Raw genomic sequence first — 115,343 nt, 5'->3', positions numbered from 1 at the left:
CCGGTCGTGGTTCTCGATGCCGAAGCGCCGCGCGATGGCGCGTTCGTATGCCGTGGGGCCGGGCTGCTGCTCGGCCGCGGGGTCGTCGGGGTGGATCTCGACGGAGAGGACGTCCTCCTTCTCGCCGCGGAACAGGGCGAGGATGCGGTGGGACGGCAGCTTGGAGAGGGGCTCGGAGAAGTCGAAGTAGTCGGAGAACTTCGCGCCCTCCTCCTCCTTGCCCGAGCGCACGCGGGAACCGACGTGGCCCTGCTTCCAGACGCGGTCGCGCAGGTCGCCGATGAGGTCGGCGTCCTCGGCGAAGCGCTCGACGAGGATGGCCCGGGCGCCCTCGAGGGCAGCGGCAGCGTCGGCCACCTCGCGGTCGGAGTCGACGAATCCCGCTGCAGCAGCGGTGGGCTCGGTGTCGGGGGAGCTGAGCAGCAGCTCGGCGAGCGGCTCGAGTCCCGCCTCGCGGGCGATCTGGGCCTTGGTCCGGCGCTTGGGTTTGAACGGGAGGTAGATGTCCTCGAGGCGCGCCTTGGTCTCGGCGGCCATGATCTGGCCGCGGAGGGCGTCGTCGAGCTTGCCCTGCTCCTCGACGGATGCGAGCACGGCAGCGCGCCGCTCCTCGAGCTCACGGAGGTAGCCGAGCCGCTCCTCGAGCGTGCGCAGCTGGGCGTCGTCGAGCCCGCCGGTGACCTCCTTGCGGTAGCGCGCCACGAACGGGACGGTCGAGCCACCGTCGAGCAGGCCCACGGCCGCGGTCACCTGTCCGTCGCGGACGCCGAGCTCCTCCGCGATTCGACGCTCGATCGACGGCACCTTCACCTGCACGTTCACTGCGGCTGTTCTCCTGCTGGTCGACGACACACCGAGCCACGCATTCTGCCGTGCACCGGCGGCGAGCCGCGCGCGGGGCACGCGGACGGGGCGGTCAGGATCGGATCGGCCACCTGGGGAGCATGGCCTCGGACCGGTGCGCCTCGAACCAGGCGAGGGCGGCGAGCACGCCGACGTCGTCGAAGCGGCGACCCGACACCTGGACGCCGATCGTGCGGCCGTCGGCGGTGAAGCCGCAGTTCGTCGTGCCCGCCGGCTGCCCCGACAGGTTGTAGGGGGCGGTGAAGCCGATGTGGGGCATGGCCGCATCGCCGTCACCCCACGGCATCGGCCACTCGGCCGGGAAGGCCGGCATCGGGGCGACGGGTGAGAGCACGAGGTCGTAGCGCTCGGTCGCCGCGACCGTGGCCTGCTGGATCGCCATGATGCTCGTGTAGTCGCGCAGCACGTCGACGCCGTCGACCTTGCGAGCGCCCTCGGCCCAGCGGCGGATGAAGGGCAGCACGCGCTCCTGAGCCGCGGCGGGCAGTGCGTCGAGGTCCACGAGGGAGCGGACCCGCCAGAACTGGTCGAGGTCCTCGAGCCAGGACTGGCGCAGGAAGGGCTCGAGCGGCGTCACCACGGCGCCGGCGTCCGCGAAGACGGCGGCAGCCTCCTCCACGGCCGTCCGGACGTCCGGATCGACGGGGAGGCCGCAGCCCGCGTCCAGGTGGAGTCCGACGCGCAGGCCTACTGGGTCGAGTACGTCTGGGGTGGAGGGCAGGACCTCGGGCGGCAGGCTCGTCCAGTCCCGGGCGTCGGGGCGGCTGATGACCGAGAGGAGCAGTGCTGCGTCGTCGGCGCTGCGCGTGATCGGCCCGGCCACGCGACCTAGGTAGGGCACGTCGAGCGGGACCCGTCCGGCGCTGGGCTTGAGCGTGGTGAGGCCGAGCCACGTGCCCGGGAGGCGGATCGAGCCGCCGATGTCGGTGCCGACGTGGAGCGGTCCGTAGCCGGCCGCGGCAGCAGCGCCGGCGCCGGAGCTGGAGCCGCCGGTCGTCAGGGACTCGTCCCACGGGGAGCGCGTGATCCCGTGCAGGCTGGAGACGCCGGAGCTGAGCATGCCCCAGTCCGGCATCACCGTCGAGCCGAGCAGGATCGCCCCCGCTTCCTCGAGGCGCTCGACGACGGGACAGCTGCGCACCGGCACCACCGGGGTCACCCCGGCATTGCCGAGGGGCATCGGGACGCCCGCGCGGCCGAGGTTCTCCTTGACAGTGGCCGGGATGCCGTCGAGGGGACCCTGAGGTATGCCGTCCCGCCAGCGGCGCTCACTGGCCTCGGCCTCTTCGTGGGCGGCGTCGAGGTCGTGGACGTGGAAGGCGTTGAGGGTCGGCTCGCGCGAAGCGACGACCTCGGCCACGTCGCGGACGACGTCGACGGGCGAGAGGGAGCCCGCGGCATACGCGAGGAGGAGGTCGGTGGCGGTCCGGGCGGCAGGACGCTCCATGACGACGGCCTCCTCTCGCGTGCCCGCGGCCTCCACGACCCGGGCAGGCGTCCACGCTAACGCGTGTGGACAACGCGCACCCACTGTCACCGGTCGCAGCCATCCTCGTGGCATGCGCTTCGACGAGCTGCCCCGGGACTGGGCCCAACGACCGATCACCGACCCCGACGTCTTCGAGGGGGTGGTCGACCTCATCGTGACGGAGCAGTCGCGATCAGACGGGGCCATCTACCTGCTGCTGTGTCACCCCAACCGGCACCTGCTCCAGCCGATCTGCCTGCCCGACGAGCCGCGCCGCATGGATGTCGGCGAGGTGCTCGACGGTGTCCGCCTGCTGCTGACGGAGGTCTCGCGCCACGACGTGCGCGACGTCGTCATGGTCATCGCGCGGCCCGGACGGGTGACCCCCACGCCGCGTGACCGCGATCTGCGAGCGGCGTTCGAAGGAGCCTGTCGCGGTGCTGGATTCACGCTGCACGCCGTGGCGATCGCGGCACTGGACGACGTGGCCGTGCTGCCGGCAGAGGGGGACTGCGCGGCGGCCTGAGGTGGGGCGAGGAGAAGGCCACGGCGTGGGGAAGATGCCGTGGCGTTCCCTCGCTCCGCAGGGGTGGTCGGGGTAGCGTCCAAGCCGTGGTCGCGACCGCGGCGACGTCGTCCTGACCCCTCGGAGGACCGATGGCCCAGCACGCCCCCAGCAGTGGGCAGCCCGTGACGCGCTCGTACCGGCAGGGCATCGGCGGTGCCTGGTGGACGGCCCTCCTCGTCGTGACCGTTCTGCTCGGTTTCGTCGGGCGCAGCGACAGCGGCTTCTGGAGCGTCTTCCTGTGGAGCATCGTCGGTTTCGTCGTGGGCTCGCTCGTGGCGATCGCGCTGGCTGGTCGTCTCGTGCCGGCGAGGTCCGAGGACGAGGCCTTCGCCGGTCTCGTGCGTGTCGACGGTGCAGGGGGCGCGCGATGAAGTGGCTGCTGATGCTCCTCGCGTTCGTCCTCGGCGCCGCGATCACGTGGTTCCTCACCGTCAAGCGCGTCACCCGGACCGTGTCCGTGGACGACGGCGCGGCCGATGTGGAAGCGGCCGAGCCCGACCTCACCCCGGTGGTCTCACCGGGGGAGCCCGTCGCGGGAGCGGTCGGCGTCGCCGGTGGCGCGGACCTGGCCGCCGCGGCTGGGGCTGGTGTCCTGGCGGCCGAGGCTCCCGAGATCTCGCAGACCTCCGAGGCTGCCGACTCGGCCGTGGACGACGAGGACGGCGAGGAAGGCGAGGACGACGCGGACAACGCGAGCCGCTTCGGCGGGTCGCACACCGAGCCCTCGGAGGCGCCGGGCGCTGCGGAGGAGTGGGACCGGGACGCGCAGGACGAGGACGCCCTCATGCCAGCATCTGCGGTGGAGGCGTCGGATCCTGGTGCCGAGTCCGAGGAGGACGTCCCGCCGGTCGTCGATGCCACTCCGAACGGTGACCTGGCCGGAGTCGGCAACCCCGCCGAGGTCGCCGAGGTCGACGGGCACGTCGAGGCGCAGCAGTCCGCGGCTGCGGGCCAAGCCAGCGACTCGTCCTCTACGGGAGACGTCGCGGGCGTCAGTCAGTCAGCGGCACGACACGAGCAGGGCGAGCTGACCTTCGACGACGAACCCGAGCCGCCCAAGAAGCCGAAGAAGGAGCGGGGCGGCACCGCCGTCTGAGCGGCGTCGCCTACCTGCCGCCTCGTGGGCGTCGGCGTCAGTGGTTGACGAGCACGCCCTTCGCCTCACGCACCGTCACCGTCGTCGACGGGCCCGGCACGGTGACGGTGGAGGGAATCTCGTCCCAGGTCGAGCCGTCGAGGCTGTAGTCGGCTCCGAACGTCGTGTCGACCCGCACGGGGAACTCTCCCTTGGACCGGTAGACGTGCGTGATGTCGCCGTCGGGGTAGACGCCGCCGGTGGAGGTCGTCGGCCCAACGGTCGATCCGTCCCCGAACAGATAGGTGAACCCGATCAGCTTGGGACGGATCTGCACCGGGATTCCCCGAAGCACGGACCTGTCGACCTCGCCCGGCTGGAAACCCGCGCCCGACCAGTTGACCTTGTAGAAGGTGCGCAGGTTCACGAGGGTGGTGTTCCCGGCCGGCTGGCTCGAGATCTGCGGCTTTGACCACGGTGTGCGCATGAACTGACCTTTGAGGTCGGCCATGGTGAGTGTCGGTCTCGCTCCAGGCGCGACATCGGATGCGCAAGTTAAGCCCCGGGGGCTCCAGGGTTCGATCTCAACGCCAGCCTCCATCGTCCGCCGCCAGATCCGGAGAAGTGGTCCGAGTTCCTCAGGCGGACAATCCCTGAGGGCATGCGTGCAAGTGACTTGCTCCGACGCAGTGCCTGGCCGGGCGGGCAGGCAATCGTTCAAAGACATGTATTGGTATACAGGGGCTTCCTTTGGTCGAACCTCAACTATCTGTCCGCCGGTGTCGCCCGGAAACTTCTCTAGCGCGAGGACTTGTTCTCGCGTCAGGAGCGTCGCCGCCTGCTCATTGGTCGCGCAGGTCTTAAGTACTGATTTGTCACATCCAGCCTGGGCTGCAAGGGGCGTCAAAATTCCTATCGTGGCGCAGCCCAGAATGGCCACGACAGCCCGGGCGATCACCTTCATTTGGCGACCTGCAAGCGAGCGATCTGCCAACGACCATCGAATTTTAAGGTAGCCAAAAAGGCTCCCTTGTCTGCGCTGGTGTGATCAACGGTCACACCATCCATGTCAACTATGGGGACTCGGTGTTGCTCGATCGAAACCAGAACAGACCGAACCTCTTTGTCATACCTGTTCGCCGACGCAGACGTCACTTCGATCGAGAGTCCTTGGTGGTGACGGCCCTTATCTCGCAACTCCTTGGCGGAACTGCTCAGTTCTCCGCAGACTGAGCACGAACCGGACGCAAGTCCGTTCAGCGGCGCTGGGTCCCCCTGAACGAATGAACGGTTGACCTGCTCCATGTAGAAGCGCGAGAACGCTTCAGCTCCTGCTTGTGTCTGGGGGCGGGCTGCGGCCGGGATCTTGGCGATCATGGGATCGACGGACGGCGTGGGGCTTGGGGCGGCCGAGGTGGTCGTCGTGGGTGGGATCGATGAGCTGCTGGCCGAGGAGCTCGCCGGGGGAGCGGTCGTGTCCGCGGGGCCGGGGTCCCCGCCCGAGCACGCGCCGAGCGTCGCGAGCGCGACGGAGGCAGCGGCATACGCAAGAAGTGGTCGGTGTGGGCGTGCGGCGGCGGTCATCGGCGTCCCCTGTCGATCGTCGATCATCGTGCGGTTGCATGGTCTCAAGAGCGTTTCGTGCCCTTCGTTCCCCGTTGGAAACCTACGGGCATCCTCCAGCACCCGCATCCCGAGCGTGGCCGGTCATCCACAGGCACCCCGGGCACCGAACGTTGAGGATCGTGGGTGACAATGGTGGCGATTCGCTGCCGTCAGGGGCCGTTCGACGCTGCGATTCCTGGGGGTCGATGGCGCCACCTCCATGAGTTTCGAAGCATGGGCGACTGGCAGGTAACCTTCTCGCGGTCCTGCTCGCACCTCCACGCGCGCAGTAGCTATGCGCCCTAGAAGTGGGCGTGCAAGGAGCCTCATGTCTCGCACTGACACCGTCGACGTCAAGCGTTGGCGCGCCAAGTACGCCCTCATCGAGCGGGCTGCGGAGGCGGACAAGGACGCGCAGGCCCTCTTCGCCGAGCTCGACTCCGAGCGGAGCGCCCGAAACGGCGAGCTGCGCGAGATCCTCGCGGACCTCGTGGCCTCCAGCGACCTCGTCGCCTTCAAGGAGGCGATGAACCAGTGGACGCGCAAGGACGGCCCCTACGTCGGGTTCGGTCCCGTGGGCGGCCCGTGGCTCGCGGCGCTCGTGCGCCGGGCCGAGGAGGAGTACGCCGAGGTCGTCGGCCTGCTCAAGCTCGCCCTCCAGACCCCTGCGTCCCCCCAGGACGCCGCCGACAAGCTCCAGGCCATGGAGGCCTTCCTGGCCCGCGGCGGCTCGCGTGGCCAGCGCGCCCCGGGACCGGGCCACACGGCATACGTGCTCTCGCTCTTCTGGTCGACCGACGACGGCGGCGAGTGGCCGCTCATGTGGGAGAACGCTCCGCACATGCTCCAGCGCCTCGGCTGGCTCGAGCGCGGCCTCAGCCATGCGGAGCGCTACGTCGCCTTCGCCGACCTCTGTGCGGCCCTGCGCCCCGAGGACCCGAAGTACGCCGCGCGCATCCTCTGGTACCTCAAGGAGACCGAGGCGTTCGTCGGTATCGCCCCCAAGGCGCTCGACGTGTGCGTCGAGGCCGCCGAGATCGCGGCGGACTTCCGCGCGTCGACGGGCTACGGCGACGCCAGGCGCGAGGAGCGCGCCGCCGACCTCGCCCGCCAGCTGCGCGGCGAGGCCGACCACATCTCCGACAGCCTCATCGAGCGGCTCTCCGCCGAGACCGGCCTCTACCTCGAGGCGCCCACGCTCGCGCTGCAGCAGCACGCGGGCGAGGACGCCGCCTACCGCTCCGACCTGTATGCCGCGTGGATCCTCGTCGGCGGCGCCGGCGCCCCGGGCTTCCGCCTCTGGGTCACCGCGGCCGGTGTCGCGTTCGGCCTGCACGGCGGCTGGGAGGGCGAGTCCGACCAGCAGCACCGCGAGGTCGGCACCATCGTCCAGGAGCACCTGCCCCGCGGCCTCAGCTTCCTGCGCGTGCACGAGGACGGCCGCACCGACCGGCTCGAGCCGGTCGGCCGCGAGTACCCCGGGGGCGAGACGTTCGTCGGTCGCTGGTGGAAGGGCGAGGAGGCCGTAGGCCGCGCCGACTTCGCCGACGACATCATCACGACCGCCCGCGCGCTGACGCCGCTGCTGCGATTCATGACCTCGAGCCAACGCGGTCCGCTCGACGACCCGAGCCTCGAGCTCGCCGCCATGGTCGACCTCGACACCGAGGTCGAGATCTTCAAGACGGAGCGCCCCTACCCGAGCGAGCGCGACGCGTGGCACCAGGAGCAGCGTCGCGTCTTCGCAGCCTGCCTCTCCCGCGAGGGGCTCGAGGACTTCGACCTGCCGACCTTCAAGCGGATCGTGTCGACGCGGGGCTACGGCGACATCGGCGCCCAGTCCGTGCTCATCAGCAGCATCAACGCCCTCGACGCCGGCGGCATCGACGAGCTGCGCGTCATGGTCCGCGACCTCCTGTGGGGCGAGGGCCGTGACGAGGAGCGGATCAACCGCGTCCTCGGCTCCGACGACGTGCCCGTCCAGGGCTTCGGCGAGAGCGTCGTGCTCAAGCTCTTCGCGATCGCCCACCCGGAGCACTGGCTGCCGCTCTTCGCCCTCAGCGGCGACTCGGGCAAGATCGCCATGCTCGGCCGCCTCGGCGGCCCGGCGCGCTGGACCGACGGTAAGTCCCGTGGCCGCACGCACGTCGAGACCAACGCCCTGCTCAAGCAGACCCTCGACCCGCTGCTCCCGGACGACCCGTGGGGTCAGGCGCAACTCGCCTACTGGCTCATGCGCCGCTCCGACAAGGCGCTCATGCCCGACCACGACGCGCTCGGCGAGGCCGCCCAGGAGCTGCTCATCGAGGAGGACTTCCTCCGCGAGATCCAAGGCCTGCTCGAGGAGAAGAAGCAGGTCATCTTCTACGGCCCTCCCGGCACCGGCAAGACCTACCTCGCGCAGCGCTTCGCGGCCGCCCTGCAGCCCGACCCGGCCAAGCGCGACATCGTCCAATTCCACCCGAGCAGCAGCTACGAGGACTTCTTCGAGGGCTTCCGCCCGCAGATCGACCACCAGGGCCAGATGGTCTACGAGCTGCGCAAGGGACCTCTCGCCCTCCTCGCCGAGGCGGCCGAGGCCGACCCGCTGACGCCGCACATCATGATCATCGACGAGATCAACCGCGCGAACCTCCCGCGCGTCTTCGGTGAGCTGCTCTTCCTCCTCGAGTACCGCTCGCACTCGGTCAAGACGAGCTACCGGCCCGACGAGGGCTTCGAGCTGCCGCCGAACCTCTACTTCATCGGCACGATGAACACCGCCGACCGCTCGATCGCGCTCGTCGACGCCGCCCTGCGCCGACGCTTCGACTTCGTGCCGTTCATGCCGCACGACGGCCCCATGGAGGGCCTGCTGCGCCGCTGGCTCGAGGCGCACGACGGCCCGGTCTGGGTCGCCGAGCTCGTCGACCGCGTCAACGAGGACCTGCGCCGCGCCCTCCGGGGGCCGCACCTACAGATCGGGCACAGCTACTTCATGCGCCCGGGTCTCGACGGCGACGAGGCGACCCTGCGCCGCATCTGGGACTACAACGTCTACCCCTTCATCGAGGACCAGCTCTACGGCCGCGAGCACGAGCTGGCCCAGTTCCGTTGGGAGAACGTCCGGGCACGCTACGGCCAGTTCGACCTCACGAGGCCGTGACCGTGGAGCTGACCCTCCGATGACGATCGAGCTCGCCCCGATCCCCGAGCACGGACGTTCGGGGCCCGTCCGGCTCACCCGGGAGACGCGCGCGGCCCTCGTCGCGGCTGCGGGGGAGCGGCTCGTCATCCACGCGACGGCCGACCCCGACGTCGTCACCATCGGTGCGACGAGCTGGGTCGGCGCGCTCGCCGTCCCCGGCCTCGTCGTGCGCGTCATGCCGAAGGTCTCGGTCACCAACTTCTTCGCGATGCTCGGCGCGGGCGTCTCGCCGGACGCCTTCGACCATGAGCACGTCACGTGGAGCGACACCGACGAGCTCATCGACGGCGTCGCCTACTTCGCGATCCGGCTCATCGACTCGGCGACGATGCGCGGCCTCGTGCACGGCTACGTCCCGCGCGAGGAGCGCATGCGCACCATCCGCGGCCGCCTCCTCGTCGAGGAGTTCGCCCGCCGCCCCTGGAGCGCGGCCGAGCCTCAGTGCCGCTTCGACGACTTCACCGCCGACATCGTCGAGAACCAGCTCTTCCGCTGCACCCTGCAGGCCATGCTCAGCTGGCCCCAGCTCGCCCCGCACGTGCGCCGCGAGGCGCTCCGGGTCCTCGGGCGCTTCGACGGCGTCTCCGACACTCCGGCGACGAAACACGCTGCGCCACTTCCGATCACGCGCCTCAACGAGCACTACGAGGACGCGATGCGTCTCGGTCGCCTCGTGCTGCAGGCCATGTCGCTGAGCCACGAGGCGGGCGACCAGCAGGCCAACAGCCTCATGGTCGACATGGACGACCTCTTCCAGCGCTGGATCGCCCAGGAGCTCGACCTGCGCCTCGCGCCCGAGATGCGCATCGAGCGCGACGAGGACGTCTGGCTCGACGAGGGGCGCGCGCTCACCATGGCCCCGGACCTCGTCGTGCGCCGCGGCAGCGAGGTGGTCCTCGTCGGGGACGCGAAGTACTCCATGGGCGCCGACGGCTACGTCGCCTCGCGGGACTACCTGGAGCTCGTGGCCTACACGAGCGCCATGGGCCTGCCGACGGGCCTGCTCGTGCACTGCAACAGCGACCGCGCCCCGGAGACCGAGATCGTCATCCGCAACGCCGGCACCCGCATCCTCTGCCGCCCCATCCGTCTCGACGGGTCGTATGCCGCCGTGTGCAAGTCGCTCGACTCGCTCGCCGAGCTGGTGCGCGAGCTCGCCGACGCGCCAGGGGAGTTCGAGGTCCCGACCCTCATCCGCGCCCGCCGCTGACGGGAGGGGAGGCGCCCGGGCCATGCGTCCGGCTGCGATGAGCCGCGCGCCCTGATGCGCTCACTCGCGCTCTCCGGGCCCAGCCGCGCCCCCCGCGAACGGTTGTCCCCTAGATCACACGCGATTGTGTAGCGCCTGTCAGGAACCCACTACTACGCTTTGTAGTACCGACAGAGAAGCTGCCGGAACACACACCGAGTTCTGGAGTTGAGATCAATGAGCACCATCCCTCGCGGCACGCACGCGCAAACCACGGCGCCAGTCAGCCCGCACGACCCCACCAGGGGCGTCGTCACCTTCCAGGAGGAGGTGGTCCGTTCGGCCGTTGCTCGTAAGTTCCTCGCTGGTCTCCGCATCGTGCTCGGCTTCACCTTCCTCTGGCCCTTCATCGACAAGATGTTCGGCCTCGGCTACATGACTCCGTCGGCCAGGGCCTGGATCCACGGCGGCACGCCCGCCCAAGGCTTCATGAAGAACGCCGAAGGCCCCTTCGCCGGCTTCTTCAAGAGCATCGCCGGCCCGTGGGCCGACTGGCTGTTCATGGCCGGGCTCCTCGGCATCGGCATCGCCCTCCTCGCCGGCGCAGGCCTCAAGCTCGCCGCCATGGCAGGTGCCGTCCTCCTCGCGCTGATGTACCTCGCCGAGTTCCCCCTCGGCACCACCGGCGCCTACACCAACCCGCTCTTCGACAGCCACTGGATCGAGGCACTGGGCATCGCGGTTCTCGCCACGACGCTCGCCGGGGACACCTGGGGCCTTGGCAAGTGGTGGGGCCGCCACGTCGGTAACGGCCTCCTGCGGTGAGTGGGTCGGTGGCCACCGTCCCTGACGTGGTCACCAGCACGGGCCCCCGGGTCCGAGCAGCAAGGCGGTCCTCCTCGGAGGGCCGCCTTCCTGCTGCCCCCGCCCGAACCGCCCACCCCACGACGACGTATGCCGTCCGGCCAGGTCGGCCGGACGGCATACGTCGTCGGGATGGTGCGGGCGGTCGCTCAGCTCACGCGGAGCGTCACCCGCGAGGAGGCCGACGGGTCGTAGCGCGTCGAGCCGTTGTAGGTCGCGGTCACGGTGTGCGTGCCGCGCGAGAGGACCGGGACGTGCAGGGTGGCCCGTCCCTTGGAGAGGGTCGACGTGCCGATGACCCGTGAGCCGTCACGGAAGGTGACGGTGCCGGTGGCCGTCGACGGCGCGACCGTCGCGGTCAGCGTCGGCCGGCCGCCGTAGCGGTAGGTCGTACTGCTGGCTCGCAGCGACGTGGCGGACGCCACGCCCCTGACGGTGACCTTGACCGCGCTCGACGTGCTGCCGGCTGCGCCGCTGTCACCGCTGTAGGTGGCGGTGAATGTCGCTGTGCCCCGGGGGAGTCCGGTGACGGTCGTGAGGGCCTTACCACCCGAGAGGGCGACTGTCCGGAGGACGGCGCCGTTCTTGCGGAACGTCACGCTGCCGGTGGCGCTCGACGGCGAGACCGTCGCGGTGAGGACCGTGCGGCCCCCCTGGGTGAAGCTCGTCGGGCTGGCCGTGAGCTTCGTCGTCGACGTCGTGCGCACCGTGACGACCACGGCGCGGGAGCCGTCGCTGTTGAGGTGGTGCAGCAGGAGCAGACCCTGCGGCCGGTCGACCCTGGCAGCGGCGTCGTCGCGCCGGACCTCGAGCCTCTCGCCCGGCAGGTCGGTGCTCGTCAGCGTGCCGAAGTCGCCGTAGGCCATCAGACCGGGGGAGGCGATGCTGACCGTCATCGGGCGCGCCGCCGAGCCGACGGTGTCGACCGCCACGCCCTGCGCGAGCGAGCTGACCCAGTAGCGCACCCTGGGCGCGCTCCCGGTCACGAGCCCGGCCTGCTGGAGCGCCTTGACCGAGACCGGCATGACGAGCGAGTCGCTGTTGAAGACGTTCGTGTCGAACGACCCGTCGATGCCGTTGATGAGGGCGTCGTCGAGCACGTCGCCGTGGCCGGCGCCCGGTCGCAGGTCGACGAGCTCGGCCACGAAGTAGTCGAAGTCGTCCGACTGGCTCAGGCGGGTGTTGTAGACCGCGGCGTCGGCGGTGCCGTCGGCGTCCGTGTCGAGGAAGACGTCGAACTCGGTGGAGGTCGCCGGCGTGCGCCACGGGCCGTGGGTGTTGATGCCGAAGGTCAGCGTCGCCTGGTCCAGCCCGGAGACGAGCGGCGCGTCCGACGCGGCCCCGACGTAGCGCAGGTCGGCCCCCAGGTCGTCGGGCGTGCCGATGCAGTCGACCACGCGGGTGGGCGAGCAGGCCGCCTTGCGCGGGCTCGTGCCCTGGAGCTGGAACGTCGAGACCGACGAGACGTAGGACGTCGTGCCGTCGCCCTGGTCGACGCCGACGCCCACGAGGGGCAGCGTCGAGGTGGCCACGCCGGACGGCATACCGGCCTGGTGCGTGACGGTCGTGCTCGTGGGCGACGACATGCGGGACGCCGCGCGCGGCGCCGACCACACCGGCACGCGCAGCTCGCCGCCCGGCGTGCCCTGGACGGGCTCGAGGACCATGCGGCCGCTCGCGTCGGCGCGGTAGCTGCGCACCAGGTCGATCCCCATCGGGTCGGGGTCCGACGTCGGGTCGGGGACGGCCCGCAGGGCCGACCGCGTGAAGGTCGCGGTGATGTGGACGTCGACGGAACCGCCCGCCGGTACGCGCATCTGGGACGGGTTGAAGGTGTACGTCACGCCCGGTGTCGGGTGCGCGGCGTCGTAGGTCAGGACGTACGACGCCGGCTGCAGGGGACGTTTGTTGACGATGCGCACCGTCTTGGTCCTGGTCTGCCTCGGGGCGGTCACCGCGACCGGACCGAAGGACACGCTGACGGCGCCCTTGTCCTCGGTCACGTAGGCGAGCGTGCCGGTGTCCACGGCGGCGTCCGCAACGACCCGCCCGGCACCCACGCGCTCGGGCCCGTAGACGTCGCCCGTGTGGTCGGGACCGACGAAGACGTCCTGGGTAGCGGTGTTCATGATCGAGGCCTTGACCTCCTCGACCGTCCACGACGGGTGCGACCCGCGCACGAGGGCGGCCTCACCGGCCACGTGCGGCGAGGCCATCGAGGTGCCGCTCTCGGCGACGCCCTCGTTGCCCGTGCCGACGGCCACGGAGAACGTCGTGACACCGGGGGCGGTGACGTCTGGCTTGACGCCGCCGGCCACGCCGACACCCCGCGAGGAGAAGCCCGCCAGCTGGTCGATCGCCCGGGGGTTGCGGATGGTGACGGCGTTGCGGAGCTCGTTGGTCATCGTGACGCGCACCTCGGCGGAGGCGTCGAGCTGGGCCTTGATCGCCTTGGTGGCCTGGTCGACGACGAGCATGGCCGGGAGGACCTTGCTTCCGGTGACCCCGGCGGAGAAGGCGTTCACGTCGCTGCCGTAGATGATGCCGGCGGCGCCCGCCGCCTCGGCGTTGGCGCCGCGGGCGATCGAGCCGCAGCGGCGGCCGTTGCCGTCGAGCCACATCTGCAGGACGACCTTGCCGGCGATCCGGGCGGCGTCGGCGTCCGAGTAGGGGTCGCAGCCGTCGGTGTTGTTGGTGGCGGACGACGCGGCGGACCAGTCGCCCACGGCTGCCACCGCGGTGTCGCTCACGCCGGGCTTGCCCACCCAGTCGTAGTCGACGGACTTGAGCGCCCCGAAGACGTTGTCCTGCTTGCCGTCCACGGTGTCGGCCGGCTCGATGTCGGGGGGCGCGTCGACCCTGATGCCGTCGACGACGTCGTTGCCGTCGTCGGACGCGGCCACGGCGAGCACGCGCGGCGCGTTGCCGGGGGAGCCGCCGACCTCGTAGACGTCGCCGGAGTTGCCCATCGAGGCGACGACGACGGTGCCGAGCGCGGCGAGGTTGTTCGCGGCGACGGCGTCGGGGTCCTGGGGCGAACCGTACGAGCTGCCGAGCGACATGTTGACGACGTCGAGGTGGTCGGACAGGTCGCCGTCGCCGTTCGGGTCGGCCGCCCAGTCGAGCGCCTGCCCGACGACGTTGGTCGAGCCGTCGCAGCCGAAGACCTTGAGGGCGTAGAGGCTGGCCTCCGGCGCGACGCCGGGGCCGATCTCGAGGCTCGCCGGGTCGATGTCCTTGTCGTAGCCGCCGGTCCACGTGCTGCCGTCGGAGGCGACGCCCAGACCGGCGGTCGTGCCGGCGACGTGCGAGCCGTGCCCGTTGCAGTCGAGCGGGTTGGCGTCGGGCTGGGGCACGGGGTCGAACGTGTCGGAGCTCGGGTCGGCGTTGTAGTCGTCGCCCGCGAAGTCGTAGCCGCCGACGACCTTGGCGGTCGGCGTGAAGGTGTTGGACGCGCCCGCCGCCTTGAAGGCCTCGACGGTCCCCGGACCGCCGAAGTCGGCGTGGGTGTAGTCGATGCCGGTGTCGATGATGCCGACACGCACGCCCTTGCCGGTCTGGGACAGGGCCTGCCACACCTTGGGGGCGCCGATGAGGGGCACGGAGGAGCTGTTGGTCGGCTGCTTGGGCGTGAGCCGGTGGATCGCCTTGACACCGGGGATCGCTGCGAGCGACGCGAGGTGGGAGGCGTCCGTGCGGACGGCGATGCCTGCGTATGCCGTGTGGAGGCGGTAGAGCGTGCGCGCCTTCGTCGCGGCGGCGCCGAAACGGGACTCGACCGACCGCTGGGCGCTCTTGACGGCGGAGGTCTGCGCGCGGCCGGCCACCCGCGCGGCGGTGAGGCCTCGGGGACGGGCCTGGCCGAAGGCCGTGGTCGCCGGTGCGGCGTCGAGCTCGATCATGACGTCGACGGGCCCCTTGGCCGCGCGCAGCGTCTGGTCGACGTCGCCGGCGGAGATGCGCTGGGTGCCGAGGCCGAGGGAGCCGGCTCCCGTCACGCGGTCGGGCACGCTGCGGTCGCTGCGGTGCCGGACGGACGGGTCAGGGCTCGCCGACACCGGCGTGGCCCCGACGCTGGTGGCTGCCAGCGCCGCGATGGCACCGGCGCTCACCGTGCACATCACGCCACGGCGCGAGCGCCGCGGTCCCCGAGTGTTGTCGGACAACAGATCCTCCTCGCGCAGCTCCGATCGCACGCGACGCCGAGGCACCGCGTGCGCAGGGACGCTCGCCCCCGAACTTGCCTGCCACGCAGGGTGCAACCTATCCCCGCCGGGGCGGTCCCGCGCGGCGACTCGCAGAACCCGTCCCGGGGCCCGGACCGTAGGGCGGTCTGGAGGTCTGCGAAGGCGGACGGCGGCCGAGGGCCCTGTCGGTGCCGGACGGCATACTCGGCTCCATGCAGCGCATCGACGGTCACCTCGTCCTGAGTCCCACGGACCTGACGAAGCACGTCGCGTGCGCGCACATCACGACCCTCGACCTCGAGGCGCTCGACGCCTCAGCCGTCGGTTCTGCGCGTCGTTCCGACGTCGGTGCGAGCGGCACCGACGACTCGCTCAACCTCGTCTTCGCCAAGGGGCTCGAGCACGAGCGCGCCTACCTCGAGCGGCTCCGCGCCGAAGGACGCGTCGTCGAGGACCTCGCGGCGCTCGGGCTGCGGGGCGCCGAGGCCGAGGCGGCCACCGTCGATGCCATGCGGCGCGGCGTCGACGTCATCTACCAAGCGACGTTCTACGACGGTCACTGGGTCGGGCTCGCGGACTTCCTGCTGCGCGTTGACGAGCCGAGCGACCTGGGTCCGTGGCACTACGACATCGCCGACACCAAACTCGCCCGTCGGCTCAAGGTCCCGGCCCTGCTCCAGATGGCGACGTATGCCGCCCGCCTCGAGCTGCTCCAGGGCGTCCCTCCGCAGTGGTTGACCGTCGTCACGGGTGACGCCGAGTCACACCCGTGGCGGCTCGTCGACGTCGCGCCCTACGCGCGCCGGCGCCGCGCCGAGCTGCTCGACGCGATCGCGAGCCCGCGCGAGACCGAGTCGGCCCGGGTGCAGCACTGCGGGCAGTGCCGCTGGAAGGAGCGGTGCGCCCAGGAGTGGCTCGACCGTGACGACCTCATCCAGGTCGCGGGCATGCGCGCCGACCACCGCGCGGCCCTCGTCGACCTCGGCATCCCGACCCTGCGGTCGCTCGCGCACTCCAGCGAGGAGCAGCTGGCGCCTGCCCTGTCGACCGTGACGCGCCGGCGGCTGCTCCAGCAGGCCCGCCTCCAGCTCGCCGAGCGCGAGACGGGTCAGGCGCAGTACGAGCTGCTCGACCCCGAGCCGGGCCGTGGCCTGCAGATGCTGCCCGAGCCCGACGAGGGTGACGTCTACCTCGACTTCGAGGGAGACCCGTGGGCCGAGGGCGGTGCCGGGCGCGAGTACCTCGCCGGCATCTGGACCCGCCAGGGCGAGTTCGTCGAGTTCTGGGCCCACGACTTCGCCGAGGAGGGCCGCCTGACCTCCGACCTGCTCGACTGGCTGACCGACCGGTGGCGCCGGCACCCCGGCCTGCACGTCTACCACTACGCGCCGTACGAGACCACTGCGCTCAAGCGGCTCGTCGGGCAGCACGCCACCCGCGAGGCCGAGCTCGACCAGCTGCTGCGACACGAGGTGTTCGTCGACCTCTACGCGGTGGTGCGCCAGGGGGTGCGCATCAGCAAGGGCTCCTACTCGATCAAGAAGCTCGAGGAGTTCTACTGGGGCCACACGCGATCCGCCGACGGGGCGGGCGTGGCCGACGGCCTGTCGTCGGTCGTCGAGTACGAACGCTGGCTGGCCGGCCGCGACGACGGCTCCGCCGACCAGACGATCCTCGACGACATCCGTCGCTACAACGAGGAGGACGTCCGGTCGACGCTGGCCCTGCACGAGTGGCTCGAGCATCGGCGAGGCGAGCTCCAGCGGTCCGGCCACACGCTGTCGCGTCCGGTCCCGGAGCAGCTGCGCGAGATCTCCGACGAGGAGCGCGCCGAGATCGCGCTCGCCGAGCGACTCGTCGACGAGGGGCACGACCTGCTCGCCGGACTCGTCGGGTGGCACCGGCGCGAGAAGCGCCCCGAGTGGTGGGACTTCTTCCGTTACAAGGAGCTCGAGACGCCCGAGCTCGTCGAGGACGGCACCGCGATCGGTGACCTCGGAGAGCCGGAGGAGATGAGGGTCGTCAAGCTCTCGAAGGTCTGGCGCTACCCGTTCCCACCGCAGGACTGCAAGGTGTCGGTCGGCAAGTACGTCCCCGACGTCGACACCCACGCCCCGGTGGGCAAGGTCGTCGCCCTCGACCCGGTCGAGGGCTGGGTCGAGCTGTCGATGAAGAAGTCGCTCGACCCGCCGCGACCGCGCGGGCTGGGCGGCCCGGGACCGGTCATGGACGGGGTGCTGCGGGCCAGCATCGCCCGCACCGGTGAGCTCGCGCTCGGCGGAGGCACCAACCTCGCGACGCGGCTCATCGAGCGTGTCGTGCCCGCCGGCGACGTGCTAGCCGCGCGGGAGGGGGAGACGCCCAAGGACGTCGTCGTCCGGGTCGGGCGCTCGCTGGACGGTGAGGTGCTCGCGGTCCAGGGTCCGCCCGGCACCGGCAAGACGTATGCCGGCTCGGCCCTCATCCGCGAGCTGCTCGACTCGGGACTGCGGATCGGGGTCACCGCGCAGTCGCACGCCGTCGTGCTCAACCTGCTGGGCGAGGTGGCTCGGCCCGCGTGGCACAAGGACGGCACCAACGCCGAGGAGGGCGACGAGCCGGACGACACCGGCTCCCAGATCCGACACACCTCCGACAACGGCGCCATCGCGGCCGCTCTCGCGAGCGGCGAGGCCAACCTCGTCGGCGGCACGGCCTGGCTCTGGTCGCGGGACGACATGGTCGACGCGGTGGACGTGCTCGTCATCGACGAGGCCGGGCAGTTCTCCCTCGCCAACGCCGTCGCCGTTGCACCGGCTGCGCGCTCGCTCGTCCTGCTCGGTGACCCTCAGCAGCTGACCCAGCCGACCAAGGCGGTCCACCCCTACGGGTCAGGCGTGTCCGCGCTCGACCACCTCCGCACCACCGACGACGAGATCGTCCACGACGTCATCCCCGACGACCGGGGCGTCTTCCTCGACCGCACGCATCGCATGCACCCGAGCCTGACGGCGTTCGTCTCGCAGCTCGCCTACGAGGGCCGCCTCGAGTCGGCGCCGGGGCGCGAGCGGCTCTCGGTCGAGGCGCCGGGCGCGCTGTCGGGCGACGGCCTGCGCTGGGTTCCGGTCGAGCACGAGGTGCTGAGCGAGCAGTCGAGCCGCCAGGAGGCACTCGTCGTGCGCGACCTCGTCGACGACCTGCTGAGGGGCAGCTGGACCACGGCAGAAGGGGACTCGCGGCAGATCGGCCTCGACGAGATCCTCGTCGTGGCTCCCTACAACGCGCACGTCGCGACCCTGGCCGCCGAGCTGCCGGTCGGTGCGCGGGTCGGCACGGTCGACAAGTTCCAGGGCCAGCAGGGCGCGGTGGTCATCTACTCGATGGCGAGCACCACGGCGGCGCTCGCCCCGCGCGGGGTCTCGTTCCTCTACGACCTGCACCGTCTCAACGTCGCCATCTCACGGGCCAGGGTCATGGCGGTCATCGTCGGCAGCCCGTTGCTCACCGACGCCGAGGTCCACACGCCGGAGGAGCTGCGCGCCGTCAACGCGCTGTGCCGCTACGTCGACGAGGCCAAGACCGTCTGATGAAGCTCGACCCAGCCGCGATCAGGGACGGCGGGGGAGGGTGGCGAGGTCGGCCTCGACCACCTCGCGGTCCTCGGCGTCGCTGACATCAGCGCAGACCTGCCGGGCCTCCGCCTCGAAGCGCTCCTCCGCCTCGAAGCGCTCCGCCGCGTCGAAGTCCCCGCCCACCCCAGCGGCGCGGGCGGAGGCCTCGAGGGCCGCGGCGAGGTCCCAGTCGGCGACGTCCCCGGCGCGCGCGATCGCGACGTAGCGCGCGGCATGGTGAGCGGCCGCGTCCGCGTGGCCGAGCACCGCGTGCACGCGGGAGCACAGCCAGTGGCCGCGGCCGACGTTCTCCGGGCGCACGCCCGCGACCTGGCCCCAGTGGTGGAAGGACGCGTAGGCCCGGGCGAGCATCGCGTCGTCCTCCTCGGCCGACCGGTCATCACGCCCCAACAGGTCCCACGTCGCGTTGTAGAGGTCCACACCGAGCTGCCGGTGGTCGAGATCGCCCATGCCCGGAACCTAGCGCGACGACCCGGCGTGGAGAAGGCCGCGCGCGCCGTCGGAGACGGTCAGGCCCCGTGGGCCGCGACCTCCCACAGGCGGCCCTCACCGCGGATGGCCGGCAGGGCGGCCCGGATCGAGCGCTCGGCGAGCTCGGGAGCGACACCGAGATCGACGGCATACCGAAGCGCCACGGCGGGAGTGCGCTGAACACCGTGTCGGCAGTGCGCGAGGACCCGCTTGCCCTCGGCCCGGAACTGCCGTAGCGCGGACGACACGTCGTCGAGGACGAAGTCGAGGTGGGGGTTCGTCTCCTCCTGGCTCTCGTCGTTGATCCAGAACTCGATGTGGTCACGCGCGGTCATGCCCGCGGCCGGGATGTCGTCGAGGCCCAGCGCGCAGAGGGAGACGATGGCCTGCACGTCGAGCTCGCGGACCCGGCCGAGGTCCGAGATGGTGCCGAGCACGATGTCGGGGTCGATGGGGTGCGCGATGCCCAGGGTGGGGATCTGCGGGTCACCCATGGAAGCGACCGACGGCCACTCGCCGTGCCGTCGCCCGCCCCCGGATGTCGACACCGCGAGCTCGACGAGGTCGTGGGCGCGCAGCCCCGGCCACCCGTGCACCATCCGACGCCACTGCGTGGGCACGGCCGAGACGCCGTAGCGCGCCCCGAGCAGCGAGCCGGCGATGGCCGCGACGGTGTCGGTGTCGTGGCCGGCGCGCACGGCCGCCTGCAGGCCGCGCTGCAGGTGCATGGCAGAGCCGTCGCCACGATCGGTCGTCGTGATGGCGGCCCAGGCGTCCTGCAGCGCCGTCACGGTGAAGCCGTTGTCGCCGAACCCGCCGGGCTCGGCACCCGTCGCCGCCTCGATCCAGTCACCCCAGTGGCCGACGTGGGCGGGACTGACGAGGTCGAGGCCCGCGGCCAGGTCGAGACGGCCCTCCGTGACCGCGACCCTGATCGCCTCGGACCACAGCACGGCCGAGTCGCCGGCCAGCGGGTCGGCGTGGGTGAGCAGGGCGATGGCTCGGGCAGCCCGCGCGGTGGCCTCCCGGTCCCCGAGAGCCGAGATGCCGACGATGGAGGTACGCATGAGCGCGCCGTTGCCGGCCGTCAGCCCGGTGCGCTCGTGCAGGGCCTCGCTCGCGCGGGTGAGGCGCTCGTGCGGAGCGCCCGGGAGCTGCTTCGCCTCGGTCAGGACGTGCCGCGTCTGGGTCCCGACATCGGTGGCGCCCCCGTCGAGCCACGCCGTGAACGCCTCGGCGACGGCGTCCAGCCCCTCGGCGGAGGCGAGGTCGACGCCCTGGGCCGCCACCCGGGCGATGCACAGGGTCATCTGCGTGTCGTCGCTCCACTCACCCGGGTCGTACGGGCCGAGCCCGCCACCCTTCATGACGGCCTCGCCGACGGGTGGGGCCGCCATCTCGTAGGGGACGCCGAGGGCGTCGCCGCAGGCCTCGCCCACGAGGACCCCGGCCGCGCGGTCGACAGCGATGGGGCGGTTCGGCACGGCTGCTCCTCTGGCACGGCGGCTGGTGGTCCGGATGAAACTACCGTCCACGTCCGCCCTCGGCCCGGGCGGTCCGACCCTCGACGCGCGTGCTGGACGGCGGCGCTGACGCCGTAGGCTTCTCGCGTGCTCCAACCCCTGACCGTCGTGCTCCTCGTGGCCAGCGGCGTGCTCGGCGTGCTGGCCGCCCACCACCTCCTGCGGGGCCGTCTCGTCGACGACCCGCTCATCATCGTCGGCGCCGTCATCGAGCTGGCCCTGCTCGTCCAGCTCGTCGTGGGCCTGACCAAGGCCTCGGCCATCGCCGACGGCGCCGAGCGGGCGACCTTCATCGCCTACCTCTTCACCGTGCTGCTCGTCATCCCCGCCAGCGTCGTCATCGCCGTCAAGGAGAAGACGCAGTGGGCCATGGCGGTCGTGCTCGGCGGCGCGCTCGTCGTGGCGATCCTCGTCGCTCGCCTGCAACAGGTCTGGAGCCTCAATGCCTGAACCGACCCCGTCCCCGTCCCCGTCCTCGTCCTCGTCCTCGTCGCCGGAGGCCGTCCCGGAGCGCCCGCACACCGGGCACGGCTTCGGACGCCTGCTCGTGGCCGTCTACGGCCTGCTGGCGCTCGCGGCGACCGGCCGCTCGATCCTGCAGATCGTCGAGTACTTCGACCGGGCGCCCGTCCCGTTCCTGCTGTCGGCCCTGGCAGCCGTCATCTACCTCGTGGCCACCATCGGGCTGGCCCGCGGCGACCGCGCCTCGGTGCGCCTCGCGACCATCGCGCTCACGGTCGAGCTCGTCGGGGTGCTCACGGTCGGGGCCTGGAGCCTCGCCGACAAGGCAGCCTTCCCCGAGAAGACCGTGTGGTCGCACTTCGGTCAGGGCTACGGCTACGTGCCCCTCGTGCTCCCGCTCGTCGGCCTCTGGTGGATCCGCCGCACGGCCCGCGCGGGCGCCGCCGCGGATGCCGACGTGGCGCGGTCAGCGCACTGAGCCCACGCCGATAGGGTGTCCGCCATGACCGAGCAGAGCCCTGCCCCTGTGTCGACGACCGACTCGCCCGCGCCCGTCGCCGGCCCGCTGACGGTTCGCGAGATCAGCGCCGACGAGGCCGTCGAGACGCTCCTCGCGCTCGGGGGCAGCTTCCTCCAGACCCCGGCCTGGGGCCGCGCCAAGGCGGGGTGGCGTCGCACGCACCTCGGCTGGTTCGACGCCTCCGGCCTCCGGGTCGGTGCCGGTCTCGTGCTCTCGCGCACCATCCCGCGCCTGTCCCGCTCCTACGCCTACCTGCCCGAGGGCCCGGGTCTGCCGTGGGACGTCGTGTCGACCGACCCGGCCGCCTGGATCGACCCGCTCGTCGACTGGGCCAAGGCCAACAAGGCGTTCGCGCTCCGTCTCGGCTACCCCGTCGTCTCGCGCATCTGGGACCGTGAGCCGGTCAAGAAGCAGGTCGTCGAGAACGGCCTGCTCAGCTTCACGAGCCTGCCGACCGCCGTCGACAACCCCGCCGCCCGCCGCCTCGAGGCCTGGCTGGACGCCAACCACTGGCTCCCGCTGGGCGCCGACGGCGTCGCGGTCGGCCAGCCCCGACTGCTCTGCGTCGTCGACCTGAGGGGCCGCACCGACGCCGAGCTGCTCAAGGGCATGAACCAGCAGTGGCGCCGCAACGTCAAGAAGTCGGAGAAGGCCGGGGTGCAGGTGCGCACGGTCGGTCCCGAGGGCCTCGACACCTTCCACGCGCTCTACGTCGAGTCGGCCGAGCGCGACAACTTCCTGCCCCGCCCCAAGTCCTACTTCGACGTCATGGCCCGCTCGTTCGACTCCGAGCGGGGCGAGGGCGGCAGCGGCGGTGGCGGCGCCGTGTCGGCCCGCTTCTACGAGGCCCACGTCGACGGCGACGTGCTCGCGTCGGCCCTGATGATCCGTTTCGGCCGCACGTTCTCCTACCTCTACGGCGGCTCCACCGAGCGCAACCGCGACGCGCGCGCCTCCAACGCGCTGCAGTGGCAGGCGATGCGCGACGCTGCGGCCGCCGGCTGCGAGGCCTACGACTTCCGCGGCTTCAACACCTCGCTCGGTGCCACGAGCCCGCTGACGGGGCTCCTCCTGTTCAAGCTCGGCGCCGGCGCCGACGTCGTCGAGATGGTGGGCGAGCGGGAGCTCGTCATCAGCCGGTTCTGGCACCTCGCCTTCGAGCGGGCGATGGCGGCACGCATCGCGATCAACAAGCGCCGCAAGGCTGCTCGCGCCTCCGCCGACTCCGCCGACATCTGACCTGACATCTGAGGCGGCGTCCGACCGGGCGGCGCCTCAGCGTCGCCGGATGTCGAAGTAGGGGCTGATCGAGCACGTCGCGTAGCCCTGCCCCTGCTCGGTCCTGATGACGATCCCGTCGACGAGGACGCGGCACGACACCGCTCCGCGGACACCAGACCCGGTCGGGTCGCTGATGCGGACCCGCAGGCTGTAGTAGTCACTGCTACTCGCCCCCGGGTCGACGGGCGTCTCGAAGGCGAGCGGGGCCGCCTGCACCGGGAAGTCGACGCGCTGGTGCCTGGCGTTGGCGAGGGACACCTCGATGCGGGCGCCGTTCTCGGCATACGTCTCGAAGCGGATCCTGCGGGCGTTGGTGGGGACGGGCGTGACGGGGATGCCGGGGACCGTGACCAGCGTGGGTTGCAGGGGCATGGCCGGCGTCGACGGGCGGGGCGGCACGGTCAGGGACTTCGTGGCGCCCGGACGGGGGAGCCCCTGCCCCGGGACCACCGGGCTGATCGTCGGCAGGGGGATCGTCGGCGTCACGAGCGGACGGTGCCGGGTGACGCTGACGACGGGCCGTGCCACCGGGTCGAGGTCGTTAAGACCCGTCGCGGCCCAGAAGCCGATCGGCACGAGCAGCCCGACGACGACCGCGACGACGTGCCACGCCTGGAGCCTGCCCCCGAGCAGGCGGCTCGCCGCACTGGGCAGCGTGACGGTGCGCGCTGCGGCAGAGGTCGGCACGGTGGGGGCGGCGGTGACGTTCGGCCCCGGCGGTGGGGCCTGGCCCCCGGCGCGTTGCGGCAGCCAGCTGGGCGACGGTGCCTGCTGCAGACCGAACGTCGTGTCGTATGCCGTCACCCCCTCGGGTGCCGACGTCGCGGTGGGCAGGTCGGCGGGGTCCGCGGCACCGTCGCTGTGGACTGGCGCGACCGCGGTGGTGTCCTCGACGACCTCACCAAGGCCATCCATCGTGTCGCCGATCGCGCCGCCGGTCGTGTCAACGATCGCGTCGCCGGTCACGTCGCGTGTGGGGTCCGGCTGGTACGGCGGGATGTCTGACACGGGGTCCCCTTGTCTCGTGCATCGTTGGCTGGGTTGGTCGCAGGGTCGCGGTGGTCAGAGCTCGGGCGTGCACATGGCGGTCGCGGTGGAGGTGTCGACGGCCACGAGCGTGCTGCCGGCATAGACCCGGCACTGCACGGTGCCCGATCCTGCCGTGACCGTCACGGAGACCTGCAGGTCGGTGGGTCGCTCGTCGAGGTGCACGTCGAGCGCATGAGGGGTGCCCTGGTCCCACGCGTCGATCGGCATGCCGCCGGCGCTCGTGTCGACCTGCGTCTGCAGGGGAGCTGATGGAGAGTCGCCACGCGACGCCACGGCGTCCGTGCTCGAGACGATCTCGACGCGCAGGACCGTGGCGTCGGCAGGCACGGGGGAGACCTTCGGTGAGCCCTGGAGCAGCGGCGCCAGCGGCTTGGTCGACTCGGTGACGTCGTCGGCCCAGACCCCGACGACGCCCTGCTCCGCTCCCATGCCGCTCGCGCCGCCGGCCGGCCCGTCGTAGGAGGCGCAGTCGTAGGTCCCCGTCTCGTCGGAGATCGTGCAGCCGTCAGTCTGGCTGCCGTCGTCCTGGGCGTTGGCGAGGCCGATGAGCAGCGGTGGCACGATCAGGAACGCCAGCCAGCGCGGTCGGCGACGGCCGGTCTCCGGCCGGACCGGGGGCGTGGTGAGGACCGAGGGCGCGGGTCCGGGGTCCCGGCTCCACGAGGGAGTGCTGGACGAGGACTCGCGGGTGGACGATCGCGGCGCCCACGCCTCGGGCGGCAGCGTGGTGGCGACGGGGAGCGCGGTGGCCCATGTCGAGGGCGTCGACGTCGTCGCGGCCTCGTGCGAGTCCTGCCCGGCCGGGCCGCTGTCCGTACCGCTGTCCGTACCGCTGTCCGGGCCGCTGTCCGGGCCGTCGCCGGCGAAGGCGACGTGCCGGTCCCGCTGGGGGTCCGGCAGGCTGGGACGGCTCTGGTCGGGGTCGGACAACGGTGCCTCGCTTCGACGGGTGGGGACCACGGTAGGTCCTCAGGTGCTGGTGTCGTCGCATCTCAGACCATGCCGGTCCGCACACCGTTCCCTCAGCGGTCGCGGCGCCAGGTCCCGTCCGTCACCTTGCAGTCGACGCTCTTGGTCCCCACCGCCGTCGCCAGCACGGTGTCCCCGACCGAGATGGTGCAACGCATGGGCTGGCTCCCGCGGTAGCCGTAGTCGTCGGCCGACACCGAGACGTAGGCGTCGTCCGACCTCACGGGCAGGTCGACGGCATACGGCAGCGTCCGGTTGGCGAGGTTGCTCGAGCCCTCCGGGGTGTAGAGGCGGACGTCGGCCGTGCGCCCGAGCCCCTGGAACTCGACCCGCAGGGTCCTGACGGTCGCGGGCAGCTCCGCCACGGTGGAGGGTGACGCGGCCACCTCGGTGGCGACGAGCGAACGCTCGGCCGGGTCGGGGGAGCGCTTCGTGTCGCTGTCGCCGACGAAGCGGCTCAGCAGGACGCCCACGACCACGGGAAGCAGGACGAGGGCTCCGACGACGACCAGGACCACGCGGCCGAGTCGCGACTTCGTCTTCTTGGTGCCGCTGACTGTGGAGGGCGAACCCTTTTGCGTGACAGGCGTGTTCACGGGTCCGGACGTGCCACGCTGCGGCGTCGCCGCGGGGCCGGGTCGGGAAGCCCCACTACGCTTCCTCCGCCGCTTCGGCTTGCTGCCACCGGCAGGCGGCCCCGCAGGCTTCGCGGCACCGGAACCGGAGGCGCTCGCAGGCGCCGCCGCTGGGTCGTCGAACGCCGAGAACCGGTCGGTGGTCGGGTCGGGCAGGGGGCGCGGCGGCGTCCGAGGCGCGGGCGGGATCGCGGAGCCGATCGGAGGTGGAGGCACCACGGTGCCGTAGTCGTCCGCGAGCGGGTCGGAGCTCAGCGGGTCGGCGGTCGACGGCGGTTCGGGCACGGTCTGGTCGGTCACGGCAATCCCCTGGTTGTGGTGACGGTCCGCCCATCCAACCATCGCCCGCCCCGGCACGGCCGCAGTGGTGAGCCCGGCGAGCCGGACGCGCCAGGTGCGACCCGCGGTCACCGGACGCACCCGGACGCGCACCCGCTGCCGGGATATCCGTTCGGAGCCACCGGCCTCCCGCGCCTATCCTGTCCACCATGTCCGACCAGCCCGCGAACGCCCCTGCACGTTCGCGGCCACCGCGGCGTCGCGGCCGCCGTCGGCCGACCCCGCAGGGTGGGGGCGCCCCGTCGACCGAGCAGCAGCAGGCCCGTCGCGCCGCGCGCGCCGCCACGGTCCCGCCGATCACCTATCCGGAGCACCTGCCGGTCGTCGAGCGCCGCGACGACATCGCCGCCGCGATCCGCGACCACCAGGTCGTCGTCATCGCCGGCGAGACCGGGTCGGGCAAGACGACCCAGATCCCCAAGATCTGCCTCGAGCTCGGCCGCGGGCTCGACGGCGTCATCGGGCACACCCAGCCGCGCCGCATCGCAGCGCGTGCCGTCGCCGAGCGCCTCTCCGAGGAGCTGGCCGTCGAGCTCGGCAGCGCCGTCGGCTACCAGGTCCGCTTCACCGACCAGAGCAGCCGGGACACCCTCGTCAAGGTCATGACCGACGGCATCCTGCTCGCCGAGATGCAGCGTGACCGCGAGCTGCGGCGCTACGACACGATCATCATCGACGAGGCCCACGAGCGCAGCCTCAACATCGACTTCATCCTCGGCTACCTCAAGCAGCTGCTGCCGCGCCGGCCCGACCTCAAGGTGATCATCACCTCGGCGACGATCGACCCGCAGCGCTTCGCCGAGCACTTCGCCGACCCGGCCACGGGCGAGCCGGCCCCGATCATCGAGGTCTCCGGCCGCACCTTCCCCGTCGAGATCCGCTACCGCCCGCTCGTCGACCCCGACCGCCCCGAGGCGGAGGAGCGCGACATGGTGACGGGTGTCTGCGAGGCCGTCGAGGAGCTGTGGACCGAGCGGCACTCCGGCACGAGCAGCGACATCCTCGTCTTCTTCTCCGGCGAGCGGGAGATCCGTGACGCCGCGGACGCGCTCAACGGGATGAAGCTGCCCGTCACGGAGGTCGTCCCGCTCTACGGGCGGCTGTCCGCCGCGGAGCAGCACCGCGTCTTCTCGAGGCACACCGGTCGACGCATCGTCCTGGCCACCAACGTCGCCGAGACCTCGCTCACCGTGCCGGGCATCCGCTACGTCATCGACACCGGCACGGCGCGCATCAGCCGCTACAGCCAGCGCACCAAGGTCCAGCGCCTGCCCATCGAGCCGGTCAGCCAGGCGTCGGCCAACCAGCGCTCGGGCCGCTGTGGCCGCGTCGCCGACGGCATCGCGATCCGGCTCTACTCCGAGGACGACTACGACAACCGCCCCGAGTTCACCGACCCCGAGATCCTGCGCACCAACCTCGCCTCGGTCATCCTCCAGATGACGAGCCTCGGCCTCGGTGACATCGCGCGCTTCCCGTTCGTCGACCCGCCGGACAGCCGCCAGATCGCCGACGGCGTGCGCCTGCTCGAGGAGCTGCAGGCCTTCGCTCCCGAGGACGACGAGCCCGCCACCGGGCGAGGGAGGCGACGTCCGGGACGCCGCCTCACGGCATACGGCCGCACCATCGCGACGCTGCCGATCGACCCGCGCCACGCCCGCATGGTCATCGAGGCCGACAAGCGCGGCGTGCTGCGCGAGGTGCTCGTCATCGTCGCGGCGCTGTCGATCCAGGACCCGCGCGAGCGGCCGCAGGACAAGCAGGAGCTCGCGGGCGCCTCGCACAAGCGCTTCGCCGACGAGACGAGCGACTTCGTCACGTGGCTGAACCTCTGGGCCTACCTCAAGGAGCAGCAGAAGGAGCTGAGCAGCAGCGCCTTCCGCCGGATGTGCAAGGCCGAGTTCCTGCACTACCTGCGCATCCGCGAGTGGCAGGACCTCCACAGCCAGGTCAAGCAGGCCGCCAAGCAGGCCGGTCTCGACGTCAGTCGCGGCACCGTCCACGTCGGCGAGGGTGAGATCGACGCGGACGCCATCCACCAGTCGCTGCTCGCCGGGCTCCTCTCGCACGTCGGTGTCCGGGACGAGCAGAAGCGGGAGTATGCCGGCGCCCGCGGCACGCGCTTCGGCATCAGTCCCGGGTCGGCGCTCTTCCGCAAGCAGCCCCAGTTCGTCATGGCCGAGGAGCTCGTCGAGACGAGTCGCCTCTGGGCCCGGGTCAACGCGCGCATCGACCCGGTGTGGGCCGAGCAGCTCGGCGAGCACCTCGTGAAGCGGCAGTACTCAGAGCCCCGCTGGTCGGGCAAGCGCGGGTCGGCAGTCGCGACCGAGCGGGTCACGCTCTACGGCGTGCCGCTCGTCGTCGGCCGCGTCGTCGGCCTGGGCCGCGTCGATCCCGAGCTCGCCCGCGACCTCTTCGTCCGGCACGCCCTCGTCGAGGGCGACTGGCACACCGAGCACGCGTTCCTGCGTGACAACGCCGCCCTCGTCGAGCGCCTCGGCGAGCTCGAGGCCCGCACCCGGCGGCGCGACATCGTCGTCGACGACAGCACCCTGATCGCCTTCTACGACAAGCGGATCCCCGCTGACGTCGTGTCGGGGCGCCACTTCGACTCGTGGTGGAAGAAGACGCGGCGCCAGACCCCCGAGCTGCTCACCTTCACCGAGGAGCTGCTGCTGCGCGAGAGCGCGGGCAGCCTCGCCGACGAGGACCACCCGACGACGTGGACGCAGGGCGAGAACGTCCTGCCCGTGACCTACCAGTTCGAGCCCGGATCGGCACAGGACGGCGTGACCGTCCACATCCCCGTCGAGCGCCTCAACCAGGTGACGCCGGACGGCTTCGACTGGCAGGTCCCCGGCTTCCGCGAGGAGCTCGTCACCGCCCTGATCCGCAGTCTCCCCAAGGGGATCCGCCGCAACCTCGTCCCCGCACCCGACCATGCTCGTGCCGTCCTGCCGGAGCTCGACCCGACGTCGGGGCCGCTGCTCGTGGCGCTCGCCACGGTGCTGCGGCGGCGCGCCGGCGTGGCCGTCACCCCGGCCGACTTCGACCTCGAGCGGGTGCCCGCGCACCTGACCGTCACCTTCCAGGTCGACGGGTCCGACGGCCGCGCCGTCGCGACCGGCAAGGACCTCGAGGCCGTGCGCGACAGCGCCACGCCCCAGCTGCGCCGCCAGGTCAGCCGGGCCGGTTCGCGCGTCGAGCAGGCAGGGCTCACGTCGTTCCCCGACGCGGGCGTGCCCGAGACCTTCGAGAGCGCCCAGGGCATCCAGGGCTTCCCGGCCCTCGTCGACACCGGGTCGGCCGTCGACCTCCGGGTGCTGCCGACCCGGGCCGAGGCCGACGCCGAGCACCGCCTCGGCGTGCGGCGGCTGCTGCTGCTCGGCATCACCCCGCCGTGGAAGCAGATCCTCGCCCGCCTCACGAACACCCAGAAGCTCGCCCTCGGCCACAACCCGCACGGCAGCGTCCCCGCCCTGCTCGACGACTGCCTGGCCGCCGCGGTCGACGCGATCCGCGACGACGCGGTGACGGACCGCGAGGACCACGCGGTGCGCAGTCGCGAGGACTTCGAGTGGGCGCTGTCCGCCGTGCGCACCCACACGACGGCCAAGGTCGTGCAGGTCGTCGGCCTCGTCGAGCCGATCCTCGCCAAGCACCTGGCGCTGACCAACCGGCTCGCCGAGCTGGACCGCTCGAGCAGCCCCGCGATCCGGCCGATGCTCGCCGATGTGCGCGCGCAGCTTCGTGAGCTCGTCCGGCCCGGCTTCGTCGCCGACACCGGCCTGCGCCGCCTGCCCGACCTCGACCGCTACCTGCGCGCCATCGCCCACCGGCTCGACAAGGCGCCGGCCAACCTGTCCCGCGACGCGCAGGCCCTCGACCAGGTCGACCTCGTCGAGGGCCGCTACGCCGACCTGCTCGACTCCCTCCGCCCCGCCCAGCGCGGCGCGGCCGAGATCGTCGACATCGGCTGGATGATCGAGGAGCTGCGGGTCTCGCTCTTCGCGCAGACGGTGGGCACGGCATACAGCGTCTCCCCGCAGCGCATCCTCAAGGCCATCGCCAAGGTCGCCGCCTGACCTGTCCGCCCGTCCGTCGGCAGGGAATCATGGGATGGAGCGGGGCGTTGCACCCTTCGACCCCGTTCGACGAAAGGCCAGACCCGTGCAGGACCCGACCGAGCTCTTCCAGTTCGAGAGCGACACCTCGCCCAGCCAGCTCCAGGAGCTGCAGGCCTCGGTGCTCGTCGTCGCCCTCGGCGGATTCATCGACGCCGGCCACACCCAGCGACTCATGGCCGACCACATCCTCGAGACGCACGAGTCGCGCGTCATCGCCTCCTTCGACGTCGACCAGCTGCTCGACTACCGCGGCCGCCGTCCCGTCATGGTCTTCGACCGCGACCACTGGAGCAGCTACGACGACCCGAGCCTGCTGCTCCACCGCGTCGTGGACAAGGAGGGCGTGCCCTTCCTGCTCCTCGTCGGCTCCGAGCCGGACTACCAGTGGAACCGCATGGTCGAGGCCACCTCGACGCTCATCAAGACGTTCGGCGTCGACCTGACCGTCAGCGTCCACGGCATCCCCATGGCCGTGCCGCACACGCGCCCGCTCGGCGTGACCGCCCACGGCACCAACCCGCGGCTCGTCACCGGCAACGACCCGGCGTTCGGCACCGTCCAGGTGCCGGCCAGCTTCTCGTCGCTGCTCGAGTTCCGCCTCGGTGAGGCCGGGCTCGACGCCATCGGCTTCGCCGTCCACGTGCCGCACTACCTCGGCCAGAGCGAGTTCGCCGACGCCGCCGTGCTCGGGCTCGAGCGGGTGCGTGCCGCGACCGGGCTCGACCTCGACCTGCGCGAGCTCGCCGCAACCGCCGGCCTCAACCGGGCCGAGATCAGCCGCCAGATGGAGGAGTCCGACGAGATCTCTGCGGTGGTCCGGGCCCTCGAGCAGCAGTACGACACCTTCCTCGAGGGGCGCCAGCAGCGCAACCTGCTCGCCACCGACCTGTCCGACCTCCCGACGGCCGACGAGATCGGCGCGGAGTTCGAGGCGTTCCTCAAGGACGTCACCGAGGACGACGAACACGGGAACGAGCGCGGCGACGACCGCGACTGAGCCACTCTGACAACGGCGGGTCCGACCTCACGGTCGGGCCCGCTTCGTCGTATCCCCGGCGCTCGGGCCTGGTGCGCTCCCGGGGCGCGACGGCGCTCGCGGCGTGGAGCGTCGGCGGCCTGCTTCCAGCGCGGCCTCGCCTCTCGTATGCCGTGGGCCGCCTCCGATGCCGCTCCCGCCGCCGCGTCCCGCTCGCTCTCGTAGGGGAGGGCTCCGGGCATCAAACGTCGAGAGGCCCGTCAGGGTTTGGCTTCGCTCCAGCGCCGGACGATCGAGGTGTCCGCGATGAAGCGGACCTCGTCGGTGCCGGCCCAGGTGCGGGCGGCGCTCGTCAGGGTGTGCTCGACCGCCGCCGCCGCCTCCGGAGCGTGCTGCTCGGGGACGTGGACGAGCAGCTCGTCGTGCAGGCACAGCACGATCTGACCGCCGAGCGGGCGCACCGCGTGTCGCACCGTCGCCGCCCAGGCCTTGAACAGCTCGGCGGCGGATCCCTGGATGATCGCGTTGCGCGCATAGCGCCCGCGCGCGCCGTCGGCGCCGGTGGCCGAGAACTCGGCGCTGCCCGACGGCTCCGGCGCGCCCGGCTCCAGTGGCGGCACGGGCACCCCGCCGAAACGGATGAGCCGCCCACCCCACGTGCGCACGGGTCGGCGGGCGACCCCGTCGGCGTAGGCCCGGTCGAGCAGTCCCATGGCCACGGGGTAGGCGCGCTCGAGGTCCTTGAGGGCCTCGCCCGCCGCGCCGGAGCGTTGGCCGTACATCGCGGCGAGCACCGCGATCTTCGCCTTGGGCCGGTCGGCGCCGAGCTTGGCCGCGACCGGGGCGTAGAGGTCGTCGGCGCGGGTCGCCTCGGCGAAGGCCCGGTCGGCGCTGACGACGGCGAGCACCCGGGGCTCGATCTGGCCGAGGTCGGCGCGGACGAAGATGTGCCCGGGCGCCGCGCAGATGGCCGGACGCAGCGGGGCGGGCAGGTTGTGCAGGCCGTTCTGGGCCGTCATGCGCCCGGCGGCACCGTCGCAGGCGGTCCAGCCACCGCGGAGCCGGTCGTCGGCGCCGACGTGGTCGTCGAGCCAGCGGTAGCCGTAGGTGGTCGCGATCCGCTCGTCCTTGCGCCACCGCAGCAGGGCGTCGACGAGCGGGTGGGTGTGCCGGTAGGGCTCGAGCACCCAGGCCCGGGTGTTGGGCACGCCGACCCCGGCGGAGAGCAGCAGCTCGCGCACCTGCGTGGGGTTGCGCAGGTCGGTGCGCTCGCGGCCGGGCGCGTGCCGCAGGACGAGGGCGTCGCGCTCGGCGCGGATGCGTGCGGCGTCCGCGTCGTCGACCGGTCGGGCTCCGGCGGAGGCGGCGATGAGGTCCTCGGCCGCTGCCCGGTCGACGGGCAGCCCGTCGCGCTCGAGCTCGAGACACAGCACGGCGGCCGCGGACTCGGACCAGACGGTGCGCTCGAGGCGCGGGAGGTGCGAGCCGCCGATGCGGCCCAGCGCCTCGCGCTGCGCCTGCTGGCACTCCAGCGCCAGCACCGCGAGCTCGCGCAGCCGCGTGTCGTCCGTCGCCCAGCCGAGGGCGTCGGCGCGCAGGTGTCCGTCGGCGGTGAGGAGCGCGACGTCGTCGCCGGCCGCCACGTCGAAGAGGTCACCGTCGAAGCCGCTGAGGCGCGGTGCGCGTGGTGCCGGAACCGTCGCCTCGTCGAGACCGCGGCACCCCGCGACGACGTGGCCCGGCGTCGCCCACCAGCCGCCGTGGACGATGCGGTGCGCCTCCGCGAGGTCCCACGTGCGCGGGACGTCGATGCCTGCGCCGACCACCCCGCGCAGCGTCGACGCAGCGGACCACACGACCCATCGCGGGCCCAGCTCCTCGGTGGCCTGCCTGAAGCGTGCCACGACGTCGTCGAGCGGCCACGGGTCGTCGAGGCCCGGCCCCACGGCATACGCCCCCCGTGGCCCGACCACGAGCGCGACGAGCGGCGGCCCGGAATCCTTGTCAGGCAACGATGCTCGCGATCCGGCCCACGGCTTCGCGCAGGATCTCCGGCGAGGTGGCGTAGTTGACGCGCGCGTGCCCCTGACCGCCCGAGCCGAAGATGGGGCCGGGGGAGAGCGCTACTCGGGCGCGGCGCAGCACCTCACCGGCGGGGTCGTCGCCGAGTCCCAGCCCGGAGAGGTCGAGCCACGCGAGGTAGGTGGCCTCGGGCACGACGAGACTGGCGCCGGGAAGGTGGCCGGCGACGAGCTCGGCGAGCAGGTGACGGTTGGCGTCCAGCTCGCCGACGAGGCGGTGGCACCAGTCGCGCCCGTCGCGGTAGGCGGCCGTCTGCGCGATGACGCCGATGTGGCTCGCCCCGAACGTGACGTAGGGGTGCAGCCGACGCACGTCGTCGACGGCGTCGTCGCCGGGCACGATGATCGCGGCCTTGAGCCCGGCGAGGTTCCACGCCTTGGAAGCCGACGTCACCGTGACGCCGCGCTCGGTGCCCGGCACCGTCAGGTAGGGCGTGAACGTGCTCGTCGGCAGCACCAGGGGTCCGTGGATCTCGTCGGACACGACGCGCACGCCGTGCTCGTCGGCCACGCGGGCGAGCGCCGCGAGCTCGACCGGCGTGTGTACGGTGCCCGTCGGGTTGTGCGGGTTGGACAGGAGGTATGCCGTCCGCGAACCATCGGCGGTCACGCGGGCGAAGACCTCGGCGAGACCTTCGACGTCGAGCCGGTGGTCCGGCCCGAGCGGCGCCTCGAGGACGCGTCGGCCGCAGGCCTCGATCACCTCGTAGAAGGCGTTGTAGACCGGCGGGCTCACGACCACCGGGCCACCGGGGTCGGTGAAGAGCCCGAGCAGGTGCGTCACGCCGGTCAGCACGTCGGCCACGCGCGTCGTCGTGCGCGGGTCGAAGCCCCACGCCCACTCGGCCTCGGCGAACGCGGCGGCCGCGGCGGCATACTCCTCCGTGAGCGCGTAGCCCGTGTCTCCCCGCGCCACGGCGGCGCTCACCGCGTCGACGACGGCCGGGCACGGGGCGCAGTCCATCTCGGCGATCCACATCGGGATGACGCCGGGGCCGTGCACGCCCCACTTGACGGACGTGCGGTCACGACGGAGGTCGGCCAACGGCACGCCGAGGATCGGTGGCTGCGCTGTCGTCTCACCCATGGGGCGACCCTACGAGAGCCGACCGACGACGTCTCGCGCGGTCCCGCCGCGGGGGCGAGTGGGTACGAGGCTGCCACGGGCGACCGCTGCGGCATACGGTGTCGTCGGCGGCAAGTAGGAGCCGGAAACACACACGACGTCGGACGAAGAGGGTGGGAACTGGTGGGCATCTTGGGCTGGAGCAGGGACGAGACGGTCGCGGCATCGGACGCGACCGCCGCGAAGCTGCGGCGATCGAAGGACGCCGGTGCGCTCGAGCGCGCCGCGTTGCCCGCTGAGGGAGGCCTGTCCGGGGCCGCGACGCGGCTCGTCGAGCGCCTCCTCGACGTCGGCATCGACGGCAAGGGCCCCTTCGACTCCGCCCACGAGGTCGCCGCCAGCGCCCTCAAGCACGCCCGTTCCGACGCCGACCAGGCCTTGCGCGTCATCGTGCGCGACCACCGCCAGCTCGGCGCGGTGGGCGGCTTCGCGACGGGGCTCGGCGGGTTCTTCACGATGCCGGTGTCGCTCCCGGCCAACGTGCTCGAGTTCTACCTCCTCGCGACGCGCATGACGGCGGCCACGGCCAAGGTGCGCGGCTACGACATCGACCAGCCTGAGATCCGCTCGGCCATCCTGCTGACCCTCGCCGGCGCCGACAGCGACGACCTGCTCAAGAAGGCCGGGCTCGCGGCCGCCGGCGGCAAGCTTTCCTCGGTGGCGTTCGACCGGCTGCCCGCGCCGGCCCTCATGGTCCTCAACAAGGCCGTGGGCTTCCGCCTGCTCGGCCGCATCGGCCAGGGGACGTTCGCCAGGCTCGGTCGCGCGGTGCCGCTCGTCGGTGGCCTCATCGGCGCGGGCGTCGACGTCTACATGCTGAACCGCATCGGCAAGCAGGCCGCCAAGGAGTTCCCGCCGGTCGAGACCTTCGGCCGCTGATCCAGCGCCCCAGCGCCGGACCCTGCTCGTGAGGAGCCCGCAGATCACCGTTTCGCATCGCCGACACCAGCAGGGAATGGCGCCGGTCGCCTGCTCGTTGGGCCGGGCATGAAGACCGCGTCCCGCATCAAGATGGCCGCGACCGTCGCGTCGGTCGTGCGCGCTGCCACGCGTCCCGGCGCCCCGAGCCTGCCGGAGCGGGTGCAGGCCGTACCGCGCCTCGTGCGCTGCACGCTCGACCGGACGTATGCCGGCACGACCCTCAAGCGGCTCGGGCTCGTCGCCGGGGCGGTGGCCTACGTCGCGTCGCCGGTCGACCTGGTGCCCGACGCCTTCATGCCTGTCGTCGGGGCGGCCGACGACGCCGTCGTCGTCACGTGGGCGGTCCGGGCCTTCTTCGAGGAGACCGACCGGTTCCTCGCGTGGGAGGCGGGCCGGGGTGGGCGCGGTGCACGTCCGTCGGCCGACCGCGGTGGACGGTCCACGTGGACGAGTGCGCCGTCGGACGCAGCGCGCCCGACGGGTACCGCGCCGGTCGCCCCGCTGGGAGCCTCGGCGGGCGCCTCGGACGGGTCGCTCGGGGTGGTGCGGGTCGAGGGCCAGGATGCGCACCTGCGCCGTGACCGTGACAGGACCGGTGCGGCGGCCCCGCGCCGCCTCCCTGGTCTCTCGCGCGTGCGAGCCGGGGGAGCGCGCCCCGGCGGGGACGAGCACGTCGGACTGCCGGAGGGCACGCGCCAGGCGGCGACCGACTACGTGCTCGAGTCGGTGCGCAAGCGCCTCGAGCGCTGAGACCGGCCTGCGGGCACGGGTCGACGGCCCGACCTGGCGGCTCGGTCCACATCCCCTCGGGCCGACGGCCGTTCGTCCACAGGCGGATTCCTGACTCTGCCCAGGGATGCCCGGGGCGGCGAGGCTCGGCGCATGCCGAAGATCTCACTGTCCGGGCCGGCCGAGCTGCTGACCATCATCCCCTTCCACCTGGGCTTCCAGCCGGTGCGCAGCGTCGTCGTGGTCTGCTTCCACGGCAAGCGCCTCGGGCTGATGGCGCGACTCGACGTCGTCGATGCCGGCCTGGCGGCCGAGGCCGCCGCCCAGACGTTGCCGACGCTGCTCCAGGGCGAGCCGTCGTCCGTCGCGCTCGTGGGCTTCGAGGACATCCCCGACGAGTCCCTGCCGCTGCTCGAGGCCCTCGCCTCCGGCGTCGAGGCGGAGCGTGTCGTGGTCCGCGAGCGTCTCGTCCTGCGCGGCGGTCGCTGGCACTCCGTCGGCTGCGACTGCTGCCCCGACGAGGGATGGCTCCTGCCGGAGACGTCCGACGTGCCGGCGGTGGCGAGCTACGTCGCGCTCGGCCACGCGGTGCTGCCGGACCGCGACGAGCTCGCCCGCCTGGTCGAGCCGCTACCGGCGACGGACCTGCGGCACGAGCTGACGCGCACGGCCATCGAGGACTGGCAGCGCCGCTACTGCGCCGCCGGCGGCTCTCTGAGCGACCTGCAACAGCCCGCGCAGCGGCGCCGGTCCGCGAGACGGGCGTGGCCGGCCGCCGAGGGGGTCGGGCTCCTCGACGGCGGAGAGCTCACCGCCCGCCAGTTCCTCGTCAACGACTTCCTCGTCGCGTGGGGAGGGGCGCTGCGCGGTGACATCGAGGGCTACGGCCTCGAGCACTGGCTGCCGTCCCTCGTGGGACCGCTGCGCGACGTCGAGCTCCGGGACGCCCTCATCGGGTGGCTCTGCCCGGGCACGGTGCCCCTGGAGAACGTCCCCGCCGACCTCGTCGTGATGCTCGACGTCCTGCTCGGGCCGGAGCTGCGTCTCGTCCCCGCGGGCGGCGACGCGGGCCGTGACGGTGACCGCGGTCTGGGCTGTGAGGGGGAGCCTGAGGGGGAGTGGGACGAGGAGCTCGCCGGTGGGCCCGACTGGGACGCCATCGGCACGGGCGATGACGTCATCTCGAGACTGGCGGCGTCGGACGTCGAGGCGCTGCGGGCCCTCCACGCCTTGCTCGACCTCGAGTCGTCCACGGCCACTCCCGGCGGGGCACCGGCCGGCTCCAGCCTGACCGACCCGACCGATCTGACCGACCTGCCCGGCGATGTGACCGACGACATGACCGACGACATGACCGACGAGGTGACGGGCGACAGCTGGGAGGACTGGGACGAGGCGACCCTGCCGCGCCTGCTGCTCGGACGTCTCGAGCACGTGTGCCGGCTCACCCCTGCAGCGCACGCGGCGCCGCTGCTGTCCGTCGTCGCGTCGCTCGCGTGGTGGTGCGGTGACGGCGCCCGGGCCGGGGTGGCCGTCGACCAGGCGCTCGACCTCGAGCCGGACCACCGGCTCAGCCTCCTCGTGCGTCAGTCGCTCGACCACGGCATCCGGCCGTCCCGCTGCGCCTGAGCGCCGGACCGTGGCCGTGCCGGGCCATCCGGGCCGGTACAGGCCCGGCACGGGGACGCGCGCGTCCATGTCGTGGAACGGCGGATCTCGTGCCGGGGCGCCCTCGCGTATGGTTGGGGCAGGTCACGAGTACCAGCGACAAGCCCCGGCTCGCTGGTCGGCAACCCTCCTTCGCGGTGGGGTGCCCCGGGTGAGGACCTGGCCGCACCCGTCCCGGTTGCGTGCAAGCGCGAGGACCGAGGAGTACCCCGATGACCGTCACCCACCGGAAGCAGAGCACGCGCCGTCCCGCGCGGCACGCGACCGTTGGCAGCGCCTCGACCGACGGCCCCACGGTGCCCGGTCAGGCGACGCGCGATCGTGAGCACGACGCGGTCGACTCGGCTCCGACGTCCCGACCGTCGGCTCCCGACGGTGCCTGGCGGATCGGGGACCCGGTTGGCCGGAGGCAGTTCGCCCATGTCGGCGACGTCGAGCTCGAGCGCGGCGGCGTGCTACCTGACGTCCGCATCGCCTACGAGACCTGGGGCCGGCTCAACGAGGCCGGCGACAACGTCGTCCTCGTCGAGCACGCCCTGACCGGCGACAGCCACGTCGTCGGAGAGGCCGGACCCGGACACGCCTCACCCGGCTGGTGGAACTCCCTCATCGGTGCCGGCGGTCCCGTCGACCCCGACGAGTGGTTCGTCATCGCGTCCAACGTCCTCGGCGGCTGCCAGGGCAGCACCGGGCCGGCGAGCCCGGCGCCGGACGGGCAGCCCTGGGGGAGCCGCTTCCCCTACGTCACGGTCCGCGACCAGGTCGCCGCCGAGCGGCTGCTGCTCGACCACCTCGGCATCCGCCGGGTCGCTGCGGTGGTGGGCGGGTCCATGGGTGGCATGCGAGCCATCGAGTGGGCCGTCACGCACCCGGACGACGTCGACCGCTGCATCGTCCTCGCCTCGACGCCCCGGGCCACGGCCGACCAGATCGCCTGGTGCCAGCCCCAGCTGCTGGCCATCCGGCACGACCCGGACTTCGCGGGCGGTGACTACTACTCGACCGGCCGCCGCCCCGACACCGGACTCGGTCTCGCCCGGCGCATCGCCCACATCACCTACCGCACCGAGAGCGAGCTCGACGAGCGCTTCGGCCGCTCGCACCAGCTCGGCGAGGACCCACTGCAGGCGGGGGAGCGCGGCCGGTTCGCCGTCGAGTCCTACCTCGACCACCACGCCGGCAAGCTGGCCCGCCGGTTCGACGCCAACTCCTACCTCGTGCTGACCGAGGCGATGAACTCCCACGACGTGGGTCGCGACCGCGGCGGCGTGCAGGCGGCGCTCGGACGCGTCAGTGCCGACTGCACCATCGTCTCGGTGGACACCGACCGTCTCTACCCGCCGCGTCTGTCCGATGACATGCATGACGCGCTTCCCGTCTCGCGTCGGGCGCACATCGTCTCCGACTTCGGCCACGACGGCTTCCTCATCGAGGAGGACCAGGTGGGGCGCATCATCCGCGACGCGCTCGACCGGCGTCGCGACTGAACCCTGCTGCGCGACGGGCCGGTTCGCCTCTCGGACGCCGGCCGGCAGACCGGCCGACAGGATGTGACGAAGGCGTGTCGGCAGTGCGCGCGGGGGACGCGCCCGGTGACTCGATATCGGGTACGGTGCGAGCACTGGTTGTTTCCGTCCCAAGGAGGTCCGGGAAAGTGGCCATCGTCGTTGGTTATGTCGCCACCAAGGAAGGTCGTGCGGCGCTCAAGAGAGCTGCCGAGGAATGCGTCCTGCGCGGTGCGAAGCTCGTCGTCATCAGCTCCCACCGAGGGGGCAAGGACTTTGACGCGGACGAGGCCAGGCAGTTCGAGACCGAGCTGTCCCGCGTGCAGGCCGTTCTCGAGGAGAAGGGTCTGGAGCACGAGGTGCGTCAGCTCGTCCGGGGCAACGACCCCGCCGAGGACCTCATCTCGGTCGCCGAGGAGGAGAACGCCGACTTCATCGTCATCGGTCTCCGTCGTCGCAGCCCGGTGGGCAAGCTCATCCTCGGGTCCAACGCGCAGCGCATCCTGCTCGACGCGAGCTGTCCCGTGCTCGCGGTCAAGGGCGACTGACGCCTCACGGCCAGCTCGACCGGCACCTCACGACGGGTCTCGCAGGGCCCCTCGACGTGCTCGCGCCATGCGCGTGTTCCGCGTGCGTTCGCTCCGGAGGCGTGTGCCGTTTTATAATGTCGGAGTACGGGATCGCACAAGGCGCACCGAGAGCTCGAAACAGGGATCGACTCCAACTGGCCAAGCCTTTCCGGCACCAACCCCCATTCTCGTTCGTTGTGATGATGCATGCCCGGAACCGGGTCGATCATGACGAGACCTGCGACGAAAGGCGACTGCATCCGTGCCCAAGGCAACAACCGCTGGAGCTCCCAAAACCCTGCCCAAGGTGTTCCAGCACGAGGCGATCATGCAGCTCCTGGTCAAGGGCAGCAGTAGTGGCACCATCACGGGAACGGAGATCGCTCGAGCCCAGGTCGACGCCGGACTCGACCTGAAGCAGATGAAGCCGGTCCTCGTGACCCTCGAGGCCCACGACATCGAGATCGTCGTCGACGCTCCGCACGTCACCACGACGAAGAAGACCCGAACAGGGACCAAGGGAGGCAATGTGGCCACCGCACGCACGAGCACCGCCGCCGCGACGAAGTCCGCGACGCGCACCACGACCGCGACGACCAAGACCGCCGCCAAGAGGGCGACGACCAAGACGGCCGCGACCACCGAGGACGAGGCCGCCACGACCGCCGCGCCGCGCACCGCCAAGAAGGCTGCGACCAACGCCGGCGTCGCCAAGGCAGCGGCCAAGCCGGTGGCCGCGAAGAAGACGGCTGCCCGCAAGACCGCGGCCAAGAAGGCCACGACCTCGGCCGACGGCGTCACCGCCGGCGGTGACGAGGGCGACGAGGCCGAGCCCGACGACGCCCCCGTCGGTGAGCTCGAGGACGTCGTCGTCGAGCCCGTCGAGGGTGTCGAGGACGCCGACGAGGACGCCGAGGACGGCGCCGCCCCGGCCGCTGCCGCCAAGACCGAGGAGACCGAGGAGTCCGGCTTCGTCATCCGTGACGACGACGAGGACGACGCCCCCGCCCAGCAGGTCGTCACCGCGGGTGCCACGGCCGACCCGGTCAAGGACTACCTCAAGCAGATCGGCAAGGTCGCCCTCCTCAACGCCGAGCAGGAGGTCGAGCTCGCCAAGCGCATCGAGGCTGGCCTGTTCGCCGAGGAGAAGCTCAACTCCGGCGACAAGATCGACATGAAGCTCAAGCGCGAGCTGTGGTGGATCGCCCAGGACGGCAAGAAGGCCAAGAACCACCTGCTCGAGGCCAACCTGCGACTCGTCGTGTCGCTGGCCAAGCGCTACACCGGTCGCGGCATGCTCTTCCTCGACCTCATCCAGGAGGGCAACCTCGGCCTCATCCGTGCGGTCGAGAAGTTCGACTACACCAAGGGCTACAAGTTCTCGACCTACGCGACGTGGTGGATCCGTCAGGCCATCACCCGCGCCATGGCCGACCAGGCGCGCACCATCCGCATCCCGGTCCACATGGTCGAGGTCATCAACAAGCTCGCCCGCGTGCAGCGCCAGATGCTCCAGGACCTGGGCCGCGAGCCCACCCCGGAGGAGCTCGCCAAGGAGCTCGACATGACGCCCGAGAAGGTCGTCGAGGTCCAGAAGTACGGCCGTGAGCCGATCTCTCTGCACACCCCGCTCGGCGAGGACGGCGACAGCGAGTTCGGTGACCTCATCGAGGACTCCGAGGCCGTCGTCCCGGCCGACGCCGTGAGCTTCACGCTCCTGCAGGAGCAGCTGCACTCGGTCCTCGACACGCTCTCCGAGCGCGAGGCGGGCGTCGTGTCGATGCGTTTCGGCCTGACCGACGGCCAGCCGAAGACGCTCGACGAGATCGGCAAGGTCTACGGCGTGACGCGTGAGCGCATCCGCCAGATCGAGTCCAAGACGATGAGCAAGCTGCGTCACCCGAGCCGGAGCCAGGTCCTGCGCGACTACCTCGACTGAGAGAGGTCGCGCACCGGACAGGTGCGTACAGGTCCGGACACGACGAAGGAGCCCACGACAGACCGTCGTGGGCTCCTTCGCGTCTGCCGTGCGACGCCGCCATGTGCCGTATGCCGTGAGCCGCGGTCAGCGGCGCCGGGCCAGCAGGCGTTCGGGCAGGGACCGCCAGAACGACACGCCGACCGCCGGCCAGAAGAACGACCTGGCCCTGGCCTGCCACGCCCGGGTGCGGCCCACCTGGCGCCGGATCGAGCGGATGTCGTCGTGCAACCGGACCGCCTCCTGCGGCGTCGTCCGCTCGGGGCGGTCGTAGCGGGACTTCTCCAGCGTCGCCGTGACGCGTCGCATCGCGGTGGCGTTCTCCTCGTCGAGGTGTCCGTCGGTGACGTAGCGCTCGCGCAGCTGTCGCAGCGTGACCCCCTCGGGAGCGTCGATGCCGAGGTCGCCGAGGTGCGAGGTGAGGTCGTCCCACTCGGCCTCGATGAGCTGTTGCTGGGTGACGGCGGCTCGTCGCCGTCGCAGCCGGAGCAGCCACGCCGTGATGGGCATGGCGAAGGCTGCGAGCAGTCCCACGAGCACGGCGACGAGGATCAGGAGGTTGCGCACGGTGAACGCGGCGCCGATGGTGTCGAGCAGGCCCCGCTGCTGCTGGACCGGGGCGGCCGTGGCCTGGGTGCTCGTGGTGGGCACGGTGTTCGAGGCGCTGCGCGAGGCCGACTCGCTGACCTCGCGGCCGCCGCCCGTCGCGCCCGAGTCCGAACCGACCACGGCATACGGGGGCGGGGTCCCGGCGCGGGCGCCCGGCGTCGGCTCGAAGCGCAGCCAGCCGTAGCCCTGGAAGTACAGCTCGGGCCACGCGTGGGCGTCGCTGGCCCGGACGACGTAGTGCTCGTCGGACAGCTGGCCAGGCAGGAAGCCGATGGCCATGCGCGCGGGGATGCCCTGGGCCCGGGCCATCATGATCATCGCCGTCGCGAACTGGACGCAGTAGCCGCGCCGGGTCTGGTAGAAGCTCTGGATCGGCTCGAGCGGACGGCCCTCGCTGTCGCGGAGCTGCTCGCCGAGGTCGAGCGAGTAGGTGTAGCGGCTCGTGTCGCGCAGGTGGTTCTGGATCGCGATGGCCTTGTCGAGCGCGTTGTCCTTGCCGCGGGTCACCTCGTCGGACCAGCGCTGCACGAGGTCGCGCGAGCGCTCGGGGACGTTGAGGTCGTCCTCGGTGATGTCGGGGGAGTCCGGCGAGCCCGCCTCGCGCAGCTGGGGTGGTGTGGGGGCGAGGTCGGCGTAGGTGACGCGGTAGCTGCTGACCGCCCGGCCCACCCGCACGTCGCGGGTGACCGGGTCGATGGTCCACGGCGTGCCCTCCATGGCCACGGCCACGACCGGGTAGGGGGCGGCGATCCGCGGTGCCGCGAGGGTGTTGTCCGAGACGGTGATGACGTAGTCGCGTCGCTTGTCCTGCGGCGGCAGGGGTGTCGGGCTCTCGGGGCGCGCACCGGTCGCGCCGACGACGCTCCACTCGCCGCGGGAGTAGTACGACGTGGCGAGCACGCGCAGCGGGGCCCGGGTGAACGCGGTCGTCGTGTAGGTCAGGACGGGTGACTGGTCCTGGTTGTTGAGGCTGCGGGACAGGTCGAGGGTGTCGTTGAAGCCGACGGAACCCTCGCCGCCACCGTCGCCGCTGCGCCCGAGGCCCTCGGTGAGGTAGCGGGGCGGGAAGTGCGGCACGACCGCCGGGACGAGCAGCGCGATGACGACCCCGGCGGCGCCGAGCTTGAGCGCGCCGGCAGTGAAGGAGCGCAGGGCGTCCCGGTCGTGGGCCGCCTCGTCGATCTCGCTGTGCCCCGCGGCGCTGGCCGTGCCCCAGCGGCCGAACTGCGCGCGTGCCGTCGTGTGCAGCATGACGAGCCACAGGCCCACGGGGACGAGGAAGAAGCGCAGGGCGAGCGCGGCCTCGCCGTTGGCGGCCGTGATGAGGTAGGCCGTGAGCAGCGGGAGCCCTGCGGCCGCGGGACTGCGCCACGTCGCCGCCATCGCGTCGACCGCGATCGCGACGAGGGCGACGGCGACGACGAGGCAGAAGGTGATGCCGTCGTTGAGCGGTGCGGGCGCGGAGTAGCGGTTGATCGTCTCGAGGGCCTGCAGCGCGAGGGAGTTGGCAGCCTCGAGGGTCGCGGGCGTGGGCACGAGCAGCACGAACGTCTCCCCGGTCCAACGGGCGAGGATGACGTAGCCGGTGACGAGCACCTGCGCGAGCACGACGAGCACCCGTGACCGGGTCAGTCCCCGGCCGACGAGGCCGAGCCCGGCCACGAGCGCGATGACGAAGACAGCCTGCGGCACCCACGTCGTCTCGACGAAGAGGCTGGTGATGGGGTAGACCGCGCCGAGCGTCGCGAGTGCGGCGAGCACGGTGATCCTCCAGCGACGACGGGTCATCGGCTGCCTCCCACGGTCGCGGCCGTCAGCACGGCCCAGGCGTGCGCGACGTCCTCGTCGCGCTGGACGGCGACGGCTCGCCAGCCGGCGAGTCGCAGCGCGTCGACGTGCGGCTCGGCCTCCTCGGCATCGGTGGTGCCGAAGCTGCGCGCGTCGAGGACGAGAGCGAGCCCGGTGGTGCCGGGCTGGCGCAGGCTCGCCACGCGCGAGGTGACGTCCCGGCCGGACGGGCCGACGATGGCCACGAGGAAGCCGCCCGCAGAGGCGAGGGCCTGCCCGGCGCGGAGGATCTCGTCCTCACCGGTGTCGTCCCGTGTCGTGGCCACGGCCAGCACGTCGAGGATCTCGTCGGGCGTCATCGTCTCGGCGGCCCGCGACGTCTCGACCGTCTCGGCGCAGACGAGGTGGACGGCATACCCCGAGTCGCACAGGTGGACCGCCACGGAGGCCGCGGCCGTCACCGCCCACTCGAACGAGCTGCTCGCTCCAGTGCCACCGTGGGCGGAGGGGCGCGGGTCGATGATGACGACGGCGCGACGCTGGGCCGGTCGGTCCTCCTGGCGCACCATGAGGTCACCCGTGCGGGCCGTCGCCGGCCAGTGGATGCGACGCAGGTCGTCGCCGTCGCGGTACTCGCGGATGGTGACGTCGTCCTCGCCGTGCAGGGAGATGAGCTGTGCCTGCTCGCCCTCCGAGCCGACTCCGGCGCTCGGCTGACGGTTGGAGGAGAGCGGGTGCACGGCGGGGAGCACGATGAGGTCCGCCGTCCCCTCGAGCACCGCGTTGCGGTTGGCGAGGCCGAAGGGGTCCTGCACCTGCACGCCGAGGGGGCCGAGGTGGTGGCGTCCGCGCAGGTGGGAGCGGACGGCATAGTCGATGGCGCGTACCCGTCCGGACGGGATGCGGCCGACGACGAAGCGCGGCCGGTCACCGAGGACGTAGTCGAGGCGCTCCTCCGCGAGGAAGATCGGGGTCGTGGCGCTCGAGACGTTCTCGAAGGAGAGGGTGACGTGGGCGTCCTGGCCGACGCTGATCCGTTCCGGGTGGGTGTGCCGCTCGATGCGCATGCGCGTCTTGCGCGTGCGCACGAGCACCGCCGAGATGATGGGCAGTGCGACGAGGAGCACCCCGAAGCGCGTGAGGTCACGGAAGCCGAAGATGACGCCGGCGAGCACGAGGACGGCGCCGGAGCCCATGAAGGCCCGGCCCCGCGTCGTCAGCACGCTCCACAGCGAGCGCATGTTCGCGTCCCCGCTCAGCGGGCTGTGGGCGGCACCGGCACCTGGCGGAGCAGGTCGGTGACCACCTCGGCGGTCGTGCGGCGCGCGAGCTGGGTCTCGCTCGAGGGCATGAGCCGGTGCGCGAGCACGGGACCGGCCAGGACCTGGACGTCGTCGGGGATCACGTGGTCGCGCCCCTCGAGCGCGGCGTACGCCCGCGAGGCACGCAGCAGGTGCAGGGCCGCGCGGGGGGACGCGCCGAGCCGCAGCGCCGTCGTGGACCGAGAGCGGGTGACGAGGTCGACGATGTACTGGCGCACCGCCGGGCTCGCGTGGACGTGGCTGACGGACTGCACGACGCGGTTGATCGTCTCGGCGTCGGTCACCGGGGTCAGCGCGTCGAGCGGCGAGGTCGAGCCGTGGGTCTCGAGCAGGTCGAGCTCCGCGCGGGGGGAGGGGTAGCCCATCGAGATGCGGGCCATGAACCGGTCGCGCTGGGCCTCGGGGAGGGGGTAGGTGCCCTCCATCTCGATGGGGTTCTGGGTGGCCATGACGATGAAGGGGGCCTGCAGCGTGTAGGTCGTGCCGTCGACGGTGACCTGGCGCTCCTCCATCGACTCGAGCAGCGCCGACTGGGTCTTGGGGGAGGCGCGGTTGATCTCGTCGCCGACGACGACGTTGGCGAAGATGGCGCCCGGCCGGAACTCGAAGCGGCGCGCGTCCTGGTTGAAGATGCTGACGCCCGTCACGTCGCTCGGCAGCAGGTCCGGCGTGAACTGGATGCGGCGCACCGTGGCGTCGATCGAACGGGCCAGCGTCTTGGCGAGCATCGTCTTGCCGACGCCGGGAACGTCCTCGATGAGCAGGTGCCCACCGGCGAAGAGCACGGTCACGGTGGTGCGGACGACGTCGGCCTTGCCCTCGATGACGCTCGTCATCGCACCGATGAGGCGGTCGGCCACGTCGTGGATCAGGCCGAGGTCGGCCCCGTCACCGCTGGCGCCCGCGGGCGAGCCGGCCGATGCCGTGGTCTCGAGCCCCGTGTCCGTCGTCGTCACACTGTCCTCCGCTTGTCGTCCCCATGTCGTGGCGCAGAGCCGTTCGTGGCGGGCTGGCCACCCGTCAGGTGATCTTCTCCCATGGACCCACGTCACCGGTAGGGCCGACCCGGTCGTGACCGGATGGAGACCTGCAGGGGACTGGGGGAACAGGGCCGACGACCCTGTCTCCACTTTCCTCCACCTCCAACGTCCGGGGGAGGCGTTCGGTTCGTTCCCGGGCGTATGCCGTGTGGCTCGTGCGCGTGCCACGGGGGAGCGGGCGGCGGGGCTGCGTCGCCTGCGTCACGCGTGGCGCTCGCAGCACTCCACTTCGCTCCACCGCATCTGACCTGCGCAAACGTGCAACTCGCCGGACCAAATTGGGTAAAACGTCGTTGACGGTGGAGGAGAGTGGAGTATCGTGGAGCATCAAGGTAGTGAATGGGTGCGCCTGAGGGTCGACAAAGGGGAGGTGGCGGTCCATGTTTCTCGGGACGCACTCACCCCGGCTCGACGAGAAGGGCCGACTGTTCCTGCCCGCGAAGTACCGCGAGCGGATGGCCGGTGGCCTCGTCGTCACCCGCGGCCAGGAGCGCAGCCTGTTCATCTACCCGATGGACGAGTTCGTCCGGGTCGCCGACCAGATGCGCCAGGCCCCGACGACGAGCAAGGTCGCTCGCGACTACATGCGCGTCTTCCTCTCCGGTGCCTCCGACGAGATCCCGGACAAGCAGGGGCGCTTCACCATCCCGGCCAACCTGCGCCAGTACGCCGGCCTCGACCGCGAGGTCACGGTCATCGGTGCCGGCTCCCGCCTCGAGGTCTGGGACAGCGCGGTCTGGAACGCCTACCTCGAGCAGACCGAGCAGAGCTTCGCCGACACGGCGGAGGAGGTGATCCCCGGGCTCTTCTGAGCCCCGGACCGCCGCCCCCGACCAGCCACCCACCGCACCCGACCACCTCCGACCGACACCCCGACCGACTGCACCTGAGTGCCGGCCTCCAGCCGCTCCGCTCCCGGGACGACTTCCCCCGTCCCGGGCGAGGTAGCGGATGGGGACCAGCCCCCAGGTGGACACGAGCAGCACGACCACCTCCCCATCCGGCAGCGATCAGCACCCTCCACCTGATCGTCGCCAGCACCGGCCGACCGGCCACCCCAACCCCGCACCGAGAGCAGGGCTCTACCCGCGTCTCGGTCACACCAGCCACACCAGCCACACAGCCCCCGTGCACCACAGGCGCACGACCGACCGGGCATCCGCAGCACCACCGTGAGAGGGACGCACCATGAGCGATCGAGGACCGGCGCAGGGACGCCACGTCCCCGTCATGCGCGACCGGATCCTCCACCTGCTCGCGCCCGCCCTGGAGCGTCCCGGCGCCCTGCACGTCGACGGCACGCTCGGCATGGGCGGCCACGCCGAGGGCGTGCTCGAGCGCTTCCCGGAGTGCACCGTCGTCGGCATCGACCGCGACCGTGAGGCCCTGGCGCTCGCGGGGGAGCGCCTCGCACGCTTCGGCGACCGGTTCCGGCCGGTGCACGCCGTCTACGACGACATCAAGCAGGTCGTCGCCGACCTCGACGTGCCTGCCGTCGACGGCATCCTCTTCGACCTCGGTGTCAGCTCGCTCCAGCTCGACGAGGCCGACCGCGGCTTCGCCTACCGCGTCGACGCACCGCTCGACATGCGCATGGACCAGTCGAGCGGGATCACCGCGGCGGACGTCCTCAACACCTACTCGGTCGAGGACCTCACCCGCATCCTGCGCGACTACGGCGAGGAGCGCTTCGCCCGCAAGATCGCCAAGGCGGTCGTCCACGACCGCGAGATCGAGCCCTACACCTCCTCGGGCCGCCTCGTCGAGATGCTGCGGCGCGTCATCCCGGCGGCCTCGCAGCGCCAGAGCGGGCACCCGGCCAAGCGGACCTTCCAGGCCCTGCGCATCGAGGTCAACGACGAGCTCGAGGTCTGGCGCCGTGCCATCGACGAGGCGATCGACGTCCTCGCCGTCGGCGGCCGGATCGCGGTGCTGTCCTACCACTCGCTCGAGGACCGCGCGACGAAGCGCGCGTTCGCAGCGGGTGCCACCTCCAGCACCCCGCCGGGTCTGCCCGTCGAGCTCCCCGAGCACGCGGCATACCTCTCCCTCGTCACGCGCGGCGCCGAGGCGCCGTCGGACGAGGAGGTCACCACCAACCCCCGGGCCGCGTCGGCCCGACTCCGCGTCGCGGAACGCATCCGCGACACCTCCACGAGCACCTCAGCCGGCACCACGGACAGCAGGACCAGGAAGGGAACCACCCGATGAGCCAGATGACCGCCACGGCCCGGCCGCTCCGCGCGCCGCGGCGCGGGCCAGCCCCGACTCCGCTCCGGGTCATCCCGAGCAGCATCACGCGCACGGGCAACGGCGCCTTCGCCACGACGTGCATCGCGCTGCTCATCGCCGGCCTCATCGCCCTGCTGCTGCTCAACACCGCCCTGGCCCAGGGCTCGCTCGCCCTCGGTGACCTTCAGCGCGAGTCCGCCCGCCTCAGCGACACCGCCGGCAACCTCCAGGAGGAGATCGACCGGGCGTCCGCGACCGGCGCGCTCGCGCGCAGCGCCGCCGAGCTCGGGATGGTGCGGATGAACACCCGTGGCTACGTAGACCTGGCGAAGGGCACCGTCACGGGCGAGCCCGAGGCGGCGACGAAGAACAACGCCTTCCCGATCGTCACGAGCCCGACGCCGCCGGCCGTGACCGCCTCGGTGAAGAAGATCCTGTCCTCCGCCACCAAGGTCGGAGCCAACGCGTCGGCGGCGTCGGCCGCCACGCCGACGACGCCGGGTGCCGGGGCGCAGGCCACCGCAGCACCCACACTGGGCACGACGCCGGGTGCGGCGACGGGCCGGCCCACGGGCGGTGCCACGTCGGACCCGAGCGGGCAGGCCCAGCAGACGACGGTGAGGTGATCCCGTGACGCAGACCCGAGGGACCGATCCACGAAGGACCGGTCGGGGCGCTGCGCCTGCACGAGCGACCCAGCCACGGTCTGCCCAGGGGCGCACGACCCAGGCACGCACCGGCCAGGGGCGCACGACCCAGGGCCGCGCCGCCCAGCCCGGCCAGGTCCGTCAGGGCGCTGGCGGCCGTCCCACCAACCCCAAGGCGGGCACCGCGGCGCGAGCGACGTCGGCCGGCCGGGGTGCTGCGCCGACCCGGAGCGGAGCGCCCGGGGCCCGTCGGCCGGCACCTGCCAGGTCGGCGCCCGCTGCCCGGGGCCGCGGGCCGGCGCCGAAGCGCGGGGCCGCGTCGGGTCCGGGTGGACCTCGGGGCCCTCGTCGACCACGCCGCCAGCTGCGGATCTCGCGCGCGAACCCGCGCCGCCGTGCGCGGGTCATCTTCGTCGCGATCCTCTTCGTCTTCACGATCTTCGCCGGCCAGCTGCTACGCATCCAGGCGTTCGACGCGTCGGCGACGCAGGAGGCGGCGCTGTTCAAGCGCTCGGTCCAGACCATCACGCCGGCCATGCGCGGCCAGATCCTCGACACCAACGGCCAGGTCCTCGCCGACTCCGTCGAGCGCTTCACCATCGCCGCGGACCCGACGATCATCCCCGAGTACGTCGTCCGGATCGACGGCGTGCGCACCAAGGTCGGTGTGACCCGCGCCGCCGCGGACCTCGCGCCGCTGCTCCAGATGACGCCGACCGCCCTGACCAAGCTCTTCACCCGCTCGGGGACGCGCTACGTCGTGATCAAGAAGGAGGTCAACCCGGCGATCTACCGCGAGATCCGGGCCCTCGGCATCCCCGGCATCACCGGTGAGCGCACGGCGCAGCGGATCTACCCGACCTCCATGGCCCTCGGTCAGCTCGTCGGCTTCGTCCGCCCCGACGACCAGAGCGGCGCCGGCGGAATCGAGCAGATGCTCGACACCGCGCTGCGGGGCACCCCCGGGCGCAGCGTCGCCGAGCGGGCCCGCGACGGCTACATCATCCCCGGCTCCCAGCGCGTCGACACCCCCGTCGTCAACGGGCGCGACGTCAAGCTGACGATCGACGCCGACCTGCAGTGGTACGCCCAGAACGCCCTCGCCAAGCAGGTCACCGCCGTCGGCGCCGAGTCCGGCACCGCCGTCGTGCTGGAGGTCGCCACCGGCAAGGTCAGGGCCGCCGCGAGCTACCCGACGTTCGACCCCAACGACCTCGCGGACGCCAAGTCCGCGGCCCTGGGCAACTACGCCTTCAACGACGCGTTCGAGCCCGGCTCCACCGGCAAGCTCATGACGATGGCCGCTGCGCTCGAGCAGGGCGTCATCACCCCCGACACCGGCGTCATCGTCCCGCCGCGGCTGCCGCGGGCCGGTACGAACTTCAAGGACAACGAGCCCCACGGCGTCGAGAACATGACCGCGACCGGCGTGCTCGCCAAGTCCTCCAACATGGGCACCATGCTCATCGGCGAGCGCGTCTCGCCGGCGATCATGGAGGCGTACTACCGCAAGTTCGGGATCGGCTCCAAGACTCCCGTCGGCTTCCCCGGCGAGTCGGCCGGCCTGCTCGCCGGCGCCAAGGACTGGGTCTCGACCCGCCGCTACACCATCCTCTTCGGCCAGGGCTACGCCGTGACGGCCATCCAGCAGGCCGGTGTCTTCCAGGCCATCGCCAACAAGGGCGTACGCGTGCCGCCGTCCCTCGTCGAGGGCACGGTCAACGACAGCGGCACCTTCATCCCGTCGCCCGCGACGACGCCCTCGCGCGTCGTCACCGAGGACACCGCGGTCAAGCTGTCGCGGATGATGGAGGAGGTCACGGGCGAGAACGGCACGGCGAGCGCGGCCCGCATCAAGGGCTACCGCGTCGCCGGCAAGACGGGCACCGCCGACCGCTACGACGACAAGCTCAAGCGCTACAACGGCTTCACGGCCTCCTTCATCGGCTTCGCGCCGGCCGAGGCGCCCAAGTACGTCGTCGCCGTCTTCATCCAGAAGCCGAGCGCCGGCATGTTCGGTGGCGCTCTCGCCGGCCCGGTCTTCAACCAGGTGATGTCCTACCTCCTCGAGCGCACCGCCGCTCCGCCCAGCCCGAAGTCGAACCTGGACTACCACGTCTGGGCCGACAAGCCGCTGTCGTCCGACGACCCTGCGGTCATCAGCAATGCGCGGGCCAAGCGGGATGGCCTGTAAGTTGGGATGACGTGTCACCTTCCCCTCTCCGACCCGCCAGCTCGGGCGTGCTCCTTCGCGACCTGACCGCCCGGATCGGGACCGGCTCCCGCCTGCGCGACGCCCGGCCCGACGGTGCATACGGTGCCGACGGTGCCGACGTGGTCGTCACCGGTGTGACGCTCGACAGCCGTGCCGTCCTCCCCGGTGACCTGTATGCCGCCCTGCCCGGCTTCAACGTGCACGGCGTCCGCTTCGCCGGCGACGCCGTGGCCGCCGGCGCCGTGACGGTCCTCACGGACGAGGCCGGCCTCGCCGAGCTGTCGACGACCGTGGCGTCGGACGTGCCCGTCGTGGTGGCCGACGACCCCCGTGCGGTCCTCGGCGCCATCGCCGCCGAGGTCTACGGGCACCCGTCCGAGGAGCTGACGATGGTCGGCATCACGGGCACCAACGGCAAGACGACGACCGCCTACCTCGTCGAGTCGGCGCTGCGCGCCCACGGGCAGCGCACCGGCCTCATCGGCACGGTCGAGACGCGGATCGGCGACGAGCGCATCGAGTCGGTGCGCACGACCCCCGAGGCGACCGACCTGCACGCGCTGCTCGGCCTCATGCGCGAGCGACACCTCGACGCCTGCGTCATGGAGGTCTCGAGCCACGCCCTCGAGCTGCGCCGGGTCGACGGCGTCGTCTACGACGTGGCGCTCTTCACCAACCTCTCCCAGGACCACCTGGACTTCCATCCCACGATGGAGGACTACTTCGCCGCCAAGGCGTCCCTCTTCACGCCGGAGCGCTCCCGCGCCGCGGTCGTGTGCGTCGACGACGCCTGGGGCCGGCGCCTGGCTGGCCAGGCCACCGTGCCGACGACCACCCTGGCGACGAAGTCCGAGGGTGGCAGCGAGACCGACTGGGTCGCCGAGCAGGCCGGCGAGGGGGACGCACCGGGTGCGTTCTCGCTGCGCGAGCCGGCGACCGGTCGCGTGCTGCGACTCGTCTCGCATTTGCCCGGCGACTTCAACGTCGCCAACACCGCCCTCGCCGCCCTCGGGCTGCTGCAGATCGGCCTGTCACCGGCGGAGGTCGAGGCGGCGATGTCCGTGGCCCCGGACGTGCCGGGACGCATGGAGGTCGTCGCGCCGGGTGGACCGGAGGGTCCGCGGTGCGTGGTCGACTTCGCGCACACCCCCGATGCCGTGGACGCAGCCCTCGCAGCGCTCCGCGGCTCGACCCCGGGGCGGCTCATCGCCGTCCTGGGCGCCGGCGGGGACCGCGACCGGGGCAAGCGTCCCGCCATGGGCGCGGCGGCCGCGCGTCGGGCCGACGTCGTCGTCGTCACCGACGACAACCCCCGCTCCGAGGACCCGGGCGAGATCCGGGCAGCGGTGATCGCCGGGGCGCGCGAGGCGGTCCGGGACACGGGACAGGACGGGGGCCTCGACGGGGCGGCGGGGGCGACCGAGATCATCGACGGTGGAGCGCGTTCGAGCGCCATCGCCGAGGCCATCGCGCTCGCGGTGGTCGATGCGGGGGAGGACCGCCCTGTCGACACCGTCGTGGTGCTCGGCAAGGGACACGAGAAGGGTCAGGAGATCCACGGAGTGAAGCACCCGTTCGACGACCGCGACGCCGTGCGCGCCGCCCTCGCAGCCGTCACCTCGTCGGGGGTGACGTCGTGATCTCCTTGTCGCTCAGCGAGATCCGTGACCTCACCGGCGGTGAGGTGCACGGCACCCAGAGCCCCGAGACCGTCGTCATCGACGGCACCGTCACCACCGACTCGCGCGAGTGCGGGCCGGGCAGCCTCTACGTCGCACGTGTCGGCGAGACCGCCGACGGTCACGACTTCGTCGCAGCCGCCGTCGAGGCCGGGGCGGTGGCGGCACTGACCTCCCGTCCCGTCGACGGGGTGCCGTGCGTCGTCGTCGACGACGTCCAGACCGCCTTCGGGCGGGTGGCGCGCGGCGTCGTCGACCGGGCGCCCGAGCTGCGCATCGTCGGCGTCACCGGCTCGTCCGGCAAGACGAGCGTCAAGGACCTCCTCGCCGCCGTCCTGTCGTCGGTCGCCGAGACCGTCGCGCCGGTCAACTCGCTCAACGGCGAGATCGGCGTGCCGCTCACCGTCTGCCGGGTCACCCCCACCACGCGCTTCCTTGTCGCCGAGATGGGCGCCCGGGGCATCGGCCACATCGACTACCTGACGCGCATCGCGCCTCCCCAGGTCGCGATCGTGCTCAACGTCGGCACCGCCCACATCGGCGAGTTCGGCTCGCGCGAGAACATCGCCCGCGCCAAGTCCGAGCTGCCCCGCGCCGTGCCGGCGGAGGGCCTGTCGATCCTCAACGCCGACGACGACCTCGTCGCGGCCATGGCCGCCGGTCTCGCCTCCCGCGTCCAGCTCGTGGGGCTCGCCCCGCAGGCGGACGTGCGCGCGGAGGACGTCCACCTCGACGAGCGCGGGAGGGCGGCATACACCCTCGTCTGCCCGCAGGGCACCGCCCGGGTCACCTTGCAGCAGAGCGGTGCCCACCACGTCGGCAACTCGCTCGCCGTCGCTGCCGCGGCGCTCGAGCTCGGCCTCTCGCTCGACCAGGTCGTCGCCGGCCTCGTCGCCGCGGAGCCCGCGAGCCGCTGGCGCATGGAGATCACCGACCGCCCCGACGGGGTCGTCGTCGTCAACGACGCCTACAACGCCAACCCCCACTCCATGCGGGCCGCGCTCGACGCGGTCGCCGCCATGCACGTGGCGGGGGAGCGCTGGGCGGTCCTCGGCGGCATGCTCGAGCTCGGTCCCGACAGCGACGTCGAGCACGCGGGCGTGGGGTCGTATGCCGCGTCGCTCGGTTTCGACCACGTCGTGGCCGTCGGCGAGGGCGCCCGGCCGCTCGCCGACGCGTTCCCCGGCTCGGAGTGGGTGCCCGACACCGACGCCGCCCACGACCTGCTCGCCCCCCGTCTGCGCGCCGGCGACGTCGTCCTGCTCAAGTCGAGCCGCGACAGCGGACTGCGCTGGCTCGGCGAACGGCTCGCGGCCGAGGGTGGGGACGTCGCGGCGACACCGGTCGCACCGACGTCCCGAGAGGGGGCGCGGCCGTGAAGGGCGTCCTGCTCGCAGCGTCGGTCTCGCTGCTCATCTCGTTGTTCGGCACGCCGCTGTTCATCAAGTTCCTCGTCAAGCGCGGCTACGGCCAGTTCATCCGCGACGACGGCCCCACCTCGCACCACACGAAGCGCGGCACGCCGACGATGGGCGGCGCCGTCATCCTCGCCGCGACGCTCGGCGCCTACTTCCTGGCCCACCTGCTGACCCTCAACCCGCCGACCGCGAGCGGTCTGCTCGTGCTCTTCCTCATGGCGGGGCTCGGGTTCGTCGGCTTCCTCGACGACTTCATCAAGATCAGCAAGCAGCGCAGCCTCGGCCTCCGGTCCAAGCAGAAGCTGCTCGGGCAGGCCCTCGTCGGCGTCACGTTCGCAGGCCTCGCGCTCCAGTTCCCCAACGAGCAGTACCGCACGCCCGCGTCGCTGCTCGTGTCGTTCGTGCGCGACACCAACATCAGCCTGGCCCTCGGTGGCAGCACCGTCGTCGGGGTGATCCTCTTCGTCATCTTCGCCAACGTCATGATCGCGGGGGCGTCCAACGGCGTGAACCTCACCGACGGTCTCGACGGCCTCGCCACCGGTGTGTCCACGATGGTCTTCGGTGCGTACGTCCTCATCAGCATCTGGACCTACAACCAGAACTGCCAGACCAACCCGGGCATCAAGTGCTACGAGGTGCGCGACTCCCATGACCTCGCGCTCGTCGCCGCGGCCGGCATGGGGGCCTGCTTCGGCTTCCTCTGGTGGAACGCGACGCCCGCCAAGATCTTCATGGGTGACACCGGCTCGCTCGCCCTCGGTGGCGCCCTCGCCGGCCTCGCCATCACGACCCACACCGAGCTGCTGCTCGTCATCCTCGGGGGCATGTTCGTCCTCGAGACGCTCTCCGTCGTCGCGCAGGTCGCCTCGTTCAAGACCACCGGTAAACGGGTGCTGAGGATGGCACCGCTGCACCACCACTTCGAGATGGTCGGGTGGAACGAGGTGACGGTCGTGGTCCGCTTCTGGATCATCGCCGGGCTCTTCGCCGCCTTCGGCCTCGGCGTGTTCTACGCCGAGTGGGTGGTGGGGTCCCAGTGAGCTACGACCCGCTCTACGAGCCCCGTGAGGGACTGACCCACCGCGACGCCGACTGGTCGGGGGTCAACGTCCTCGTCGTCGGCCTGGGAGTGTCCGGCTTCGCGGCCGCCGACGCCCTCGCCGACCGCGGCGCGCACGTCGTCGCGGTCTCGCGCGACGAGACCGAGGCGATCCGGGAGCGCGCGACGATCCTCGAGATCCTCGACGTCGACGTCCGCCTCGGCCCCGAGCACATGGTGTCGCCGCCGCCCGGGACCGAGCTCGTCGTCACCTCCCCGGGTGTCCCGCCGCACGACCCGCTCATGCTCGCTGCGGCCACCGCCGGCATCCCGGTGTGGGGCGAGGTCGAGCTCGCCTGGCGCATGCGCGCCAAGGAGGGCGCCGCGCCGTGGCTCACCGTCACGGGCACCAACGGCAAGACGACGACCGTCAACATGCTCGCCTCGATCCTGCGTCACGCCGGGCTCCGCGCCACCTCTGCCGGCAACGTCGGCACCCCGCTGCTCGAGGCGGTGCTCCACCCGGAGCCCTACGACGTGCTCGCGGTCGAGCTGTCGAGCTTCCAGCTGCACTGGCAGCGCTCGGTCTCGGCCGTCGCGTCGGCGGTCCTCAACGTCGCGCCGGACCACATCGACTGGCACGGCAGCTACGCGGAGTACCTCCGGGCCAAGGGCAAGATCTACGAGAACACCCACCTCGCCTGCATCTACAACGTCGCGGACATCCAGACCGAGCAGCTCGTCATGGAGGCCAACGTCGTCGAGGGCTGCCGCGCCGTCGGGTTCACGACCGGCATCCCGGCCCCCTCGATGGTCGGGGTCGTCGAGGACGTCCTCGCCGACCGGGCCTTCGTCGAGCAGCGTCAGCGCTCCGCCGCCGAGCTCTGCACGATCGCCGACCTCCAGGGCGACGCTCCGTCCATCGCGCCGCACTACATCGCCAACGCCCTCGCCGCCGCGGCCCTGGCTCGCGCCTACGGAGTCGGGCCCATCGCGGTGCGCGACGGTCTGCGCGCCTTCCGTCCCGACCGGCACCGGATCGCCGAGATCGCGACGGTCAAGGGCGTCCGGTTCGTCAACGACTCCAAGGCCACCAACCCGCACGCGGCAGCGGCGGCCATCCGGTCCTTCGACTCGGTCGTGTGGATCGCCGGCGGCCTGCTCAAGGGCGCCGACGTCGACAGCCTCGTCGAGGAGATGGCCTCGCGGCTGCGCGGGGTCGTCCTCATCGGTGCGGACCGTGACCAGATCGCCCAGGCCCTTTCCCGACACGCGCCGGATGTCCCGGTCGTCGACCTGTCCGAGACCGACACTGGAGTCATGGACCGAGTCGTCAGGGAGGCCGCGCGCCTCGCCCAGCCGGGCGACGTCGTGCTGCTCGCGCCTGCTGCGGCGTCGATGGACATGTTCACCAACTACGGGGCCCGCGGCGACGCCTTCGAGGAGGCGGTCCGGCGCCACCTCGAGGCACACGGGGGTCTGGAGTGAGCACGACGACGGCCGACGACAAGGCGGGTGCCAAGTCCGGCGTCAAGACCAGCCCGAAGGCGCGCGCCAAGACGGCCACCAAGCCGGGCAAGGGCGGCGCGGCGGCTGACACCAGCGGTCCGCGGTCCTTGCCGGTCATCGGCAAGCTCGAGTCGCCGCTGACGACCTACTACCTCATCCTCGGCGCCACCTCGACGCTCGTCGTCTTCGGCCTGATCATGGTCTTCTCGGCCTCGAGCGTCGAGCAGCTGCTCGCGGACGAGGCCTCCTACACCGTCTTCCTGCGCCAGCTGCTCTTCGCGGTCATCGGTGCCGTCGCGGCCACGGTGGCCAGCCGGGTCCCGGTGGCGGCGTGGAAGCGCTATGCCTTCCCGACGATGCTCGTGTCCGTCGTCCTGCTCGCCGCGGTCATCCCGTTCGGCCGGAGCGTCAACGGCAACCGCAACTGGCTCGCGATCGGCCCGGTCCAGTTCCAGCCGGCCGAGTTCGCCAAGGTCGGGCTCGTGCTCGTCGGAGCGGTCATCTTCGCCAACAAGTCCTCGCGCATGACGAGCATGCTCCACGTCGTGCTGCCCTACCTCGTGCCCATCGCCACCGTCGTCATCGGCCTCATCCTCGCCGGCCACGACCTCGGCACGGCCATGGTCGTGCTCGTCATCGTCGCGGCGGTCCTGCTCGTGGCCGGCGCGCCCAAGCGCGTCTTCGCCATCGCGGGTGGCTTCGCGGCCGTCGGCGTCCTGCTCATGGTCACGGGCAGCAGCAACCGCACGAGCCGCATCTCCAACTGGCTCAGCCCTGCCTGCAACGCCGACCCCGACGGGTGGTGCGGGCAGTCGGTCCACGGTCTCTACGCGCTGGCCGACGGCGGCTGGTGGGGCGTCGGGCTGGGTGCGTCCAAGGAGAAGTGGGAGTGGCTCTCCGAGGCGCACAACGACTTCATCTTCGCCATCATCGGCGAGGAGCTCGGGCTCCCGGGCACCCTGATGATCCTGCTGCTCTTCGGCATCCTCGCGTGGGCCTGCTTCCGGCTCGTGAGCCGCACCCAGGACCGCTTCGTGCGCATCGCCGGCTTCGGCATCATGGCGTGGCTGCTCGGTCAGGCCATCATCAACATCGGCGCGGTCATCGGTCTCTTCCCCGTCATCGGCGTCCCGCTCCCGCTCGTGTCGGCCGGCGGCTCGTCACTCGTGACGACCCTGGTCGCCCTCGGCATCCTGCTGTCCTTCGCGCGCCACGAGCCGGGCTGCAAGGCCCTGCTCGACGCCCGTCCCAGCCTGGTCCGCCGATCCCTCGCGGTGCTACCGTCCCGCGTCCGTAACGTCCCGCAACGTCGTAGAAGCCGGTGATCCCGCTGTCCTCGCCCACCTCCGTCCTGCTCGCCGGGGGAGGGAGTGCCGGCCACGTGTCGCCGCTCCTCGCCCTCGCCGACGCCCTGCGCCGCCGTCACCCGGATGTGCGGGTGACGGCGCTCGGCACGCAGGAGGGCCTCGAGGCGCGCCTCGTGCCGGCGCGCGGCTACGACCTGAGGTTCGTTCCCAAGGTGCCCCTGCCCCGCCGTCCGAGCGCTGACCTGCTCCGCCTGCCCGGTCGCCTCAAGGCCGCGGTCGACGCCGCGGGCGCCGCCATCGACGAGACCGGCGCCGAGGTCGTCGTCGGCTTCGGCGGCTACGTCAGCACCCCGGCCTACCTCGCGGCACGCCGTCGCCGCGTGCCGATCGTCGTGCACGAGCAGAACGCCCGCCCGGGACTGGCCAACCGCCTCGGCGCGCGTTGGGCCAGCGCCGTGGCCACGACGTTCTCCAGCACGTCCCTGCCGCACGCCCAGAGGGTCGGCATGCCCCTGCGCCGCGAGGTCAGCACCCTCGACCGGGCGGCCGTCCGGTCCGAGGCGCTCGAGCACTTCGGGCTCGAGCCGCAGTGGCCCACGGTGCTCGTCACCGGCGGTTCGCTGGGCGCGCAGCGGCTCAACGACGCCTTCCGGGCCCGGGTCGCCCGGCTCTCCGAGAGCGGGGTGCAGGTGCTCCACGTGACGGGCCTCGGCAAGGAGTTCGTCCCGGAGTCCTCCTCGGGCGCGCCCTACGTCGTCGTCCCCTACGCGGACCGGATGGAGCTCGCGTATGCCGTCGCCGACCTCGTCGTCGCACGCTCGGGCGCCAACACCGTCTGCGAGCTGACCGCGGTCGGCCTGCCCGCGGTCTACGTGCCGTTGCCGGTGGGCAACGGCGAGCAGGTGCTCAACGCATCCGACGTCGTCGCCGCGGGTGGTGGCGTCCTCGTCGACGACGCCGCGTTCACGCCGGAGTGGATCGACACCGTCCTGCTCCCGCTCGCGACCGACCGGGACCGGCTGACCGCGATGGCGGCGGCCGCCAGGACGCTGGGCGAGCCCACGGCCGACGAGACGCTCGCCGACCTCGTCGACCGCGCTGCTCAGGACGCTGAACAAGGCAGGAACCGCTCGTGACCCAGACCCCGCACCCGCCGACCGTCGACGACCCGTTCGCCGCCGCCCGCTTCGACTTCAGGGCGCCGGTGCCCGACGTCGCCGACCTCGGTCGCGTGCACTTCCTCGCCATCGGCGGCGCCGGGATGTCGGGTGTCGCCCGCATCATGCTCGCCCGGGGGATCCGCGTCACCGGAAGCGACGCCAAGGACGTGCCGGTGCTCAAGGCCCTCGAGAGCGAGGGGGCCGGCGTCTGGGTCGGGTTCCACGAGGGGCACCAGGAGCGCGCCGACGCGATCGTCATGAGCTCCTCGATCCGTGACGACAACGTCGAGCTCGTCGCCGCCCGGGAACGGGGGGTCCCGGTCCTGCACCGGGCCCAGGGCCTCGCCGCGCTCATGCACGGCCGACGGCCCGTCGCCGTGGCCGGCGCCAACGGCAAGACGACGACGACCTCGATGCTGACGGTGGCCCTCCAGGGTTGCGGACTCGACCCGTCCTTCGCCGTCGGGGGCGAGCTGGCCAAGCACGGCACGAACGCCCACGACGGCTCCGACGACATCTTCGTCGTCGAGGCCGACGAGAGCGACGGGTCCTTCGTCGTCTACCGGCCCGAGGTCGCGATCGTCACCAACGTGCAGCCGGACCACCTCGACTTCTACTCGAACTTCACTGTTGTGCAGGCCGCCTACGACGCCTTCGTCGACACGATCAGGCCCGGCGGGCTGCTCGTCACCTGCGCGGACGACGCGGGGGCCGTGGCGCTGGCCGACCGGGCCCGGGCTGCCGGCACGCGGGTGCTCACCTACGGCTTCGACCCGGGATCCGACGTCGTGCTCGGCGACCACCGGCAGGACGGCGTCACCTCGTCGGTGACCCTGCGCGACGAGGGGGTCGAGCGCCGGATGACGCTCGGCGTGCCCGGCCGCCACAACGCCCTCAACGCCGCGGCTGCCTACGTCGCAGCCGTCCACGGACTCGGCCAGGCTCCCGAGCGGGTCCTGTCCGGGCTCGCGTCCTTCACCGGCACCCGCCGCCGGTTCGAGCCCAAGGGCGAGGCCGGGGGAGTCGTCGTCGTCGACGACTACGCCCACAACGCCGGCAAGGTCGCCGCGGTCGTCAGCACGGCCAAGGACCTCGTCGGCGACAGCGGCCGTCTCGTCGTCGTCTTCCAGCCGCACCTCTACAGCCGCACGCGTGACTTCGCCGCCGAGCTCGGTGCGGGTCTGTCGCCCGCGGACGTGGTGCTCGTCATGGACGTCTACGCGGCGCGCGAGGATCCCGTGCCCGGGGTGTCCGGCCGGCTCGTCGCCGACGCGGTGACGGCTGCCCGGCCCGAGGTCGAGGTCCACTACGTGCCCTCCTGGTCCGAGGTGGCTCCCACGGTGGCGGCGCTGGCGCGGCCCGGTGACCTGGTGCTCACCGTCGGCGCCGGCGACGTGACGATGATCGGCCCGGAGGTGCTGCGGGCCCTCGGAGGAGGGACGCCGTGATGCTCGAACGGGGCGGCACCCGACGCCGGGTAGCCGGCACCGGGCTCGCCTCGTCGCGGACCCGGTTCGAGCGCCGGGCGGCGGCGGCCCGCCGCCGTCCGCGCCTCGTCGCGGGCGTCCTCGTCGCGCTCCTGCTCGTCGCCGGCCTCGCCGCCTGGCTCGGGTGGTTCAGCACCGTCCTGACCGCCTCCCGGGTCGAGGTCCGCGGAGTCGCTCCCGCTGCGGCCGGACAGGTGCGTGCCGTCGCCCAGGTGCCGCTCGGTGGCCCCCTCATGCGCGTCGACACCGACGCCGTCACCGCCCGTCTGCTCGCCGGCCGGGCCTGGAGCAGCGTCTCGGTCAGCCGGAGCCTCCCCGACACCGTCGTCGTCACGGTGACCCCTCGCGTCGCCGTGCTCGCCGTGCGCAACCCTCGAGGTGAGGTCGACGTCGTGGACCGCGAGGGCTTCACCTTCCGCACCGTCGGCAGCGCGCCCGACGGTGTGCCGCTCGTCAGCTCCGGCGCGGCCCAGGTCACCAAGGCCGGCGTCGACGCGGCCCTCGCGGCCCTCGGGTCGCTGTCCCCGTCGCTTCGCGGAGACGTCTCGGGCGTCTCCGTGTCGACCGCCGACCAGGTGTCCTTCACGGTCAAGGCCAAGGGCGAGAAGCGCAAGACGGTCGTCTGGGGTGGCGCCGACAACGGCCGCCGCAAGGCCGAGCTCGTCGAGATCCTGCTGCCCCAGCCCGGCTCGACGATCGACGTCAGCGTCCCGTCGTCCCCGGTGACCCGCTGATCGGGACCGGCTCGGGTGTGGCTCCGGTACGGCCTCGGGCCCCGGCGCCGAGAGTCGTTGCGGGCGTGGGAGGCTGGTGCCGGTTGGTGCTGATGTGGCCCGTGGGGCACCGCTCCCGGAATTGGGGCAATCCCCGTAGCGACACGCCGCAGCGTGGGTTGAACGACCCTGTGCCTCGTCATACCGTCAGGGCACTGGTTCGTGACCAAACTGTAACCTTTATGTCTACGTTTAAGGTTTGAGGGCTACACGCACGGCGCGAGCCGCACCAATCTCCACAGCCCCATCCCGCCCGGCCCCGGCGCCCAGTCCGCGGCTCGGCACGCACCACCCGCACCTGTTCGTCCCCCAGACCACCCGTAGCACCGGCACCACCAGTCAGGAAGGCCCACTCTCGTGGCAGCAGCACCGCAGAACTACTTGGCCGTCATCAAGGTCGTCGGCATCGGCGGCGGCGGCGTCAATGCCATCAATCGCATGATCGAGGTCGGCCTCAAGGGTGTCGAGTTCATCGCCATCAACACCGATGCCCAGGCACTGCTGATGAGCGACGCCGACGTCAAGCTCGACGTCGGCCGCGAGCTCACCCGCGGCCTCGGTGCGGGCGCCGACCCCGAGGTCGGCAAGAAGGCCGCCGAGGACCACGCCGAAGAGATCGAGGAGGTCCTCAAGGGGGCCGACATGGTCTTCGTCACCGCCGGTGAGGGCGGCGGCACCGGCACGGGCGGCGCGCCCGTCGTGGCTCGCATCGCCCGCCAGCTCGGCGCCCTGACGATCGGCGTCGTGACGCGTCCGTTCACGTTCGAGGGCCGACGCCGAGCCAACCAGGCCGAGTCGGGCATCGGGAGCCTCCGCGAGGAGGTCGACACGCTGATCGTCATCCCCAACGACCGCCTCCTGTCGATCAGCGACCGCAACGTCTCGATGATGGACGCCTTCCGATCGGCCGACCAGGTCCTGCTCTCCGGTGTCCAGGGCATCACCGACCTCATCACGACGCCCGGCCTGATCAACCTCGACTTCGCCGACGTCAAGTCGGTCATGCAGGGCGCCGGCTCGGCGCTCATGGGCATCGGCTCCGCCCGCGGCGAGGACCGTGCCGTCCAGGCCGCCGAGCTGGCCATCAGCAGCCCCCTCCTCGAGGCCTCCATCGACGGCGCCCACGGCGTGCTCCTGTCGATCCAGGGCGGGTCCGACCTCGGCCTCTTCGAGATCAACGAGGCGGCGCGACTCGTCCAGGAGGCCGCGCACCCCGAGGCGAACATCATCTTCGGTGCGGTCATCGACGACGCCCTCGGCGACGAGGTCCGCGTCACGGTCATCGCGGCCGGGTTCGACAGCGGCGGCCCCACCCAGCGTCACGACGACCGTGCGCTCGGACAGGTCATGGGACGTCCCCAGCAGGCCCAGCAGCAGCGTCCCGCCGCCGCTCCGTCGCCGCAGCAGTCGCAGCAGTCGCAGCAGCACCAGACCAACGGTGTGCCGCAGCCCGCCTCGCAGCAGGTGCACGCCGCGCCCGTGCAGCAGCACCAGCCCCAGCAGCACCAGCCCCAGCACCAGGGGCAGCAGCTGCCCACGCAGCAGCCGGCCACGGCGCCGGCCCACCAACAGCAGCCGCAGCACCACGCTCCGGCTCCGGCCGCGCAGCCAGTGCAGCAGCCGCCGCGCCAGGTGACCTTCGACGAGGGTGACGACCTCGACGTGCCGGACTTCCTCAAGTAGGCCCTGTCGAGTGCTCATTTCCCCACGCCCGTCGCGTTCACCGGTCCGCACCGGGGTCGCGGCGTGGGGAAGTGAGCACTCGACGTAGGTTGGTCACCGTGTTCTACTGGCGCTCCAGCACTCCCGACGACAGCGGCGGCCCGGCGGTCGACCTCCATTTCACCGGCCGCTCGGCGGGCCTGGGGAGCGGGGCGTATGCCGGGCTCAACCTCGGCGGTCACGTCGGGGACGACGTCGCCGACGTCGAGGGCAACCGGGTCGCCCTGGCCCATGAGGTCGACGTGGCCCGCGAGCGCCTGCTCTTCATGAACCAGGTGCACGGCTGCGACGTCGTCGAGGTCGACGCGCCCTGGGACGGCGAGGCGCCCGAGGTGGACGCGATCGTCAGTCGCGTGCCGGACCTCGCCCTCGCGGTCCTCGTGGCGGACTGCGTCCCCGTTCTCCTGCACGACGCGGACGCGGGGGTCGTCGGAGCCGTCCACGCGGGCCGGCCCGGCATGGTCGGAGGCATCGTCGGACGAGCCGTCGACGCCATGCGCGACCTCGGTGCGACGTCCGTGTCCGCCGCCGTCGGCCCGTCGGTCTGCGGTCGCTGCTACGAGGTCCCCGACGACCTGGCGCGCGCGGCTGCCGAGGCCGCGGCGTCGTCCGTGGCGCGGTCCTGGACCGGGACCCACGCCATCGACGTCGCGGCGGGCGTGGTCGAGCAGCTGGCTGCCGAGAACGTTGCCGTGCAATGGGTTCCGGGTTGCACGCGTGAGAGTGGCGACCTCTACTCCTACCGTCGCGACGGCCGCACGGGCCGGTTCGCAGGCGTCGTCGTGCGACGCGGGGCGCCGTCATGACCGCCGACGCCGCGGCCCGGGTGGAGCAGCTGCGCGCCAACCTCGCGGCCGTCCACGAGCGCATCGCCCGCGGGTGTGCCGAGGCGGGGCGCGACCCCGGCGCCGTCACGCTCGTCGTGGTCACGAAGTACTTCCCGGCCTCGGACGTCCTGCTGCTCCACCGGCTGGGGGTGCGGCACTTCGGCGAGAACCGCGACCAGGAGGCCGGCGAGAAGTTCGCAGAGGTGCGTCGCGCCCTGGCTGACGCCGGGGAGCCCGACCTCACGCTGCACTTCATCGGGCAGCTCCAGAGCAACAAGGCCGCCCACGTCGCGGGCTATGCCGACGTCGTCGAGTCCGTCGACCGCGCCAAGCTCGTGACGGCTCTCGCCAAGGGCGCGCACGCCGCCGACCGACGCCTGCAGGTGCTCCTCCAGGTGAGCCTCGACGGCGCGGCCTCTCGCGGCGGGGTGCTGCCGGAGCAGGCCGACGAGATGGCGGACGTCGTTGCGGCACAAGGACTTCTGGATCTGCGAGGCGTCATGGCCGTCGCGCCGCTGGGCGCCGACCCCGACGAGGCGTTCGCTCGGCTGCACGACGTCGCTGACGGCATACGTGCTCGTCACCCGGACGCGGACTGGATCTCCGCCGGGATGAGTGGCGATCTGGAGGCGGGCCTCCGGCACGGCGCGACACACCTGCGTGTCGGCACCGCAATCCTCGGTTCACGCCCGTCACTTCTGTAACGTCGTCAACGATCACAATCCGACGTTTTGGGAGTTGGCCATGGCAGGGGCACTGCGCAAGACGATGGTGTACCTCGGACTCAGCGAGGAGGACCATCGTCACGACCGTTACGACGAGTACGACGCCTATGACGACTCCGACCGCTACGACGACGAGACCGAGCACACCGCAGCCGTGACGCAGCTGCCCACCAAGCGACCCGTGGCCGCCGTCGTGCGGGACGTCGAGGTCGGCTCGCTCAACCGCATCACGACGATCCACCCGCGGACCTACAACGAGGCCAAGAACATCGGCGAGTGGTTCCGTGACCAGGTCCCGGTCATCATGAACCTCAGCGACATGGACGACGCCGACGCCAAGCGACTCGTCGACTTCGCGGCCGGCCTCGTCTTCGGCCTGCACGGCACCATCGAGCGGGTCACCTCCAAGGTGTTCCTGCTCTCGCCGGCCCACGTCGAGATCTCCGCCGACGAGCCCGAGGCGCCGGCCGCCTCGACGCGCGGATTCTTCAACCAGAGCTGAGCGGCGCGGCGGCGAGTCCTGAGCAGGAACCCGTGCCGCGACGACGTCCTCCCGCACCCCGGTTCACACTCCTGCCCCCGGATCAGGGACACTGACGGACATGGACGTGTTCTGGACGATCTACGGGGTGGTGGTCTTCACCTTCTTCATCGCCCTCATCGGTCGCTTCGTCATCGACTGGGTGCAGGTGCTGGCTCGGTCGTGGCGGCCCTCCGGGGTCGTGCTCGTCCTGGCCGAGGCCGTCTACACCGTGACCGACCCGCCGCTGCGCGCCCTGCGCAAGGTGATCCCGTCGCCGAACCTCGGTGGCGTCCGACTCGACCTCAGCTTCCTCGTCCTGATGTTGCTGACCTCTCTCGCTCTCAACGTGCCGAGCTTCTTCTGACCGACCGGCGGCCACCTCGTCCCCTCGTCTGACACGTGCGGGCCACGGGGTCCACACGCCGATCGGTGAGCATGGCTTTGGTTCGTGACCGGAACGTTAGATACCGTTGACCCGAACCATTACGTCTGTATCGAGGTGACACATGGCGCTTACGCCTGAACAGGTGCTCAACAAGCACTTCCAGACCACGCAGTTCCGTCGTGGCTACGAGGAGCGGGATGTTGACGACTTCCTCGACGAGATCGTGGCGGAGATGCGTTCGCTCATCGAGCAGCGTGACGACTACCTGAAGCAGCTCAACGACTGCCGCGCGAGCAAGAACCAGTCGGCCGTCCGTGCCGACGGCGCCACCGCGGCCATGCCGGCCGTCGGTCGCCCCGGCGACGAGGCCAAGCTCGGTGGCCTGACGGCGAAGATCCAGGACGCAGAGCGCGCCTTCAAGGCCGCTTCGGACCGCGCCGCCAAGGCCAAGGCCGACGCCGAGAACGCCGAGCGCGTCGCCAAGGAGCGCATCGAGCGCGCCAAGGCCGAGGCCGACCGCGCCGAGGCTGCCGCCAAGTCCGCGGTGGACTCCCAGGCCCTCAACGACGCGCAGGCCAAGCTCAACGGCCTCAACTCGCAGGTCGCCGACGCCGAGGCCAAGCTCACCAAGGCCCAGGAGAACGCCCGCGCCTCCGAGGAGCGTGCCGCCAAGGCCCAGGCCGACGCCGAAGCTGCTGCCGCCGAGGCCGCCCGCCTGCGTGAGCAGGCCGCCAAGGCCGCCCAGGCTCCTGCTGCGGCGCCGGTCGCCGCTGCGGCAGCCGCGGCCCCGGCCGCCGCCTCGGGCAACCTCGACGCAGCGGGCGTCATCGCCCTCGCGCAGCGTCTCCACGACGAGCACGTGGCTGCGGGTGAGATCCGACGCGACGAGCTCATCTCCGAGGCCGAGAACCGCCACCGCGAGATGCTCGCCGCGGCGCAGGCTCGTCACGACGAGCTGATCAGCACCGGTCAGAACCGCCACAAGGAGGCCACCGAGCAGGCCGAGCAGATCTCGGCGGCCGCGGCCGCCCAGCGTGACCAGATGATCGCCGAGGCCACCTCGCAGCGCGACCAGATGATCGCCGAGGCGACGACCGAGCGCGACGAGATGCTGACCGAGGCCCGCGAGCGCGCGACCGGCATGGTCGCCGAGGCCCAGCAGAAGAAGGCCGCCCTGCTCGAGGAGCTCGACAAGCAGAAGGGCCTGCTCGACCGCAAGATCGCCGAGCTGCGGGGCTTCGAGAAGAACTACCGCAGCAACCTCAAGTCCTACATCGAAGGTCAGCTCCACGACCTCGACTCGAGTGCCCAGGAGCCGGCCCACGTCGGCGCCGGAGACGGCAACCAGGGCTGAGTCCCACCTCGAACAGACGCACGAAGGCCGTCCGGGAACCATCCCGGACGGCCTTCGTCGTCCTGAGGGGCGAACACTTTGCCCTCATGCGCGTTTCGCGTTTGTGCACGACCCGTGCGGGGCTTATTGTCAGCCCCACTTGTCAGCGTCGACGGCTTGACCGACGGAGGGTCCGATGGCGGCTAAGAAGACGGCAGCGGCGACGACCGCGGCCCGGCGGTCAACCACGAGCAGGACGACGGGCGCAGCCACGAAGGCCGCGCCCGCTCCCAAGACGTCTGCGTCGAAGAAGGCCACCACCGCGAAGGCGCTGACGACGAAGGCCAAGCCGGCCCCGAAGGCGTCGGCCGCCAAGGCGGCGCCCGCGAAGAAGGCGCCGGCCACCAAGGCGGCGCCCGCGAAGAAGTCGCCGGCCGCCAAGGCTGCACAGGCCACCAAGGCCTCCGCCGCCAAGGCTGCGCCGGCGAAGAAGGCGGCGACCAAGGCTGCACCGGCCAAGAAGGCGCCGGCGACCAAGGCCCCCGCGAAGAAGGTGTCAGCCGTCACGGCGGCGCCCGCGAAGAAGGCGGCGGCGACCAAGGCTGCCCCGGCCGGCAAGGCGTCGACGACGAAGCCCACCCCCGCGACGAAGCGGGCCACCAAGACCACCACAGCAGGAGCCGCGGCCGCCAAGCCCGCAGCCAAGGCCCCGGCAACCCGAACCAAGAAGGCAGCAGTGACGACGAGCTCCACCGCAGGATCCCGCACGGCCGCGAAGAAGGCCGCCGGCACGAACCGCCCCAGCGCCCGCAAGATCGCTGAGCAGCTCCGGGTCAAGGACGACGAGAGCCCGTGGAGCGAGGACGAGATCAGCGAGGTGCGCGGCGTGCTCCTCGAGGAGATCGAGCAGCACCGCGTCGAGCTCAAGCTGGCCGAGGACGAGCTCGACGACCTCCTGCGCGCCTCGGGTGACGGTTCGGGAGACGACCAGGCCGACGCCGGCGCCAAGACCGCCGAGCGAGAGCACGAGATCTCCGTGGCCGCCAACGCCCGTGCGAGTTTGCGCCAGGCCGAGCACGCGCTCGAGCAGCTGGAGGCCGGGACGTACGGCATCTGCGAGAACTGCGGCAACCCGATCGGCAAGCTTCGACTTCAGGCCCGTCCTCGTGCGACCCTGTGCATGACATGCCAGGAGAAGCAGGACCGCCACTGACGCCCGAACACGCCACGTCGACCCCCCGAGCGGGGGTCGACGGCGCGTCCACCACTACCACCCCGTCCACGACCGATGAGGCCGTGAGCTCGAGGACCGCCGAGGAGCGCCGCCCGGGACCCGAGCGCCGCAGACGGCTCTTCGTCGTCCTCGGTGTCGTCGCCGTCCTCGCGTACGCCACCGACCAGGCCACGAAGATGGTCGCGCTCGACGTCCTCGCCGACGGCGAGCCACGTCCCTTCATCGGCGACGTCATCCGGTTCAAGCTCATCGGCAACCCCGGGGCGGCCCTGTCGCTCGGCGCGGGCAACACGTGGGTCATGACCGGGATCGCCCTCGCGGTGCTCGTCGCGATCATCGTCGTGGCGCGCCAGCTGGGCTCGCGGGCGTGGGCCATCGCGCTCGGGCTGCTGCTCGGCGCCGCGATCGGCAACCTCACCGACCGGTTCGTCCGACCGCCGGGCGGCGGACAGGGCCACGTCGTCGACTTCATCGACTACAACCGGTGGTTCATCGGCAACGTCGCCGACATCTGGATCGTCTCGGCGGCGGGGCTCATCGTGATCCTCGCGCTCGTCGGGATCGGCGTCGACGGGCGCCGCGACCACGGCCGTGGCGCGGCCGTCGCCGCCCCGACCGGTCGGGGCGGCGAGGACCCCACCGCCGACACCGCCGACACCGACGACCGCAACGGCGACTCCAGCCACCGGGCCACGGACGAGCCCACCCACGAACCCACCCACGGACCCACCGACCAGACCACCGCGAACGGCGACCACGACATGACCCGACAGACCGACCGGATGCCCGAGGCGTCCGACCCGCGCGACGAGCGCCGTCCGGGGGGCGAGCATGCCTGACGTGCGCACCGTGCTCGTGCCGGACGGGCTCGAGGGCGAGCGGGTGGACGCCGGGGTGGCCCGACTCTTCGGGGTCTCGCGCACCAAGGCCGCCGACCTCGCCGCCGAGGGCCACGTCGTGCTCGACGGCAAGTCCGTCGCCAAGTCCGAGCGGCTCTCGGCCGGCTCGATGCTCGAGGTGTCGCTGCCGCGGCCCGAGGAGAGCCCCAGCCTGCAGGTCATCGCCCAGCCGGTCCCTGGCATGTCGATCGTCCACGACGACGACGACATCGTCGTCGTCGACAAGCCCGTCGGTGTCGCGGCCCACCCGAGCGTGGGCTGGAGCGGGCCCGACGTGGTGTCCGGCCTCGCCGCCGCCGGCTACCGCATCTCCACCTCGGGGGCGCCGGAGCGCCAGGGGATCGTGAGCCGTCTCGACGTGGGCACGTCGGGCCTCATGGTCGTGGCGAAGAGCGAGTACGCCTACTCCCGGCTCAAGCAGGCCTTCCGCAGCCGGACCGTCGACAAGACGTACCACGCGCTCGTGCAGGGGCTTCCCGACCCCGTCGTCGGCACCGTCGACGCGCCGATCGGACGCCACCCGGGCCACGACTACAAGTTCGCGGTCATGAAGAGCGGCAAGCCATCGGTCACGCACTACGAGGTGCTCGAGGCGTTCCGGCACGCGAGCCTGCTCGAGATCCACCTCGAGACGGGTCGCACCCACCAGATCCGCGTCCACTTCGCGGCGCTGCACCACCCGTGCTGCGGCGACCTGACCTACGGGGCGGACCCCAAGCTCGCGGCGCGGCTCAAGCTCGAGCGGCAGTGGCTGCACGCCGTGGGGCTGGGGTTCGAGCACCCGGGCACGGGGGAGTACGTCCACTTCGAGAGCCCCTACCCGGAGGACCTCCAGCGGGCCCTCGACATCGTCTCGACGTTCTGAGACCTGCACCTTCGACCTGAGGGTGAAGCCCGATGGCGTATGCCGTCAGCGCGCCTTCGGGGGGCGCGTGAGCGGGGTACCGGGTGGCCGTCGCAACCCCGGTCCGACACCCTGTCCCGACACGCGAGGAGTGTCCGCGGGGAGGCTTAGACTCGTCCACGATGTCGACCGAAGCCGCCCCGCGAAACGACCCGAACTTCGTGCACCTCCACGTGCACACGGAGTACTCCATGCTCGACGGGGCCGCCCGTATCGGCGACCTCTTCAGCGAGGCGGCGCGGATGGGCATGCCGGCACTCGCGACGACCGACCACGGCTACGTGTTCGGCGCCTACGAGTTCTGGAAGAAGGCGCAGGGCACGGGGGTCAAGCCGATCATCGGCGTCGAGGCCTACATCACCCCCGGCACGCACCGCACCGACCGCACCAAGATCAGCTGGGGTGACGGCGGCCGCGACGACGTCTCGGGCAGTGGCGCGTACACCCACATGACGATGCTCGCCCAGAACAACCAGGGCATGCACAACCTCTTCCGGATGAGCTCCATCGCGAGCCTCGACCAGGTCTACACGAAGTGGCCCCGCATCGACCGGGACCTGCTCTCGACCTACGGCAAGGGCCTCATCGTCACGACGGGCTGCCCGTCGAGCGAGATCCAGACCAAGCTGCGCTTCGGGATGTACGACGAGGCCCGCGAGGTCGCGGCCGAGCTGCGCGACATCTTCGGCAACGAGAACGTCTACGTCGAGCTGATGGACCACGGCCTCGACATCGAGCGGCGCACGCAGAAGGAGCTCATCCGGCTCGCGCGCGACCTCAAGCTGCCGCTCGTGGCCACCAACGACCTGCACTACACGCGGGCCGAGGACGCCAAGGCGCACGCGGCCCTGCTGTGCGTCCAGTCCGGCTCGACGCTGATGGACCCCAACCGGTTCAAGTTCGACGCCGACGACTTCTACCTCAAGTCCGCCCAGGAGATGCGCCACCTGTGGCGCGAGCTGCCCGAGGCGTGCGACAACACCCTGCTCATCGCCGAGCGCTGCGAGGTCTCCTTCACCGAGGGGGAGGGCCGCTACATGCCGCGGTTCCCCTGCCCCGAGGGCGAGGACGAGACCTCGTGGTTCATCAAGGAGGTCGAGACCGGCCTCGCACGCCGGTTCCCCGGAGGGGTGCCGGACTACGCCCGCAAGCAGGCGGCCTTCGAGGAGGACGTCATCGTCTCCAAGGGCTACCCCGGCTACTTCCTCGTCGTCGCCGACTTCATCAACTGGGCCAAGCGCAACGGCATCCGCGTCGGCCCGGGCCGTGGCTCGGGCGCCGGCTCGATGTGCGCCTACGCGATGGGCATCACCGACCTCGACCCGGTGCCGCACGGTCTGATCTTCGAGCGGTTCCTCAACCCCGAGCGCATGTCGATGCCCGACTTCGACGTCGACTTCGACGAGCGCCGGCGCGGTGAGGTCATCCGCTACGTCACGGAGAAGTACGGCGAGGAGCGCGTCGCCCAGATCGTCACGTACGGCACGATCAAGGCCAAGCAGGCCCTCAAGGACGCGAGCCGCGTCCTCGGCCACCCCTTCGCGATGGGCGAGAAGCTCACCAAGGCGATGCCGCCGGACGTCATGGGCAAGGGCATGCCGCTCGCCGACGTCTTCAAGCCCGACTCCAAGCGCTACAACGAGGCCGGCGACTTCCGCGTCGTCCACGACGAGGACCCGCAGGCCCAGGAGGTCGTCGCGACGGCGCTCGGCCTCGAGGGCCTGAAGCGCCAGTGGGGCGTGCACGCGGCCGGCGTCATCATGAGCAGCGAGCCGCTCGTCGACGTCATCCCGATCATGCGCCGCCTGCAGGACGGCCAGATCATCACGCAGTTCGACTACCCGAGCTGCGAGTCGCTCGGCCTGGTCAAGATGGACTTCCTCGGGCTGCGCAACCTGACGATCCTCGACGACGCCATCGAGAACATCAAGCTCAACCGCGACGAGGACATCGACCTCGACGAGCTGTCCAAGACCCTCGACGACCGCGCCACCTACGAGCTGCTCGGCCGCGGTGACACCCTCGGCGTCTTCCAGCTCGACGGCGGCGGCATGCGCTCGCTGCTGCGCCTCATGCAGCCCGACAACTTCGAGGACATCTCCGCCGCCCTCGCGCTCTACCGACCGGGCCCGATGGGCGTCAACGCCCACACGAACTTCGCGCTGCGCAAGAACGGCAAGCAGGAGGTCGTCCCGCTCGACCCCCAGCTGAAGGGCAAGCTCCAGCAGGAGATGATCGACGCCCTCGACCCGATCCTCGGGATGACCTACGGCCTGGTCATCTACCAGGAGCAGGTCATGGAGATCGCCCAGAAGCTCGCCGGCTACACGCTCGGCAACGCCGACCTGCTCCGTCGCGCCATGGGCAAGAAGAAGAAGGAGGTCCTCGACGCCGAGTACGTCCCCTTCTCCGAGGGCATGAAGTCGCAGGGCTTCAACGAGGCCTCGATCGCGGCGCTCTGGGGTGTCCTCGTCCCCTTCTCGGACTACGCGTTCAACAAGGCGCACACGGCGGCATACGGCCTCGTGTCGTACTGGACGGGCTACCTCAAGGCCAACTACCCGGCCGAGTACATGGCGGCCCTGCTGACGAGCGTGCGCGACGACAAGGACAAGTCGGCGCTCTACCTCAACGAGTGCCGGCACATGGGCATCAAGGTGCTGCCGCCCGACGTCAACGAGTCGATCGCCAACTTCGCCGCCGTCGGCACCGACATCCGCTTCGGCCTCGCCGCCATCCGCAACGTCGGCCTCCCCGTCGTCCAGGCGATCGTCAAGGCCCGCGAGGAGAAGGGCGCCTTCGCCTCGTTCAAGGACTTCCTCTCCAAGGTGCCGGCCGTCGTCTGCAACAAGCGCACCATCGAGTCGCTCATCAAGGGCGGCGCGTTCGACTCGCTCGGCGAGAGCCGCCGCGGCATGGTCGAGGTGCACGAGCGCTACATCGACGCCCTCGTCGAGGTGAAGAAGCAGGAGGCCATCGGCCAGGACAGCCTCTTCGGCAGCTTCGGCGACGACACCGACGCCGGCGCCGCCGACGGGCCGGGCGCCTTCGACGGACTGCCGCCCGTGCCCACGCTCGAGTGGGACAAGGCCAGCCTGCTCTCCTTCGAGCGCGAGATGCTCGGCCTCTACGTCAGCGACCACCCGCTCTTTGGCATCGAGCACATCCTCGCCACGCACGCCGACACCTCGATCGCCTCGCTCATGGGCGACGACCCCAAGGCCGACGGCACGCCCGTCACCGTGGCCGGTCTCATCACGAGCCTGCAGCTGAAGCGAACCAAGAAGGGCGACCTCTGGGCCATCGCCACCGTCGAGGACCTCGACGGCGCCATCGAGTGCCTCTTCTTCCCGTCGGCCTACATGACCTACTCCACGATGCTGGCGCAGGACACCGTGTGCGCCGTGAAGGGCCGCATCAGCGCCCGCGACGACTCGATCTCGATCTTCGCCCAGGAGCTGACGATCCCCGACATCAAGGAGGGGCCGCGCGGGCCCGTCGTGCTGACGCTGCCGCTCGGTCGGGCGACGCCGGCCGTCGCCGAGAGCCTCAAGCGGGTGCTCGGCGAGCACCCCGGCGCGACCGAGGTGCAGGTCAAGCTGACCCAGCCCGGCCGCTCGGTGCTGATGTCCCTCGACGACTCGCTGCGGGTCAACGCGACGTCCGCGCTCTTCGGCGACCTCAAGGCCCTGCTCGGTCCGGCCTGCCTCAGCTGATGCGCGAGTGATGCGGGCGTGATGCGCGAGAGCGACCGCCGCCGCCTGCGCCGGGCGCGCATGGCCGCGCTCGGTCTCGCTCCCCGGCTCGACGCCGGCGGCCCCGTCTCCGCCCTCGACGTGGCCCGCGAGCTCGGGGCGCTGCAGGCCCAGGACTACGCGAGCGGCGCGTGGTCGCTCGGCGTGCGCTCCGGCCTCACCCTCGAGCAGGTCGAGCAGGCCGTGCGCGACCGTGAGGTCGTGCGCACCTGGCCGATGCGCGGCACGATCCACTGGGTGCCGGCCGAGGACGCCCGCTGGATGTGCGAGCTGCTCGCTGCGCCGCGCAGCACGAGCCTGGCCACCCGGTTCGCCCAGCTGGGACTCACCGAGCGTGACGTCGAGCTGGCCGGTCGGCTCTTCGAGGAGCACCTGCGCGAGCCGATGAGCCGGCCCGAGGTCGCGGCGCTGCTCGTCGAGCACGGCATCGACCCCACCGGCCAGCGCAACTACCACCTCATCGGCCACCACTGCATGAGCGGACTCATCTGCCAGGGCCCGATCATCGGCAAGCAGCCGAGCTTCGTCCTCATCGACACGTGGGTTCCTCACTCCCGCAAGCCTTCTCGCGAAGAAGGCCTGGCGACGGTGGTCGAGCGCTACGTCCGCAGCCACGGGCCCGTCACCGAGAAGGACCTCGCCGGCTGGCTGCTGAAGCCGCTCGGGCTGACCCGCGAGGCGCTCGCGCTCGTCGACGACCGGATCCAGCGCGAGGAGCTCGACGGGCAGACGTGGCTGACGCACGTCGACGCCCGAGACGTCCCTGAGGGACCCGGTGGCGTGCACCTGCTGCCGCAGTGGGACGAGCTCCTCCTCGGCTTCAAGTCGCGCGACGTCAGTCTGCCCACGGAGCACTTCGTCAAGGTCGTGCCGGGCCGCAACATGGTCTTCAAGCCGACCCTCGTCGTCGACGGCGAGGTCGCGGGCACGTGGCGCCGCGTCCAGAAGCGCGCGCACGTCGTCATCGAGGTCTCGCCGTTCGCCGAGCTGTCGACGCGCCGGTGGCGCGAGGTCGAGACGACGGCCGCTGCCTACGGCACGTTCCTGGGCACCGAGGCCGAGGTCGTACGCGTCGGGCCGGCCGACCGGAGCACCTGACGTGGCCCGCGGCCCGGTCCCACCATCGCCGCTGCCGCCGCGCCACGGTGTTGACGCCCAGCGCTTCCGCATGCCGCAGGCCGGCCCGTGGGTCTCGCTGCGGGACCACCTCGTCGAGCGCCTCGCGCCGGGGCTGACGCCCGACGACGTCGACCGGATGCTCGCGGCGGGAGAGTTCGTCGACGCCGACGGCCGCGCCGTGGCACCTGACGCGCCGTTCGTGCCGCAGTCGGCGGTCTGGGCGCACCGTGACCTGCCGGAGGAGGTCGTGCACCCCGAGGAGCTCGTGGTGCTGCACCGCGACGAGCGGATCGTCGTCGTCGACAAGCCGCACGACATGGCGACCATGCCTCGCGGCCGGCACGTCGTGCAGAGCGCCCTGGCCCGCGCCCGGGTCCTGACGGGGGAGCGCCGCCTCACCCCGGCCCACCGCCTCGACCGGTCGACGGCGGGCGTGCTGATGTTCACGACCGAGCAGCGGTGGCGCGGCGCCTACCAGGGTGTCTTCGCCGCGGCGCTCGCGCACAAGGAGTACCTCGCCGTCGCGCCCCTCCGCGAGGACCTCGTGCTGCCGCTCGTCCGGCGCACGCACCTCGTCAAGGAGCACGGGACGCACCAGGCTCACGAGGTCGAGGGCGCCGAACCCAACGCCGAGACGCTCGTCGAGCTGGTCGGCCGGGCGTCCGGTGCCGGACGCCCGGGGGAGGAGGACCTCGGGCTCTACCGGCTGACGCCGCGCACCGGGCGCACGCACCAGCTGCGGTGCCAGCTCCAGGGCCTCGGCATCCCCATCGTCGACGACCCGCTCTACCCGGTCGAGCGCGACGTCGCCCTCGACGACTTCAGCGCTCCCCTGCAGCTGCTCGCGGCGGTCCTGTCCTTCGACGACCCCGTGGACGGCACGCCGCGACGCTTCGTCACCCGCCGGCGGCTGGCACGCTGGCCGGGCCCGTGGCCGCTCGACGCGGGCCCCGCGCCGGAGCAGTGACGAACGCGTCGTTGCGATGTCATCCGGCGTTCAGGATCCCGAAGGCATCTCGACGCGCGAGACGGTCGACCGCGGTCTAGGGTGACCCGCAGACCGTGCGGAAGAGCCGGTCCCAGGGAGGAAATCCATGCGTCAATCTCGTCCTGCCCTGCGCCGGGTCGCCGCGGTCACCACCGCTGCGCTCGCCGTGGGCATCACCCCTTTCGTGGCGGCCGCACCGGCCTCCGCGGCAGCCCCGTCGGAGCTGTTCATCAGCGAGTACGTCGAGGGCTCGAGCAACAACAAGGCGCTCGAGATCTACAACGGCACGGGCGCCCCGGCCGACCTGTCGGCGGCCAAGTACGACGTGCAGGTCTTCGCCAACGGCGGCACGTCCGCCACCAGCACCATCCCCCTGACCGGCGCCGTCGCCTCGGGTGACGTCTACGTGCTGGCCAACAGCTCGGCCGTGAGCGCCATCCTGACGCAGGCGGACCAGACCAGCGGCAGCGCGAACTGGAACGGCGACGACGCCGTCGTGCTGCGCAAGGACGGGGCCGTCGTCGACGTCTTCGGCAAGGTCGGCTTCGACCCCGGCACCGAGTGGGGCACGGGCCTCACCTCGACCATGGACAACACCCTGCGCCGCAAGTCCTCGGTCACCGCGGGTGACACGAACGGCGCCGACGCCTTCGACCCCGCCGTCGAGTGGGACGGCTTCGCCGTCGACACCTTCAGCGGGCTGGGCAGCCACACCGTGGACGGCGGCCCGGCCCCCGACGCCGCCCCCCGCGTCACCTCGACCACCCCGGCGAGCGGCGCCTCCACGGTCGCCGTCGACGCCAGCCCGACGGTCACCTTCTCCGAGCCGGTGAAGGCCGGGGGAGCCTTCATTCTCTCCTGCTCGATCTCCGGTGCCAAGACCCTCTCGGTCACCGGCGGTCCGACCACGTTCACGCTCGACCCGTCCGCGGACTTCGCCCTCGGCGACGCCTGCACCCTGACCGTTGCCGCCTCCGCCGTCACCGACGAGGACGCCATCGACCCGCCCGACACGATGGACGCCGACGTCGTCGTGCGCTTCTCGGTCCCGGCGGCCAACCCGTGCGAGGTCACGACGACCACGATCCCGGCCATCCAGGGCAGTGGCGCCACGGCTGCCGTCACCGGGTCGGTCACGACGCGCGGCGTCGTGGTCGGCGACTACGAGGGTGCGTCGCCGGCGCTGCGCGGCTTCTTCATCCAGGACCCGACGGGCGACGGCAACGCCGCGACGTCCGACGGCATCTTCGTCTTCGAGGGCAGCAACGCCGACTCCGTCGAGCTCGGTGACCTCGTCACCGTGACGGGCAACGCCGGCGAGAACCAGGGCCAGACCCAGGTCAGCGCCGCCGCGATCACGATCTGCGGCACCGGCACGGTCGCCCCGACCGAGGTGCGCTTCCCCGTCGAGGACGCCACCACGCTCGAGCGCTACGAGGGCATGCTCGTCACCCTCCCGCAGGAGATGTCGGTCACCGAGCACTTCCAGCTCGGCCGTTTCGGCCAGGTCACGCTCTCGGAGGGCGGCCGCCTGGAGCAGCCGACCAACGTCGTCGCCCCCGGTGCCGACGCCGCTGCGCTCCAGAAGTCCAACAACCTGCGCAAGATCATCCTCGACGACACGTCGCAGGCGCAGAACGTCGACCCGATCGTCTTCGGTCGCGGCGGCCAGCCGCTGAGCGCGAGCAACACGCTGCGCGGCGGTGACACGGTGACCGGTCTGACCGGTGTCCTGAACTGGACGTGGGGCGGCAACGCGTCCAGCGCCAACGCCTACCGCATCCGTCCGGTCTCGCCGGCTGCCACGGTCGACTTCCAGCCGACCAACCCGCGACCGACGAGCCCGCCCGCCGTGGGCGGTGACACCCGCGTCGTCGGGATGAACCTGCTCAACTTCTTCAACACCCTCGACACGACCGGCAACAACTGCCGTGGCGGCCTGACGGGCGCGATCATGGACTGCCGCGGCGCCAACACCGCCACCGAGCTCGACCGGCAGTGGCGCAAGACGGTCGCCGCCGTCTCGGTCACGCAGGCCGACGTCGTCGCCTTCATGGAGATGGAGAACGACGGCTACGGCGCCGACAGCGCCGAGCAGTTCCTCGTCGGCAAGCTCAACGAGAAGGACGGCCCCGGCACGTGGGCGTTCATCGACGCCGACGCACGCACCGGCCAGACCGATGCCCTCGGCAACGACGCGATCAAGGTCGGCATGCTCTACAAGCCGAAGGCCGTGAGGCCCGTGGGCACGACGGCGGCGCTCAACACCGTCGACTTCGTCAACGGCGGCGACTCGGGACCGCGCAACCGCCCCTCGCTCGCGCAGGCGTTCCGCGACAACACGAGCGGCGGCACGTTCGTCGCCGTCGCGAACCACCTCAAGAGCAAGGGCAGCGCGTGCGACACGCCCGACGCGGGCGACGGGCAGGGCAACTGCACCGAGGTGCGCGTCCGCTCGGCGAAGCTGCTGGCCGCCTGGCTGGCCGGTGACCCGACGGGCACCGGTGACCCCGACGTCCTCATCCTCGGCGACATGAACTCCTACGCCAAGGAGGACCCGATCACGACGCTCGAGGAGGCCGGCTACGCCAACCTCATCGAGCAGCGCAACGGGCGCGAGGCGTACTCCTACGCCTTCGACGGCCAGTGGGGCTACCTCGACCACGCCCTCGGCTCGGCGTCGATCAACCGCCAGGTGACGGGGGTCGGCGACTGGCACGTCAACGCCGACGAGCCCTCGATCCTCGACTACAACACCGAGTTCAAGACGCCGGCGCAGGTCACGAGCCTCTACGCGCCCGACCAGTTCCGCATCTCGGACCACGACCCCGTGGTCGTCGGGCTCGACCTGACGAACGCCGCCCCGGTCGTGGGTGCGGTCACCGGCCCGTCGTCGGCGGTCTCCGTCGGCGCCCCGGCCGGCGTCAGCGCGACGTTCACCGACGCCGACCCGCTCGACACGCACACGGCGAGCATCGCGTGGGGCGACGGCGGCACCACGGCGGCCACGGTCACGGGCGGCACGGTCAGCGGCAGCCACGTCTACTCGGCTGCCGGGGTCTACACCGTCACCGTGACCGTCACCGACCAGTGGGGCAACGCCGACACGGGCACGACGACCGTCGTCGTCTACGACGCCGCGGCCGGGTTCCTCACGGGCGGTGGATGGTTCGTCTCGCCGGCAGGTGCCGTGGCCGGCTCCCCGTCGGCGACGGGCAAGGGCCAGTTCTCGGTGTCGGCGAAGTACGAGACGGGCGCCAGCCGCCCCGACGGCTCGCTGACCCTGACGACGCCGGGCCTGACGCTCGCCTCCACGGGCCTCGACTGGCTCGTCGTCACCGGTGGCACGGCCCGGCTCGCGGGCACGGCCACCGTCGACGGCGCTCCCGGCTACCGCTTCGAGCTGACGGCGACCGACGCCACGCCCGACACGGTGCGCGTCGTCGTCCGCGACAGCGCCGGCACGGTCGTTTACGACAGCCGCACCCAGCGGGTCCAGGGGCAGGTCAAGATCCACTGACCACCTCCTGACAGCGCCCAAGCGGCGTGACGAGCGGCGTCCGGCGGGCCACGGCCCACCGGGCTCCGCTCGTCGTCCGCGCCGACCTAGACTGCGCGAATGCGCCGTCCCCCGACCGCCCGACGTGACCCGGTCATCCGCGAGCACCACGGTGACCGCTTCGAGGACCCCTACGCCTGGATGGCCGACCGGGACTCCCCGGAGCTGCGCGAGCTGCTCGTCGCCGAGAACGCCTACGCCACCGAGCGGACCGAGCACCTGCGCCCGCTCGCCGAGCAGGTCTTCGAGGAGTTCCGCTCGCGCATCGAGGAGACCGACCTCTCCGTGCCGGTGCGCCACGACCGCTGGTGGTACTACTCGCGCACCGTCGAGGGGGAGCAGTACGCCGTCGAGGCCCGTGTGGCGGTCGCCGAGCACCCGCGGCGCCCGACCCTCGACGGGGGTCGGCCGCCCGCCGGCGAGCAGGTCCTCCTCGACCAGAACGAGGAGGGGCGCGACCACGAGTTCTTCGCCGTCGGGGCGAGCGAAGTGTCGCCGTCCGGCGACCTGCTGGCGTATGCCGTGGACGTCGTCGGCGACGAGCGCTACGACGTGTACGTGCGACGGATCGAGGACGCCACCGTCCTGGACGACACCGTGCGCCAGACCGGCGGCTCGCTGGCCTGGTCCCTCGATGCCCGGCACCTCTTCTACACGCGTGTGGACGACGCGTGGCGGCCGCACCAGGTCTGGCGTCACGAGGTCGGCACGCCCGCCTCCGCCGACGTGCTCGTGCACGAGGAGACCGACGAGCGCTTCTTCGTCGGCGTCGGCACCTCGCGCGACGACCGCCTGGTCCTCATCGCCATCGGCTCCAAGACGACGAGCGAGTTCCGGATCCTCGATGCCGACGACCCTCTCGGCACCCCGCGCACGGTCGCGCCGCGTCGCCAGGGCGTCGAGTACGACATCGAGCCCTTCGGCGACCAGCTGCTCGTCACCCACAACGCGAACCGGGTCAACTTCGAGCTGGCCACCGCTCCCGTGACGAGCACCTCGGCGGACGACTGGGTGCCCCTCGAGGTCACCACGAAGGACGAGTACGTCACGGGCGCAGAGGGTTTCGACGACTTCATCGCCGTCTCCCTGCGGCGCGAGGGCGCTACCGGGGTGCGCGTCGTGCTCCGCGACCCGGCCGCGCCGAACGGTCTGGGGGAGGCCCACGACATCGCGGTCGGGGAGCCGATCGGCACCCTGCACGTCGGGGTGAACCCCGAGGCGTCCACCCCCACGCTGCAGGTCGTGCACGAGTCGCTCGTCACGCCCCGCACGGTCGAGGACTACGACGTCCACGCCCGCACCTTCACGCTGCTCAAGCAGCAGCACGTCCGCGGAGACGTCGACCTCGGGCGCTACCGGCAGCGGTGCGAGTGGGCCACGGCCGCCGACGGCACCCGGATCCCGATCTCGATCGTGCACCGCCACGACGTGCCGAGCGACGGCACCGCGCCGGGCCTGCTCAACGCCTACGGCGCCTACGGCATCTCGAGCGACCCGTGGTTCTCGGTGCTGCGCCTCTCGCTCCTCGACCGCGGCTGGGTCTTCGCCATCGCCCACGTGCGGGGCGGGTCCGAGATGGGGCGGTCCTGGTACGACGACGGCAAGCTGCAGTCCAAGCCAAACACCTTCACCGACTTCGTGACCTGCGCCGATCATCTCGTCGAGACCGGGGTCGTCGCCCCCGACCGCCTTGCGGCAGAGGGCGGTTCGGCCGGCGGGCTGCTCATGGGTGCTGTCGTCAACCTCGCCCCCGAGCGCTTCCGCTTCGTGCACGCCCAGGTCCCGTTCGTCGACGCGCTCACCACGGTGCTCGACCCGAGCCTGCCCCTCACCGTCGTGGAGTGGGAGGAGTGGGGCAACCCGCTCGAGGACCCCGCGGCATACGCCCTCATGAAGTCCTACGCGCCCTACGAGAACGTCACCCCCGGTCGGCACCCGAGCCTGCTCGTGACCGCCGGGCTCGACGACACGCGCGTCTACGTCACCGAGCCGGCCAAGTGGGTCGCGGCGCTGCGGCACGCGGACCTCGGCGTCGACGACCCGGCGCAGATCCTCTTCCGCACCGAGATGGCGGCCGGTCACGGAGGCCGCTCGGGCCGCTACGACCTCTGGCGCGAGTGGGCCTGGGAGACGGCCGTGCTCATCGACCAGACGTCGTGAGCACGGCCGCCTCGGCAGGGGGCGGGGGTCGGCGGGAGGCCGGCGAGGCTCAGGAGCCGTAGATCGCCGTGACCCACTCCGGGTGGTCGACGAACGGGTTCCGGTTGTGCTGCCAGGTGTCGAAGATGACCTGGTTCCGGCGCTTCTCGAAGGCGTCCGGCGGGTCCTGCAGGTTCCACTGCTTGAGCACCGACAGCCGGCCGATGTAGGGGGCCGTGCCGTTGCCGACGAGGTTGTTCGGCTCGAGGTCGGCGAAGCCGTCGCCGCCGTCCCAGCGGACCGCCATGTAGAGGATCATCCGGGCGACGTCGCCCTTGACGGCGTTGCGCGGCTCGAACGAGTCGCCGTCGCTCAGGCAGCCGGTGCACTGGGCGACGGGTGAGCCGCCCAGGTCGAAGTCGAGGTTGCCGCGGGTGCTGTTGACCGTGACGTCCTCGGGCCGCAGGTGGTGGACGTCCGTGCCGGGGCCGTTGACGGTGCCGAAGTCGCCGTGGCTCTTGGCCCAGACGTGCTCACGGTTCCACTGGTCGACGCCGCCGCCGTTGTCGGACTTGGCGATGGACCGGCCCGAGTAGATCTCGATGACGTTGTTGCTGTTGGCCGGGTCCTGGTCGGTGTCCTTGAGGGCCGTCCAGACCTGGTCGTAGGTCAGGGTCGTGACGCCGCTCGAGATGATCCGGTGCAGCTCGGTGTGCAGCGCCGTGCCGGTCTTGCCGATCGCCGACGCGTAGTAGGTGGAGTCGTACGGGCTCGTGGTGCCGGTCGGGCTCGTCGTCGGGCTCGTGGTGGTGCTCGTGGGGCTCGTGGTCGTGGTCGAGGTGCCGCTGAAGGCGAAGGCGGTCGTCGACGTCATGCCCGGGTGGGAGAAGTAGGCCGACAGGGCGCCGGTGACGTCGATCTGCCGGCCCATGAGGGAGGGGTTGCTCTTCAGGCCCCACGCGGACCGGAACGCCGACGGGATCTGGACGTAGAGCATCCTGCTCGTGGACGTCTCGGCGGCCGAGTCGGCGATGGCGAGGGCGTAGTCGTTGGGGAAGCTCGACCGGACGACGGTGCTCGTGGCCGTCGGCTGGCCGACGACGTAGCCGCGCACGGTGGCGCTCTGGCCGGTCTGCGAGGCGACGGCCTGCGAGACGGTGAGCGGGGCGGCGACCAGCGCGGGGGCCGCCGCCGCGTGCGGGACCGGCAGCGCGCCCGCGGCCGGCGCCCCGGCGGCGCTGGTGAGCGCGAGGCTGGGCGGGACGAGGGCGACGGCGAGGCCGGTGACGACGGCTGCGATGCGACGCCGGGGGATGACGACGGGCACGGGTTCTCCTGTCGGGCGGGGGAGTCAGGTGGGATTCGGGTGCCGGTCGACCGGTTCGGAGGACGGCCTCACGAGCGTGGCGGATCACCCGTGAACCCCGGGTCTGTCGTTGGTCTGCCCTTCGTCAGGGCCGATCCAAGATTCGGCAGGCGGGGTCGGTCCCGCCCCCGACGCCACGGCGGCGGTCCGGCACGCTCCGCACACTGGACAGTGGTCGGAGCCCCGGGCGGCGCCTTCTAGACTGGTGACCCATGATGTCCTCTCTCGACCTGCGCGGACGCACGCTCGACGTGCGCTTCCTGCGGCAGGCGCTGCCCCGAGCCGAGTTCGACGTCACGGCCGCCCTCGAGCAGGTGCGACCGATCTGCGAGGACGTCGAGCATCGCGGCGCTGCGGCGCTGCGCGAGCTCGGTGAGCGCTTCGACGGCGTGCGTCCGACGCACCTGCGCGTGCCGCGGGCCGTGCTGCGCTCCGCCCTCGACCGCCTCGACCCCGACCTGCGCGCCGCCCTCGAGGAGTCGATCCGTCGCGCCCGCATCGTCCACGCGGACCAGCGCCGCACCGACACGACCACCCAGGTGGTGCCCGGTGGCACCGTGACCGAGCGCTGGGTTCCGGTCGACCGCGTCGGTCTCTACGTGCCGGGCGGTCTGGCCGTCTACCCCAGCAGCGTCATCATGAACGTCGTCCCGGCGCAGCTCGCCGAGGTCGGCTCGCTCGCCGTGGCGTCCCCGCCCCAGCGCGAGAACGTCGGCGAGTTCGCGGGCTACCCCAACCCGACGATCCTCGCCGCGTGCGCCCTGCTCGGCGTGGACGAGGTGTATGCCGTCGGCGGCGCCCAGGCGGTCGCGATGTTCGCCCACGGCTTCGTCGACGACGACCCGCAGTTCGGTGAGGTCGACGGCGAGCCCGTCGTGTGCGACCCGGTGTCGCTCGTCACGGGTCCCGGCAACATCTGGGTCGTGGCCGCCAAGCGCCTCCTCAAGGGCCTCATCGGCATCGACGCCGAGGCCGGCCCGACCGAGATCGCGATCCTCGCCGACGACTCGGCCGACCCCGACCACGTCGCGGCCGACCTCGTCAGCCAGGCCGAGCACGACCCGCTCGCGGCCTCGGTGCTCGTCACCGACAGCGAGGAGCTGGCCGAGGGGACCCTGCGTGCCCTGGCACGGCGCGTCCCGGCGACGAAGCACGCGGAGCGGGTCACCGAGGCGCTCGAGGGCACGCAGTCGCGCATCGTCCTCGTCGACGACCTCGACGCGGGCCTCGACGTCGTCAACGCGTACGCCGCCGAGCACCTCGAGATCCAGACCCGCGACGCCGCCGACGTGGCTGCCCGGGTGCGCAACGCCGGTGCCGTCTTCGTCGGGCCGCACAGCCCGGTCAGCCTCGGCGACTACGCGGCCGGCTCCAACCACGTGCTGCCGACCGCCGGGTGCGCCTGCCACAGCAGCGGCCTGTCGGTGCAGTCGTTCCTCCGCGGGATCCACGTCGTCGACTACGACGAGCCGGCCCTGCGCGAGGTCGCTCGCCACGTCGTGACCCTCGCCCAGTCCGAGGACCTCCCGGCCCACGGTGAGGCCGTGACGGCACGATTCGGCGACGAGGTGCCACGGTGACGGACGACACCGTCGCCGCACGGGAGGTGCAGCGCCTGCTCCGCCCCGACCTGCGCGGGCGCACGCCCTACGGCGCGCCGCAGCTCGACGTCCCGGTGCGACTCAACACCAACGAGAACTCCTACCCGGTGCCGCAGGTCGTCGTCGACGCCGTCGTCGCGGCGCTCGCCGACGACGTGGCCTCGCTCAACCGCTACCCCGACCGCGAGTTCACCGACCTGCGCAAGGCACTGACGGCATACATCGAGAAGCAGTCCGGGGTGACGGTCACGCCTGAGCAGGTGTGGGCGGGCAACGGCTCCAACGAGGTGCTCTCGCACGTCGTCCAGGCCTTCGGTGGGCACGGCCGCGTCGCCCTCGGGTTCACCCCGAGCTACTCGATGCACCCGATCATCACCGAGACCCTCGGCACGACCTGGGTCGACGGACTCCGTTCCGCCGCAACCGAGCCCGACGCCTTCGACCTGACGCCGGAGTCCGCGGCAGCGCAGGCGCGCGAGCACGACCCGTCGATCGTGTTCCTGTGCTCGCCCAACAACCCGACCGGCACGGCGCTGCCGTTCGACGTCATCGGCGCGGTGCTCGACGCGGCGCCGAACGCGATCGTCGTCGTCGACGAGGCCTACGCCGAGTTCGCCCGCCCAGGAACGCGATCCGCGCTCACGCTGCTGGCCGACCACCCGCGGCTCGTCGTGACGCGCACCATGAGCAAGGCCTTCGCCTTCGCCGGTGGTCGCCTCGGCTACCTCGTCGCGGCCCCGGAGCTCGTCGACGCGCTGCGCCTCGTGCGACTGCCCTACCACCTGAGCAGCCCGACGCAGACGATCGCGCGCATCGCGCTCGAGCACGCCGACGTCATGCTCGGCACCGTCGAGGTGATCAAGCACCAGCGCGACCGCATCGTCGACCGCCTGGCCCAGCTCGGGGCGCGCCCTGTCGCGAGTGACAGCAACTTCGTCCTCTTCGGTGGCCTCCGTGACGAGAAGGCCACGTGGCAGGCCCTCCTCGACGAGGGCGTGCTGGTGCGTGACATGGGGATCGCGCACCACCTGCGCGTCACCGCGGGCGACCCCGACGAGACGACCGCCTTCCTCGAGGCCATGGCCCGTCTCGCCCCGACCCACGTGTCCTCCGACAGCGCCGACCGGCAGGAGCCCCCCGCATGAGCCGCACCGCGACGATCACCCGCGCGACGTCCGAGTCGTCCGTCGAGCTGACGCTCGACCTCGACGGCACCGGCACGTCCGACATCTCCACGGGGGTGCCGTTCTACGACCACATGCTCCACTCGCTGAGCAAGCACTCGCTCATCGACCTCACCGTCAAGGCGACCGGTGACGTCGACGTCGACGTGCACCACACGGTCGAGGACACCGCCATCGTCCTCGGCCAAGCCCTGCGCGAGGCGCTCGGCGACAAGTCCGGGATCTCCCGCTTCGGCGACGCGACGGTGCCGCTCGACGAGGCCCTGTGCCACGCCGTCGTCGACGTGGCCGGTCGCCCGTACGTCGTGCACGAGGGCGAGCCGGAGGGCCAGCAGTACGCCCTCATCGGCGGGCACTTCACCGGCTCGATGACCCGCCACGTGCTCGAGTCCTTCGCCTACAACGCCGGGCTCTGCCTGCACGTGCGCGTGCTCGCCGGGCGCGACCCGCACCACATCGTCGAGGCCCAGTTCAAGGCCGTCGCGCGAGCCCTGCGCGCCGCCGTCGCACCGGACCCGCGCGTCGTCGGCATCCCCAGCGCCAAGGGAGCGCTCTGACGATGGTGGCCCGTCGATGAGTGCCGACGTCGTCGTCCTCGACTACGGCAGCGGCAACGTCCGCTCGGCCGTGCGCGCCCTCGAGCGCGTCGGCGCCGCGGTCACCCTGACCTCGGACCCGCACCGAGCCCTGGAGTGCGACGGGCTCTTCGTGCCCGGTGTCGGCAACTTCCACGCCTGCATGGCCGGGCTGGCCGCCGCCCACGGACCGCGCATCATCGGCCGCCGCATCAGCGGCGGCCGGGCCGTCCTCGGTGTCTGCGTCGGCATGCAGGTGCTCTTCGACGGCTCGACCGAGCCGTCCGAGCACCCGTTCGAGGGACTCGGCGAGTGGCCGGGCACCGTCGAGCGCCTCCCAGCCGACGTCGTCCCGCACATGGGATGGTCCGAGGTCGAGGTCGCCGAGGGGTCGAGCCTGTTCGCGGGCGTCGAGCACGAGCGCTTCTACTTCGTCCACTCGTATGCCGTGCAGCACTGGACGCTCGAGGCCACCGGCGCGTTCGTGCGGGTCGCACCGCGGGTCACGTGGGCGAGTCACGGTGCGAAGTTCGTCGCCGCGGTCGAGAATGGGCCCCTGGCGGCGACCCAGTTCCACCCCGAGAAGTCCGGTGACGCCGGTCTCCACCTGTTGGAGAACTGGGTCCGTAGCCTGTGACCGCGCCGAGCGGCACCGTCTGACGGTGGCCCTCGGCCCCGACGAGGAGGGCCCGTGGCGAAGAGGAAGTCGGCGACCAGCCGGAGTACGAAGAGCACGAGCGCACGTGCCCGCAGCACCACGAGGCGCGCGACGACGGCCGGCACTCGGCGACGCACGTCGTCCGGCTCGCTCTACCCGCGTCGACGGACCAGCCGACCGGGGCTGCCGACCACCGTCGGCACGGCCCTGGGCACTCTCGTCGTGACGACCCTGCTCGACCTGTCCTGGCCTGTGCGCCTCGCGCTCATCGCCGTCGTCTTGGTCGTGGGCCTGGCCTACGTCCTGTGGCGGCACCGGGCCGAGATCGCCGCGGGGGCGGGTGCTGGCAGCGGCGCGGACGCGACCGGGACGCCGCCCGCGGCCGAGACCACCGAGACATCCGCGCCGCCCGCGCCGCCCGCGCCGCCCGCCGAGACCTGAGCCCGGTCGTGGCCGAGGCATCCGGTGCCTCCGCCACCGGGCCGACCACCTCGTGGGCCCGGGGGACCTCGGGGAGGAGGCGCGCGGCATACTCGGGTGGCCACGTCACGACCCGAGGAGCCCCTACGCCATGACCGACCAGCCACGTCTCGAGCTGCTGCCCGCTGTCGACATCGCGGGTGGTCGCGCCGTCCAGCTGGTGCAGGGCGTCGCCGGCAGCGGCGGAGAGTTCGGGGACCCGTGGGAGGCCGCGCTGCGGTGGCAGGAGCAGGGCGCCGAGTGGATCCACCTCGTCGACCTCGACGCCGCCTTCGGGCGCGGGAGCAATCGCGACCTCATCGCCTCGATCGTCGGCCGGCTCGACCTCCAGGTCGAGCTCTCCGGCGGCATCCGCGACACCGAGTCCCTCGACGCGGCCCTTGCCACGGGCTGTCGCCGCGTCAACATCGGCACGGCCGCCCTCGAGGACCCCGAGTGGACCGCGTCGATCATCGCGGCGCACGGCGACCGCGTCGCCATCGGCCTCGACGTCCGCGGCACGACGCTCGCGGCCCGGGGCTGGACCCGCGAGGGCGGCGACCTGTGGGAGACGCTGGCCCGGCTCGACGCCGAGGGCTGCGCGCGCTACGTCGTCACCGACGTCAACAAGGACGGCATGCTGCAGGGCGCCAACGTCGAGCTGCTCCGTGAGGTCTGTGCGCGCACCGACCGGCCCGTCGTGGCGAGCGGCGGCGTCTCGACGCTCGACGACATCGCCACCATCCGCACGCTCGTCGGCGACGGGGTCGAGGGCGCCATCGTCGGCTCGGCGCTCTACCGTGGCGCGTTCACGCTCCCCGAGGCGCTCGACGTCGCCGGACGACCCGGCTCATGACCGCACCGACACCGGCCGCGGGTCACCACGACGCCGAGGGCCGGCCCGCCGACTCCGCCGGCCAGGCGTGGGAGGGCAAGTCGATCCCGTCGCACGGCTTCTCGGGGGACACCGGACTCGCCGACGCCGCGCTGCTCGAGGCTGTGGCCGCCGCGCACGACTCACCCACCGACGACACGGAGGTCGCGCTGCTGCGGCAGGTCGCGCAGGCACGCTGGCTCGTCCCGGTCGTCGCCGTCGCCGCCGAGGTGGACGACTCCGGCGCTCACGCCGTGGACACCCGCAGCGACATGGCCGCCGTGACCCTGACGTCGCCGGACGGCTCCCGCGCGCTGCCGATGTTCACCTCGCTCGAGAGCCTCGCTGCCTGGGACGCGAGCTCGCGGCCGGTGCCGGTGCGCGCCGCGGCCGCGGCGCAGGCGGCGATCAGCGAGGAGTGCCAGGTCCTCGTCGTGGACGTCGCGTCCTCGCACGCCACGGTGCTCCGGCCGAGCATGCTCTGGGCGCTTGCCCAGGAGCGGGCCTGGGAGCCCAGCCACCGGGACCCGCACGTACGGGCGGCCGTGGCCGCGGCGGTCGAGTCGGAGCCCGAGGTGACGGGCCATCGCGTCGAGGCGGGGGAGCCCGCCGGGGCCGGGGTGCTGCGCGTCGTGCTGGCGCTAGAGCCCGGCCTCGACGCCGCCCACGTCGGAGCCGTCGCCACCCGGATCGGCGAGCGCATCGCAACCGACGGCGAGACCCGTGCGAGGATCGATGCTCTGACCTTCGCGCTCGAAGCGGCGCGCTGAGCACACCACCAGCGGAGGTGCCGGACGTGGACACCACACCCCAGGCGACCCGGGAGCCCGATCTCGGGGACGACCCGACGGCGGCCGGCGCCCTCGGCGCCGCGCCGGCAGCGGCTCCGAGCGGGTCCGGGCATCGCAGCGGTTCCGGCGGCGCGCGTGGCACGAGCGGCCCCGGCGGTACCGGCGGTACCGCCGGCTCCGGCCCGCTCGGTTTCATCGTCGACCCGGCCCTCGACGCCCAGCGTCGGCGTGACCTGCGGCAGATGCGCCTCGTGGCCACCGGCCTGCTCGTCCTGGCCGCAGTGGTCTACGTGGTGACACGCGGGCACGACGAGGGCCTGCTCGGCTTCGTCAACGCCGGCGCCGAGGCCTCGATGGTCGGTGCCTGCGCCGACTGGTTCGCCGTCACCGCGATCTTCAGGCACCCGCTCGGTCTGCCGATCCCGCACACCGCCCTCATCCCGCGCAAGAAGGAGATGATCGGGCGCAGCCTCGAGGAGTTCGTCAGCGAGAACTTCATGCGCGAGGACATCATCCGCGAGCGGGTGCTCGACGCCGAGCCGACGCGGCGCGCCGCCGAGTGGGCGCTCGCGCCGGGTCACGCCAAGCGTCTCGTCGACGAGGTGGCCACGGTCACCGTGCACGCGCTGCACCGCATCCCGGACGAGGACGTCCGCGCCGTCATCGAGCAGGCCGTCCTCCCGCGCCTGGCGCAGGAGCCGATCAGCTCGCTCGCCGGCGGGCTGCTCGACCAGGTGGTCCGCGACGAGGCCCACGTCGGGCTCGTCGACCTCGCGCTCGACGAGTTCCGGGTCTGGCTCGTCGACAACGAGGACCTCTTCGAGTCGCTCATCACGCAGCGGGCGCCCGCCTGGGTCCCCGACGCCATCAACGACCTCGTCGCGCGCAAGATCCACGTCGAGGCGCTCAAGTGGCTCGCCGACATCCGCAACGACCCCCGTCACGACGTGCGCCTGGCTTTGGACAAGCTGCTCATCGACCTCGCCGACGACCTCCAGCACGACCCCGTCACCCAGGCCAAGGCCGAGCGACTCAAGGAGCGAGTCCTCTCCCACCCCCAGGTCGCCGACACGGCGATGTCGCTCTGGGCCTCGTTCCGCGCGGTCGTCATCGCGGCCCTCGAGGACGAGGGCGGTCCGGTCCGCACCCGCGCCGTCCGCGAGGTGACGGCGCTCGCCGAGCGGCTGCTCGCCGACGAGCCCCTGCGCGAGCGCATCGACGCCCGCATCTGTGACGCGACGATCTACGCGGTCGACCGCTACGGCACCGAGCTCACCCGCATCATCAGCGACACCGTCGACCGTTGGGACGGCAAGGAGACCGCGGAGCGCGTGGAGCTGCAGGTGGGGCGCGACCTGCAGTTCATCCGGATCAACGGCACGCTGGTCGGCGGCCTCATCGGCATGCTCATCCACGCCGTCTCGATCGTGCTGCCCTCCTGACTCGACTCCCCCCCGGGAGGCCCCCGGGGGAGGAACCAGGACCTGTCCTGACATGATGCTCGCTCGAACCAGGGGGAGCCACGTGAGAGCCGTGTTGTATGCCGTGTGGGCACTTTTCGTGCTCGGCGCCGCGTTCTCGCTCACTGACGTCGTCCGCGGGCACCGGCGGCACGAACAGCGGACGGCTGACTGGCCCCGAGTGGACGCAGTGGTCACCGGTGCGCGGGCCGGGTGGACCAGCGGTGTCGGGAACACGACCCGGAGGCGCCGCTACTGGCCGACGTACCAGTTCACCGACTCGGCCGGCATCCCCTTCACCGGTGAGTCGCAGGTCTCGGACGTGCAGGAGCGGGCGCCGGGGGAGCTGCTCCAGGTGGCCTACGACCCACGGAACCCCGCCGAGTCCTTCGTCGTCTCGTCACAGGAGCGCGCCACCCTCGGTTGTCTGGTGCCGTTCTTCATCGTCTTCTCGGCTGTGAGCCTCTGGTTCGTCGCCCACTTCCCCTTGCCCTGACCAGCGGGCCCCGGCGCGGCCCGAGCCCGCAGGATGTGCCGCCTGGCCGCGTCCCTCCGTTCCCACCGACCGACAGGAGCCCCCCATGGCCGTCGTGAGAGCTTCCGCCTCCTTGGGGGGCGGCCGACGCCGGCAGAGGCTCGATGTGCCTTGCCGCGCCGCCACGGCGGCGCTCGCCTGCGCCCTGCTCCTCAGCGCCTGCACCTGGCAGTCCGGACGACAGGAGGCGGCACCCCGCTCCCTGGCGGCGGGCGCGTACTCCTCGCTCGACGAGGCCGGTGTGGCGCAGGTCAAGGCCAGCCGCACGCTGCGGCTCGACATGCGCTCGGGGCGGCTGGAGAAGGCGTCCGTCGGCCTCGACGCCGCCCGCGAGTTCGGCCCCGACATCGACACCCGGCGCACCGGCAAGCTGCACCTCGTCATCGCGGCGCCGACGGGGGAGGTGAGTGACGACACCGACTACGTCCGCTTCGACACCTCTGCCAGCCGGACGGACTTCCGAGAGATCACCTACTTCCTGACGGCACCGTCACTGAAGGAGCTCTCGACCGTGATCCGCGACGGCGTCAGGCGATACGGCATCGACGGCAGGTCCGCGGAGGACTGGATCGCCTCCGTCGAGACCAACCCCCAGACGCGTAGCAGCTTCTCGATCACGTCGGGCACCTCCACCGGCGTCTCCGTCAACTACGACCTGCGCTACGACGGAGCGGCGGGCAAGCACGTCGTCATCGTCCACATCAACCCGATCGACTAGACGCGCAGGACGTCTGCGGACCGGTGCAACGTGGCCGGGACGGACCACCCACGTCCGCGAGGGATCTCGGCGCAGACCCACAAGGGGTGGAGTGACGCCTCCGGTCCTCTGACCTCAGGCCGGGGAGTCGAGGCTCTCGGTGATCTGGCGAAGCGTGCGGTGCAGGTCGACGAGCTGCTGCCTGGACAGGCCGCTGCGCTCGGCGACGCGGTGCGGCACGTCCCCGAGCGAGTCGAGCCGTTCCCTCCCGCCGGCGGTCAGCGACACCACGACGCGACGCTCGTCCTCCGGGTCCCGAGCCCGGCCGACGAGCCGCGCGCCCTCCATGCGCTTGAGCAGGGGAGAGAGCGTGCCCGAGTCGAGACGCATGAGCTCGCCGAGCCGCCCGACGGTGACGGGCCCGTGCTCCCCGATCGTCATGAGGGCGATGTACTGCGGGTACGACAGCCCGTGCTCCGCCAGCAGCTCGCGGTAGACGCCGTCGAACGCGCGCACCGTGGTGTGCATCGCGTAGCAGATCTGCCGCTCGAGGCTGAGGGGGCTCGGGGCGGCGGCGGGTGGATTGGACGGGCTCATGGCCCAAGCGTACTATCAAATTGCGCACAACTTAATTGCCAGCAATGCAAGGAGCCTCGATGAGCACCACCACCCAGACCGCCCAGTACGTCGCCTCGGCCACCGCCTCGGGACGTGAGGGCCGCGCCGTCACCTCCGACGGTCGCCTCGACGTCACGCTCGCCGCCCCGCGCGAGCTCGGCGGCAGCGGAGAGGGCACCAACCCGGAGCAGCTCTTCGCCGCCGGGTATGCCGCGTGCTTCGCCAGCGCTCTCGGGCTCGTCGCCCGCAAGCGCCGGGTCGAGGACTTCGACGTCGCGGTCACCGCCGACGTCAGCCTCTCCGGGTCCTCGAGCACCGGCTTCGGTCTCGGTGTCGTGCTCCACGTCGAGCTGCCCGAGGGCATCGACGCGCAGCTCGGCCGTGAGCTCGTCGACACCGCCCACCAGGTGTGCCCCTACTCCAACGCGACCCGCGGCAACATCCCCGTCGAGATCGTCATCGACTGAGGCCGCCGGGCCGCGTCAGCGGCCACCCTTTGCACGACACCCCGAAACCCAGCACCCAGCACCCCTGTCCCAGAAGGAGACCCGATGACGAATCCCCGTGAGGTCCAGCTCAAGAGCCGTCCCGTCGGCTGGCCCACCCACGACGACTTCGCCCTCGTCGAGAGCGCGCCCGTCGACCTCGCCGACGGCCAGGTCCGCGTCCGCAACGAGGTCATGTCGGTCGACCCCTACATGCGCGGTCGCATGAGCGACGCCAAGTCCTACGCCGAGCCGTATGCGCTGGGCGAGGCCATGCACGGCGGCGCCGTCGGTGTCGTCACCGAGTCGCGGGCCGACGGCGTCGCCGTCGGTGACCACGTGCTCCACGGCTTCGGCTGGCGCGAGGAGGCCGTCGTGGACGGCTCCGCCGTCCGCGTCGTCGACACGGCCGTGGCCCCCGCCTCGGCGTACCTCGGCGTGCTCGGCATGACGGGCCTGACGGCATACGCCGGCCTGACCCGCGTCGCGGGGCTCAAGGAGGGCGACGTCGTCTTCGTCTCGGGCGCCGCGGGCGCCGTCGGCAGCGTCGTCGGCCAGGTCGCCAAGGCGCTCGGTGCGAGCCGCGTGATCGGCAGCGCCGGTTCCGACGAGAAGGTCCGCCACCTGATCGACGACCTCGGCTTCGACGCCGCGTTCAACTACAAGGACGGCCGCGTGTCCGACCTGCTCCGCGAGGCGGCGCCCGACGGCATCGACGTCTACTTCGACAACGTCGGCGGTGACCACCTCGAGGCCGCGATCGGCTCGCTCCGCCTCGGCGGCCGCATCGCGATCTGCGGTGCGATCTCGGTCTACAACAACACCGAGGCAGCCCCCGGCCCGCGCAACCTCGCGCGCCTCATCCAAACGCGCGGCACGATCACCGGCTTCCTCGTGGGCGACCACTGGGACCTCGCGGGCGAGTACGCCCAGCGCGCGGCCGGCTGGATGGCCGACGGGTCGCTGACCTCCCGCGAGACCTTCAACGACGGGATCGACCACGCGGTCGACGCCTTCCTCGGCGTCCTGCGCGGCGAGAACGTCGGCAAGATGCTCGTGCGCCTCTGAGGCGAGCAGGACCACACGGAGGGGGCGGGCGCCACGGGCACCCGCCCCTCCGGCGTGCCCGGGTCGTCAGCTGCCGAGCAGCTCCTTGGCCTTGTCGGCAGGCAGCAGGTCGTGGCGCAGCGGCTCGCGCACGAACGAGCCCGTGCCGTGCGACACCGACCGCAGGTCGATCGGGTAGCGCGACAGCTCCGCCGACGGCACCTCGGCGTGCACGACCGTCCAGCCGCCCTCGGGCCCCATCCCGTCCGCCGGCTCCGTGCCGAGCACCTGTCCGCGACGACCGCGGAGGTCGGACATCACGGCGCCGAGGTACTCGTCGGCGATGGTGATGTCGACCCGGTCGATCGGCTCGAGCAGCGCCATCGTCGAGACATTGGCCGCCTCCTTGAGGGCGAGGGCGGCCGCGGTCTGGAAAGCGACGTCCGAGGAGTCGACCGAGTGCGCCTTGCCGTCCGTCAGGGTGACCCGCACGTCCACGACCGGGTGGCCCGTCAGCAGGCCCTTCTCGAGCTGGAGGCGGGCACCCTTCTCGACCGACGGGATGAACTGGCGCGGCACCGCGCCGCCGACGACCTTGTCGACGAACTCGAAGCCGGAGCCGCGGGGGAGCGGCTCGATCTCGATCGAGCACACGGCGTACTGCCCGTGGCCGCCCGACTGCTTGACGTGCCGGCCCTGCACCGAGCACCGGCGCACGAACGTCTCGCGCAGCGAGGTGCGGTAGGGCTCGGCCGTCACGGTGACGCCGTAGCGGTCGGCGAGCCGGGCGATGAGGTCGTCGACGTGGGCCTGGCCCATGGTCCAGAGCACGACCTGGTCGGTCTCGGTCGAGTGCTCCATCCGCATGGTCACGTCCTCGGCGACGAGCCGCTGCAGGGCGCCGCCGAGCTTGTCGTCGTCGGACTTCGTCGCGGCCCGGATCGCGACGGGCAGCTGCGGCTCCGGCAGCAGCCAGGGCGCGACGACCACCGGCCGGTCCGGCGAGGAGAGCGTGTCGGACGTCTCGGCGCGCGTCAGCTTCGAGACGAGGGCGATGTCGCCCGCGACGGCGGTGCCCCGCGGCCGGTGCGTCTCGACGAACGGCGACGCGAGCGGTCCGACCCGCTCGTCGTCGTCGTGGGCCGGGTGTCCGGCGACCTCGTGCCCGACGAAGTCACCGAGGTGGCCCGAGACGTGCACCGGCTCGTCGACGCGCAGGGTGCCGGAGAAGACGCGCACGAGCGACAGCCGACCGACGTAGGGGTCGGTGGTGGTGCGCACGACCTCCGCGACGAGGGGCTGCGACGGGTCGCACGCGACACCGGTGACCGTGCCGCCCACGGGCGAGGTCACGGCAGGGAGCGGGTGCACGGTCGGGTCGGGGAAGGCCCGCTCGACCATCCTGAGGAGCTCCTCGACGCCTGCACCGGTCAGGGACGAGACGGGGACGATGGGGAAGAAGGTGCCCTGCGCGATGGCGGTCCTCAGGTCGGCGAGCAGCGACTCGGTGTCGAGGTCCTCGCCCTCGAGGTAGCGGTCGAGCAGCCCCGCGTCCTCGGACTCCTCGATGACCGACTCGATGAGCGCGGCCCGCGCGTCCTCGTGCTCCTCGGAGGTCTCGCCGGTCAGCAGGCCGACGACGTCGGTGACCGACCCGCCGTCGATGACCGGCCAGTGCGTGGCGCGGGCGTCGCCGAAGCTGCGGCGGCACGTCTCGACCGTCGTGGCGAAGTCGGCCCGCGGCTGGTCCAGGTGGGTCACGACGACGGCGCGTGGCATGCCGACGGCCGCGCACTCGCGCCAGAGCAGCGAGACGGGGCGGTCGATGTCGTCGGCGCCGGAGACGACGAAGACCGCGGCGTCGGCGGCCCGCAGGCCGGCCCGCAGGTCCCCGACGAAGTCGGGGTAGCCCGGGGTGTCGAGCAGGTTGAGGGTGACCGCTCCCGAGGTGAAGGACGCGGCGACGAGGGTCGTCGTGCGGACGTGGTCGCCCGTGCCGGTGCGCTGACCGGGCACGCGCGCCGCGACGAGCGCCTCGAAGAGTGCGGTCTTGCCGGCCCCGCCGGGTCCGACCAGCACGACGTTGCGGATGTCCTGCGGCGAGGCGGGGTTGGGGGCCGCAGGAAGGTCTGATCTGCCGGGCATCTTTGCCATGCCTCCACCCTTCTCCTGTCGCGGGGCCGTCACAAGACTTCCGCGTATGCCGCGCGCCACCTTCGCCGTGGCCCGCGAGGAGTGGCGCCGTGGTCCGGTCGGCAAACCCGGGTGCGCGGCGTCGGCGGTGGGTGACAGGCTGACGCCATGGACCTGGGGGCGTACCGGCCGGTGCTGGCCAACCGCGACACGCGTGACGCGCTGCTGCTCGGCTTCCTCATCCGCGTCCCGATGTGGGCCGGCGCCGTGATCCTCACCCTCCACGTCGTGTCGTCGCTCGGGCGCAGCTACGGCGAGGCCGGCCTCGTCACGGCCGCGTCCACCGTCGCCGTCGCCGTCTCGGGGCCGTGGCGCGGGCGGCTGCTCGACCGGATCGGCCTGCGCCGCACCGTCGGGCCCTCGCTCGTCGTGCAGGCGGTGTGCTGGTCGATCGCGCCGTGGGTGGGCTACGCGCCGCTCATCGGGTTCGCGGCGCTCGCCGGCCTCTTCGTCGTGCCCACCTTCTCGATCCTGCGTCAGGTCATCATCCGGTCCGTGCCCGCCGACCAACGACGCACGGCGCTCTCGCTCGACTCGTCGGCGACCGAGCTGTCCTTCATGGCGGGCCCGGCCATCGGAGTCTGGCTGGCCACGTCGTGGGACACCGGCTGGGCCCTGCTCGTGTGCGAGCTGACCTCCGTCGCAGCCGGTTTCGTCCTGTGGGTCGTCAACCCACCGCTCACCTCGGGTGCGGCCGAAGGGGCCCCGGCCGGCGACACGGCCGTCGAGACGGCCGGCGAGACGGTCGGCGCCACGACGGGGGAGCGGGTCGCCGCCGACGAGCCGGGCGAGGCCGGGCGCGCCGAGGCCATCGCCGCAGGCGCCGCGGTGTCCGACGACGCCCCGCGCGGACGGGCGGTCCGGGGCTTCATCACCCTTCCCGTGGCCGCGGTCTACCTCGCCGCGGCCTGCTCGACCCTGGTGCTCAGCGGGACCGACGTCGGGATCGTGGCCGCCCTGCGCTCCTTCGAGGCGACGGGCTCGATCGGCTGGGTCCTGGCGCTGTGGGGCGCCGGATCGCTCATCGGCGGCCTCCTCTACGGCGCGTGGCACCGCTCGTTCTCGGTGTTCTGGCTGCTCGCGGGCCTCGCCGCCACGACGGCTCCCGTCGCCCTCGCCGCGGGTGTGCCGAGCTTCGCCGTGTTCATCACCGTGTCCGGCTTCCTCTGCGCGCCGACCATCACGGCCACGGTCGAGCAGCTGAGCCGCCAGGTCCCCGAGCGGTTCCGCGGCGAGATGATGGGCTGGCACGGCTCGGCCATGACGGCCGGGTCGGCCGTCGGAGCACCGGTCGCGGGTTTCGCCATCGACCACGGCGGGTGGCAGTGGGGCTTCGTCGTCGTCTCCGCCCTCGGGGTCCTCATCGCCGCGGCAGGTCTCGTCGGCTCTCGGGCCGCCCGGCGCCGGGGCGGGCGCTCCGCCCGCACCGCCCGCACCGATTCGGTGCACGGCCTCGCGGCTGCTAACATCGATCACTGACCAGCCGTCACCATGCTCCCGCTCCGGCGGACGCCGGTGACGACGTGCAAGAGAAGCTCGCTTCCACCCGCGTCGACCTCACGGTCGCCGGGTCAAGGTCTGCTCGACCGGCCGCCGCCTGCGGTGCGCCTGCCGAGCCGTGTGACGCGACGGCGACCGTCCGGCATACGCGACCCTTGGGCTCCTCGTGCACACACGGGGAGCCCTTTTCTCGTTGTGGTCGCAGCAGGACAGGCAACATCCCGTCTGGTCACACCATTTCTCGAACTTAGGAGCACCACATCAGCGAGCCTCGCATCAACGAGCGCATCCGGGTCCCGGAAGTGCGCTTGGTTGGCCCCAACGGCGAGCAGGTCGGCATCGTCCGCGTCGAGGACGCGCTGCGTCTGGCCGAGGAGGCGAACCTCGACCTCGTCGAGGTGGCCCCCATGGCCAAGCCGCCGGTCGCCAAGCTCATGGACTTCGGCAAGTTCAAGTACGAAGCCGCCATGAAGGCACGGGAAGCGCGCAAGAACCAGGTCAACACCGTCATCAAGGAGATCAAGCTCCGACCGAAGATCGACCCGCACGACTACGGCACCAAGAAGGGCCACGTCGAGCGGTTCCTCAAGGCCGGCGACAAGGTCAAGGTGACGATCATGTTCCGCGGTCGCGAGCAGAGCCGACCGGAGCTCGGTCGTCGTCTGCTCGAGCGCCTCGCCGAGGACATCGCCGAGCTCGGCTTCGTCGAGTCGGCTCCGAAGCAGGACGGCCGCAACATGATCATGGTGATCGGCCCGACGAAGAAGAAGGCCGAGGCCAAGGCGGAGCAGCGCCGCTCCCGCGAGCTGCACGAGCAGCACGAGCAGCGTCCGGCCGAGGATGCCTCCACGGAAGCCCAGCCGGCCCCGGCCGACGGGCAGCCCGAGGCGCAGGCCCCGCAGACCGACCAGGCCACCGCCGCCGCCGAGTGATCGGCGGTCGGTGAGCAGCCGAGGGTGCACGCCCCCGGCCCGACACACCACGTGCGTCCACTGACGCACGCAACACGAAGGAGATCGGCCCCCATGCCGAAGATGAAGACGCACAGCGGTGCGAAGAAGCGTTTCCGCCTCACCGGCACCGGCAAGGTCATGCGTGAGCAGGCCGGCGGTCGTCACCTGCTCGAGCACAAGTCGAGCAAGAAGATGCGTTCCATCGCGAACGACGTCGAGCTCGCCAAGCCGGACGCCAAGAAGGCCAAGAAGCTCCTCGGCAAGTGAGCCGGGACCCCCACCCATCAGCACTTCGCTGAGCAGCCGGGTCCCCGGTAGGCCAGCAGCAGCAAGCACTGCGTCAAGCAGAGAAGGAGTATTCACGTGGCACGCGTGAAGCGGGCGGTCAACGCCCAGAAGAAGCGTCGCGTCGTTCTCGAGCGCGCCAGCGGTTACCGCGGTCAGCGTTCGCGTCTGTACCGCAAGGCCAAGGAGCAGGTCACCCACTCGCTGGGTTACGCCTACCGTGACCGTCGCGCCAAGAAGGGCGACTTCCGTCGCCTGTGGATCCAGCGCATCAACGCTGCGGCCCGCGCCAACGGCATGACCTACAACCGGTTCATGCAGGGCCTCAAGGCCGCCGGTGTCGAGGTCGACCGCAAGATCCTCGCGGACCTCGCCGTCAACGACGCTCCGGCGTTCGCCACCCTCGTGGAGCTCTCCCGCGCCAACGTCCCTGCCCAGGCAGAGGCGAAGGTCGCCGGCGACGCCGCCTGAGCGTCGTCCGAACGCACATCGCAGTCATCGAGCGCCGGGACACCCCGTGCTGACCAACCCCCGATCAGATCGGGTCAAGGCAGTGCGGGCGCTGTCCCGGCGCTCGGTGCGTTCTCGCACCGGCGAGTTCCTCGCCGAGGGGCCGCAGGCCGTCCGCGAGGCGGTCGCCTTCCGGCCCGACCTCGTCCGTGACGTCTACGTCACCGAGGAGGCGGCCCAGCGTCACGCCGGCATCGTCGAGGCCGCACGGGGCGGCGACCTCTGGGTCAACGAGGTGACGCCCGAGGTGCTCGCCGCCATGTGCGACACCGAGTCGCCCCAGGGCATCGCGGCCGTGTGCCGTGTGCTCGACCTCCCGCTGCACGACCTCCTCGCCGACCTGCCGTCCAGGGCGCTCGTGTGCGTCCTGACCAACGTCCGCGACCCCGGCAACGCCGGGACCGTGATCCGCGGCGCCGACGCCGCCGGCGCCGACGCGGTGATCGTCAGCGACGCCAGCGTCGACGTCTACAACAGCAAGGTCGTCCGCTCGACCGTCGGCTCGCTGTGGCACGTCCCGATCTCGGTCGGGGGCGCGGTTCCGGACATCCTCCGGGCGCTGCGCGAGCGCGGCGTCCGTCTGCTCGCGGCCGACGGTGCGGGCACGACCCTCCTGCACGACGCCGACCTCTCGGGCTCGCACGCCTGGGTCATGGGCAACGAGGCCTGGGGCCTCCCGCAGGAGGTCCGCGACGCGTGCGACGACGTCGTGCGAGTGCCCATCCACGGTCACGCCGAGTCGCTCAACCTCGCGATGGCGGCGACGATCTGTCTCTACGCGTCTGCCGAGGCGCGCCGCACCTCGCTCTGAGGCTCGCTGACCGAGTTTGAGCGAGTCCGGCCGGCTCTGAGCAGGTCTGGACAGGTCCGACCGGACCTGACCACCCCGGACCGGTGTGCCCGTGGCTATCCTCGGGGCCATGACCTCCGTCGACGGGACCGGCGCGTCCGCGCCCGAGGCGAGATGACGGCGCACGACCCGGTGGCCGGGATGGCCGAGCTGCTGCCCGACGGGGTCGTCGTCGTCGGCGCCGACCGGCGGATCCACTTCGCCAACGCGGAGGCCCTGCGCATCCTCGACTGCGATGCGGCGGACCTCGTCGGCCGTGGCCTGTCGGACGGCCTGCCCCTGACCGACAAGTACGGCCGCGACTGGTGGACGCACACCGACCCCTGGCAGGGGCTCCCCAGCCGGCCGGGCCACCGCGAGAAGCTGCTGGTGTCACCCAAGGGCCACGACGTGCTCGTCACCGCCCGCTACGTCCGTGCGGACGGGGACCACACCGTCGAGCGTGTCATCCTCGGCCTGCGCGACGCCGAGGACCGCCAGCGCGCCGAGCGCGACCAGGCCTCGGTCCTCTCGACGGTCGCGCACGAGCTGCGGGCGCCGCTGACGTCGGTGACCGGCTTCACGAGCAGTCTGTTGCGCCGCTGGGACCGCTTCACCGACGAGCAGAAGCGCCTCATGATCGAGACGATCGAGGCCGACGCGACCCGCCTGACGCGCCTGATCACCGAGCTGCTCGACATCTCCCGGCTCGACTCCGACAGCCTCAACCTGCGGCTGGGGCCCGTCGACCTGCACGCCCTGCTGACGACGCACGTCGTGCGCTACGAGCTGGGCCGGTCCACGGGCACGGTGGAGCTGCGTCTCGGTGACCGCGCCCGGGAGCACGGGCTGCCGCCGATGTGGGCCGACACCGACCGCCTCGAGCAGATCTTCTTCAACCTCATCGAGAACGGCCTGCTGCACGGCGCCGGCAAGGTCACCGTGACCCTCGACCGCGGAGGAGCGCTCGGGGACGCACCAGAGTCGGTCGTCGTCGAGGTCGACGACGAGGGGGACGGCATACCCCCGTCCGACCGCGAGAAGATCTTCGGACGCTTCTGGCACGGACCCTCCAACGCGAGCACCGGGCTCGGCCTCTACGTCGTGCGCGGGCTCGTCGAGGCCCACGGCGGCTCGGTGGTCGTCGCCGACAGCGAGGTCGGCGGGGCGCGGTTCGTCGTCGCCCTCCCGGCCGGGCTGCCGGACGTCGTCGGCGACTGACCGCGCCGCCTCGGCGGGACGCCCGGCCGGCCACGTCGAGCACGCCCCTAGACTGGGCACCCGCACGACAGGCCCCACCAGCCACCCTCCAGCACCCGAGCGAGAGCAGCGAACGCACGCCGATGTCCGGACCCAACACGAACTACGACCCGGTCGAGGTCTCCGCGCTCGACCCGGCGAACGTCGACGCAGCGGTGCAGGACGCCCTGTCGGCCATCGCCGCGGCCGCGTCCCTCGACGACCTCAAGGCCGTGCGCATCGCGCACCAGGGGGAGAAGAGCCCCCTCGCCCTCGCCAACCGCGAGATCGGTGCGCTGCCGCCGAGCGCCAAGGCCGAGGCCGGCAAGCGCGTCGGCCAGGCCCGGGGCCGGGTCGGCCAGGCCCTGACGGCCCGCCAGGCCGAGCTCGAGGCCGAGCGCGACGAGCGCATCCTCGTCGAGGAGCGGGTCGACGTCACCGTGCCCGCGCTCCGGCGCGAGCCCGGCGCCCGCCACCCCATCGAACTCGTCGCCCAGCGCCTCGTCGACGCGTTCGTCGGCATGGGCTGGGAGGTCGCCGAGGGCCCCGAGCTCGAGAGCGAGTGGCTCAACTTCGACGCCCTCAACCTCGGGCCGGACCACCCTGCGCGGCAGATGCAGGACACCTTCTTCCTCGACCCGGTCGACTCGGGCCTGGTGCTGCGCACGCAGACGTCGCCGGTGCAGATCCGCACGATGCTCGAGAAGGAGCCGCCGATCTACATCGTGGCCCCGGGCAAGGTCTTCCGCACCGACGACCTCGACGCGACGCACACGCCGGTCTTCCACCAGATCGAGTGCCTCGCCATCGACAAGGGCCTGACGATGGCCCACCTGCGCGGCGCGCTCGACGCGTTCGTCCGCATCATGTTCGGCGAGGAGACGCGCACCCGCGTCCGCGCCAACTACTTCCCCTTCACCGAGCCCAGCATGGAGACCGACTTCCTCTGCTTCGCCTGCCACGGCGAGGAGACCTGGGGGAGCGCCGAGCCGTGCCGCACGTGCGGCGGCTCGGGCTGGATCGAGCTCGGTGGCTCGGGCATGGTCAACCGCAAGGTGCTGCGCACGTGCGGCATCGACCCCGACGTCTACTCCGGCTTCGCGTTCGGGCTGGGCATCGAGCGGGCGCTCCAGCTGCGCCACGGGGTCCAGGGGATGCACGAGATCGTCGAGGGCGACGTCCGCTTCTCGCAGCAGTTCGGGATGGGGGTCTGACATGCGTATGCCGCTCAGCTGGCTCGCGGAGTACACCGACCTCGCGCCCGGGGCCCGGGGCGCCGACGTGGCCGCCAGCCTCGTGCGCGTGGGTCTCGAGGAGGAGGACCTCCACGGTGGCGACATCACCGGTCCGCTCGTCGTGGGCCGCGTCCTGTCCTTCGAGCTCGAGCCGCAGAAGAACGGCAAGACGATCCGCTGGTGCACCGTCGACGTCGGCCAGAACGGCCAGATGCTGACCGAGGGCAAGCACCAGGAGATCGTCTGCGGCGCCCACAACTTCGAGGTCGGCGACCTCGTCGTGTGCGTCCTGCCCGGCGCCGTGCTGCCCGGTGGCTTCGCCATCGCCGCGCGCAAGACGTACGGCCACGTCTCCAACGGGATGATCTGCGCCGAGGACGAGATCGGCCTGGGCCACGACCACGAGGGCATCATCGTGCTCAGCCGCCTGCTCGGCGAGGAGAAGGCCGCCACGGTGCAGCCCGGCGACGACGCCATCGCGCTGCTCGGGCTCGGCGAGGAGACCGTCGAGACCAACGTGACGCCCGACCGCGGCTACTGCTTCTCGGTGCGCGGCCTCGCCCGCGAGTACTGGCACGCCCAGGGCAGCCCGGAGGGCGGCTACCGCGACCCGGCCGACGTGGCGGCGCCGCCGGCCACCGCCGGGGGCTACCCGGTGGAGCTCAAGGAGAACTCGCCCATCGACGGCAACGACGGCTGCGACCGCTACGTCGCGCGCATCGTGCGGGGCATCGACCCGACGCGCCCGTCGCCGGCGTGGATGAGCAAGCGCCTGACGCAGATGGGCATGCGTCCCATCTCGCTCGCGGTCGACGTCACCAACTACGTGATGCTCGCCGTGGGCCAGCCGCTGCACGCCTTCGACGTCGACCGGCTCTCCGGCTCGATCGTCGTGCGCCGCGCACGGGTCGGCGAGAAGCTGACGACCCTCGACGACGTCGAGCGCACCCTGCACGCCGACGACCTGCTCATCACCGACGGCGGCGAGCAGCCGCTCGCCATCGCCGGCGTCATGGGCGGTGCCTCCTCCGAGGTGACCGACGCGACGACCGACGTCCTCATCGAGGCGGCGCACTTCGACCCGACCACGGTCGCGCGCTCGTCGCGGCGGCACCGTCTCGTCACCGAGGCGTCCAAGCGCTTCGAGCGCGGCGTCGACCCCAAGGTGACGGCGGCCGCGGCGCAGCTCGCGGTCGACCTACTCGTCGAGCACGGCGGCGGCACCGTCGACGACGGCGTGACCGACGTCGACCGCACGACGGAGCGCACGGCATACCTCCTCGACGTCACCGAGCCCGCCCGCATCGTCGGCGTCGACTACCCGCGCGAGCGCGTCGTCGGCATCCTGCGCGACCTCGGCTGCCGGGTCGACGAGTCCGGCGAGGGCGCTGACGAGACGCACGTGCTCGTGACGCCGCCGTCGTGGCGCCCCGACCTCGTCGACGCTCCGGACTACGCGGAGGAGGTCGCGCGGATCGACGGCTACAACAACATTCCGTCGATCACCCCGACGCCCAGCGACGGCCGCGGCCTGACCCACGAGCAGAAGGCCCGGCGGGTGGTCGCCGACGCCCTCGCCGGCGCCGGGCTGACCGAGGTCCTCAGCTACCCGTTCGTCTCCGAGGAGCTCGCGGACCAGCTCATGCTGCCGGCTGACGACGACCGTCGGGCGGCCGTCCGGCTCGCGAACCCGCTGTCCGAGGAGCGGCCGCTGCTGCGCACGTCCGTCCTCGCGAGCCTCGTCGACACCCTGCGCCGCAACGTCGCCCGCGGCCACAAGGACGTCGCGATCTACGAGCTGGGTCTCGTCTTCCGTCCGGGCGGACCGCTCGGCACGGCGCCGATCCCGGGCGTGGCCGCGCGGCCCGACGCCGGGACGCTCGAGCAGCTGTATGCCGCCGTGCCCGCCCAGCCGCGTCGTGCCGGCATCCTCGCGACCGGTCAGGCAGAGCAGGCCGGCTGGTGGGGTCCCGGACGCGCCGCCGACTGGAGCGACATGGTCGCTGCGGTGCAGACGGCCGCGGCAGCGCTCGCGGTGCCGGTCGTCGTCGCCAACGACCCGGGCCACGCGCCGTGGCACCCGGGACGGTGCGCGCGGATCACCCTCGCCGACGGCACGCTCGTCGGCCACGCGGGTGAGCTGCACCCCAAGGTCATTGCCGCCCTCGACCTGCCGGCTCGCACCGTGGCGGCCGAGTTCGACGTCGACGTGCTCGTCGCCGCGAGCGCCGAGCCCGTCCAGGCCCGCGCGTTCTCGACGTTCCCGCCGGCGATGACCGACATCGCCCTGCTCGTCGCGACCGACGTGGCCGCAGCCGACGTCGAGGCCGCCCTGCGCTCCGGTGCGGGGGATTCGCTCGAGTCGGTCGTCCTCTTCGACGTCTACGAGGGCGAGCGCATCGAGGCGGGGCACCGGTCCCTGGCCTACCGCCTCACCTTCCGTGCCGCCGACCGGACGCTGACGACCGACGAGGTCAACGGCTTCCGCGACGCGGCGGTCGCGGCGGCGGCCACGGCGACGGGGGCCGTGCAGCGCTGACACCCTGAATGCACGAATATGCATAGGCGTGTATAGTCATGCATTGTGATCAGGGCAGCAGTGGCGGGGGCGAGCGGCTACGCCGGAGGAGAGATCCTCCGGCTGCTGCTCGCCCACCCGCAGTTCGAGGTCGGCGCCGTGACGGCGGCCAGCAGCGCAGGCGAGCGGCTGGGGGCGGTGCACCCGCACCTCGTCCCGCTCGCGCACCGCGTGCTCGAGCCGACCACCGTCGACACGCTGGCCGGCCACGACGTCGTCTTCCTCGCGCTGCCGCACGGGCACTCGGGCGCCCTCGCCGCCCAGCTGCCCGACGGCGTCGTCGTCATCGACTGCGGTGCGGACTTCCGCCTCGAGTCCGAGAGCGCGTGGACCTCCTTCTACGACACCGCGTATGCCGGGTCGTGGCCCTACGGGCTCCCCGAGCTCCCCGGGCCGGCCGGCTCCGTGCAGCGCGAGCGGCTGGCCGGCGCGACCCGCATCGCCGTCCCGGGCTGCTACCCGACCGGCATCTCCCTCGCGCTGGCACCCGGCTTCGCCGCCGGCCTGCTCGAGCCCGACGACGTCGTCGTCGTCGCGGCCTCCGGCACGTCCGGCGCCGGAAAGTCCCTCAAGCCGCACCTGCTCGGCAGCGAGGTGATGGGCTCGATGTCGCCCTACGGCGTCGGTGGTGTCCACCGGCACACCCCCGAGATCGAGCAGAACCTCTCCCGCGCCGCGGGGGAGACCGTGACGGTCTCGTTCACGCCCACTCTCGCGCCGATGCCGCGAGGGATCCTCGCGACGTGCACGGCTCGTCTGCGCCCCGGCACGGACCCCGCGTCGGTGCGCGCCGCATGGGAGTCGGCCTACGCCGACGAGCCGTTCGTCCACGTCCTGCCCGAGGGCTCGTGGCCCGCGACGGCCTCGGTCGTCGGCAGCAACCACGTGCAGCTCCAGGTGACCGTCGACGAGCGCCTCGGCCGGGTCGTCGTCGTGTCGGCCATCGACAACCTCACCAAGGGCACCGCCGGCGCGGCCGTGCAGTGCGCCAACCTCGCCCTGGGCCTCGAGGAGACCCTCGGCCTCCCGATCGCAGGAGTCGCACCATGACGAGCACCACCGCCGGCACCGTCCGGCTGCCCGCAGGCTTCCGGGCGTCCGGTGTCACCGCCGGGCTCAAGGCGAGCGGCACCCCCGACCTGGCTCTCGTCGTCAACGACGGGCCCGAGCACCACGCAGCTGCGGTCTTCACGACCAACCGCGTCGAGGCGGCGCCCGTGACCTGGTCGCGCCAGGTGGTCGCCGACGGACGGGTCGACGCCGTCGTCCTCAACTCCGGTGGCGCCAACGCGTGCACCGGTGGCCAGGGCTTCCTCGACACCCACCGCACAGCGGAGCACGTCGCCGAGGTCCTCGGCCTCTCCGCGGGCGACGTCGTGGTCTGCTCGACGGGTCTCATCGGCGAGCTCCTGCCGATGGACAAGATCGTCTCGGGGGTCGACGCCGCCGCCGCGGCTCTCTCGTCGGAGGGCCACGAGGACGCCGCGGTCGCGATCAAGACGACCGACACCGTGCACAAGGTGGCCTCGCACGCCGGCGCCGGCTGGTCGGTCTCCGGCATGGCCAAGGGCGCGGGCATGCTCGCCCCGGCGCTCGCGACGATGCTCGTCGTCGTGACGACCGACGCCGTCGTCGACCGCGAGGACCTCGACGCAGCCCTGGGCGCCGCGACGACCGTCTCTTTCGACCGGATCGACTCCGACGCCTGCATGTCGACCAACGACACCGTCGTCGTGCTCGCGTCCGGGGCATCGGGCGTGTCCGTCGACCGGGCCGCTCTCACCGAGGCGCTGACCGACGTGTGCTCCGACCTCGCCCGGCAGCTCATCGCCGACGCGGAGGGTGCGGCCCACGACATCGCCATCGAGGTCATCGGAGCCGCAAGCGTCGACGACGCGCTCGAGGTGGGCCGTGCCGTCGCCCGCAACAACCTCTTCAAGTGCGCGATCTTCGGCAACGACCCCAACTGGGGCCGGGTGCTGGCCGCCGTCGGCACGACCCGCGCCGCCTTCGACGCGGCCGCGCTCGACGTCTCGATGAACGGGGTCGCGGTCTGCCGGTCCGGGGGAGTGGGCGAGGACCGCTCGCTCGTCGACCTCACCGAGCGCGAGGTCCACGTCCTCGTCGACCTGCACGCCGGCCCCGAGGCGGCCACGATCTGGACCAACGACCTCACCCACGACTACGTCCACGAGAATTCGGCGTACAGCACATGAGCCGCCCGAAGGCCACCGGTCCGGTCACGCCGCCGCCCTCGGCCGACCGGGGCGCCACGCCGTCCCACGTGCGTGGCCTCATCGACGCCGCCGCCGTCCGGGTCGCAGCGGGCAAGGCGGCGACGCTCGTCGAGGCGCTGCCCTGGCTCGAGCGCTTCCGCGGCGCCCTCGTCGTCGTCAAGTACGGCGGCAACGCCATGGTCGACGACGACCTCAAGGCCGCCTTCGCCGAGGACATCGCCTTCCTGCGGTATGCCGGCCTGCGTCCCGTCGTCGTCCACGGCGGCGGCCCGCAGATCAAGGCCATGCTCGAACGCGTGGGACTCGAGAGCGAGTTCAAGGGTGGCCTGCGGGTCACGACCCCCGAGGTCATGGACGTCGTGCGCATGGTGCTCACCGGTCAGGTCGGGCGCGAGCTCGTCGGACTGCTCAACCAGCACGGCCCCATCGCCGTCGGTCTCTCCGGCGAGGACGCGTCGCTGCTCGGCGCCCGCCGCCGCGGCACCGTCGTCGACGGCGAGGAGGTCGACCTCGGCCTCGTCGGTGACGTCGAGAGCGTCAACCCCTCGGCGATCATCGACATCCTCGACGCCGGACGCGTGCCGGTCGTCTCCACCGTCGCTCCCGACCTCGACGTCGAGGGGCAGGTGCTCAACGTCAACGCCGACACCGCGGCGGCCGCCATCGCCGTCGCCCTCGGGGCCGAGAAGCTCGTCGTGCTCACCGACGTCGAGGGCATCTACGCCGACTGGCCCGACCGCGGGTCCCTGCTGTCGACGATCACGCTGAGCGCCGCCCGCGAGCTGCTCTCGCGCGTCGACCACGGGATGGTCCCCAAGCTCGAGGCCTGCATCCGGGCCGTCGAGGGTGGCGTGCCCCAGACGCACGTCGTCGACGGCCGCCAGCCGCACTCGATCCTGCTCGAGATCTTCACCGACGAGGGGATCGGCACCATGGTGCTGCCCGACATCACCGGGTCCGAGCCCGCTCCTGCGTCATCCCGGTCGAGCGCCTCGTCTAGCGACTCCTCGAGCTCGTCGACGCCGACACCGACACCGACCGCCGAGGAGACCTCATGACCGCGGGACACGACCTGATCGACCGCTACGCCGGCGCGATGGTCCAGGTGTTCGGCACGCCGCAGCTCGTCCTCGACTCCGGTCACGGCTGCTGGGTCACCGACGTCGACGGGAGGCGCTACCTCGACCTGCTGTCCGGCATCGCCGTCAACGCCCTCGGCCACGGCCACCCCGCGCTCGTGCAGGCCGTCGCGAAGCAGGCCGAGGCCGCGATCCACGTCTCGAACTTCTTCACGTCCGAGCCGGCCATCGCCCTCGCCGAGCGCATCCTCGCCGTCGCGGCGGCGCCCGCCGGCTCAGGAGTGTTCTTCGCCAACTCCGGCACCGAGGCGACCGAGGCCGCGATCAAGCTCTCGCGTCGCACGGGCCGCAGCCGCATCGTGGCGCTCGAGGGCTCGTTCCACGGACGTTCGACGGGCGCGCTCGCGTTGACGCACAAGGCGGCCTACCGCGAGCCGTTCGAGCCGCTCATCCCCGGGGTGGTCTTCGTGCCGCCCAACGACGACGACGCGCTCCGGGCGGCGATCGACGACAGCACCGCAGCCCTCTTCGTGGAGCCGATCCAGGGCGAGGGCGGCGTGCGTGAGCTGACCGCCGACTACCTGCGGCTGGCGCGCGAGCTGACGAGCGCACACGGGGCCCTCCTCGTCGTCGACGAGATCCAGACTGGGATCGGCCGCACCGGCGACTGGTTCGCCCACCAGGCCTCTGGCATCGTGCCCGACGCGATGACCCTGGCGAAGGGACTGGGCGGCGGCGTACCGATCGGCGCCCTCGTCACCTTCGGTCCCGAGGTCACGGGGATGCTGACGGCCGGGCAGCACGGCACGACCTTCGGGGGCAACCCCCTCGCGTGCGCGGCCGGGCTCGCCGTCCTCGACACGATCGAGCGCGACCACCTGCTCGAGCACGTGCGTGACGTGGGCGCCCTGCTCGACCACGTCGACGTCGACGGTGTCGCCGGCACCCGGGGACGCGGCCTGCTGCGCGCGATCGAGCTCGACGGCATACCCGCTCCTGCCGCGATGGCGGCCGCGCGTGACGCGGGCTTCATCGTCAACGCCGTCACCCCCACGGCCCTGCGCCTGACGCCCCCGCTCGTCATCTCCGAGGACGAGCTGCAGGGCTTCCTCGACGCCCTCCCGGCGATCCTCGAGCACGCCCGTGCGGCAGCGGAGGGCGCGCCGTGAGCCGCAGGCAGCGCCAGCGCCGCATCGTGGAGCTGCTCGGGGCGCACGAGGTTCACAGCCAGGGTGAGCTGTCCGACCTGCTCGCCGCCGAGGGCACCGAGGTCACCCAGGCGACCCTCTCGCGCGACCTCGTCGAGCTCGGCGCCGTCAAGGTGCGGCGCGGTCGCGCCCTGGCGTATGCCGTCCCTGGAGAGGGCGGCGAGGTGGCCGCGGTCGGGTCCATCGGCGACGCGGCCTCGGCCCGGTTGCGACGCACGTGCGAGGAGCTGCTCGTCTCGGCCGTGGCCGCCGTCAACCTCGTCGTGCTGCGCACGCCGCCCGGTGCGGCCAACTACCTCGCGTCCGCCATCGACCAGGCGCGGGACCCCGAGGTGGTCGGGACCATCGCCGGCGACGACACGATCCTGCTCGTCACCGGCAGCGCCGACCAGGCCGCAGCGGTGGCCGAACGCCTCCAGACCCTCGCGGGCACGCGAGACTGAACCAGACCCAGCCCCGCCGGGCGCCTGGCCGGGCGCACCGCCGCCCACGGCGACCGACGAAGACCCCACCCACGAGGAGACCCCGCGATGACCGACCCCATCCGCACGAGTGCCGACGACGGCGACGAGGGCGCCAAGGGCGCGCAGAGCGCTGGCGCCGCGCGGGTGAGCCTCTGGGGCGGCCGTTTCGCCGGCGGTCCCGACCAGGCGCTCGCGGCCCTGTCCAAGAGCACCCACTTCGACTGGCGCCTCGCCCCGCAGGACATCGCCGGCTCGCGGGCGCACGCCCGCGTGCTGCACTCGGCCGGCCTGCTGTCCGCCGAGCACCTCACCGGGATGCTCGAGGGCCTCGACGCGCTCGAGGCCGACGTCCTCTCCGGCGCGTTCACGCCCGCAGAGGACGACGAGGACGTCCACACCGCCCTCGAGCGCGGCCTCATCGAGCGCGTGGGCACCGACCTCGGCGGCCGCCTGCGTGCCGGCCGATCGCGCAACGACCAAGTGGCGACCCTCTTCCGGATGTACCTCCGTGAGCACGCGCGCGTCGTCGGTGGCCTCGTCCTCGACGTCGTCGACGCGCTCGTGTCGCAGGCCGACCGCCACCTGGGGGTCGCGATGCCGGGGCGCACCCACCTGCAGCACGCCCAGCCCGTGCTGCTCTCGCACCACCTGCTCGCCCACGCCTGGGCGCTGCTGCGCGACGTCGACCGACTGCGCGACTGGGACGTCCGCGCCAACGCCTCGCCCTACGGCTCCGGAGCCCTCGCCGGCTCGTCGCTCGGTCTCGACCCCGAGGCCGTCGCCCACGACCTCGGCTTCGCCCACGCCGTGGAGAACTCCATCGACGGCACCGCCTCGCGCGACTTCGTCGCGGAGTTCTCGTTCGTGTCGGCGATGACGGCCGTCGACATCTCGCGGATCGCCGAGGAGGTCGTGCTCTGGGCGACGAAGGAGTTCTCCTTCGTCACGCTGCACGACTCGTACTCGACGGGGTCGAGCATCATGCCGCAGAAGAAGAACCCCGATGTCGCGGAGCTCGCGCGCGGCAAGGCGGGCCGTCTCGTCGGTGACCTCGCAGGCCTCCTGACGACGCTCAAGGCCCTGCCGCTCGCCTACAACCGCGACCTGCAGGAGGACAAGGAGCCGGTCTTCGACGCCGTCGACACGCTCGAGGTCCTCCTGCCGGCGTTCTCGGGGATGGTCGACACCCTGACGTTCAACACCGAGCGGCTCGAGTCGCTCGCGCCGCAGGGCTTCGCCCTCGCCACCGACATCGCGGAATGGCTGGTGCGACAGGGCGTTCCGTTCCGCGTCGCCCACGAGGTCGCGGGCGCGTGCGTGCGCGAGTGCGAGCCGCGGGGCATCGAGCTGTGGGACCTGACGGACGAGGACTTCGCGCGCATCAGCGAGCACCTGACGCCGGAGGTGCGTTCCGTGCTGTCCGTCGAGGGGTCCCTCGCGTCGCGCGACGCCGCCGGGGGCACGGCACCCGTCCGGGTGGCCGAGCAGCTCGCCGCAGCGCGCGGCCGTCTGTCCGAGGCCCGTGCCTGGACGTCCACGACTGTCTGAGCCGACGGTTAGCGTGTCGTCGGTGAGTCCCGTCGACGCCCGGCTGCCCCGAGAGTTCTTCGCCCGACCGTCCGTCGAGGTCGCGCCCGAGCTGCTCGGTCGCCACCTGTCGTTCGGCGGTGTCGTGCTGCGCCTGACCGAGCTCGAGGCGTATGCCGGCGAGGTCGATCCCGGGTCGCACGCCTACCGGGGTGAGACGCCTCGGACCCGCCCGATGTTCGGTCCTCCCGGGTTCACCTACGTCTACTTCACCTACGGGCACCACTGGTGCGTCAACCTCGTCGTCGGGCAGGAGGGCTCGGCCTCGGCGGTGCTCGTGCGTGCCGGTGAGGTCGTCGCCGGCCACGACCTCGTGCGTTCCCGCCGCGGTCCGGTGCGCGAGCGCGACTGGGCTCGTGGGCCGGGACGCCTCGGTCAGGCGCTCGCCATGACGAAGGAGCACACGGGCCGCGACTTCTGCCGGCCCCTCGTCGGGGAGCCCATCGACCTCGTCGTGTCCGAGGGTGAGCCGGTCGATCCGGAGCGCGTGCGCGTCGGGCCACGGGTGGGCGTCAGCGGTCCCGGGGGAGACGGGGAGGCGTTCCCGTGGCGCTTCTGGGTCGACGCCGACCCGAACGTGTCGGCCTACCGTCCCGGGGTCGTCCGGCGCCGCCGCACGTGACGCGCCTCCCCCGGGCCTTCTTCGCGCGGCCGGTGCTCGAGGTCGCTGCAGACCTGCTCGGACGGCACGTCCGCCACGGCGGCGTCACCGTCCGGATTACCGAGACGGAGGCGTATGCCGGTCTCGTCGACCCGGCGTCCCGCGTGCTGAGCCGGCCGACCCGGCACAACGCGCCCGTCTTCGGCCCGGCCGGGCACGCCTTCGTCTACTTCACCTACGGCCACCACTGGATGCTCTGCGTCGTGACCGGCGACGTGGGCGTGCCCGACGTCGTCCTCCTACGGGCGGGGGAGGTCGTGGCCGGTCACGCCGTCGCGTCCGAGCGACGGCCGGGTGTGCGTGAGAGGGACTGGTGCCGCGGACCGGGTCGGCTGACGAGCGCCTTCGGGGTCAGCGGCTCGCTCTCGGGTGTCGACGCCTGCGCGAGCGGCTCCGAGCTCGTCCTCGAACCCGGCGAAGCGGACCCCGGAGCCGTCGTGCGCACCGGGCCACGGGTGGGCGTCCGCGGCCCCGGTGGGGACGGGACGGCATACCCGTGGCGGTTCTGGCACGACGGCGACCCGACGGTCTCGGCGTACCGCCCGGGCGCGACACGACGTCGCTCTCGCCCGTCGGGCTGACGCCCGGCATCCGGGACCGGCGCGGTACTCGGTGGCCCGCCCGTCACGGCATACGGCAGGCTGTGTCCGGGTGGGCAGTGAGCCCACGCTGACGAGAGGACACCGATACCCGTGACGGACATCTTCGACGAGCTGCAGTGGCGCGGCCTGGTGGCACAGTCCACCGACGAGGCGGCGCTGCGCGAAGCACTCGCTGAGGGACCCCTCACGCTGTATTGCGGGTTCGACCCCACCGCGCCCTCGCTGCACTTCGGCAACCTCGTGCAGCTCGTCGTCCTGCGGCACTTCCAGCGCGCCGGGCACCGGGTCATCTGCCTCGTCGGCGGGTCAACCGGTCTCATCGGCGACCCGAAGCCGACGTCGGAGCGCGTGCTCAAGACCAAGGAGCAGACGGCGGCGAACGTCGCGCGCATCGAGACCCTGGTGCAGCCGTTCCTCGACTTCGACGGCGACAACCCCGCGATTCTCGTCGACAACCTGGACTGGACGGCGTCGCTGACGGCCCTCGACTTCCTGCGCGAGGTCGGCAAGCACTTCCGCGTCAACCAGATGATCAAGAAGGACGCGATCGCCACCCGGCTCGAGAGCAACGAGGGGATCTCCTACACCGAGTTCAGCTACCAGCTGCTGCAGGGGTTCGACTACCTCCACCTCTTCCGCGAGTACGGCTGCACGCTACAGACCGGTGGCAGCGACCAGTGGGGCAACCTCACGGCCGGCGTGGACCTGATCCACCGCGCCGAGGGGAAGGCGGTGCACCTGCTGACGACCCCGCTGCTCACGGACGCCGCCGGCAACAAGTTCGGCAAGTCGGAGGGCAACGCCGTCTGGCTGAGCGCCGACATGACGAGCCCGTACGCCTTCTACCAGTACTTCCTCAACATCGAGGACGCATCGGTGGCGTCGCTGCTCAAGGTCTTCACCGACCGTTCGCCCGAGGAGGTCGCCGAGCTCGAGCGGCAGGTCGCCGAGGAGCCCTTCCGCCGTGCGGCCCAGAAGACCCTGGCAGCCGACATCACGACGCTCGTGCACGGGGCGGCGGCCACCGCCGCGGTCCAGGCTGCGTCGGAGGCACTGTTCGGCAAGGGCGACCTCGGAGGGCTCGACGCGCAGACCCTCGGTGACGCGACCTCCGAGCTGCCGGGTGCCCCGGTGGCCGTGGGTACCTCGGTCGTCGACGCCCTCGTGGCGGTCGGCCTCGTCGACTCCCGCAACAGCGCACGGCGGGCGATCGGGGAGGGCGGGGCGTCGCTCAACAACGTCAAGGTCACCGATCCCGAGCGCGTGCTGGGGGAGGACGACTTCCTGCACGGCACGGTCGCCGTCATCAAGCGCGGACGACGCAACCTCGCGGCGGCCCGTCGGGCGTGATTCGTGCGTGGGAACGGCTCTCGGTGAGCCGATGCCGACCGCCGGAGGGGCGGATCTCCTTCTAGTACAACGGGATCCGTCCTTTCGCGCTGTCAGGACCACCTCGAGCCGGGGCGGATTTGTATTTGCCCGGAGGGGCGGGCTAACGTTCTCTTCGTCAGCCCGACAGGGAGAAACGGACGCCACCGCGGAGCGAGTCATCGCGAGCGAAGTTGGCCGGTCCCGGGGTTGGCGAGATTGGTCTGAGGCACCTGACGGAGTCGGGTAGCCTTGGAGAGCAGGAACCGCTCGTCCAGAGCCGGTCGCCTGGGTCGCCCCGATGGGGCGGACCACGGGTTTGACTCGGATCGGTGAGGCGGGTAAGTTTGAAGGGTTGCCCCGGAGGCCTCCTCGCAGAGGTGGTTGATGGTGTGTGTCCGATTCTTGAGAACTCAACAGCGTGTCAAAAATCGATGCCAATTACCTCGTCCCGAGGATCGCATCATCGCTTCCCGTTCGGGGAGTGGGTGTGGTGTTTCGGTGCGAATTATCCTTTGGTTGAAACTGAATGATCAACTCTTTTTGAGCTGGTTGTTCGACTTCAGTCAGGTTTTCG

General features: G+C 72.0%; 91 protein-coding genes and 1 riboswitch (1 of these 92 running past the window's edge). Of the genes, 73 read left to right on the top strand and 18 right to left on the bottom strand.

Translation table 11 applies throughout. The features are described 5' to 3' along the window. Both IEY30_RS15800 and IEY30_RS15795 read right to left on the bottom strand, forming a co-directional pair. A protein-coding gene (locus tag IEY30_RS15800; RefSeq protein ID WP_030200094.1) for a Tex family protein crosses the window boundary here: on the bottom strand, positions 1 to 822 show its 5' end (the start). 1,584 nt of this gene lie to the left of the window's left edge; the window shows 822 of its 2,406 coding nt (coding positions 1-822); it begins with the start codon at positions 820 to 822; its stop codon lies beyond the left edge, outside the window. A 94-nt stretch (positions 823 to 916) separates the two neighbouring features. Then, positions 917 to 2,311, bottom strand: coding sequence for an amidase (locus IEY30_RS15795; RefSeq protein ID WP_030200091.1), 1,395 nt, complete (start codon positions 2,309 to 2,311; stop codon positions 917 to 919). A 112-nt stretch (positions 2,312 to 2,423) separates the two neighbouring features. Between IEY30_RS15795 and IEY30_RS15790 the strand changes: the two genes are divergently transcribed. The 3 genes from IEY30_RS15790 (at position 2,424) to arfC (ending at position 3,996) form a co-directional block, all read left to right on the top strand. Beyond that, positions 2,424 to 2,858: a hypothetical protein gene (locus tag IEY30_RS15790; protein WP_030200090.1), complete on the top strand. Its 435-nt coding sequence runs from the start codon at positions 2,424 to 2,426 to the stop codon at positions 2,856 to 2,858. A 131-nt stretch (positions 2,859 to 2,989) separates the two neighbouring features. Continuing rightward, positions 2,990 to 3,271, top strand: coding sequence for a hypothetical protein (locus IEY30_RS15785; RefSeq protein WP_030200088.1), 282 nt, complete (start codon positions 2,990 to 2,992; stop codon positions 3,269 to 3,271). Then, positions 3,268 to 3,996, top strand: coding sequence for a channel accessory protein ArfC (arfC, locus tag IEY30_RS15780; protein WP_030200086.1), 729 nt, complete (start codon positions 3,268 to 3,270; stop codon positions 3,994 to 3,996). The genes IEY30_RS15785 and arfC overlap by 4 nt, the downstream gene beginning before the upstream one ends. Before the next feature lie 37 nt (positions 3,997 to 4,033). On the opposite strand, the gene IEY30_RS15775 is transcribed toward arfC, so the two are convergent. Further along, entirely contained in the window at positions 4,034 to 4,486 is a 453-nt protein-coding gene (locus IEY30_RS15775; protein ID WP_030200084.1) for a hypothetical protein, read from the bottom strand. Between the two features lie 449 nt (positions 4,487 to 4,935). After that, positions 4,936 to 5,352: a DUF6318 family protein gene (locus IEY30_RS15770; protein WP_156035371.1), complete on the bottom strand. Its 417-nt coding sequence runs from the start codon at positions 5,350 to 5,352 to the stop codon at positions 4,936 to 4,938. 556 nt (positions 5,353 to 5,908) lie between these two features. Between IEY30_RS15770 and IEY30_RS21960 the strand changes: the two genes are divergently transcribed. The 3 genes from IEY30_RS21960 (at position 5,909) to IEY30_RS15755 (ending at position 10,781) form a co-directional block, all read left to right on the top strand. Beyond that, on the top strand, positions 5,909 to 8,725 hold the full coding sequence (locus IEY30_RS21960; protein WP_052358653.1) for an McrB family protein: 2,817 nt from the start codon (positions 5,909 to 5,911) through the stop codon (positions 8,723 to 8,725). A gap of 19 nt (positions 8,726 to 8,744) precedes the next feature. After that, the gene (locus IEY30_RS15760) at positions 8,745 to 9,977 is read left to right on the top strand and encodes an McrC family protein (protein ID WP_030200080.1); all 1,233 of its coding nucleotides are present in this window, start codon (positions 8,745 to 8,747) and stop codon (positions 9,975 to 9,977) included. Between the two features lie 216 nt (positions 9,978 to 10,193). After that, entirely contained in the window at positions 10,194 to 10,781 is a 588-nt protein-coding gene (locus IEY30_RS15755) for a hypothetical protein (protein ID WP_030200077.1), read from the top strand. Positions 10,782 to 10,969: 188 nt separating this feature from the next. Here the strand turns inward: IEY30_RS15755 and IEY30_RS15750 are convergent, their stop codons facing one another. Further along, positions 10,970 to 14,986, bottom strand: coding sequence for a S8 family serine peptidase (locus tag IEY30_RS15750; protein WP_156035369.1), 4,017 nt, complete (start codon positions 14,984 to 14,986; stop codon positions 10,970 to 10,972). A gap of 233 nt (positions 14,987 to 15,219) precedes the next feature. Between IEY30_RS15750 and IEY30_RS15745 the strand changes: the two genes are divergently transcribed. Further along, positions 15,220 to 18,573: a TM0106 family RecB-like putative nuclease gene (locus tag IEY30_RS15745; RefSeq protein ID WP_030200074.1), complete on the top strand. Its 3,354-nt coding sequence runs from the start codon at positions 15,220 to 15,222 to the stop codon at positions 18,571 to 18,573. A gap of 21 nt (positions 18,574 to 18,594) precedes the next feature. Here IEY30_RS15745 and IEY30_RS15740 read toward each other — a convergent pair whose 3' ends face one another. Both IEY30_RS15740 and IEY30_RS15735 read right to left on the bottom strand, forming a co-directional pair. Next, positions 18,595 to 19,068, bottom strand: coding sequence for a hypothetical protein (locus IEY30_RS15740; protein ID WP_043416984.1), 474 nt, complete (start codon positions 19,066 to 19,068; stop codon positions 18,595 to 18,597). Between the two features lie 59 nt (positions 19,069 to 19,127). Next, positions 19,128 to 20,573 carry an ADP-ribosylglycohydrolase family protein gene (locus IEY30_RS15735; protein ID WP_188960157.1) on the bottom strand — a complete coding sequence of 482 codons (1,446 nt, stop codon included), beginning with the start codon at positions 20,571 to 20,573 and terminating at the stop codon, positions 19,128 to 19,130. 126 nt (positions 20,574 to 20,699) lie between these two features. On the opposite strand from IEY30_RS15735, the gene IEY30_RS15730 reads away from it, so the two are divergent. From IEY30_RS15730 to IEY30_RS15720, 3 genes are read left to right on the top strand one after another with little or no spacing between them, the layout of a single operon-like run. Continuing rightward, positions 20,700 to 21,062, top strand: a complete 363-nt coding sequence (locus IEY30_RS15730; protein ID WP_030200069.1) for a hypothetical protein — start codon at positions 20,700 to 20,702, stop codon at positions 21,060 to 21,062. Beyond that, complete coding sequence (locus IEY30_RS15725) at positions 21,055 to 21,552, top strand: membrane protein (RefSeq protein ID WP_030200068.1); 498 nt, start codon at positions 21,055 to 21,057, stop codon at positions 21,550 to 21,552. The genes IEY30_RS15730 and IEY30_RS15725 overlap by 8 nt, the downstream gene beginning before the upstream one ends. A gap of 24 nt (positions 21,553 to 21,576) precedes the next feature. Continuing rightward, entirely contained in the window at positions 21,577 to 22,833 is a 1,257-nt protein-coding gene (locus IEY30_RS15720; RefSeq protein ID WP_052358695.1) for a lipid II:glycine glycyltransferase FemX, read from the top strand. 36 nt (positions 22,834 to 22,869) lie between these two features. Here IEY30_RS15720 and IEY30_RS15715 read toward each other — a convergent pair whose 3' ends face one another. From IEY30_RS15715 to IEY30_RS15705, 3 genes are all read right to left on the bottom strand, one after another. Continuing rightward, positions 22,870 to 23,883 carry a hypothetical protein gene (locus IEY30_RS15715; RefSeq protein ID WP_030200065.1) on the bottom strand — a complete coding sequence of 338 codons (1,014 nt, stop codon included), beginning with the start codon at positions 23,881 to 23,883 and terminating at the stop codon, positions 22,870 to 22,872. A 54-nt stretch (positions 23,884 to 23,937) separates the two neighbouring features. Beyond that, positions 23,938 to 24,855: a hypothetical protein gene (locus tag IEY30_RS15710; protein ID WP_030200062.1), complete on the bottom strand. Its 918-nt coding sequence runs from the start codon at positions 24,853 to 24,855 to the stop codon at positions 23,938 to 23,940. A gap of 92 nt (positions 24,856 to 24,947) precedes the next feature. Beyond that, positions 24,948 to 25,412, bottom strand: a complete 465-nt coding sequence (locus IEY30_RS15705) for a hypothetical protein (RefSeq protein ID WP_156035367.1) — start codon at positions 25,410 to 25,412, stop codon at positions 24,948 to 24,950. Positions 25,413 to 26,017: 605 nt separating this feature from the next. Between IEY30_RS15705 and hrpA the strand changes: the two genes are divergently transcribed. Continuing rightward, positions 26,018 to 29,953, top strand: a complete 3,936-nt coding sequence (gene hrpA / locus IEY30_RS15700; protein ID WP_030200058.1) for an ATP-dependent RNA helicase HrpA — start codon at positions 26,018 to 26,020, stop codon at positions 29,951 to 29,953. 85 nt (positions 29,954 to 30,038) lie between these two features. Further along, entirely contained in the window at positions 30,039 to 30,992 is a 954-nt protein-coding gene (locus IEY30_RS15695) for a proteasome assembly chaperone family protein (RefSeq protein ID WP_030200055.1), read from the top strand. Between the two features lie 239 nt (positions 30,993 to 31,231). Here IEY30_RS15695 and IEY30_RS15690 read toward each other — a convergent pair whose 3' ends face one another. Beyond that, positions 31,232 to 32,983, bottom strand: a complete 1,752-nt coding sequence (locus IEY30_RS15690; protein WP_229675033.1) for a DNA polymerase — start codon at positions 32,981 to 32,983, stop codon at positions 31,232 to 31,234. Further along, positions 32,976 to 34,139 carry a MalY/PatB family protein gene (locus tag IEY30_RS15685; RefSeq protein WP_030200042.1) on the bottom strand — a complete coding sequence of 388 codons (1,164 nt, stop codon included), beginning with the start codon at positions 34,137 to 34,139 and terminating at the stop codon, positions 32,976 to 32,978. Before IEY30_RS15685 ends, IEY30_RS15690 begins: the two co-directional genes overlap by 8 nt. A 162-nt stretch (positions 34,140 to 34,301) precedes the next feature. Between IEY30_RS15685 and IEY30_RS15680 the strand changes: the two genes are divergently transcribed. From IEY30_RS15680 to IEY30_RS15655, 6 genes are all read left to right on the top strand, one after another. Next, on the top strand, positions 34,302 to 35,057 hold the full coding sequence (locus tag IEY30_RS15680; protein ID WP_030200040.1) for an EcsC family protein: 756 nt from the start codon (positions 34,302 to 34,304) through the stop codon (positions 35,055 to 35,057). 108 nt (positions 35,058 to 35,165) lie between these two features. Next, positions 35,166 to 35,849, top strand: a complete 684-nt coding sequence (locus IEY30_RS15675; RefSeq protein WP_030200038.1) for a YkvA family protein — start codon at positions 35,166 to 35,168, stop codon at positions 35,847 to 35,849. A 132-nt stretch (positions 35,850 to 35,981) separates the two neighbouring features. Further along, a complete protein-coding gene (locus tag IEY30_RS15670; protein WP_030200036.1) occupies positions 35,982 to 37,457 on the top strand; it encodes a DUF4192 domain-containing protein in 1,476 nt (491 codons plus the stop codon). Positions 37,458 to 37,578: 121 nt separating this feature from the next. After that, positions 37,579 to 37,693, top strand: a riboswitch (SAM riboswitch). Positions 37,694 to 37,708: 15 nt separating this feature from the next. Beyond that, a complete protein-coding gene (gene metX, locus IEY30_RS15665) occupies positions 37,709 to 38,983 on the top strand; it encodes a homoserine O-acetyltransferase MetX (protein WP_030200034.1) in 1,275 nt (424 codons plus the stop codon). A gap of 167 nt (positions 38,984 to 39,150) precedes the next feature. Then, positions 39,151 to 39,549 carry a universal stress protein gene (locus IEY30_RS15660; protein WP_030200032.1) on the top strand — a complete coding sequence of 133 codons (399 nt, stop codon included), beginning with the start codon at positions 39,151 to 39,153 and terminating at the stop codon, positions 39,547 to 39,549. 349 nt (positions 39,550 to 39,898) lie between these two features. Then, positions 39,899 to 41,509: an RNA polymerase sigma factor gene (locus IEY30_RS15655; RefSeq protein WP_052358692.1), complete on the top strand. Its 1,611-nt coding sequence runs from the start codon at positions 39,899 to 39,901 to the stop codon at positions 41,507 to 41,509. A 126-nt stretch (positions 41,510 to 41,635) separates the two neighbouring features. Here the strand turns inward: IEY30_RS15655 and IEY30_RS15650 are convergent, their stop codons facing one another. Genes IEY30_RS15650 through IEY30_RS15640 form a run of 3 tightly spaced genes read right to left on the bottom strand, consistent with a single transcriptional unit; the run spans position 41,636 to position 46,223 of the window. Beyond that, on the bottom strand, positions 41,636 to 43,945 hold the full coding sequence (locus IEY30_RS15650) for a transglutaminase TgpA family protein (protein WP_030200028.1): 2,310 nt from the start codon (positions 43,943 to 43,945) through the stop codon (positions 41,636 to 41,638). After that, positions 43,942 to 45,186, bottom strand: coding sequence for a DUF58 domain-containing protein (locus tag IEY30_RS15645; protein ID WP_030200026.1), 1,245 nt, complete (start codon positions 45,184 to 45,186; stop codon positions 43,942 to 43,944). Before IEY30_RS15645 ends, IEY30_RS15650 begins: the two co-directional genes overlap by 4 nt. 14 nt (positions 45,187 to 45,200) lie before the next feature. Next, positions 45,201 to 46,223, bottom strand: a complete 1,023-nt coding sequence (locus IEY30_RS15640; RefSeq protein ID WP_030200024.1) for an AAA family ATPase — start codon at positions 46,221 to 46,223, stop codon at positions 45,201 to 45,203. 464 nt (positions 46,224 to 46,687) lie between these two features. Between IEY30_RS15640 and mraZ the strand changes: the two genes are divergently transcribed. The 26 genes from mraZ to IEY30_RS15510 all read left to right on the top strand — a co-directional run bounded on the left by mraZ (position 46,688) and on the right by IEY30_RS15510 (position 81,909). Next, a complete protein-coding gene (gene mraZ, locus IEY30_RS15635; RefSeq protein ID WP_030200022.1) occupies positions 46,688 to 47,119 on the top strand; it encodes a division/cell wall cluster transcriptional repressor MraZ in 432 nt (143 codons plus the stop codon). A gap of 376 nt (positions 47,120 to 47,495) precedes the next feature. Beyond that, complete coding sequence (gene rsmH / locus IEY30_RS15630) at positions 47,496 to 48,518, top strand: 16S rRNA (cytosine(1402)-N(4))-methyltransferase RsmH (RefSeq protein WP_052358650.1); 1,023 nt, start codon at positions 47,496 to 47,498, stop codon at positions 48,516 to 48,518. Further along, positions 48,515 to 49,165, top strand: a complete 651-nt coding sequence (gene ftsL / locus IEY30_RS15625) for a cell division protein FtsL (protein ID WP_052358648.1) — start codon at positions 48,515 to 48,517, stop codon at positions 49,163 to 49,165. The genes rsmH and ftsL overlap by 4 nt, the downstream gene beginning before the upstream one ends. A gap of 4 nt (positions 49,166 to 49,169) precedes the next feature. Then, positions 49,170 to 51,380 carry a peptidoglycan D,D-transpeptidase FtsI family protein gene (locus IEY30_RS15620; RefSeq protein ID WP_052358646.1) on the top strand — a complete coding sequence of 737 codons (2,211 nt, stop codon included), beginning with the start codon at positions 49,170 to 49,172 and terminating at the stop codon, positions 51,378 to 51,380. 11 nt (positions 51,381 to 51,391) lie between these two features. Continuing rightward, positions 51,392 to 53,041: a UDP-N-acetylmuramoyl-L-alanyl-D-glutamate--2,6-diaminopimelate ligase gene (locus IEY30_RS15615; protein ID WP_081920549.1), complete on the top strand. Its 1,650-nt coding sequence runs from the start codon at positions 51,392 to 51,394 to the stop codon at positions 53,039 to 53,041. Next, entirely contained in the window at positions 53,038 to 54,459 is a 1,422-nt protein-coding gene (locus IEY30_RS15610; RefSeq protein WP_030200011.1) for a UDP-N-acetylmuramoyl-tripeptide--D-alanyl-D-alanine ligase, read from the top strand. Before IEY30_RS15615 ends, IEY30_RS15610 begins: the two co-directional genes overlap by 4 nt. Next, positions 54,456 to 55,541 (top strand): phospho-N-acetylmuramoyl-pentapeptide-transferase, encoded by a 1,086-nt coding sequence (gene mraY, locus IEY30_RS15605; protein WP_030200009.1) that lies wholly within the window; start codon positions 54,456 to 54,458, stop codon positions 55,539 to 55,541. Before IEY30_RS15610 ends, mraY begins: the two co-directional genes overlap by 4 nt. Then, on the top strand, positions 55,538 to 57,028 hold the full coding sequence (murD, locus tag IEY30_RS15600) for a UDP-N-acetylmuramoyl-L-alanine--D-glutamate ligase (protein WP_030200007.1): 1,491 nt from the start codon (positions 55,538 to 55,540) through the stop codon (positions 57,026 to 57,028). The genes mraY and murD overlap by 4 nt, the downstream gene beginning before the upstream one ends. After that, positions 57,025 to 58,374: a putative lipid II flippase FtsW gene (gene ftsW, locus IEY30_RS15595; RefSeq protein ID WP_229675032.1), complete on the top strand. Its 1,350-nt coding sequence runs from the start codon at positions 57,025 to 57,027 to the stop codon at positions 58,372 to 58,374. The genes murD and ftsW overlap by 4 nt, the downstream gene beginning before the upstream one ends. Next, a complete protein-coding gene (gene murG, locus IEY30_RS15590) occupies positions 58,371 to 59,492 on the top strand; it encodes an undecaprenyldiphospho-muramoylpentapeptide beta-N-acetylglucosaminyltransferase (RefSeq protein WP_030200003.1) in 1,122 nt (373 codons plus the stop codon). The genes ftsW and murG overlap by 4 nt, the downstream gene beginning before the upstream one ends. Further along, the gene (gene murC, locus IEY30_RS15585; RefSeq protein WP_030200001.1) at positions 59,489 to 60,964 is read left to right on the top strand and encodes a UDP-N-acetylmuramate--L-alanine ligase; all 1,476 of its coding nucleotides are present in this window, start codon (positions 59,489 to 59,491) and stop codon (positions 60,962 to 60,964) included. Before murG ends, murC begins: the two co-directional genes overlap by 4 nt. Further along, positions 60,964 to 61,737 (top strand): cell division protein FtsQ/DivIB, encoded by a 774-nt coding sequence (locus tag IEY30_RS15580; RefSeq protein WP_030200000.1) that lies wholly within the window; start codon positions 60,964 to 60,966, stop codon positions 61,735 to 61,737. The genes murC and IEY30_RS15580 overlap by 1 nt, the downstream gene beginning before the upstream one ends. 396 nt (positions 61,738 to 62,133) lie before the next feature. Beyond that, positions 62,134 to 63,459 (top strand): cell division protein FtsZ, encoded by a 1,326-nt coding sequence (gene ftsZ, locus IEY30_RS15575; RefSeq protein WP_030199998.1) that lies wholly within the window; start codon positions 62,134 to 62,136, stop codon positions 63,457 to 63,459. 98 nt (positions 63,460 to 63,557) lie between these two features. Next, positions 63,558 to 64,304, top strand: coding sequence for a purine nucleoside phosphorylase YfiH/LACC1 family protein (locus IEY30_RS15570; protein ID WP_030199996.1), 747 nt, complete (start codon positions 63,558 to 63,560; stop codon positions 64,302 to 64,304). Then, positions 64,301 to 65,029: a YggS family pyridoxal phosphate-dependent enzyme gene (locus IEY30_RS15565; RefSeq protein ID WP_030199994.1), complete on the top strand. Its 729-nt coding sequence runs from the start codon at positions 64,301 to 64,303 to the stop codon at positions 65,027 to 65,029. The genes IEY30_RS15570 and IEY30_RS15565 overlap by 4 nt, the downstream gene beginning before the upstream one ends. A gap of 40 nt (positions 65,030 to 65,069) precedes the next feature. Continuing rightward, positions 65,070 to 65,552 (top strand): cell division protein SepF, encoded by a 483-nt coding sequence (locus IEY30_RS15560; protein WP_030199993.1) that lies wholly within the window; start codon positions 65,070 to 65,072, stop codon positions 65,550 to 65,552. 100 nt (positions 65,553 to 65,652) lie between these two features. Continuing rightward, the gene (locus IEY30_RS15555) at positions 65,653 to 65,937 is read left to right on the top strand and encodes a YggT family protein (RefSeq protein WP_030199992.1); all 285 of its coding nucleotides are present in this window, start codon (positions 65,653 to 65,655) and stop codon (positions 65,935 to 65,937) included. 142 nt (positions 65,938 to 66,079) lie between these two features. Next, entirely contained in the window at positions 66,080 to 67,312 is a 1,233-nt protein-coding gene (locus tag IEY30_RS15550) for a DivIVA domain-containing protein (RefSeq protein ID WP_030199991.1), read from the top strand. Positions 67,313 to 67,487: 175 nt separating this feature from the next. Then, positions 67,488 to 68,504: a TraR/DksA family transcriptional regulator gene (locus tag IEY30_RS21955; RefSeq protein WP_043416979.1), complete on the top strand. Its 1,017-nt coding sequence runs from the start codon at positions 67,488 to 67,490 to the stop codon at positions 68,502 to 68,504. An 83-nt stretch (positions 68,505 to 68,587) separates the two neighbouring features. Further along, on the top strand, positions 68,588 to 69,364 hold the full coding sequence (gene lspA, locus IEY30_RS15540) for a signal peptidase II (RefSeq protein WP_030199982.1): 777 nt from the start codon (positions 68,588 to 68,590) through the stop codon (positions 69,362 to 69,364). Continuing rightward, positions 69,357 to 70,289, top strand: coding sequence for an RluA family pseudouridine synthase (locus IEY30_RS15535; RefSeq protein WP_030199981.1), 933 nt, complete (start codon positions 69,357 to 69,359; stop codon positions 70,287 to 70,289). The genes lspA and IEY30_RS15535 overlap by 8 nt, the downstream gene beginning before the upstream one ends. 161 nt (positions 70,290 to 70,450) lie before the next feature. Continuing rightward, positions 70,451 to 74,044, top strand: coding sequence for a DNA polymerase III subunit alpha (gene dnaE, locus IEY30_RS15530; RefSeq protein ID WP_030199980.1), 3,594 nt, complete (start codon positions 70,451 to 70,453; stop codon positions 74,042 to 74,044). Positions 74,045 to 74,065: 21 nt separating this feature from the next. After that, positions 74,066 to 75,181: a winged helix DNA-binding domain-containing protein gene (locus IEY30_RS15525; RefSeq protein WP_229675031.1), complete on the top strand. Its 1,116-nt coding sequence runs from the start codon at positions 74,066 to 74,068 to the stop codon at positions 75,179 to 75,181. A gap of 70 nt (positions 75,182 to 75,251) precedes the next feature. Next, positions 75,252 to 76,169 (top strand): pseudouridine synthase, encoded by a 918-nt coding sequence (locus tag IEY30_RS15520; RefSeq protein WP_081920546.1) that lies wholly within the window; start codon positions 75,252 to 75,254, stop codon positions 76,167 to 76,169. A gap of 127 nt (positions 76,170 to 76,296) precedes the next feature. Beyond that, a complete protein-coding gene (locus tag IEY30_RS15515) occupies positions 76,297 to 79,710 on the top strand; it encodes an ExeM/NucH family extracellular endonuclease (protein WP_030199974.1) in 3,414 nt (1,137 codons plus the stop codon). A 99-nt stretch (positions 79,711 to 79,809) separates the two neighbouring features. Then, entirely contained in the window at positions 79,810 to 81,909 is a 2,100-nt protein-coding gene (locus IEY30_RS15510; RefSeq protein WP_030199971.1) for a S9 family peptidase, read from the top strand. Positions 81,910 to 81,958: 49 nt separating this feature from the next. On the opposite strand, the gene IEY30_RS15505 is transcribed toward IEY30_RS15510, so the two are convergent. Continuing rightward, positions 81,959 to 83,215, bottom strand: coding sequence for an endonuclease (locus tag IEY30_RS15505; protein WP_030199969.1), 1,257 nt, complete (start codon positions 83,213 to 83,215; stop codon positions 81,959 to 81,961). Between the two features lie 251 nt (positions 83,216 to 83,466). Between IEY30_RS15505 and hisD the strand changes: the two genes are divergently transcribed. The 10 genes from hisD (at position 83,467) to IEY30_RS15455 (ending at position 92,109) form a co-directional block, all read left to right on the top strand. Continuing rightward, positions 83,467 to 84,834, top strand: a complete 1,368-nt coding sequence (gene hisD / locus IEY30_RS15500; protein WP_030199966.1) for a histidinol dehydrogenase — start codon at positions 83,467 to 83,469, stop codon at positions 84,832 to 84,834. Continuing rightward, positions 84,831 to 86,000, top strand: a complete 1,170-nt coding sequence (locus tag IEY30_RS15495) for a histidinol-phosphate transaminase (RefSeq protein ID WP_030199964.1) — start codon at positions 84,831 to 84,833, stop codon at positions 85,998 to 86,000. The genes hisD and IEY30_RS15495 overlap by 4 nt, the downstream gene beginning before the upstream one ends. Beyond that, complete coding sequence (gene hisB, locus IEY30_RS15490) at positions 85,997 to 86,596, top strand: imidazoleglycerol-phosphate dehydratase HisB (RefSeq protein ID WP_030199961.1); 600 nt, start codon at positions 85,997 to 85,999, stop codon at positions 86,594 to 86,596. The genes IEY30_RS15495 and hisB overlap by 4 nt, the downstream gene beginning before the upstream one ends. A gap of 16 nt (positions 86,597 to 86,612) precedes the next feature. Further along, positions 86,613 to 87,251, top strand: coding sequence for an imidazole glycerol phosphate synthase subunit HisH (gene hisH / locus IEY30_RS15485; protein ID WP_030199959.1), 639 nt, complete (start codon positions 86,613 to 86,615; stop codon positions 87,249 to 87,251). 54 nt (positions 87,252 to 87,305) lie between these two features. Further along, a complete protein-coding gene (locus tag IEY30_RS15480) occupies positions 87,306 to 87,713 on the top strand; it encodes a hypothetical protein (RefSeq protein WP_030199957.1) in 408 nt (135 codons plus the stop codon). A gap of 130 nt (positions 87,714 to 87,843) precedes the next feature. Continuing rightward, positions 87,844 to 88,587 (top strand): bifunctional 1-(5-phosphoribosyl)-5-((5-phosphoribosylamino)methylideneamino)imidazole-4-carboxamide isomerase/phosphoribosylanthranilate isomerase PriA, encoded by a 744-nt coding sequence (priA, locus tag IEY30_RS15475; RefSeq protein WP_030199956.1) that lies wholly within the window; start codon positions 87,844 to 87,846, stop codon positions 88,585 to 88,587. Then, positions 88,584 to 89,375: an SseB family protein gene (locus IEY30_RS15470; RefSeq protein ID WP_030199955.1), complete on the top strand. Its 792-nt coding sequence runs from the start codon at positions 88,584 to 88,586 to the stop codon at positions 89,373 to 89,375. The genes priA and IEY30_RS15470 overlap by 4 nt, the downstream gene beginning before the upstream one ends. 26 nt (positions 89,376 to 89,401) lie before the next feature. Further along, positions 89,402 to 90,838 carry a DUF445 domain-containing protein gene (locus tag IEY30_RS15465; RefSeq protein WP_030199954.1) on the top strand — a complete coding sequence of 479 codons (1,437 nt, stop codon included), beginning with the start codon at positions 89,402 to 89,404 and terminating at the stop codon, positions 90,836 to 90,838. Between the two features lie 82 nt (positions 90,839 to 90,920). Further along, positions 90,921 to 91,352: a DUF3592 domain-containing protein gene (locus IEY30_RS15460; protein ID WP_030199953.1), complete on the top strand. Its 432-nt coding sequence runs from the start codon at positions 90,921 to 90,923 to the stop codon at positions 91,350 to 91,352. Positions 91,353 to 91,497: 145 nt separating this feature from the next. Further along, positions 91,498 to 92,109, top strand: a complete 612-nt coding sequence (locus IEY30_RS15455; protein WP_052358641.1) for a hypothetical protein — start codon at positions 91,498 to 91,500, stop codon at positions 92,107 to 92,109. 114 nt (positions 92,110 to 92,223) lie between these two features. Here the strand turns inward: IEY30_RS15455 and IEY30_RS15450 are convergent, their stop codons facing one another. Beyond that, positions 92,224 to 92,685 (bottom strand): MarR family winged helix-turn-helix transcriptional regulator, encoded by a 462-nt coding sequence (locus tag IEY30_RS15450; RefSeq protein WP_030199949.1) that lies wholly within the window; start codon positions 92,683 to 92,685, stop codon positions 92,224 to 92,226. 59 nt (positions 92,686 to 92,744) lie between these two features. On the opposite strand from IEY30_RS15450, the gene IEY30_RS15445 reads away from it, so the two are divergent. Next, positions 92,745 to 93,173, top strand: a complete 429-nt coding sequence (locus IEY30_RS15445; protein WP_030199947.1) for an organic hydroperoxide resistance protein — start codon at positions 92,745 to 92,747, stop codon at positions 93,171 to 93,173. An 84-nt stretch (positions 93,174 to 93,257) separates the two neighbouring features. After that, entirely contained in the window at positions 93,258 to 94,259 is a 1,002-nt protein-coding gene (locus IEY30_RS15440) for an NADP-dependent oxidoreductase (protein WP_030199944.1), read from the top strand. 66 nt (positions 94,260 to 94,325) lie between these two features. Here the strand turns inward: IEY30_RS15440 and IEY30_RS15435 are convergent, their stop codons facing one another. Next, positions 94,326 to 96,392 carry an elongation factor G-like protein EF-G2 gene (locus IEY30_RS15435; RefSeq protein ID WP_043416975.1) on the bottom strand — a complete coding sequence of 689 codons (2,067 nt, stop codon included), beginning with the start codon at positions 96,390 to 96,392 and terminating at the stop codon, positions 94,326 to 94,328. 147 nt (positions 96,393 to 96,539) lie between these two features. Between IEY30_RS15435 and IEY30_RS15430 the strand changes: the two genes are divergently transcribed. The 17 genes from IEY30_RS15430 to tyrS all read left to right on the top strand — a co-directional run bounded on the left by IEY30_RS15430 (position 96,540) and on the right by tyrS (position 114,748). Next, on the top strand, positions 96,540 to 97,910 hold the full coding sequence (locus IEY30_RS15430; protein WP_030199940.1) for an MFS transporter: 1,371 nt from the start codon (positions 96,540 to 96,542) through the stop codon (positions 97,908 to 97,910). A 329-nt stretch (positions 97,911 to 98,239) separates the two neighbouring features. Continuing rightward, positions 98,240 to 98,863, top strand: a complete 624-nt coding sequence (infC, locus tag IEY30_RS15425) for a translation initiation factor IF-3 (protein ID WP_229675030.1) — start codon at positions 98,240 to 98,242, stop codon at positions 98,861 to 98,863. Positions 98,864 to 98,956: 93 nt separating this feature from the next. Continuing rightward, positions 98,957 to 99,151, top strand: coding sequence for a 50S ribosomal protein L35 (rpmI, locus tag IEY30_RS15420; protein WP_020144695.1), 195 nt, complete (start codon positions 98,957 to 98,959; stop codon positions 99,149 to 99,151). Between the two features lie 96 nt (positions 99,152 to 99,247). Beyond that, a complete protein-coding gene (rplT, locus tag IEY30_RS15415; protein WP_030199936.1) occupies positions 99,248 to 99,640 on the top strand; it encodes a 50S ribosomal protein L20 in 393 nt (130 codons plus the stop codon). A 46-nt stretch (positions 99,641 to 99,686) separates the two neighbouring features. Beyond that, a complete protein-coding gene (locus IEY30_RS15410) occupies positions 99,687 to 100,490 on the top strand; it encodes a TrmH family RNA methyltransferase (protein ID WP_030199934.1) in 804 nt (267 codons plus the stop codon). Positions 100,491 to 100,643: 153 nt separating this feature from the next. Continuing rightward, the gene (locus IEY30_RS15405; protein ID WP_188960156.1) at positions 100,644 to 101,729 is read left to right on the top strand and encodes a sensor histidine kinase; all 1,086 of its coding nucleotides are present in this window, start codon (positions 100,644 to 100,646) and stop codon (positions 101,727 to 101,729) included. Positions 101,730 to 101,851: 122 nt separating this feature from the next. Next, positions 101,852 to 102,961 (top strand): phenylalanine--tRNA ligase subunit alpha, encoded by a 1,110-nt coding sequence (gene pheS / locus IEY30_RS15400; RefSeq protein ID WP_030199932.1) that lies wholly within the window; start codon positions 101,852 to 101,854, stop codon positions 102,959 to 102,961. 1 nt (position 102,962) lies between these two features. After that, complete coding sequence (gene pheT, locus IEY30_RS15395) at positions 102,963 to 105,521, top strand: phenylalanine--tRNA ligase subunit beta (protein ID WP_030199930.1); 2,559 nt, start codon at positions 102,963 to 102,965, stop codon at positions 105,519 to 105,521. A 42-nt stretch (positions 105,522 to 105,563) separates the two neighbouring features. Continuing rightward, on the top strand, positions 105,564 to 106,610 hold the full coding sequence (argC, locus tag IEY30_RS15390; RefSeq protein WP_081920544.1) for an N-acetyl-gamma-glutamyl-phosphate reductase: 1,047 nt from the start codon (positions 105,564 to 105,566) through the stop codon (positions 106,608 to 106,610). Further along, entirely contained in the window at positions 106,607 to 107,776 is a 1,170-nt protein-coding gene (argJ, locus tag IEY30_RS15385) for a bifunctional glutamate N-acetyltransferase/amino-acid acetyltransferase ArgJ (RefSeq protein ID WP_030199925.1), read from the top strand. The genes argC and argJ overlap by 4 nt, the downstream gene beginning before the upstream one ends. Next, positions 107,773 to 108,855: an acetylglutamate kinase gene (argB, locus tag IEY30_RS15380; protein WP_052358638.1), complete on the top strand. Its 1,083-nt coding sequence runs from the start codon at positions 107,773 to 107,775 to the stop codon at positions 108,853 to 108,855. The genes argJ and argB overlap by 4 nt, the downstream gene beginning before the upstream one ends. Next, positions 108,852 to 110,045: an acetylornithine transaminase gene (locus IEY30_RS15375; protein WP_030199922.1), complete on the top strand. Its 1,194-nt coding sequence runs from the start codon at positions 108,852 to 108,854 to the stop codon at positions 110,043 to 110,045. Before argB ends, IEY30_RS15375 begins: the two co-directional genes overlap by 4 nt. After that, positions 110,042 to 110,527 (top strand): arginine repressor, encoded by a 486-nt coding sequence (argR, locus tag IEY30_RS15370; protein WP_030199919.1) that lies wholly within the window; start codon positions 110,042 to 110,044, stop codon positions 110,525 to 110,527. Before IEY30_RS15375 ends, argR begins: the two co-directional genes overlap by 4 nt. Before the next feature lie 87 nt (positions 110,528 to 110,614). Next, on the top strand, positions 110,615 to 112,096 hold the full coding sequence (argH, locus tag IEY30_RS15365) for an argininosuccinate lyase (RefSeq protein ID WP_030199917.1): 1,482 nt from the start codon (positions 110,615 to 110,617) through the stop codon (positions 112,094 to 112,096). A gap of 22 nt (positions 112,097 to 112,118) precedes the next feature. Further along, a complete protein-coding gene (locus IEY30_RS15360; RefSeq protein ID WP_030199915.1) occupies positions 112,119 to 112,757 on the top strand; it encodes a DNA-3-methyladenine glycosylase in 639 nt (212 codons plus the stop codon). Then, complete coding sequence (locus IEY30_RS15355; RefSeq protein WP_030199913.1) at positions 112,754 to 113,377, top strand: DNA-3-methyladenine glycosylase; 624 nt, start codon at positions 112,754 to 112,756, stop codon at positions 113,375 to 113,377. The genes IEY30_RS15360 and IEY30_RS15355 overlap by 4 nt, the downstream gene beginning before the upstream one ends. Positions 113,378 to 113,488: 111 nt before the next feature. Continuing rightward, entirely contained in the window at positions 113,489 to 114,748 is a 1,260-nt protein-coding gene (gene tyrS / locus IEY30_RS15350) for a tyrosine--tRNA ligase (RefSeq protein ID WP_030199911.1), read from the top strand. Positions 114,749 to 115,343 lie beyond the last annotated feature (595 nt).

The organism is Terrabacter tumescens (assembly GCF_014646815.1).
Taxonomy (GTDB): Bacteria; Actinomycetota; Actinomycetes; order Actinomycetales; family Dermatophilaceae; genus Terrabacter; species Terrabacter tumescens.
This window is presented reverse-complemented; position numbering and strand designations above follow the sequence as displayed.

What these genes read in the sequence shown, in the direction of transcription:
- IEY30_RS15795 (WP_030200091.1), bottom strand. Translation starts at nt 2,311, where the DNA reads ATGGAGCGTCCTGCCGCCCGGACCGCCACCGACCTCCTCCTCGCGTAT.
- IEY30_RS15790 (WP_030200090.1), top strand. Translation starts at nt 2,424, where the DNA reads ATGCGCTTCGACGAGCTGCCCCGGGACTGGGCCCAACGACCGATCACC.
- IEY30_RS15785 (WP_030200088.1), top strand. Translation starts at nt 2,990, where the DNA reads ATGGCCCAGCACGCCCCCAGCAGTGGGCAGCCCGTGACGCGCTCGTAC.
- arfC (WP_030200086.1), top strand. Translation starts at nt 3,268, where the DNA reads ATGAAGTGGCTGCTGATGCTCCTCGCGTTCGTCCTCGGCGCCGCGATC.
- IEY30_RS15775 (WP_030200084.1), bottom strand. Translation starts at nt 4,486, where the DNA reads ATGGCCGACCTCAAAGGTCAGTTCATGCGCACACCGTGGTCAAAGCCG.
- IEY30_RS15770 (WP_156035371.1), bottom strand. Translation starts at nt 5,352, where the DNA reads ATGATCGCCAAGATCCCGGCCGCAGCCCGCCCCCAGACACAAGCAGGA.
- IEY30_RS21960 (WP_052358653.1), top strand. Translation starts at nt 5,909, where the DNA reads ATGTCTCGCACTGACACCGTCGACGTCAAGCGTTGGCGCGCCAAGTAC.
- IEY30_RS15760 (WP_030200080.1), top strand. Translation starts at nt 8,745, where the DNA reads ATGACGATCGAGCTCGCCCCGATCCCCGAGCACGGACGTTCGGGGCCC.
- IEY30_RS15755 (WP_030200077.1), top strand. Translation starts at nt 10,194, where the DNA reads ATGAGCACCATCCCTCGCGGCACGCACGCGCAAACCACGGCGCCAGTC.
- IEY30_RS15745 (WP_030200074.1), top strand. Translation starts at nt 15,220, where the DNA reads ATGCAGCGCATCGACGGTCACCTCGTCCTGAGTCCCACGGACCTGACG.
- IEY30_RS15740 (WP_043416984.1), bottom strand. Translation starts at nt 19,068, where the DNA reads ATGGGCGATCTCGACCACCGGCAGCTCGGTGTGGACCTCTACAACGCG.
- IEY30_RS15725 (WP_030200068.1), top strand. Translation starts at nt 21,055, where the DNA reads ATGCCTGAACCGACCCCGTCCCCGTCCCCGTCCTCGTCCTCGTCCTCG.
- IEY30_RS15720 (WP_052358695.1), top strand. Translation starts at nt 21,577, where the DNA reads ATGACCGAGCAGAGCCCTGCCCCTGTGTCGACGACCGACTCGCCCGCG.
- hrpA (WP_030200058.1), top strand. Translation starts at nt 26,018, where the DNA reads ATGTCCGACCAGCCCGCGAACGCCCCTGCACGTTCGCGGCCACCGCGG.
- IEY30_RS15685 (WP_030200042.1), bottom strand. Translation starts at nt 34,139, where the DNA reads ATGGGTGAGACGACAGCGCAGCCACCGATCCTCGGCGTGCCGTTGGCC.
- IEY30_RS15675 (WP_030200038.1), top strand. Translation starts at nt 35,166, where the DNA reads ATGAAGACCGCGTCCCGCATCAAGATGGCCGCGACCGTCGCGTCGGTC.
- IEY30_RS15670 (WP_030200036.1), top strand. Translation starts at nt 35,982, where the DNA reads ATGCCGAAGATCTCACTGTCCGGGCCGGCCGAGCTGCTGACCATCATC.
- metX (WP_030200034.1), top strand. Translation starts at nt 37,709, where the DNA reads ATGACCGTCACCCACCGGAAGCAGAGCACGCGCCGTCCCGCGCGGCAC.
- IEY30_RS15655 (WP_052358692.1), top strand. Translation starts at nt 39,899, where the DNA reads ATGCAGCTCCTGGTCAAGGGCAGCAGTAGTGGCACCATCACGGGAACG.
- IEY30_RS15650 (WP_030200028.1), bottom strand. Translation starts at nt 43,945, where the DNA reads ATGACCCGTCGTCGCTGGAGGATCACCGTGCTCGCCGCACTCGCGACG.
- IEY30_RS15645 (WP_030200026.1), bottom strand. Translation starts at nt 45,186, where the DNA reads ATGCGCTCGCTGTGGAGCGTGCTGACGACGCGGGGCCGGGCCTTCATG.
- mraZ (WP_030200022.1), top strand. Translation starts at nt 46,688, where the DNA reads ATGTTTCTCGGGACGCACTCACCCCGGCTCGACGAGAAGGGCCGACTG.
- rsmH (WP_052358650.1), top strand. Translation starts at nt 47,496, where the DNA reads ATGAGCGATCGAGGACCGGCGCAGGGACGCCACGTCCCCGTCATGCGC.
- ftsL (WP_052358648.1), top strand. Translation starts at nt 48,515, where the DNA reads ATGAGCCAGATGACCGCCACGGCCCGGCCGCTCCGCGCGCCGCGGCGC.
- IEY30_RS15580 (WP_030200000.1), top strand. Translation starts at nt 60,964, where the DNA reads ATGCTCGAACGGGGCGGCACCCGACGCCGGGTAGCCGGCACCGGGCTC.
- IEY30_RS15565 (WP_030199994.1), top strand. Translation starts at nt 64,301, where the DNA reads ATGACCGCCGACGCCGCGGCCCGGGTGGAGCAGCTGCGCGCCAACCTC.
- IEY30_RS15560 (WP_030199993.1), top strand. Translation starts at nt 65,070, where the DNA reads ATGGCAGGGGCACTGCGCAAGACGATGGTGTACCTCGGACTCAGCGAG.
- IEY30_RS15555 (WP_030199992.1), top strand. Translation starts at nt 65,653, where the DNA reads ATGGACGTGTTCTGGACGATCTACGGGGTGGTGGTCTTCACCTTCTTC.
- IEY30_RS15550 (WP_030199991.1), top strand. Translation starts at nt 66,080, where the DNA reads ATGGCGCTTACGCCTGAACAGGTGCTCAACAAGCACTTCCAGACCACG.
- IEY30_RS21955 (WP_043416979.1), top strand. Translation starts at nt 67,488, where the DNA reads ATGGCGGCTAAGAAGACGGCAGCGGCGACGACCGCGGCCCGGCGGTCA.
- IEY30_RS15535 (WP_030199981.1), top strand. Translation starts at nt 69,357, where the DNA reads ATGCCTGACGTGCGCACCGTGCTCGTGCCGGACGGGCTCGAGGGCGAG.
- dnaE (WP_030199980.1), top strand. Translation starts at nt 70,451, where the DNA reads ATGTCGACCGAAGCCGCCCCGCGAAACGACCCGAACTTCGTGCACCTC.
- IEY30_RS15525 (WP_229675031.1), top strand. Translation starts at nt 74,066, where the DNA reads ATGCGCGAGAGCGACCGCCGCCGCCTGCGCCGGGCGCGCATGGCCGCG.
- IEY30_RS15520 (WP_081920546.1), top strand. Translation starts at nt 75,252, where the DNA reads ATGCCGCAGGCCGGCCCGTGGGTCTCGCTGCGGGACCACCTCGTCGAG.
- IEY30_RS15515 (WP_030199974.1), top strand. Translation starts at nt 76,297, where the DNA reads ATGCGTCAATCTCGTCCTGCCCTGCGCCGGGTCGCCGCGGTCACCACC.
- IEY30_RS15510 (WP_030199971.1), top strand. Translation starts at nt 79,810, where the DNA reads ATGCGCCGTCCCCCGACCGCCCGACGTGACCCGGTCATCCGCGAGCAC.
- hisD (WP_030199966.1), top strand. Translation starts at nt 83,467, where the DNA reads ATGATGTCCTCTCTCGACCTGCGCGGACGCACGCTCGACGTGCGCTTC.
- hisB (WP_030199961.1), top strand. Translation starts at nt 85,997, where the DNA reads ATGAGCCGCACCGCGACGATCACCCGCGCGACGTCCGAGTCGTCCGTC.
- hisH (WP_030199959.1), top strand. Translation starts at nt 86,613, where the DNA reads ATGAGTGCCGACGTCGTCGTCCTCGACTACGGCAGCGGCAACGTCCGC.
- priA (WP_030199956.1), top strand. Translation starts at nt 87,844, where the DNA reads ATGACCGACCAGCCACGTCTCGAGCTGCTGCCCGCTGTCGACATCGCG.
- IEY30_RS15470 (WP_030199955.1), top strand. Translation starts at nt 88,584, where the DNA reads ATGACCGCACCGACACCGGCCGCGGGTCACCACGACGCCGAGGGCCGG.
- IEY30_RS15450 (WP_030199949.1), bottom strand. Translation starts at nt 92,685, where the DNA reads ATGAGCCCGTCCAATCCACCCGCCGCCGCCCCGAGCCCCCTCAGCCTC.
- IEY30_RS15445 (WP_030199947.1), top strand. Translation starts at nt 92,745, where the DNA reads ATGAGCACCACCACCCAGACCGCCCAGTACGTCGCCTCGGCCACCGCC.
- IEY30_RS15440 (WP_030199944.1), top strand. Translation starts at nt 93,258, where the DNA reads ATGACGAATCCCCGTGAGGTCCAGCTCAAGAGCCGTCCCGTCGGCTGG.
- IEY30_RS15435 (WP_043416975.1), bottom strand. Translation starts at nt 96,392, where the DNA reads ATGGCAAAGATGCCCGGCAGATCAGACCTTCCTGCGGCCCCCAACCCC.
- IEY30_RS15430 (WP_030199940.1), top strand. Translation starts at nt 96,540, where the DNA reads ATGGACCTGGGGGCGTACCGGCCGGTGCTGGCCAACCGCGACACGCGT.
- rpmI (WP_020144695.1), top strand. Translation starts at nt 98,957, where the DNA reads ATGCCGAAGATGAAGACGCACAGCGGTGCGAAGAAGCGTTTCCGCCTC.
- IEY30_RS15405 (WP_188960156.1), top strand. Translation starts at nt 100,644, where the DNA reads ATGACGGCGCACGACCCGGTGGCCGGGATGGCCGAGCTGCTGCCCGAC.
- pheS (WP_030199932.1), top strand. Translation starts at nt 101,852, where the DNA reads ATGTCCGGACCCAACACGAACTACGACCCGGTCGAGGTCTCCGCGCTC.
- pheT (WP_030199930.1), top strand. Translation starts at nt 102,963, where the DNA reads ATGCGTATGCCGCTCAGCTGGCTCGCGGAGTACACCGACCTCGCGCCC.
- argJ (WP_030199925.1), top strand. Translation starts at nt 106,607, where the DNA reads ATGACGAGCACCACCGCCGGCACCGTCCGGCTGCCCGCAGGCTTCCGG.
- argB (WP_052358638.1), top strand. Translation starts at nt 107,773, where the DNA reads ATGAGCCGCCCGAAGGCCACCGGTCCGGTCACGCCGCCGCCCTCGGCC.
- IEY30_RS15375 (WP_030199922.1), top strand. Translation starts at nt 108,852, where the DNA reads ATGACCGCGGGACACGACCTGATCGACCGCTACGCCGGCGCGATGGTC.
- argH (WP_030199917.1), top strand. Translation starts at nt 110,615, where the DNA reads ATGACCGACCCCATCCGCACGAGTGCCGACGACGGCGACGAGGGCGCC.